Below are 115,343 nucleotides of genomic sequence, written 5' to 3'. Positions count from 1 at the left end.
GAATGATTTCCATTGCGCCGACATCGACGCCCCTTGTCGGTTCGGCAGCGATTAAGAACGGCGTATTCTGCGCCAGCTCTCTCGCAACGATCAGCTTCTGCAGATTGCCGCCCGATAGATATTGCGCTTTCGTCGACAACGATCCCGTCTTTATCCCGAATCGCTTGACCCACTCCGCGACCATATCGCGGATCAATGCTCCGCGCAGCAAGCCGTACTTCTGCAGCTTATTCGCATGCCCCATCAACCCGTTCTCGGTTACGGTTGCATCCTTCGCAACACCCCATTGGTAACGGTCCTCCGGAATATGGGCAAGACCACGCTCGCGAATGGTGCGAACCGGTGCCCCTGCCGATTCTTGTCCGAGCAGCTTAATCGAGCCGCTATCAATCTTCACGAGACCGGCGATCGCTCCAATAAGCTCTGACTGTCCGTTACCGGATATCCCGGCAATACCGACAATCTCGCCTTCCTTCACTTGCAAGCTGATCCCATCAAGCGTCGGTTTCGTCCTTGAGCCGCGGATCGAGATGTTCTGAGCCTCCAATACCGGCCTGCCTGGAGTTGCCTCGTTGCGCGTTAACTGTACTAATTCACGTCCAACCATGAGACGCGATAGCTCGTCCTCATTCGTATCCGCCGCTCTCATCGAACCGGTTACTTTACCGTCGCGGAGAACCGTAATGCGGTCGGCAACTTCAATAATTTCTTGCAGCTTGTGGCTAATAATAATGAAGCTCTTACCTGTACGGGCAAGCTCCTTAATCGCAATTAATAGCTCCTTAACCTCAAGCGGAGTCAGCACGCCGGTCGGCTCGTCCAAAATAATGATTTCCGCGCCTTGATGCAGCACCTTCAATATTTCGACGCGCTGCTGAACGCCCAGCGAGCACTCCTCCACCTTTTGCGTAGGATCGACGGGCATCCCGTAACGCTTGCTCAGCGCATCGACATCGGCAATCGCCGTTTTGCGATCGAAGCCTACGACCTTCGACGGCTCTCGTCCGATTACAATGTTCTCAGCAATGGTGAACGAGGGGAAAAGCATGAAATGCTGATGAACCATGCCGATCTTATTCGCGATTGCAGCCGCAGGGCTGTCAAATGAAACGGCTTGCCCGTTCAACCTAATTTCACCGCTTGTCGGGCTCTCCATTCCGTACAAAATACGCATCAGCGTCGTTTTGCCGGCGCCGTTCTCGCCAATTAGGGCATGGATCTCGCCTTTCTGCAGGTTGAAGCTTACGCCGCTATTGGCCGTGACGCTTCCATACGATTTTGTAATATTGTCCATTTGCAGCAGCATTAAGGCGTTCAGCTCCTTTCTTCTCTAATCACAACAAAAGAACCGCCTCTATTTGCTGCAGAGGTAGGTTCTATTGAAGGAGATAACTAGCCGGCTGCTGGTCAGCAGCCGACATTAGCTATTATTTCGTAAGCGGGTTCTCAACTACGATTTTACCAGAAATAATGTCTTCGGCAATTGCTTTTACTTTGTCGACATTTTCTTGGCTGATGAAGCTGTTAAGCGGAGTTGCTGTTTCTTTCGTTACGTAAGTGAGACCTACGCCGCCTTCTTTCAAACCGTAGTCGGCTGCGCCGTAAGCGAAGGTTCCTTCTACGAATGCTTTTACTGTTTCGTAAGCAACCGCGTCCGTACCTTTCAACTGGGACAGAACGACATGCGCAGGATCTTCGTCCGTACGGTCTGTATCTTGACCGGAAGTGAAGAAGCCTTTTTCCTTAGCTGCTTCGAATACGCCGTTGTCGCCAACTGCAGCCATACCTGCGATGTAATCAGCGCCTTTGTCGAATTGAAGCAAAGCAAGTTCTTTCGCTTTCGCTGGATCAGCGAAGCTGCCTACGTAGTTCACGAGGAACTGCGCATCCGGGTTCACGCTTTTAAGCCCTTGGTCGAAGCCGGAAGTGTATTTGCCAAGCAACGGTGCATCCATTGCTACAATAGCGCCTACAGTGTTTGTTTTTGTGGACAGGCCAGCTAGGGCGCCCATCAAGTAAGCAGCCTCGTGCTCACGGAAGTTAACGCCGCGCACGTTAGGAAGGTCTACGACTGTATCGATAATCGCGAACGGCTTGTCCGGATTTTCAGTTGCTACCTTTTTCAGAGCGTCTTCTGCTTGGAACGTAGCCGTGATAATCAGATCATAATCTTCGGCAACCGTTGCGCGAAGGTTTTGCTCGAATCCGGCAGGGTCAGTCGACTCGATCGTTTTCACTTCCGCGCCGAATTCCTCGCCCGCTTTTTTGAAGCCTTCATCCATCAATACGAAAAACTTGTTAACGCCGATTTTCTCAGGCAATACGAGCGCAATTTTCTTTGCGTCTTTCTTATCGCCATCGTTCTTGCCCTCAGCAGCGCCGTTATTTGTTGTGTTGCCTGCATTATTGTTTTTGTTACCGCCGCAAGCAGCGACTAAGCCTACCATCAGAATCAATGCTAGAGCCAGTACGATTGTTTTCTTCATCCTAATCTCCCCTAAATAATTGATGTCTAATTCCTCTTAATCCTAGTTGTATTATCGGAATTTGTCAATCCTAATAATTCGACAAATTTCTTCTCTATTCTACATCATTTCGGGGCCGAACGGTGATAAATGTCGAATAATACATCGATTTGTAACAAAATCATACGCTTTCATGCGATAAGAACATTTTCTATAGGTCAACCGTATCGCATCCTAGGCCTTAGACTTCGTTTTCTCCATATTCTTCTCCATAATTTGAAAGATACGCAAGCTCTGTTGCATATCCTCTAACGTCATGCCGTCGAACAGCCTAATCATCATTTTATCGCGAACTTGGTCGATTAATTCAACCATCTTTTTGCCTTCATCCGTAATCTTAAGCATGACGACGCGCCGATCCTGCTCGCCCCGCTCGCGCTCGATGTAGCCAAGCTCAATCAGCCGATCCGCAATACCGGTTACTCCGCCGCTCGTAATCCCAAGCTGTTCAGCCAGCGATGAAGCCTTAAGAGCACCGCATTGCCCAAGAATAACGAGCATTCTGCCATGCGTGATGCCTAATCCATGTACGTTGTAGCTATTCCATTCCATATTAATTTGTCTTCGAACGAGGCGAAACGACTCGTCGAGTTGCCGCATTAAACTTAATTTGTCATGATTATTCTCGTTCAAACCTGCCATCTCCCCTAATCGTCGTAAATGGCTTACTTTTAGAGAAGTATAAGTTTTTAAAGCTTGCGGCGTCAATCCTGACTAAAAAAAAGAAAGCCGTCCCTAAAGGCGAAAAACAACCTTAAGGGACAGCATTTAAGCTGCTTCAGTCACCAGCGCTACCCTTGCATGAAACGAAGCGGCTGCTTACCGAGCAACCCTTCTCTGCATGTCTGCCATATTTCGCGCATGAGCCCCTGCAACGGCCACGCTGCCGTAGATGCCGCTGTAACGGCAATTCCGTGCCTATGCGTTCGCGACACTCCTGCTATTATGCTGTGACGGGCGGAAGACTCATTCCCGCTGTATTCATCCAACTTATTTTGCAGCAGCTCCAGATGGGCGGATGAAATTCGATCGGAGAACAAATAAAACGTCGCCAAATGCGTCATCTCGGCCATGCAGCCTGCATCTTCAAGCCGCTGCTGCTTCGGTTCGATCCGTTGACGCTGCGCGAATATAAGTTCATCCTCATAGTACACCGTTAACGAATTACGGTAGCCGACGTAGTCAAAGCTTTCGCCCCGCAGCGTCCGCCCTGGACAAAGGACGTCGGCTTGCATCCATACGGCGCCGGGACGAAGGTGCACGATCGACTCATTCGCGAACGATGCATTTTTGAAGAGCATAACCGGCTCAGGCATATTCTCGACAATTGCGTTGTCGGCAAGCTCAAAGGTTTGAAGCATCGACGAACCGCAGCCGGGCATGCTCGGATGGACCTTCATATAGGATTGATTAGTAATCATCACATGCGCGCCAGCCTCGCAAATCCAATCCATCGCATAACGGTCGCCGTTCAGCAGCCCGGGCGATACATCCATAACGATGACTGCGAGCTGTCCGTCGATCGGAAATGCTTTGGCGATTTTAATCGGTGCCGTATGATATTTGCTTGCAACATACGTCTGTCCAACGCCAACAGCGAAGACCGCGCGAAGCTCCGATATTCTAAGGGGCATGCCGATGCCTGATGCAATGCTGAGCTGCTCTTGCTCTATGCTGACATCGTCAGCCGCATAATGTTCTTGCTTCATTAGGAAGCTGAATGGCGATGGCTTGGCGGAGTGCTGTCCAGTTGGATCGTATGGGAGTGGGCATGGCCGCGCGCATGGGCAATCTCATGCTCCAGCCAGCTTACAATCTCATCAACGCCATCGCCGCCGTGCATATTGGAAAATACGAATGGGCGCGTGCCTCTCATCCGCAGCGAATCAGCCTCCATCACCTCAAGGCTAGCGCCGACATAAGGCGCCAGGTCGATCTTATTAATGACTAGCAGGTCGGAGCGCATAATGCCCGGACCGCCTTTACGCGGAATTTTCTCCCCTTGCGCTACGTCGATAATGTAGATGAACCGATCAACCAGCTCCGGACTGAAGGCAGCCGCCAGATTGTCGCCGCCGCTCTCAATGAAGATCAGCTCAAGCGGCTGGAAACGGCGCTCCAGCTCCTCAATAGCCTCGAAGTTCATCGAAGCGTCTTCGCGAATCGCCGTATGCGGGCAGCCGCCCGTCTCCACGCCAATAATCCGTTCTTCGGGAAGAACGCCGGTATTGAACAGAATACGCGCATCCTCTTTCGTATAAATATCGTTCGTAATGACAGCCAAGCTGTATTTTTCATGCAGCTCTCTCGTCAATCGTTCAACAAGCGCCGTCTTGCCTGAGCCTACCGGACCGCCAATGCCGATGCGTATCGGTCTTGAAGCATCTATAATCGGGCTTTCCCATTCCTGATGTGTATGTCCTTGTMCTTGGCACATATTCATTCCTCCGTTTTTGTTTTAGATTCTTTCTCAAGCCAACTATATAGAATGAAAACCACAACTATCCGCTATATTGGATTTTTGCAGGATAGAACACATATTTGGAGCCTAATTAGCTGCTATATTGGATTTTCGCAAAGCCTATGACATAAATAACCGCGAGTACAAACGTTCATGCCGGATCATGGCAAGCTCCGCCATCGGCATATTCGAGTAAGCTTCCTCAGGCTGCAAGCGAGCGGCAACTGCGAGTGCGTCTTCCGTTAACGGAGTCAATCTCGCAATGAGAGATTGGCCTTCTGTCTGACCAATCGACATTAGCCGAAGCGCGCTGTTGATGCATGTGACAATACAAGTGTAGAAATAGCCTTGAATCGCGCGCTCCTCGGACAATCCGAGCTGCCAGCATGCATAGCCGTGAACTAACGGATGAGTCGCGAAACATCGGCCTTCTTTCAACGCTGATTGAAGCGGAAGCCAATCGAGCTGCGGATGAATCGCAGAAGCGAGCTGCAACAACCGCCGCCCCATCTTCTCTACACCGCCGCGTGTCTCAGACGATACTCGCTGCACATGCGCAAGCCGTTCGACCGCCCATAGCGATTCCCAGCTTTCAGCCCGCGCATCTCGGTATACCGCTTTGATAACCATCGCATCCGACGTCGCCCAGCTCTGGAGCAGCATCGTACTTGCATAGTTGTATAGCGCGGTGGATGACGTCAACCTTCCCTCCTGCACGAGTGTCTCCAGACCGAAGGAATGGGAGAATCCGCCGATCGGCAGCGCGGAATCAAGCAATTGCTGCATGGCGAGCCATCGTACATTGTCGTTCAACCGGCTACCCCCTTCCTCTCAAAATAAGAAGTAACGCTGAGCCATCGGCAGCACTTCAGCGGGCTCGCAGGTGACATGCTCCCCGTCGACCGTCACATGATACGTTTCCGGATCGACCTTCAGCGTCGGTGTCGCATCATTATGGATCATGTTCTTCTTCGTCACCGAACGGCAGCCCTTTACCGGTTCGATCCGCTTCTGAAGCCCAAGCTTCTCTGCTATCCCACGGTCAAAGGCCGCTTGCGACACGAATGTAATCGAGCTGCTCTGAACCGCCTTGCCGAAGCTGCCGAACATCGGCCGGCCGAATACCGGCTGAGGCGTCGGTATCGAAGCATTGGGATCGCCCATCTGCGCATAGGCAATCATGCCGCCCTTCAGTACTAGGTCGGGCTTAACCCCGAAAAACATCGGCTGCCAGATGGCGAGATCGGCGAACTTGCCCGGCTCGATCGAACCGACAATATGCGAGATCCCATGCGTAATCGCTGGATTGATCGTATATTTGGCAATGTACCGCTTAATGCGGAAGTTATCGCCGTCCTCCGTGTCTGGAGCGAGCGGACCGCGCTGCTGCTTCATTTTGTCAGCAGTCTGCCAGGTACGGATGACGACTTCGCCGACTCGGCCCATCGCCTGGGAATCAGAGCTGATCATGCTGAACACGCCCATGTCATGCAAAATATCTTCCGCCGCTATCGTCTCCGGCCGAATCCGCGAATCGGCAAAAGCGACATCCTCAGGTATGCTGCTGTCCAGATGATGGCAGACCATGAGCATATCGAGATGCTCCTCGATCGTATTGATCGTGAACGGGCGGGTCGGATTCGTCGATGACGGCAATACGTTAAGCTCGCCTGCAGCGACGATAATATCCGGCGCATGGCCGCCGCCAGCTCCTTCCGTATGGTACGTATGTATGGTTCTGCCGCCGATGGCCGCCAGCGTATCTTCAACGAACCCCGCTTCATTAAGCGTGTCGGTATGAATCGCGACTTGCACATCGTATTGATCGGCAGCTTGCAAGCAAGCATCGATGGCTGCCGGAGTTGTTCCCCAATCCTCATGCAGCTTTAGCCCAATCGCACCAGCTTCGATCTGCTCAATGAGCGGAGCGGTGAACGAGGCGTTGCCTTTGCCCGTGAAACCGATATTCATCGCGAAATGCTCTGCCGCCTCCAGCATCCGGCTCATATGCCAGGCTCCTGGCGTTACGGTTGTCGCATTCGTCCCGGTAGCCGGACCTGTCCCGCCGCCGATCATCGTCGTCACGCCGGACGATAATGCCGTCTCGATCTGCTGCGGACATATAAAATGAATATGAGAGTCGATGCCGCCCGCGGTAACGATTTTGCCTTCGCCGGCGATGACCTCCGTGCTTGCGCCGACTATTAAGTTCGGCGTTACGCCGTCCATAATATCCGGATTTCCCGCTTTGCCGACGCCTACGATCAAGCCGTCCTTAATGCCGATATCCGCCTTCACAATGCCCCAATGATCAATGATGACAGCATTCGTAATAAGCGTATCGAGCACGCCTTCATCCCTCAATGCACCGCTGGACTGACCCATCCCGTCACGAATGACTTTGCCGCCGCCGAATTTGCATTCATCCCCGTAAAAGGTGTAATCCTTCTCAATCTGCGCCCACAGCTCTGTATCCGCCAGTCTGACCGCATCGCCTGTCGTTGGGCCGAACATAGCAGCATAGCTTTGACGATCCATTCTGCTCATGCTTGTCCCCCTTCCCAAGCGGCGAGCCGCTCCCGAACGTCATCCGGCATTTGGCCCATCTCCGCCTTGCCGCGGCTTAAGCCGTTTAGTCCGTATGCGAGCTTCGAACCGCCTAGCTCCACGAGCGTGATCGGTTTCTCCTCGCCAGGCTCGAAACGTACCGCTGTGCCTGCGGCAATGTCCAAACGCATGCCGAAAGCTTGTTCCCGATTAAAGGTCAATGCGCGATTCACTTCAAAAAAATGATAATGAGAGCCAACCTGCACAGGGCGATCGCCCGTATTCACGACGATTAGCTGCGCTCTTCTGCGGCCTGCGTTAAGCTCAATCTCTCCAGCAGCCGTCCGATATTGTCCTGGTATCAAAGCCATGCCCCCTTCACAATAATGTCCTGTCAGCCGCTTATCGGATGATGAATGGTTACCAGCTTCGTACCGTCCGGAAACGTCGCCTCGACCTGCACTTCATGGATCATCTCCGGAATACCAATCATGACCTGATCGCGCTTCAGTATAGTCGTCCCGTATTCCATAAGCTGCGCTACCGTTAAACCATCTCTAGCGCCCTCCATGATTTCAGAGGTAATAAGAGCGACGCTTTCCGGATAATTCAGCTTCACGCCGCGATTCATTCTGCGTCTAGCCAGATCCGCCGCAACTGTGATGAGCAGCTTTTCTTTCTCGCGTTCGGTTAACTGCATCGTTCCACCTCTTCTTTTTCTCCTAATGTTTCCATTATAGACACCCCCACAATGGAAGTAAATAATTGATGTTAGATTTTATGACATCGACATACATGTATTTCCATAGAGAACGGTTTTTCTCTAGAAATGCGAGAAGCGACCTTATTTAATAGAAAGCTTATGCTTGTCAATCTCCAGCATGCAAAAAAAATCCAGCCGCCGCATAAATGCCAGCAACTGGACTACACATCCATCTATATATAGATAACCAAACAATCATCTAACGGCCAAAGCCAATGATCGTCTCTCCCATTAGTCCGAGACTATTCTGAACAGCAGTGAGCAGTCCACCGTTCTGCCCGTGGAAGCCAAGCTTGAACAACTGCTGTGTCTCCTCGAACCGCGATTCCGATGTTGCCGACCCCATGACGACGGTGATCAGCCTACGTCCGTCCTGCTTAGCCGTACCTGTGAAGCAATAACCGGCCTCAGGCGTATAACCCGTCTTTAGACCGTCGTTGCCCGGATAGGCGAACGGCATATCTGCCAGCATCTGATTCGTAGAGGCAAGTCGTTGTCCAGAGGTCGCAAGCTTAATGCTGCTTCGGCTCGTCACTTCAAGCACTTCCGGATATTTGTTCAACAGATGTCCAGCGAGCAGCGCAATATCGGAAGCAGTAAGCATTGTATCGCCATCCGAAGCGGATTCAGCGAAAGGCGTCAGGTCGTTGCGATTCAGTCCTGTCGCATTCGCGAATACTGCCTGCTCGGACATTCCGATTCGCTCTGCTCGGCTATTCATCAAGGCAACGAACTTAGGCTCGCTCCCCGCCACATACTCGGCAATGGCGACTGCGGCATCGTTAGCCGAATGAACGGTCAGCGCCTCGAACAATTCCCGTACCGTGAAGTTCTCACCGGCGTTAAAGCCAACCTGGGAGCCCGGTACGCCTGCCGCATACCGGCTCGTCGTTACGACTTCGTTCCAGTTCAGCGCGCCTTCATTAACGAGATCGAGCACGATCAGCTCCGTCATCATTTTCGACATGCTGGCCGGCGGAAGCGCTACGTCCGCGTTTTTCTCGAACAACACCTCACCAGTGCCCGCATCCATCATGATCGCAGCCTTCGCCTCAACATGTGGCGCAGCCGCGCCAGTCTTTCCATGCCAAACGTTAATCAAATAAAAACACGCTATAGCAACAACCGCGACTCCAATGACCCTTACCTTAAATCCGCCGCCGTTAGGATTCCGATTCGTTTGTCCTGCTTGTTGTCTCATTATGATTCATACCCCTCTCCTTCATGCTTGGCTTCATTATAGAAGCCGCAGTTTAAGGAGAACGTAAATAAATCATAAGAAAACCTTAAAATGGCCTCACTATTCCTTAACAACCGGCAAGGTTACCCGGAATGCCGTCCGGCTCGCGTCGCTTACCGCATCAATATACCCTCCATGCTTCTCGACGATACTCTTCGAAATCGCAAGCCCAAGCCCCGAGCCTCCGGCCCACTCGGTACGCGACTTATCCGCGCGGTAGAATCGTTCGAATATATGCGGCAGATCAAGTGCGGAGATGGGCTCGCCGTAGTTGATGACTTCTACAGTGGCCTTCGCCCCCGAAGCGTCGCGCTGAACGCGCAGCTCCACCAGCTTGCCTTCCTTGCCGTATGCCATCGCATTAGCGATTAAATTTTCGAATACGCGCACGAGCATGATCGGGTCTCCGCTAACGATCATCGATTTTTCAACCGTATGCAGGCGCCCTTCCATTCCCGCTTCCTGCAGCGGCATATGATACTGGACAAGCAACTGACCAAGCACTTCGATCAGATTGAAGCTTATACGCTGGATCGCCACGGAATCATGCCTCATACGCGTATAATCRAATAAATCGTTGATGAGCACATTAAGCCGCTGCGACTTGTCATAGGCAATCTGCACATAATGGCGAAGCTCCACCTCATCCCGATATCGATCCTGCTCGATCAATCCCAAATACCCGAGAATGGAAGTGAGCGGCGTCCGAAGATCATGCGATACATTCGTGATCAATTCGTTCTTGGCCTGCTCAGCCCTTCGTTCCTCCAAAAGCGCTTGATCGAGTCTGCCAGCCATACGGTTCAGATTGCCAGCCATTAGTCCAAAGGGCGAGCGCGCATTCACTTCCATTTGGTAATCAAAGTCGAGTTGGCCGTTTGCGATCCGGCCCACCGTATCATTAATTGTTATCAGGTAACGATACTGCAGCCATTGCAATATGAAAAAATAAACAAAAAATAAAATAATGCCAGCCGTATACGTCAGTATGCTCATTCCGAAAATATCGACAATATCACGCAGGTAGTAACGAAATACCGTGCCGGAAACTAACGTTTCAACGACCATTAATGCAGCGGCAACCGAAATAACGGCCAGAATTATACTGAGCGCCAAATGCCAAATCAAGCGCCACATAAGACGCCAAGCGATGTTACCCTTCAATTTTGTAGCCAACCCCCCATACCGTAATAATGAGCTTTTCTCCAAGCTCCTTATCGAGCTTATCCCGCAGCTTGCTTATATGCACCATAACGGTATTGTTTGAATCAAAGTACTTCTCTTTCCATACATGATGGAAAATGTCCTCCGCACTGTAGACGCGCCCCGGGTTGCCCGCAAGCAAATATAGGATGCCGAATTCCGTAGACGTGAGATGCAGCGCCTTGCCGTTCACCTCCGCCGTATGGCTAAGCCTGTCGATGCGGAGAGGGCCGAGACGCAGCTCGCGATCTTCGCGCGCAGACACGGGCGCTTCTGCCGGAGGAGTATTGTACTGATACGAACGGCGCAGCAAGGAGCGTACCCGCGCAAGCAGCTCAAGCGGATTAAACGGTTTGATCATATAATCGTCCGCACCCGTCATCAGCCCCATTATTTTGTCCATATCCTGCGTTTTCGCGCTCAGCATGAGAATCGGCACGGCTTGATTCTGCCGCAACCGTCTGCATACTTCAAGTCCGTCCATCTTGGGCATCATAATATCGAGAATGACGAGATCGAACGAGTGCTTCGCGAATGTATCCAGTGCCTGTTCGCCGTCATAAGCTTTCACCGTCTCGAACCCTTCGTTTTTCAAATAAATTTCGATCAGATCGGCAATTTCCCGCTCATCGTCTACAATTAATATGCGTCGATCCACTTTTAACCACCCTTTCGTCATTGAGTCCGCAAGCTTTGATGAGCTCACTATACAGGATTCGATTCGACATGTCCTGTCGTACGGCGCAATTTCACAATGTTTAAGCGTTTCTTAATGATTTCTTTAGCTTTCTTCCCCTTTCCCATACGTTGCCTAACGCTTCATTAATGAGCAGTCAACTCTGTAGCCAACGGTTGTCCGATATGATAAACTGGTGAGTATCGATGTTTTTTATAACGTCATGCATGCATGACGAATTTTATTATTCCACAATGATCCAATTATGTTAAGGGGGCTTTATAATGGCGGCTAAGAGAATGCGTTCAGACATGATCAAAAAAGGATTCGACCGCGCACCGCATCGCAGCTTATTGCGTGCCGCAGGCGTTAAAGAGGAAGATTTCGACAAGCCTTTTATCGCAGTTTGCAACTCCTATATCGATATTATTCCCGGTCATGTGCATCTTCAAGAATTCGGCAAGCTCGTTAAGGAAGCGATTCGCGAAGCTGGCGGCGTACCTTTCGAATTCAACACAATCGGCGTCGACGACGGTATCGCAATGGGCCACATCGGCATGCGCTACTCGCTTGCAAGCCGCGAAATCATTGCAGACTCGATCGAGACGGTCGTTAACGCGCACTGGTTCGACGGCATGGTCTGTATCCCGAACTGCGACAAAATTACGCCAGGGATGATCATGGGCGCGCTTCGCGTCAATATCCCTACGATGCTTGTCAGCGGCGGACCGATGAAAGCCGGCAAAACATCCGACGGCCGTTCGATCTCGCTATCCAGCGTATTCGAAGGCGTTGGCGCTCACCAAGCAGGCAAAATCAACGACGAGCAATTGTTCGAGCTTGAGGCATTCGGTTGTCCGACTTGCGGATCCTGCTCCGGTATGTTCACGGCGAACTCGATGAACTGTTTGGCTGAAGGCCTTGGCCTTGCATTGCCAGGCAACGGCACGATTCTTGCCGTATCCCCGGAACGTAAAGAATTCGTTAAAGAAGCTGCTCGCCAGCTTATGAAAATTATCGATCTCGGCATAAAGCCGCGCGATATCGTTACGAAAGACGCAATCGATAACGCTTTTGCGCTTGATATGGCAATGGGCGGTTCGACTAATACTGTACTTCACACGCTTGCTATCGCTCACGAAGCAGGCATTGAATACCCAATCGAGCGCATCAACGAAGTAGCAGAGCGCGTACCGCATCTTGCTAAAATCGCTCCTGCATCCGATTGGCACATCGAGGACGTGCACGAAGCAGGCGGCGTTAGCGCCGTTCTGAACGAGCTGTTCAAGAAGGAAGGCGCATTGGTCGGCACTACATTGACGGTTACGGGCAAGACGCTTCGCGAGAACGTCGAAGGCTGCGAGATCCAGAATACGGAAGTCATCCACACGATCGACAACCCGCATACCGCTCGCGGCGGCCTGGCTGTATTGTTCGGCAACCTTGCACCTAACGGTGCAATCATTAAAACAGGCGCTGTCGACAAGTCGGTTGGCGGCTACCACAAAGGTCCTGCTATCTGCTTCGATTCCCAAGACGATGCGCTTCACGGTATCGCTAACGGCAAGATCAAAGAAGGCCACGTCGTTGTCATCCGTTACGAAGGACCGCGCGGCGGCCCTGGCATGCCTGAGATGCTCGCTCCTACGTCGCAAATCGTCGGCATGGGACTAGGCGCGAAGGTTGCCCTTATCACAGACGGACGTTTCTCCGGCGCGTCCCGCGGCATCAGTATCGGCCACGTATCGCCGGAAGCTGCTGAAGGCGGACCAATCGCTTTCGTACAAGACGGCGACATCATCGAGATCGACATGAACAACCGTACGATGGATTTGCTCATCAGCGACGAAGAGTTCGAGAAACGCCGTGCCGCATGGCCTGGCTTCGAGCTTAAGATCAAACGCGGCTACCTTGCGCGTTACGCTCACCTCGTTACATCCGCCAGCACGGGCGGCGTAATGAAAATGTAATTAGCTCCTCGTATAGGAAGGCGGAACATGGATAACCATGTTCCGCCTTTTTGTGTATTTGCAGTCAGCAAAGAAAAAAAGCCGGCATATGAAGGCGTTAACCTCGATATACCKGCAATATTAGCAATAATACCATTCCGATCCGTTCCTATATGGCTGTTGTCTTCGTACCTAATTGAGCAGCCTCGTCGGCAGCTGCGCCAATCGATCTTTCCACGGCGTCCGTGAGACGCTCGGTTTCCTCTTGCAGCTTATTAAGCTTATTCGTCGCATAACGTCTGATCGTCGAAGCCGGCATAAGCAGCATCCGAGGGGAGAACGCCTCTTTGTTCTGGCTTTGCTTCTTCTTCAGTGTTCGCRGCTTGTTCGTCAACACGCTCATCAGAACTTTCAAATAAACTCTTGTAGCGCGAGCGAACCAGCCCTCAGGCAGATGGAATATTTCGAAGCCGAGGCGATCGGCGCCCCGGTGTATCATCGTAACGCCGTACACGGCCTTAATGTCCTGCGCTTCGGCATCCACGGCCAACTGATCCGCCAGCTGCGGTAAAGCCTCATCGATCTCGCGCAGCATCTTGATGCCCGCCGCTACCGGCGACTTGGCCTTCATTGCAATGCTGGACAACATTTTATTGTCAAAATGCAGCTCGGCTATATGATCGCCCTTCACGATGCGGCTTCCTTCTTCCAGTTGCACAGGCTCGCCGTTATACTTCGTAACGCGGTAATAAAAGGTAGGATCTCCTTTACCGACCTGCTTCAAGCGGAACAGAACATGATAAGCTTTTTCATACATGAGCCAACTTGAGATGAGGCTTCGTTTCCAGATCGACGCATGGCCTACGCGTGCCGCCTCTGTCAGCTTGATCATCTCGTCGATGCCAACGAAGCGGAAGCCTTGCTTCGTGCCTTCCTCCAAATACGATTGAAGCGCTATAAGCATATTCTTAGGGGCCTCGGGATCAGCTCCGAACGTTCTTCCGCAATCATGCAGCAGCAGCACTTCGCCCGGATTCAGTCGCTTCATCATCCGTTTCTTCAGCTTCTCAGCCCCTACGTTCAGCTTCCAATCACTGAACATCGCCGACCACAAAATAATGTGCAAGCACCCTGCTTTCGCAAAGTCGAATACGTTTACGATCCCCCATGGCGGACGATAATAAATCGAACGCTTGCCGGTCGCTTTCTCGATAATGTCGTTCGTCATCTCAATCTGGCGTTGAACCGTACCCGGTCTCATTAGCCAGTTGGACTTGTGAACATAGTTATGAATGCCGATAACATGCCCTTCCGCTTTCATTCGAGACAACAGCCCTTCCTGTCCCTCCGCATGGGAGCCAACGACAAAAAAAGTCGCCTTCGCTTTATAGCGCGCGAGCAGATCGAGCAGCTCCGGCGTGAACTCGGCATCCGGACCGTCATCGAACGTTAATGCGATCTCTTTCTCCACACGTCCGCGCTTGAACACGCGATAACCGAAAGTTCGGCTAATAATTCCAGGCAGGAAGGCGTACAAAGTCGCAAAATATAAAATCCACAACAACAAATTTACCATTTGTTTTCCCCACCGTTATATGATTTAGTCGACGAATGGATAGCGGTACAAAACAACAACGATAACTTTAATTGTAGCATATTGCATTAAAAAATAGGCATCTTTTTAAAAACTATAGTACAATCTTATTGGAAATATGAATTTGGAAGAAGGAGCCACGACATGCTGCCATTTTATAAAAAATATTGGAGAACGGCGTTCGACATTGCGTTGATCGCACTCACGGTCTATCTCATTATGTACTCATTCAGCTATTTGTATCGGATCGCGACGCCGATTTTTTTCTCCTTCCTTATCTTTATGTGCATCGAGCCGCTTGCTCGGCGATTGAACAAGCTCGGCATTAAGAAGTCGATTGCAACCGGCATCTCGATATTATTGTTCATCATTCTTATCCTTGGCGCCTTCTCGGGTGCTGCTTACCTGATAACGAAACAAGGCTCGGAGCTGATCGACAACTTTCCGAAGTATCAGGAGATGCTGGAGAAGCAAGTCGCCAAGAGCACCGCTCAAATTCAAGAGCAGCTTGAGACGCTTCCGCCGAACTTAAATCTGGTCGAGCGTTCGACCGAGCTTATTAGCGGCATTACGGACTATTTGGGCAGATTCGGCAAAACCGTCCTGCTTAACTTGGTCAATTACGTTTCTTCTTTCTCTGCGTTTGTCGTGAACGTCGTTATCGGTACAATTCTCGCCTACTTCTTAAGTATCGAGATTAAATCTTGGAAGAAAACGGCCGAAGACAAAACGCCAAAAACGTTCAAAAAGGTGTTTTTCTTCCTGCGCGACAACGTGTTCAAGGGAATCGCGCTATACATTAAAGCGCAAGCCAAAATGATCAGCATCACGTTCATTGTCATCTTAGTCGCGCTCGTGCTGCTTGGCGTCGAGAACGCGTTCGTCATTTCGGTCGTAGCAGCGATCTTCGATATATTGCCGTTGCTGGGCGTCGGAACGGTGTTCATACCATGGATCATTTATTTGATTATCGTCGGCAAAATATCGCTTGCAATCTGGTTGTCGGCTTTATTCCTTGTGGTCGTCATCACACGCCAAATATTAGAACCAAAAATAACGGGTGATTCCCTTGGCGTATCCGCCTTCACGATGCTTGCGTTCATGATCGTTTCCTTGAAACTATTCGGCATCTCAGGCGTTATCCTGTCGCCAATTCTGATGATCCTCATTAAGTCGCTATACGATCAGGGGTACTTCCACCGTTGGATTCGAGCGCCTCTTGGCGAATTCGACACGGCTTCCCCCGAAGGCGATGCGGGCGGCGAGGCTGCCGGTCAGAGCAAGGCCGGCACAACGTTGACCGCCGAGTCGGCAACGGGACTTGCGGGCACGGATAAGAAGGACTAATAATAAGCGGTGGCGCAGGTTGATCCTATGCCACCGCTTTTTTTGTCCTAACCGCACGATGTTTAACGCAAGTTAGCGCTTCATCTCTTTTTCGTTGCGGGCGGCGATATCCATGACGCCGCGGAACAGCTTGGTCGCCTGATGCGGACTGCCAGGCGTACGGTTCGCCGCAAGCACGGCAACGGCGTAGCGGGGCGACTTGACCGGGCCGTAGCCCGTGAACCACTGGTGGTTCAGGGCTACGCCCGCTCGCTCGGTCTGGGCGGTGCCGGATTTGCCGGCTACCGTCCAGACCCCTTGGCGGATCGATCGACCGGTTCCATGGTCGACGACCGCCCGCATGCCGCGCAGCAGCGCATGGGTCGTGCCCGCATGAATGCGGCCACGCCCGCCCTGCGCCCGCTGTGCGGGCAGCTTCACCATCCGCTGGCCGTCCGCATAGCGGATCTCGCTGACGAGGCGCGGCTCCATGACGCGCCCCTCGTGCAGCAGCGTCACGATCAAGTTCGCCGCCTGAAGCGGCGACATTCTCACGTCCCGCTGCCCGATGCCGCTCTGCGCCATAACGCCGCCATCTACGGCGGCAAGAGCCTGCTGCGACATCCCCCCCGTCGCACCTCTATCAACACCCGCGAAGAGCTGTCCCTGCTCTTCCTCCTCAAGCAGCCTAAGCGGCCTGCGGAACGGCCCGAACGGCTTGTCCCGATGCCAGCCTGCCTTGCGCCCGATACCAAGCGCGTAGGCTGTACGCTGCAGCTCATTCGCTCTCATACGCTCAGCAATCGTAGCAAACACGATATTGCAGGACTGGGCAAGGCCTTCCTGGAGCGTAATCGTTCCATGGCCGCCCTCCTTCCAGCAGCTAAGTCCATATTTGCCGTACTCGCCATTGCAATGGAACTTCTCCTTCTTGCTGACGACGCCGGCTTCCATGGCTGCCGCCGCCGTCACAAGCTTAAAGATCGAGCCCGGMGCAACGGCCGTCAGCGCATGATTGCTCCACTCGCTGCCGTCCGATGATTCGAATTGCCCGGGCTTCAGCTTTGGACGGGACACCATAGCGATAACATCGGCATTGTCAGCGTCGAGTACGACAATCGCGCCTTCCTTAAGCCCCTGTGCGTCTGCATAGGCCTCCAGCTTATTTTGCAGCTTCAAGTCAATGGTCGTCTGCACCTTCAGCGGGTAATAATTATTTCCAGGCTGCGTAATCCGATAGTCTAGTCCATGGACAGGCGCATTACGGCCATCGATGAAATACGACACCGAAGTTGCGCCGATACCGTGCAGCAGCTTGTCTAACGACTTCTCGAGGCCAGCCCCGCCCACCTGCTCATTCAGCTTCCGCTTCCCGCTAGCAAGCTCCTTCGAGTGGTTCGCCGCCAGCCACTCCGGATGCTGGCTTGTGAAGCCGATCATATGCTTCGCCTCGAACCCGCTTACATACCGATTCCGATAAGGCAGCACACTTACGCCGTTTAGACCTAGACTTTCAATCGCTTCCGCTTGCTCCGCTTTAAGCCGCAATGGCAATTTTCCGGCACCAGCCGTCCAGAACACCGGCTCGCGGACCGCATCCCAATAGCTTTGCAGTTGCTCAGCAGATACGCCGAGCAATGCCGCAAGTTGGCGAACCGTCCCCGCTTCGCCCCTTGCGTCCGGGCGTACAGGAAAAAAAGCAGCAGCCGAATACGTTTCACCGGTAATCGCCTGCCCGTAGCGGTCGACAAAATCGCCTCTCCCGCTGTCGAGCACCAGATTCCGCTGCCGCTGAATAACCGAGAGCCGCTGCCATCCGCCGCGATTCACGGCGGCATGAACCGCCGCATGCGAGCTCCACGGCAATAGCTGCAGCCATGCAAGACGTACAATGAATAAAATCATAATACAAAATAGAACGAGCGCCGCCGCCCATACTCGCCTCGATATCCCTTTTGCCATCACGCTTAATCTCCCTTGCCTGCCTCTTACTTACAGTATCTCCCTTGTCCCCTAATCAGCAAACCTCCTAGATAGCGATTTTCGTGAATATGGCTAATCGTATACAAAGAAAAAAACGCCGATCATCCGATCAACGTTTCCCCTTATTGCGGTTCCTGTCCGCTTGCTTTACGAAGCTCGTTCGCCAGTCGATTGAACTCTTTGCGAGCCTCCTTGTTGGTCGTTGCCATATAAGAAGCAGACAAGAAAGCAATGATTTTGTTAGCGTCCTCTACCGAGAGCAATGCAATCCCCTCCTCCGGTTCACTTGGCTCCGTTACGGGCGGCTTGGGTTCAGGCTTCGGCTCCGCAGCCACAACTGGGATATAAGCGACACCGAACAGTTGGCAAATGCCTTTCGCCAGCTCGACCGCACACTCCGCGCGATAAGCCTCCGACAGCAGCAGCAAGGCATCCTCCATATTTGTCATAAAGCCATGCTCGACAAGGACCGCAGGCATAGTCGTCTCCCGCAGCACATGGAAGTTCGCTTCCTTGACGCCTCGATTCGGCAGCGCTGTCCCTTGAATCAACTGATTATGAATAATTTTGGCCGCTTGCTGGCCTGAGATTTTGCCGGGATAATGATACGTTTCAATACCTCTTACGTTATTCCAACCGTCGCCATACGCATTCGCATGAATGGAAATATAGAAATCAGCTTTCGCTTTATTCGCCGTATTCGTACGATTGCTAAGCGGGATGTCCGTATCTCCCGGTGCAACGAGCAGTGTCTGGAAGCCGCAGCGCTTTAAATGCACGTCCAACTGCGCAGCCACAGCTCGATTGAATTCGTTTTCCCTCATGACCGTACCATCGGGAAGAGTCGGCGTTCGCTTGCCAGGGGTCTCCAGTCCATGACCGTCATCTATTGCTATTAATTTAACCATCATCATCATCCTCTCGTCCTCTATTCTATGGGTTTACATGAACTCCTGTGATAGCCAGTTATCAAAGATAGACGTTTTTCGAGGATCAAGCATTCGCAACAAACAAAAAAACCCGTCTAACCGTGAATTTCACGGTAGTAGACGGGCTCCAAATCCATGCTTTATGATTCAATTTTGAATGCGGACAACGATTCCTTCAGCTCGCGCGATACAGCGTCAAGCTTCTCGGACAGATGCACCAAGCTTTGGCTAACGCTAAGCTGCTCGCTGCTGAGGGATGCAACCTCTTCCGAGGTTGCCGAGGACTCCTCGGCTACGGCGCTTACGTTCGTCATCGCTTCCGCCATAACCGCCTGTGCTTCATCCAGCTTGCTGATCGATTCGGTAGCCAGATCCAGCTTCTCAACGAATTGACCCATCTGACCTTGTACGGTCAAGAAGATTTGGTTCGCTTCCTTAACCGAGCCAATCTGCTCTTGGAACAACGGATAGGCATCCGAAAGCACGCTTACCGTCTCATCAATTTCCTTCCGAATCTTCTCTGTAATCTTAGCAACAACGTCGATCGATTGACGGGACTGATCTGCCAGCTTGCGGATTTCGTCAGCTACGACCATGAACCCTTTACCCGCAGCCCCTGCCCTTGCAGCTTCAATCGTTGCGTTTAACGACAAAATGTTAGTTTGCTTTGTTAAGTTGTTAAGCACGTCGAGAATCTTAACGATAGAGCCTGTGCTTTCTTTAAGCGCATCGACCTTCTCGACCATGGAGCGCGTCATTTCCTCGGTCATGCCCGTCTTCTGAATGAGAACGCCCATGTAGGTTGTACCTTGCTTACTTGCATGGTCGACCTCGCCTGCCGATCTTGCCATTTGCTCATTGGCTTCGATAACCTGCTTCATCTGCTCGTTAATATTGCTCGTAAGATCTGTGCCTCTCTCAGCCTCCATTGCAAGGCTGGTTGCTCCGCCTGCAATCTCCTCTGTCGCGACCGCGATCTCCTTCGCCGATACGGATGTCTTGCGGGAAGCTTCACTTAGCTCGGTTGCCGTACTAAGCACATCCTCCGCCGAACGTGTCGTCTGCTGAGCCAGTGCCGTAATCTGCGTCATCATCAGGTTAAAGCTGCTGCCAAGCTCACCGATCTCGTCTTGGCGCTTCTTCATCCGTGATCGAACCGTCAGGTTGCCGCGCGCTCCTTCGTTCATCAGATTGCGCATATTCACGAGCGGCTGAGCAATTGTCGTAAGGACAAGGGCACCGATTGCGATTGCAATCAATACAGCTACCGCTGCAGTAATCYATGTCATATTGCGAATAACCTTCGCGTCTTTCACAAGCTCGTTGACCGGAATCGTTCCGACCAGCTTCCAATCCATCGTTTCGAATGTTTTGTAGGCTGCCAGCACGTCCTCGCCGTTCTGATCCGAGGTCTTAATCGAGCCTTCCCACGCTTCTTCGCCCTCCTTCGGCAACCCAATGCTTGTAGGCTGGCCAATCAGAGAAGCATCCAGGTTCGCAACATAATTGCCGGCCTCATCGATAATCGACATTTGGCTGCCTTCGCCAAGCTCCACATCTTTATAACGCTCACTTAGGCTRTTCAATCCAATGTCAATAAGAAGCACGTAAGACGCTTCATTCGACGTACTGTCCTTAATCAAGCGGCTTACCCCAAAGGAAGCTTGCCCTGCTGTCGTAGATAATCCATCTGCCTGCGGAGCGATCCATACCGTCTTGCCGGAGCCGTCAATCGCCTTTTGGAAAAATTCGCTCTTCATAAGCTCTTCGGCCTTTGTCGTCGTGGAGCTGCCCACCGTCACGATGTCCAGTTCAGGAACGATCGGCAGCAGCACCATGCCAAGGATTGAATTGTTGCCCATGACATAACTTTGCATCTTATCGCCTAACTTGCGGCTCGCTTCGAACTTCGTGTAATCGTCTTCTCCTTCGAGAATCGATCGAACGATCGTGTGGAAATCTTTGTCGATCAAAATTTGAAGCGATAAATCTTCATATGTTTTATAAATAACGTCTAGATTGCTTGCTACCTGATTAACGGTTTGGAAGCTTGCATCCGATACTTTGCGTTCTACGATTGATTTGGCTTGCGAATATGCCATTAGCCCTACCGTCAACACACAGGCGATGATGGAGCAAAAAATGATTAAAAACAGCTTTGTCCCGACTGACTTAATCGGGTTGGATATCTTCGTTTCTTTGAGCGCGCCTCCTACCGATTGCAACAAACCTGTTGCTTTCTTCAATCCTGATTGCGCTTTCAAAACGGCTGCTGAAGGGTTGTCGTTAACGCCCTTGGGCAGTTTTTGCTTCTTTTCTTTTTTGGGCTTTTGCTCTTTGTTCTCTTTGCTCTTCATTAGGAAAGACACCGCCTTTTTAATTGTTAGCCTATAAGGATTCGTCTGATGCTAGCGAATCTTGCCGATATTTGGAATACCTATTTACAGTCTATTATTTTATATCGGAAGATACTTGTCAATTAGAAATAATAGAATTGAAAAAAGCCTTATCTTCTGTCGAAGATAAGGCTTTAGTCCTATAAATTACTTATGTTTGCTCCAATTCGGATCGCTGTTCTCCAGTAAATAAGCAAAATCGTTTTCTTTGCGCTTCTGCTCCTGTGCCTTGCGCTCCTCTTCCTCTTGGCGAGCTTGCAGCTTCTTCGCAGCTTCCTGCTGTTTCAGCTCTTCAGCTTGCCCCTTAAGCTTCTTAATCGTATCTGCATTCAGCAAGTCGCCTAACAGCAGCCCATTATCCTTCTCTTCCTTCGGCTGCGTACTCTTGAATGGCGCCCCTTGCTTCTTCTTGTGCTTGGCCATTTGCGATCCCTCATTGCGAATGATTATTTTTTGCCTATCTTCTTGCGCATCATATCCATCGCCTTAACCGGTTCGCTGGTACGAATGCGGATATGCTGCAGCGGATGACGAGCAGCGTCAAGCGGCTGCCCTTCCGAATCGAACAATTCGGTAATGGTCTGCTTGAAGAATCTGCCGCCCGGGCCGACGAACTCTACCTCTTGACCAGGCTTAAAGTGGTTTCGTTGCTGTACAGTTGCCAATCCCGTCTCTGCATCGTAATCGACAACAATGCCTGCGAAGTCATAAGGCGCAGCCTTCTCTTCAGGCTCGTATATATGATCCTCCGCACCCGGCGTATCGAGGAAGAAGCCTGTATTCAGCGGACGGTTCGCCGCTTTGTTGATCTCTTCCACCCATTCTTGCTTCAGCTCAAAATGTTCGGGATCGGCAAAGTACGCATCAATCGCTTGACGATATACGTTAACAACCGTTGCCACGTAATGAATGCTCTTCATGCGGCCTTCAATCTTGAAGCTGTCTACCCCAACCTCGATCAGCTCCGGCAAATATTCGATCATGCACAAGTCCTTGGAGCCCATCGTGAATTGATCCTCGCCTTCGCCGTACAACGGCGCGTCATCCACGAACAAATCATACTTCCAGCGGCATGACTGGCAGCAGCCCCCGCGATTCGAATCGCGGTCTGTGAAATGGTTCGACAGCACGCAGCGGCCCGAATACGAGGAGCACATCGCGCCGTGAATGAAAGCTTCGATTTCGATATCGACATGCTTCTTAATTTCTTCGATTTCTGTGAAGCTTGTCTCGCGGCCAAGCACGACGCGCGGCAGTCCTTCTTCTTTCCAAAATTGCACGGCTTGCCAATTCAATGTCGATTGCTGCGTGCTTAGATGTACCTCAAGCAATGGCGCTACTCGCTGCGCCGTCTCGATTATAATCGGATCCGCTGCAATGATGGCGGAGATCCCAGCCTCCTGAAGGCCTCGCAAATAATCCTCTAGCCCTGCAATATCTTCATTATGGGCATATATATTCGTCGCTACGAACACTTTTGCGCCATATCGGTTCGCGAATTCAACGCCTTCCTTCATTTCAGCGAAGCTGAAGTTGTCCGCATTCGAACGCAAACCGTATTTCTGCCCTCCGATATATACCGCATCCGCGCCATAATGGATAGCAAATTTTAGCTTCTCCAAATTTCCCGCAGGAGCAAGCAGCTCCGGTCTATCCAGCCTATGGCGTTTCCCCTGATAACGCGGGGTTGTTTTTGTCGTTGCCGTCAATTGTTGTCCCACCTTTCTATCAATACACTTGCTCTTTAAAAAAGAAACCGTAGGTTAGCTCGCGCTTCGGATCTTGCACCGCACGAATGTCGTCAAGCCATTGCTCTTGGAATTCATAGCTTTCCGGATCGGCAATATAGGCATCTATCGCTTTGCGGTAAGCCCGAACGACCGTTTCATTATATTCGATCGGCTTCATTAAGCCCTCAATTTTCAAGCTGTCCACGCCAACCTCAAGCAGCTCATGCAGCGCATCCAGCATACAGATATCGCCTGAGCTCATAATATGCGTACCGTTAGCGTCCTCATAGATCGGGAACCTCTCGTCAGGACGCTCTGCCTCCATCACATACAGGCCGCGCTCTAAGCTCGAGTCTTCAAGCTTCTCCGGCTCTTGCTGATGCTCCATGTAGCTGTTCACAAKCGAACGCTTGGAATGATAAATGTTCGTCATGCCATTCACTTGAACCTCAATCGGCAGTTTCGTATTCGCTTTGATATCGACGATCTGCTCCATATTAAGCTCGCGGGCAAGCACGAAACGGGTTGCTCCTCTGCGACCCCAATAATCAGCAGTCGCATAGTTAGTCGATGTCATCTCCGCATTCCAATGAAGAGGCATTCCCGGCGCATTCACCCGAGCTGCCATTAGAACGGCTGGATCTCCGAACACGATGGCATCTACGCCTGCTGCCGCAAGGCCGGATATATAAGCCGGCAACGACTCAATTGTTGCATTATCGATCAGATTGTTAATGACAACATATATTTTGACGCCTCGCGGCTTCGCAATCTTCACCGCTTCAGCTATCATTTCCAAAGTGAATTGTCCCGCGAGTCTTGCGCCGTAACGCGACTCCCCTATAACGAACGCATCAGCGCCCGCTTCCATCAACCGCTCCAGCTCTTCCATCGAGGCGGCCGTCGTTAGTAATTCCGGCTTGTAAGCCATCTTCCATTCCTCCCAGGATCTCATAAAACAGCTTCGCGCAGCAAGTCGCAGGGGCCCGTTGTATCCCCTAGACTTGCCGCGCTAACTAATCTTGCATGAAACAGCGTTAACCCGCTGTCTCGTTGCTCTTATCGATATTTCTCAAATGCTCTTGGTACGTCTTCGCGAACAGATGCGTCTGCGTACCGTCCTTCTTCGTTACATAATAAAAGTATTCGGAAGGCTCCGGATTCAATGCCGCTTCAATCGAAGCGATGCTTGGACTTGCGATCGGTCCCGGCGGCAATCCGTTAATCTTGTACGTATTATAAGGACTTTCGATTTGCAGGTCTTTCTCCATCAGCCGTTCTTTAGGCTTGTCTAGCAAATATTGAACGGTAGCGTCAATCTGAAGCGGCATACCTTCGGCTATGCGGTTATAGATAACGCCTGCAACAAGGGCGCGCTCCTCATCGGCGACGACCTCTCGTTCAATGAGCGAAGCAATCGTCAGCAGCTCATGCAATGTCAGCTTCTTCGTTTCCAGCTCATCCGTCCAATCTTCAGACAGCTCGCCTAACTTCCGATCAAGTTCGCTTGTCATGCGCTTAATAATGTCTTCCTCCGTGCTGCCTACCTTCATCTCGTAGGTTTCAGGGAACAAGTAGCCTTCCAGCCGCTGATGCAGCTCGGCATTATCCGGAATTTGGCGAACAGCCTCCGCATCTCCCCATGCTGTCTGACTAGCTGCAAGGTCTAGAAACTTCGCTTTGTCGATCAAGTCCTGTTCGGCAAGCTTATCGGCAATTTGAAGCACGGTGAAGCCTTCCGGAATCGTGAAGTGAATCGTCTCTGCCTGCACCGTATCGCCAGCATTCAGCTTCGCGATAATGGCGTCATGCTCCATCCCGGGATTGAGATCGTATTGCCCGGCTTGGAACCTAGCCCCTTGATCGTTCAGCTTCAAATAATATTTGAAAATAAATGAATTGCGAATAATACCTTGCTCTTCCAGCAAATCGGATACTTTAATTGCTGACATCCCTTTAGCAATTTCGATTCGCTTCGTTTCCCCTGCAGCTGTCGGCTGCAAGCCGTTCCAGATGTAGTAAGCAACGCTGCCGGCACCGACAATGAATATGCCTAGCAAGCTCAATATAACCCACATCGTGATGCGGCTGCGCTTTGGACCGGAACGAGCCTTACCTTCGCTCTGCTCCTGCCGATGAATGGACTTGTCCAACCTGTTAACCCTCCTCGACTCTTATGACAAACGAATTCAAGAAAAAGAGCGGTTGTAGACCGCCCTTTTCCTTGCTTGTATATCGCTTGCGGTCGCTTAAGGCATTTGATCGTCTGCAAAGAGCAGATCGTCATAGGCCTCGGCAGCCGCTTCCCATTCTTCATCGTCCTCGATCGTTTCAAGCTCCGGCTCTTCGCCGTCTTGAATGACTCGGAACAGCTCCACTTCATCTTCGCCGCTCATAGCTTCAGACTGCAGCGCTGCGTATACGATGTCGCCTAGTTGGAATTCAGCCTTAATTACGTACAGCTCCATGCCGCCGTCCTCTGCGACAAGCTCAATCTCCTTGCCGAATGCTTCCTTAAGCACGGACAGACGTTTTGGCGCTCCGCCTTCAGTCGTTGACATTAATCCTGCTCCTCTATTTCGCCGAGCAGCGTATTGAATGTCTCCTCGACCATATTCCACTCTTCCTCGTCCTCGATCGTGTAGAGCTTGAGATCGTCGCCTTCTTCTTCGTAACGGAAAGCGTACACCTCGTCCTCTTCCTCGTTGTCGCTGGCAAGCGGAACGACCATCATATATTTTTGATCCGAGCCGTCAACTTCGAACTTCATGATGACTTCGAATTCTTCCTCGTTGCCGTCCTCATCCGGAATATAAATAATTTCCGGCTCTTCAAACTGCATGTCGTCCTTTGTCATCGTTACCCTCACCTTTTCGTTTTAGAATCGAGATAATTTTGCAAAATCAGCGTCGCCGCCATTTTGTCCACGACTAGCTTGCGCTTCTTCCGGCTGACGTCCGCTTCGATAAGCGTCCTCTCGGCCGCTACCGTCGTCAGCCGTTCATCCCAAAGGTGAACTGGTATGTTTAGTTTCTGCTGGATCTGATCTGCAAATGCGATGCAAATTTCGCCACGCGGCCCGATCGTTCCGTTCATGTTCTTCGGCAAGCCGACAACGATCTCGCTAACCTCATGTTCCTTCACCAGCTCGGCAATGCGGTCGAATTCTCCCCCATCGCGCCTGCGCTCGATGACGCCCGTTCCTTGCGCCGTCCATCTGAACGCATCGCTTATCGCGACGCCGATGTTCCGATCTCCGTAATCCAATCCCATTAATCTCATCTCTTGCGTTGGCTCCTAAGCTTAATCGTATTGTTCTTATGGTACAAGCGCGAGACCTATGATTTCTTAGAATTCAAGTAGAAGCGGACAAGTTCTTCAATTAATTCGTCCCGTTCCTTCTTGCGGATTAAACTTCTGGCGTTGTTGTGCCGCGGAATATACGCAGGATCTCCGGACAACAAATACCCAACGATTTGGTTGATCGGGTTGTATTCCTTCTCTAGAAGCGCTTCGTGTACGGCAAGCAGGATGTCTCCAGAAGAAGATTCGACTCCCTCCGCCTTCACATTAAACTTCATCGTTTGGTCCATTGAACTCATCGCCAGCACCTCGCTTTCCAAAACTGCATTTACAAGCGCCTAAGGAGGCGTAAAGCGCGTTTCCTTGCTTTTGCCCCCTTATTCGGCTAGATATACATCCTTATCATATCACATTTGCGCTGCTTACAACTAGTTCTTCCGCAAGTTTCAACGCTTCATCGAGCTTGGATGCGTCTTTGCCGCCTGCTTGGGCCATATCCGGACGGCCGCCGCCGCTTCCGCCGCAATGTACAGCCGCTTCCTTCACGATCTTGCCGGCATGGAAGCCTTTCTTCACGAGATCGGCAGACACCGCTGCCGCCAAGTTCACCTTATCGTCCTGCACGGCGCCAAGCACAATCACGCTCGAAGGAAGCTTCACTTTGAGCTCGTCTACGATGCTGCGCAGCGCGTCCATCGATGGCGCGCTGACTTTAGCGCTAAGCACCGAGATACCGTTAACCGTCTTCGCTTGCGATTCAAGTGATCCCGCTTCAATACGGCTCAGCTTAGCTTGCAGCGATTCGTTCTCGCGCGACAACTCCTTCACTTGACCGAACAAAGCTTCAATCCGCTTAGGCACTTCGGACGTGTTCGACTTCAGCAGAACCCCCGACTGCTTCAACAGATCAAGCTGGCCTTCCAGGTAGTTATAAGCGTGCTTGCCGGTTACCGCTTCGATCCGCCTTACGCCGGAGCCGATACCGCTCTCGCCCAGCAGCTTGAACAGTCCGATCTGCGACGTATTCGTTACATGGCAGCCTCCGCATAGTTCGAGGCTATAGCTGCCGACTTGCACGACGCGTACAACGTCGCCGTACTTCTCGCCGAATAGCGCCATAGCGCCCATCGCTTTCGCTTCGTCAAGCGATTTGTTCTCGATTGTAACGCCTGTGCTAAGCCATATTTGCTCATTCACGCGGCGCTCGATGTCGACAAGCTCTTCTGCCGTAATGCTGCCGAAGTGCGAGAAGTCGAAGCGCAGACGCTCAGCTTCTACGAGCGAGCCCGCTTGGTTAACGTGATCGCCGAGCACTTCCTTAAGCGCTTTGTGCAGCAAGTGCGTTGCCGTATGATTTTTGATAATATCCTCGCGGATTGGCTTCGCTACGACAGCTTGCACCGTCTCTCCCGAACGTACCGATCCAGACGATACGACCGCATGATGAACGGTTTGGCCGTGCGGCGCTTTCGTCACGTTCTCGACTTGCAGCGTGAAGCCATTGCCCGTAATCGTACCGCGGTCTCCGATCTGTCCGCCGCTCTCCGCATAGAATGGCGTGCGGTCAAGAATAACGAGAACCTGGCTACCTTCGCCAGCCGCTTCAACCATTTCATCACCGGCAACAATAGCCGTAATTTGGGACTCAGTTACCAGTTCATTATAGCCAACAAATTCGCTTTTAACCGTGAAGTCGGACAACGGTCCGCCTTGCACCTTCATGCTGCCCGTCTCGCGACGGCCGCCGCGGCCGCGCTCGCGCTGCTGCTCCATGGCTTCATCGAAGCCTGCGCGATCAACGGTCATCCCGTTCTCTGCAGCGAAGTCTTCCGTCAAGTCGAACGGGAAGCCGTACGTATCGTATAAGCGGAACGCATCGTCGCCGCTAATTTCTTTACTTCCCGCCTTCGTTGCCGCAGCTACCAGCTCAGCGAGCATCGCAAGGCCATCGGACAACGTTTCATGGAATCGTTCTTCCTCTGTACGGATAACGCGCTCGATAAACTCGCGTTTGTCTACCACCTCTGGGTAATACACGCCCATCACTTCGCCTACGATACCTGTCAATCCATAAAGGAATGGACGATCGATGCCGATCGTCTTGCCGTAACGCACCGCGCGGCGCAGCAAGCGGCGGATAATATAGCCGCGGCCTTCATTCGAAGGCATAACGCCGTCGCCTACCGCGAACACAACGGTACGGATGTGGTCGGCAATGACTTTAAGAGCAACGTCATGCTCGGCGTTCACGTGGTACTTCACGTTAGCAATGGAGCAGGTACGGTCAATGATCGGCAAGAATAGATCGGTATCAAAGTTCGAATCGGCATCCTGCAGCACGCAAGAGAACCGTTCAAGCCCAGCGCCTGTATCAATGTTTTTATTCGGTAGCGGCGTATAGCTGCCGTCCTTGTTATGGTTGAATTCGGAGAATACGATGTTCCATACTTCGAGGAAACGTTCGTTCTCCCCGCCTGGCCAGCATTCCGGATCGGACAGATCGCCGTACTTGTCGCCGCGGTCGTAAAAAATTTCGGTACACGGGCCACAAGGGCCTTCGCCGATATCCCAGAAATTCTCGTCCAGCTTATAAATGCGTTCCGCTGGAAGGCCGATTTTCTTATTCCACAGGGCGAAAGCTTCTTCATCCTCCGGATAAACCGTTACCGACAGACGCTCCGGATCGAAGCCGATCCACTGCGGGCTCGTCAAGAATTCCCAACCCCACGTAATTGCATCTTCCTTGAAATAGTCGCCAATAGAGAAGTTGCCCAGCATTTCGAAGAACGTATGGTGACGGCGAGTTTTGCCTACGTTCTCGATGTCATTCGTGCGAATACATTTTTGCGAATTCGTAATGCGCGGGTTCTCCGGCACGACACGCCCGTCGAAGTAAGGCTTAAGCGGCGCCATGCCTGCGTTGATCCATAGCAAGGACGGATCGTTATGCGGGACGAGCGATGCGCTTGGTTCGATTTTGTGGCCTTTGCTTTCGAAGAAAGCAAGCCATTTGGCACGTATTTCACTAGCTTTCATAATAAGTACGCCTCCTCTATTGTGGGAAAACAAAAAACGCCCCTGTCAGAGACAGGGACGAAATGTATTCGCGGTACCACCCTGGTTATTGCTGCGCCGTTCTTCCACGCACAAGCAATCGCCTTAGAAGACGATAACGGGTCCAACCGGCGAAGTTCATTCACGCTCCGAAATCAGCTTTCGGCCGTTCTTCGTCATCAAGCCTTCTCAACCGACGCTGCCGCCCTATATCGGGACAGACAACGAAGAGGCTTTTCTCTGGCTGACGGGCAGCGGCTTACTTCATTTCGTCAAAGCTTTCCTAGTGTATAACACTATTCTACTAGTATCAAATTATAGCTACGCCGTCAGCCGCTGTCAAATGATCTTTCTTCGCACGTAGTAAGCGAACATGTGCTGTACAATGACCTTGCAAGCAGCGAAGATCGGTACGGCTAGAATCATGCCGACGACACCTGCAAGTTCACCGCCGACAAGCAATGCGAAGATGATGAGCAGCGGGTGCAGATGAAGCGTTCTGCCGACCACTTGCGGCGAGATGACGTTGCCCTCAAGAATTTGGCAAGCCGTATTGACGATGGCGACGAGCAGCACCATTTTCAGAGATACGGTCGAAGCAATTAAGAGCGCGGGCGCAGCGCCGAAGAACGGACCCATGTATGGAATGACGTTCGTTATCGCCACAATGCCCGCGAGCAGAAGCGCATAAGGCATTCCAATAATAAGATAGCCGAGGTAGGCAAGCACGCCAACGATCAAGCAGACGAGGAACTGACCGCGAATGTAGCTGCCAAGCGCGGAGTCGATGTCCTTAAGCAGTCTGACCGTGTTCTTGCGATGCGACTTCGGCACGTAAGTAATGACCGTTCTCTCGAATACATCGAAATCTTTCAGGATATAGAAAGCAAGGAACGGAATGATGAAGGCGATGAATACCGCGTTCAGCATCGAGCCGATATTGTTAATGAAGCCGAGCAAGCTCTCCGATACCTTCTTCTCCATCGTCAGCAGCGACTTGTTGATGCCCCCGCGGAAGCTCTCCGGCAAGAAAGACGTATTGTTAATGTCCGACACAATATTTTGGGCGCGCATCGACAGTTCCGGCACATGACGGTTGAATTCCTGCACTTGTTCGATGAACATCGGAATCAGATTGACGAGCAGCACCGTAATGGCAGCGCAGAACACGGCATAGATCAAGAGCACGGCAATCGTTCGCGGCACTTTGCGTTCATGCAGCATCGAGACGATCGGGTTAAGCACATAGGATATGATCATAGCGATAATAAAGGGAGCGAGCACCGCTCTCAAAAAAACATATACATTAAGCAGCAGCGGCTTAATAAGCAGCAGCAAATAAATCGCGATTAAGCCCAGTATGAGATAAACCAGCCAAACAAACAGACGGCTGTTCGTGAAACGCTCCACCGTCCACACCTCCGTACAATCTTCATCCTGCTTTCGCTGTCTTCCGAGCGCACATGCCGGATCTGATAAAGTATATGTACAAGCGGTGCAAATCATCCTTGAGGCGGCAAAAAAAAGGCGGCCCCCTCATAGGGCCGCGCTTTAAATTTCATATCGAATGGTGCAGGCCGACTAGTTAATCTGAACCTGCGATCCCGCAATTTCTTCTTCGAAGAACAAATCGTCAAGCGAGCTTAACGTTCCGTCCTCTTCCACTTGGTAAACCGACATTTTGTCGCCGTTAACAGTCAGTTCAATAAAGCAGCCCCAGCAGTAGAACTGGTGGGAACCGATCTTGCCGATATCTTTCGAATTGCAATTCGGACATCTCATCATCTAACATTTCTCCCTATCCTTTGAAATTGGAAGCTGCGACAGGCTCCAATTCCGCTTCACTGACAGCAGGAACGATAATCGCGTCTTCCCCGAGTAATACGGTATCTGGATCACTCGGCGCCTTCAGCCATTTACGCCCTTCCATCAGATCCGAAACAAAACCGTCCGTAAGCTCGTAGCCTACTATTTGTGTACCCTGAAACGGATAAAAATAAACATCCGATATTCGGCCCAGTTGATTTCCTTGCACCGTAACCACGGGCAAATCCTTCAGCTTGACGATCCCGGTATAGAAGGATCGCAGCAGCTCCTTCGGCTTCAGCCTCACAACCGCGCCCTCACTGCCAATAATGACTGCATCCTCGCCGCATGTCAGCACGTCTGTCCAGCGAACGATCTTGAGTGATAATGCGAGCCATCTCGGACTCTCTAGTACAAGCCCTTGCAATTGCCAATGCTCATCGAAGTACGCATCCTTAACCGTTCCAACCAGCTTACCCGAATGAATGACGATCACGGGCAGTCCAATAAGCCGTTGAAGTTTAATCACGCCTTGATTCGAGGCCTCCTAAAGGTTACTTTCGAATACGCCGCACAATTGTCGCTATTTTCTGCGAGGCTTCTTCTAATTCCTCCATAGTATTCYCCAAACCGAAGCTAAATCTTACCGCTGAAAGAAGCCGCTCTTGCGGAATATCCATCGCTCTAAGCACATGGGATCTCTCTAGCGCCCCCGAGGTGCAGGCCGATCCGCTTGAAGCCGCAATGCCTTCCAAATCGAGGTTCATGAGCATCGTCTCGGTATCAATACCGACGAAACTAATATTAACGATATGAGGCAGGCGATGCTCCTCGCTCCCGTTTACGACGATCTCCACATCAGGCAATGTGTTTCTAAGCAGCTCTACCCATCTATTACGAAGCTTGTCCATAAAAGGTTGCTTCTGATTGCGTTCGTTCACACAAATGTCAACAGCCGCGGCAAAACCAACAATGCCGGGCACGTTTTCTGTGCCTGCCCGGCGCTTGCGTTCCTGCGAGCCGCCATGCTGAATTGCTTCATATGGCGTACCATTCGCTATATATAATGCGCCCACGCCTTGCGGGCCATTAATCTTGTGCGCCGAGAAGCTCATGAGATCGATCGGCAGCTCGTTCAAGCGATAAGGCACGCTTCCCAAAGTTTGGACGGCGTCCACATGGAACAACGCACCGGCAGCTCTTACAATGTTGCCTATCTCTTGGATCGGCAGTATCGTCCCGACTTCATTATTGCCATGCATGATGCTTACGAGCCCCGTCTCAGGGGTCATTGCAGATGCAACCGCCTCCGGAGCGATATGTCCATCCTGCTGAACGGGAAGGTACGTTACCGTGAAACCTTCCTCCTTGCTCAACCACTCGCAGGTGTGCAGCACGGCGTGATGCTCGGTTGCCGCTGTTATAATATGGCTCTTGCCGCGCCGCCGCATCGCGCGCGCCGCCCCGACCAGCGCCGCATTGTCGCTCTCCGTTCCGCCGGAGGTGAACAGCAGCTCGGCAGGTCGGCAGCCGATCGCCGCCGCGATGAGGTCGCGGGCGCGGTTCACCTGCTGCTTCGCTTCTCTGCCGAACGCATGCATGCTGGAAGGATTGCCTCCCGGACCTTGCATGACCTCGAGCATCGCTCTCGCAACCTCGGGATGCATCGGCGTCGTCGCCGCATGGTCAAAGTAATATCTATTCATCATTGCAGTCGCATCCTTACTTAGATATAGAACATATAACTGTCTGCTTCGCCGGCATCTTGGAAGTTGATCATATCGGCAAGCGTTGTGGAATCCAGCACCGCTGCAATGCTGTCGCGAATGCGAAGCCACAGGTCGCGCTTAGCCGGGTCGTCCTCTTCCGTGAAGTCAACAGGCGAGATTGGACCTTCAAGGATACGAATAATATCGCCCGACGTAATCTGCTCGGGATCCTTTGATAGAATATAGCCGCCGTATGCGCCGCGAATACTCTTAACGAGCCCTGCGTTGCGAAGCGGAGCGACGAGTTGCTCCAAGTAATGCTCGGATAAATGATTGCGTTCCGCAATACTCTTAAGCGAGATTGGTCCTTCGCCGAACTTAGCTGCCAGCTCCATCATAATAGTTAAGCCATAACGGCCCTTCGTTGAAATTTTCAATGTAGGCACCCCTTTAAATTCATCATATTTTGTTGTTGCATTCATCGTTGTTCATATTGCTCTTTAATCCACTGTATTCCCATATTACTTCTATGTTAACATATCCCCCGCTTGCCATGTGCAAAAAGGTTGTCATCTTCATGAAAAACTTTTGCGTGTATGTTACAATAGACGTGATTTTCACGAAATGACAAGCAAGGCGGTGTTTCACCTATGACAAAACCAATCAGCTCGACGAGAGTTGTCGTCGGCATGTCCGGAGGCGTTGATTCCTCCGTTACGGCGCTGCTGCTCAAGCAAGCAGGCTATGACGTAGTCGGCATATTCATGAAGAACTGGGACGATACCGACGAGTTCGGCCATTGTACGGCCGAAGAGGACTCGGAGGACGTTCGCCGTGTCTGCGACCAGATCGGCATCCCTTATTATACCGTTAATTTCGAGAAGCAATATTTCGATAAAGTGTTTACTTACTTCTTGGATGAATACAAACGGGGGCGCACGCCTAATCCGGACGTCATGTGCAATCGCGAGATTAAGTTCGGAGACTTCCTGCAGCGCGCGCTTGAGCTTGGAGCGGACTACTTGGCTACCGGCCATTATGCACGTGTAGAGCGAGATGCAGACGGCGTCACGAAGCTGCTTCGCGGCGTCGATTCGAACAAGGATCAGACCTACTTCCTAAGCTCGCTTAATCAGAGGCAACTTGAGAAAGCGATGTTCCCGATCGGCCATTTGCCGAAGCCGGAAGTTCGCCGCATTGCCGAAGAGGCTGGATTGTATACGGCGAAAAAGAAGGACAGCACCGGCGTTTGCTTCATCGGCGAGCGCAATTTCAAGGAGTTTCTAAGCGGCTACTTGCCTGCCCGCTCCGGAGATATGATCGATATTCGCAGCGGCGAGAAGAAAGGCCGCCACGACGGCCTTATGTATTACACACTGGGTCAGCGACAAGGACTTGGCATCGGCGGATCCGGCACAGGCGAGCCATGGTTCGTTGCGGACAAAGATCTGGAGAGCAACGTTCTGTACGTCGTTCAAGGCGAGCAGCATGCCAGCCTATACTCGCACAGCTTGTCCGCAAGCGGTTTTAACTGGATTGCGCCAACGCTGTCTGATGCTCCGTTCCACTGCACGGCCAAGTTCCGCTACCGCCAGCAAGACCAAGGCGTAACGGTTACGATGCGTGCGGACGGCACTGCCGACATTGTGTTCGACAAGCCGCAAAAGGCAGTCACGCCTGGCCAAGCCGTCGTTCTCTATGACGGCGAAGTATGCCTCGGCGGCGGMACGATCGACGTCGTCCACAAGGTCGACGCAGCAGCATTCGAAGCGCAACTGCAAGCCAAATAAGCACAACAATAAGGGATGCCCTGAAATTTATCAGGCATCCCTTCTTATTGTAACGCTTCAGCTTATCCCATGCGCCTCGTCCCCATGCACTCTACCCAGATACAAATACATTACGGACTCAGAAGGAGCTAATCACTCGCATCAAGTAACATTGGTCATATTGCGGACTCTAGAAACCCTTATAACGTAAAACTCGAATAAATATTTTCACTTCTGTCGAATTAGCGACTCCTGTGTCCTTAACGAGCTCCTTTATCGCTGAAACGCTCAATTAGCGTTCCTATGGTCCGCAACAAACCACTCTCACCATACCTTGCCGTTAGCCAAACCGGCTGGAGCTTCCGCTATCGTCGCCCTTATCCCAGTCATCCTTGCGCACGTTAATGCGGGATACGCGCAAATGATCGGTTTCTTCGATGATGAAGGTGAACCCGCCGGGATAATGCACCCGTTGATCGCGCTTAGGCGGAATATCGATCTGCGAATAGATCCATCCTCCAATCGTATCGAAATCATCCGTATCAATATCCAGTCCGAAGTAGCTGTTAACCGCTTCAATTAACATGAGTCCGTTAATGGAGTAGGAAGCATCATCCCGCTTCTCAATATCGGCCCGCTCCTCGTCGAACTCATCCTGGATTTCCCCGACAATCTCCTCCATAATATCTTCGAGCGTAACAAGCCCCGATGTGCCTCCGTATTCATCGATCAGAATCGCGATTTGCGTCTTTTTTTTCTGCATTAGCTTGAGCAGCATGCTAATTTGCATGGACTCCGGCACGGACGTAATCGGCCTCGTAATTTGAGCAATATCGGTGATGCTATGCGCCGTGTCCTTCAGCAAATCCTTAATATGAATAAAGCCGATAATATTGTCTTTATCGTTCTCGCACACCGGATACCGCGTCAGCATCTGCTCCAGCGCGATTCGTTTGTTCTCGTCTATCGTCAGCGCCGTGTTCAAACAAATCATCTCGGTGCGGGGAATCATAATCTCGCGCGCGTTCGTTTCCGTGAAATCAAATATATTATCAACAAGCGTCAGCTCCGTATTGTCGATGAGTCCTCTCTTGTGGCTTTCCTTCATCAGAATACGTATTTCTTCCTCTGTATGCGCTGCATCCTTCTCCGTTGCCGGCTCGATGCCGATCGCTTTAAGCAACTGATTAGCCATGCCGTTCAACAGCCATATTAAGGGATACATCAGCTTGTGAAAAAAAACGAGCGGTGTCGCCGTCAGCAGCGTTACCGTCTCGGATTTTCGAATGGCGACCGTCTTAGGAGCGAGCTCCCCAAGCACGATATGCAAAACCGTAATAAAACTAAATGCAATAATGAACGAGACGGTGTGGATGAACACTTCGTTCTGAAAGCCGACCTGAGCGAACCAAGGCGCAAGCAGGCTGGCGACGGCAGGCTCACCAATCCATCCGAGACCAAGCGATGCAAGCGTAATACCTAGCTGGCAAGCGGACAGGTAGGCGTCTAAGTTGTTCGTCATGCGTGAGGCCAGCTTCGCGCGCGCGTGTCCCTCGGAGATCAGCGCGTCGATACGGCTTCCCCGTACCTTCACCATCGCAAATTCGGCAGCGACAAAAAAACCGTTCATAAACACCAAAACGACAATGAGCGTTAAAGACAATCCGAGCGGTAGAGGTTCACCCAATCGGTTCCTGCCACTCGCTTAGGCACAGCCTGCGGCGATGACAGGCGCACCTCCTTTGTTAGCCAAAGATTTGGCAATCTTTGTGTATTGTGTAATGAAGTATATTCGCCGTAAGCCCGCCAACATGCATACCTTAAGCCCATTCGGACATAAATTTGTCATAATGCTGAGACGAATAAGCCATTTATTTTTAAGCTAACGCAAACGTTAATCTGATATAATTCAATCAGATTCTGTATACGACCCATCTCTACCATACTATCTTTCAGGAGGATTACCGTGAAAAAAATACTGTTACTGTTGCTCGCAGCTCTCTGGCTCGTACCGGGGGTTGCATCTGCCCATTCCAAACTTGAAACGGCAGTACCCGAGAAAGATTCTACTGTTGCCGTGTCGCCGCAGAGCATCGAGCTCTCCTATAATACGAAGATCGAGGACCTGAGCAATCTGAAGCTGTTCAATGCTGCTGGTGAACAGGTTACTACCGATAAGACCGTTGTTGACGGCAAGACGATGAGCGCTGCGGTTCCAAGCGCCTTGCAGAATGGTATCTACACCGTCAAATGGACAATCATCGGAACGGACGGACACTCCGTAGAAGGCGAATATGCATTCACCGTGCAAGCCGCTGAACCTACCGTCGCACCGGTTGCAACGGAAGAGCCGGCAGCAACGACCGCGCCGACAACGGCGCCTACTGACACGCCTGCCGCTACAGACAATCCTGCAGAAACCGCAGCTCCCGACACGAGCTCAAGCGATGAGGATAGCTCTGGCATCAGCGGGACGACTACCGCAGTAATCGTCATTGGCGCAATCATCGTAATTGCGGCTGTAGTATTACTTGCTCGGAGGCGCAAATAGATGACCTACATTAGCGAAAGCTTACTGTACATTTGCTTTGCGCTATTGACAGGCGGCTTCCTGCTCCGGATTATTCCGGAGCAGAGAAGGCCTGATGTCCGAGTACCGAACTGGCTGCTCGTTGTATGCACCATCGCTATCCCTTTGCTCTCCTATGTTCCTATACATAATAACGCCGTCATATATGTTCGGGACTTCGATATGTCTTACGGCTCTATTTTGAAAAGTATTTTGCTCGACTTTAACATCGGCAAGGCGTGGATTTGGACCGTTGTCGGCTCAGCCGGTCTGCTCTGTCTGCTCGGCATCAAAGCGTTCAACACAGACAAGCATATGCCGAAGGTCGCTTTGTTCATCACCCTGCTGCTTATCGTTTGGCTCGGATATGCAGGGCATGCCTCATCGTTGTACGGGTTCAAAGGGCTCGTCGTCCATTCGGCGCACTTCTTGGCAGTCAGCATATGGATCGGCATATTGTTCGTCGTAAGCTGGTTCTCGGTCAACAATGACAACTGGAAGGCGTTCCTCGGCTGGTTCTCGCCTGTTGCGATCGGCGCCGTCCTCGTTGCGATCGGCGCAGGCATTATGTTGATGACATTCACAACGCCTGAATATGTGAACGCTTGGATGCTCCCCTACGGCCAGATGCTTCTTATTAAGCACTTGCTCATACTGCCGCTACTCCTCTTCGCCTTCACGAACGGGTTCGTATACAAGAAGGTTGCCGCACGCGATGCAGCATTCAATCCGCGAAGATGGCTGAAGGCAGAAAGTATCGTAGCGCTTCTCGTACTGATTGCAACCGCTGTTCTAGGTCAACAAGCCCCGCCGCATACGGTGAAGGAAACGCTGCAGTCCGTGTCGCCGTCGCCATTGTTCACCGGCTTGTATCAAGGCAGCTTTAGTCCGGACATTTCGATTGCATTCAAGCCCGGCCTCGAGAGCATTCTGATGTTTGCAGCCGCTCTGCTAATGGCAGGCGGACTCATTTGGATGTATCGCGCGAACCGCCTGATGCCCGCATTTCTGATGGGGCTTCTCGTAGCGGCGTTCGGATATTTTGGCCTCATGTTCTCGATTGTTTAAACTCCAAGGTGAAACGGCTAACGCCGTCCTCTGGCGGCGAGGCGCGTTTCATTCCGGAGAAATATAAGAAAAGTATAAGCATCTCATTTTATACTTTCTTATATTTTAAAAAAGGCAGTTCCCACTGGCAGCATAATTGCCAACACGGGATCTGCCTTTTCATTTTAATAATTCATCAACGCCGAACTCTTTCTTTCTCCCRCCTAGCGAAGCGACCGTGTCTATGACAAGCTGTTCATCCTTGGCGATACTCTCCAGCAGGGGTGCTGTACCGTAAGCTTTGCGGCTGAACGCACCTAGCCAACTAATATGTTCGATGCTCGTATGAGTCGTAAGCAGCTCGGCTGCATCGTGAACGTTGCTTGTCACCCATTCCTCGTAAACTCCGATTTCCGCTAATACGAGCTCGAATAACGCCTCTCTTCCCTCCATGCTCTCTTGTGTAGACACTAAGATATCGCGCTTCGCCGCCGAAGCTGAGCCATCTGCGATGACTCGCAAGCCAAGAGCTTCGATCTCGCTCCGTTCAGGCTCGCCGATCACCCAAGCGTCCGCCTTCCCATCCGCGAAGGAGGGTTCTACTTCTGCTGGACTGAGCTCTACGGACTTCACATCCTTCTGCTTCAGCTGTACGCTCGCAAGGACTTGAAGCAGCAGCAAGTGCTCATTCGAATAAGAAGTGTAGCCTATCTTCTTTCCCTTCAGATCATCCGCCGAATAGATGTCGGAATCCAGCGGCACCGCAACGGCATAAGCGGTCGGATTCGCTGGCTCGGCAGCCAAATAAACAACAGACGAACCTTCCCTATACAAGAAAGCGGGAGTCGCATCGCCTACCGAGCCGATATCGACACGCCCCGCCTCAATCGCTTCATACAATGCCGCATCGTCATCATACGACGTCCATTCCAGAACAATCGATTGCAAAGCAAGCTTAGCCTCAAGCTTGCCTTGCTCCTTAAGTCCGATGAAGATGCTGTTGCCGCTGTAACCAAATTTCAGCTTGCCTGCTTCGACAGGCAACCGGATCGTTTGCTCAGCAGATGGCCCGGCGGCAAATTGCTGCCGAGTACAGCCTATCAGCAGCGACAAAGCCGCCAGCAGGAGTAACCAAGCTATGCCGCCCTGCAACCTATTCATACCGACTGCCTCCTATAGCTAGGCATTGTTCGCCAGACCTTTCCGCCAGCGTGTGAACCGCGCCTCGATCAAGGCAAGCACATAATTGAGCAGCAGACCTACTACCGCAAGCAAAATAATGCCTGCGTACATATCTGGAATTTGGAATATTTCCTGCGAGTTGAGAATATAGAAGCCAAGTCCTGCCGAGGAGCCGATCATTTCAGCAGCTACCAATGCCGTGATACAATAAGCCCCGCCTAAGCGAATGCCCGTAAAAATACTGGGAGCGGCCGCCGGCAAAATAACCCGGAAGAAAATGAACAGCTGCGAGCCGCCCATAGACTTTGCCGAATCGATAAGCAGCTTCTCGACATGCTTGACGCCGCTCACGGTATTGAGCAGAATCGGCCAGAACGATGCCCAAAAAATGATAGCCGTTTTGGATGATTCGCCGATACCGAGAAATAGAATGAATACAGGGAACAAGGCGAATGCCGATACCTGCCTTGCCAACTGCAGCAACGGATCCAGAATCGTTTCGAAGCGCTTGAACCAGCCCAGCAGCAAACCGAGCAGCGTACCGGATGCAATCGCGAGCAGCAAGCCGGATAACGACCTGCGCAAGCTTGCCGAGACATGCGTCCAAAGCTCTCCGTTCGAGATGAGCTTCCCAATGGAGATGACAACATCGGACGGCGGGCTTAAGTAGGCCGGGTTAACAATGCCGAGACGAGGCAGCAGCTCCCACACGACGAAGAACAATAGAATCGCCAAACTGCGATCGATCGTTTTTGAAAGCCATTTAGTGTTCAACTTCATACTATACTCCTTTCATTGGTTTAGTTGGATTTATAAGAACAAAGATACCGTTACGTAGTAGCATCGCTGCCGCTCTCTTTGTCGGTGTCCGTTATAGCAGCCGTCTTCCCGGCGAATTCATTGAATTCATTCGTATATACGTCCTTGACCGTAATCTTGCCCTTCGGAATTTTGTCGTATTCTTCCAAAATATCGATATAGTATTGAATCGGATCCTCCGTTACAACCAGGTCATCCACATATGCAAAGCGATCGATATATTTCACATCTACGCCGAGCCGCTTCGCAATAATTCCTTTTGCTTCATCTGGATTTTCATTGACCCAATTCGCGGTTTTGGCAATTGCCGATACAAAATCCTTAACCGCTTGCGGATGCTCCTTCGCGAATTTGCCGTTTACGCTGTACGGGGCCATTCCGCCTAACCCGCCGTCAAGATCGTAGTCGCTCCATAATTTGACCAGCTTCTCATTGTATTCCGCTTTGCCCGAGAACGGCGCATGGATAATGGCAAGATCGATTCCGCCTTGCTCCAGCGTCTGCTCCTGCTTATCGTCAGGTACGACGAGGAACTCGATTTTACTAATGTCGACTCCCTGCTCCTTGAACCATTTCTTCGATACAAATTCCGCGCAAGCTCCGAAGCTATTGAATCCAATCGTCTTGCCTTCCAAATCTTTAGGCGTTTTAATGCTGCCGTCGTCCCTTACGAAATACTTCATATGAGGTGCTTCTTGAAGCGTCTTGCCCCCTGCGGAGACGACTTTAATGTCGGCGCCGCTAGCAATTGCCGATATGACAAGCGGCACCATTCGGGAGCCAAAATCGATGTCGCCCGTGCCGACCAATGGAATAATTTGCGGTGCGGCTATTTTGCCGACATACTTTGGTTTGGTTGTCGTTCCGTCGAAATAACCAAGCTCATCTGCCAAGTAAACGAGATCAAAGCCCGGGTTGTCAGGATATTTGAATTCTACGATCTCTTTATTGTCCGACGCGGCCCCGCTATTGCCAGTTGTAGTGGAATTTCCTTCTTTATTACCGGCATTGCCGCATGCGCTAATCGAAAGTGCCAGCACGATGATGGCGGCCAGCTTTGTTAAATGTCCCTTTTTTGCTAATTTGTCGATTATCATTTTTTTACGCTCCTCATATGAAAATAGTAACTTTCGTTAAGCAATTCCTTTTCTTCTACGCAGCGTCAAAGACAAGGCGATAACTCCAGCRGCCAGCGCCGCAAGCGCGACATAGAAAGCGGATGAGCTTAGCCAACCTTCATAACCCGAATTGGGCGGCGAGCTGGCTAGAACATGCCCCGCGCCTGCAGCATGGTGGCCGTCGCTGCCTGTTCCGGGAAGCACCTTTGTAACCGAAGCAGGAGTATCCGCCTCTGCGCCTCCGATCCATTCCACTACCGAACCGTCCGCATACGTCTGGAACGCTTTCCAGACAAGCTCCTTCGCATCATCCGACACCTTGCCCTGGAGCTTGAATTCACCGAACTCGCCGTCCTTCAGACCTTCTCCTTCCGTCGTCCATACGATCGCCGTATGATTACCGTCCGCATTCGTATCGAATCGGTAGCTCCACCCTGCTTGCGGCTGTACGCGGCTTATCGATACGCTGTCCGGGAATAACACCTCCACTTTCGTCGTCGACGACTCCTTCTCCGTCGGAACTCTTACCGTAAACACCTCATACGACCCCTGCGTCGTTTCCGCAGGAGATACCGTTACATGCGCCGAAGCCGTTCCGGCGAATAGCGTCAGCCACAGTGCGGCGATAATCGCTATCGGTAATACTCTTCTCATAACCTCTCCCTCTCCTCCTGTTTATTGCTGACCRGGTTTCCTATCTTGCTTCGCTATAGAACACTTTCTCGGTCGCGAATTCATCCGCGTCCGCGTTCAGAACGCGCACCTCAAGCTTCCATTTGCCGGGAAACAAGAGATAGTTCCCTTCTACGCTGTAATTAAAGTCGTAAAGACTTAACGGGCTTCCATTCGTTCGGACCTCTTTCAATGCGACATCGACCGGCGCAATATCCGGATTATCCTCGTAATGCAGCCGCAGCGTTACCTTTCTAAGCTCTTTTTCGCTGCCTCCTGCGGCTTGACCGCCAACGGAAACATTGAATTGATTGACAGATCCCGGCTCGTTAGGCGTAATAATGACGGCAATATGTACGCCCTTCACGTTCTCATGCCAGAATAGCGGCCCTGTCGCGGCGAGCGGATTCAGGTACGTGAATATGCCGGTTATTGCGATGATGGCCACGAACAATACGAGATCCACGCCCAACCACGCAAACAATCGGCTTCGCCTTCGCTTTCTGATTTGCGAGCGAATGAGTCCGCCTGTTGCAATCACGAGCAGCACAAGCCCGGCTTTGCCAAGCATCAACCTTCCCCACCAAGTATCGAGCAGATGCTTGAAGCCGTCCGTATACAAGATTGCAGTGGTCAGGCCGCTGACGACAAGCAGAGCGATTGCTATAAGAGCTGTTTRCGAGAGCACGGGATAGTACGATTCGGCATTGCTGCTTCTCTTTCTTGTTCCGAACGCTACGAATGCAAGCAGAACACCTGCCCATAGACTCGCCGCAACCAAATGCGCTACATCTAGCGCGAATGTCACGATCGGAATTGCAAATCCCATAGCATGGCCATTCAAGCCTTTAGCAGCGATAAGCAACAGCACCCAACCCGCATCGACGCCTTTCCGCCTGCCTAATATGAAATATCCAGCGACGGCGATAACCAAGGAAAGCATGTAAGAAATACCAATCGATGTACGGGTCAGTATAGCAGTGAGGTCAGACGCTTCGAATTCTTCCGCCAAATTGCGGTAATCGCTCCAAGCAAGGAGCCCGTACGCCAGCAACAGTACCGTTAGCAGAAGCTTTTGCCACTGCATATATTTCCGACGATTCTCATCGACGAGCCCTTTGGCGTATAGCTGCAAGCCAGCCCAGCCAGTCGCGGCAAGCAAAGCGAGATAATAGAAAGCTCTTATGACCCAATAACCTGCATTTTTCCCGATATCATGCTCTTCATGAAGACGCGCAGCCGAGGAATAGCCGATATTGGCGTCCGTCATTGCTCCTACCGTGAATACATACGATGCTTTGATCGGATGACCGTCTGCCGACAGGAGACGGTAAGTGACGGTATAACCTCCGCCCTCCAGCCGCGGGAGCGCTAAAGTCAACGTTTTTCGATTCTTATCTATGACCGCCTCGGATTCCGTAACCGGTAGTCCTTGACGGTTATATACCTTTACCTCAAAGCCTGTATTCTCAATTCTTTCGTTAAACGATAGCGTAACTTCCGGAGGCGAAGCTTCCAGTCGGCTATCCGGTGCCGGTATTGCTCTCGTCAATGACGAATGTGCGGATACAGACGCATAAGGGAATGCGAGAAGCGCCATTAGCAGCAGCGTAAACCCGACCGCGATACGGAACAAACGATGCCGAATGACGGGGATCATACGGATATGCGCAAAGCCTTATCGAGCAGCGCTTGTTTGTCGTACTCGGTATACTGGCCTGCGTATGTACGTACGGGATCGCCCGCATAGAAGCGTTCATACAGCTCATGCCTGGCGCCCAGCTGGCTGCCTACCAGCTCCCAAGCCAGCTTAAGCAGTCTGACTCGCTCTTCCGCTCCACGGTCCGCCCCCCGGTAATAGGTTTGTAACTGGGTGCCAAGCGGGCCTCTCAGCTCGGCAATGGTAGACGGCACTTGCAGCATCCCGGCGCCCGATAGCTGCTGAAGGATTTCCAGCGCTCTCGGATAATAACGATTGCCTAAGTTTTTGGCCGTCAAGATCGGCTGAAGCGCGGGCTCCCATACGCCATGCGGGCTATAGATCGCATGATGCTCGGCGGATAAGAGAAGAGATCTGATCGACTCCAGCTGGAAGAAAAGCTCGGCCAGCTTATCCTGAACATGCGCGAATCTCGTAATGCCTATCGATTCAGCAAGCTCGTTGCCGACCGTTGCCGTAAATTCCAGCTTGCTTACCAAACGAACGATGTTCTCGTGCAGGCTGAGCGAAGATACCGTTCGATCGGAGCGGATTTTCCAGATCGCTTCAGGATCTTCCTTAATGAACACCCGTTCCCAAGGTATCAGCGCATCTTCGAATACGAGCACGGCATCCATCTCATCGTAATGCGCGCTGAGCGGATGATCCTCCCATTCATCTCGTTCCGAGGCAAACGATTCCCGACAAATAAGATGAACACCCTCTTGATTGACAGGAATGGCGAACATGACGGCATATTGCTGCTCGTCGCCTGTTTTTTTGCTATGAGGAGAGACCATGATTTCATCCATATAAGGTCCGCCTGTAGCAATCATCTTCGCGCCCCTTACGATGATTCCGTCTTCCGTCTCACGCACGATGCGAACCGCAGTGTACAGATCGCCTAATTCCGACGCAAGCTTCGTCCTATCGATCTGCGGATCATGACCCGCCGCTGTAAGAAGCAAGTCATTATCTCTTACGTAAGCGAAGTAATCGGATATTTTTTGGGCAAATTGCGGTTGCTCATCGCGGATCAGTCCTTTGGCAATATGCCAACCGGTCAACTGCGAGCGATAAAATCCGCCGACGCGGCTCATAACGCCGAATGTAGCATCCGACCATAGCTTGAAGGAATGGCTGCGACGAAATAAATCCTCCTTCTGCTCCGGTATGAGGAAGGCAAGATTCGCTCTAGCCCCGGTCTCGGCAATGAACGTTAACTGTTGCTCTACAGACGGGTCGTCTTGCAGATCCATAATGGCTGCCACCGATTCAATCGTCCCCCGAAAGGCGGGGGACGACCTTATATCCGGTACGATATTTCCGTTCAGCCATACTCTTCTTCCGTCATTCAATCTTTGTATATAGCGGCTTCCTGCCGTTGACGTCATAAGCACTCACATCCTTCATCCGTCTTAGCCATGGTTCGCTGCCTTCTCGGGCAATAATTCAGCGGCAACCTGGTACGGCTGTCCTCCCCCATGTGCTCCTGCTATTGCTACAACGGTGTGTGCAGGCGCCGGCTTAACTCCAAGTTGACCCAATGAATCGGATTTATCTACTTCATCCTTCAAGATCTCCCACGCTCTTTGGCGCAGCTTGACGAACGCCTCGGAATTGCGAATATCGGCCGGTCGCGGTCGCTCCAGCGGAATGTCGATCAACTCTTTAATTTTGCCGGGTCTTGCCGTCATGACCGCGACCCGATCGGCCAAGAAGATCGCCTCGTCCAGACTGTGCGTGATGAACACGATCGTTTTTTTCTTCGAATCCCAAATACGCAGCAGCTCCGACTGAAGGATTTCCCTCGTTTGCGCGTCAAGCGCAGCGAAAGGCTCATCCATGAGCAGCACATCCGGCTCGTAGGCTAGCGAACGGGCAATCGCTACACGCTGCTTCATGCCGCCGGACAGCTCATGCGGATAACGGTTCTCGAACGCTTGCAAGCCGACAAGCTGGATATATTCACGCGCGATTTCCTTCCGCTCCTTCGCTCGAACCCCTCGAATTTGCAGGCCTACCTCGACGTTCTGAAGCACCGTGCGCCATGGAAACAGCGCATACCCTTGGAACACGACGCCGTGCTTCTTGTCGACTCCGTTGATCGGCTTGCCGTCAACCTCGATATCTCCTTCCGTTTGGCGGGATAGCCCCGCCAATATATTCAAGAAAGTCGACTTGCCGCAGCCGCTCGGCCCGAGTATAGCAAGAAATTCTCCTTCTTTGACGTCTAGATCGAAGTCGTCGAGCACCGATATACTGTCTTTCTTGCCAGCCTCATTCAATGCTTTAAACTGCATGCCAACCTTTCTCGCCGCTATCTTTACCGTCATAGCTGAGCCTCCTTTGGATTTGCTTTCGACCTTGTATCAATGCCTTGCCAGAATTGCTTATATCTTTCACGCAGCACCTGTACGGGATATTGTCTGAACAACTCTGACGACTGCACAATCGGATCTCCAAACGCATGCAACTCATGCAGCTTGCGCTTAGCAGCCTCCGCGCTTCCCGAGAGCCGCCAACCCAGCTGGAGGATCGTTGGCTTCTCCCCCTCTTTCCTTTGCCGCAAGAGATGCTGGTCACGCACAAATATGCCGGCTCCTATCCGTTGCAACACTTGCACGGCATGAGCATAATAGAGGCCGCCTGCTTTGCGAGCTGCTTCCAGCGGAACACTCGAAGGCAGAACGATTCCGGTTAAGCCGGCATCCGCCCCGATCTCCGCAGCATGGATCAGCGCCTTTAACGTCTCCACATTTTGAATAACCTCGCCTAGGTCGCCTTGAATATGCAGCTCCTTGACCTCGCCTGTCAGCTCCGCCAGAGCGAATGCCGTGCCCGTAACAAGCTCCAGCGCATCAAGCTGTCTCGATACCCATTGGTAGTCGGCGATCGCTTTGACATGGTGATGACCTAGCAGACTGCGAAGCTCCGGAGCATCGTTATCGTGCAATATTCTCTCCCTCGGTATCACTACATGTTCGTACGACACCTGAACACCTGCGTTCAGGCTCTCTGCCTGGGCTCCATACGGTCTGAGTTCTAATCCGGCAGATTGAACGGGAATAAGAACCGCCGAAGCAGGCGCTGCTTCCCCTTGTTCACGAATGAACACCAGTAATTCGTCCGCGAACAACGTATCGGAGTCAAAGGTCTGCTCGCCATGCAAAGTTATACCTTCCTTCGTATACTGAACAATCGGCAGATCCGCGTTTTTTCTAACTATTGGCTGGAATGAAGTCGTAATAATCGCCCGCTGCTTTAAGCTTTGCTGGAACAGAGCCGCCAATCGTCCTTTAGCTGCTGGCGGATTCACAGAAGATAGCAAGGATACATGTCCGTACCACCCCGCAAGCAAGGAATGCGCGTAATCAGCCCAACCGTTTCCGAATACCGAACCGCCATCGGATAAGCTGTAATATCCGGTTCTCTTGCGCCTCAGATCATCCAGTGAACTCGGCAGCAGGTAGGCCTGCTCCCTAAGCGGATGCTCCGCATTGTCCGTTACATGCGCGACTTTCGTCCATTCACGGCCATAGGCTGTATGCTCCTCTGCAGCGCCGATGAGCTTCTCATCCAGTCGAATGGAACGCCGGCTTGTCGTTGCGATTGTCTCCTGACTTTTGTTCATGGTCATCTTTCTCCTCCTACCTCTTCACGGAATGAAAAGAGGCCTCATCTGCCTTATTAGGGGAGACAAGACCTCCGGTTGACCGGTCGGTTTCGATTGTGCTCTCGAATGATGATTGAACAACAGCGGGGTGCGGAGGTCTTTTGAGTCCTAAATTGCCCCTTAACGTCGTTCCTTCGTATTCGGTACGGAATAACCCTCTGCGCTGCAGCTCAGGTACAACGAGCCGGGTGAAATCCTCTAAGCCGCCCGGCAAATAAGGAGGCATAACATTAAAGCCGTCTGCAGCGCCGTTAACGAACCATTCCTCCAATTGATCGGCAATCTGGACAGGCGTGCCAAGAATCTCGCGATGTCCTCTAGCTCCCGCGATTCGTTGATACAATTGCCGAATCGTTAAGCCCTCTCGTTCCGCCAAATCCTTCAGCAGCGTGAAGCGGCTTTTCCCCCCGTTAATTTGCTCGAGCTCGGGAAGATCCGGCAACGGGCCGTCAACAGGATACGGGCTTAGATCCACGCTAATCAGATTGGAGAGCAAGCTTACCCCGGCCTCCAAAGGAATCAGTTGCTCCAATTGGGCTTTCTTCTCTTTCGCTTCTTCTTCCGTACGTCCAATGATCGGGAATACCCCCGGCATGATGAGCAGTTCATCCGGCGAACGACCGTATTTGCGTAACCGTCCCTTCACATCCGAATAGAATGCTTGCGCCTCTTCTAGCGTTTGCCAGGCGGTAAAGATAACCTCTGCCGTTCTTGCCGCAATCTCCTTGCCTGGCTCGGAAGCGCCTGCTTGCACAATGACCGGATACCCTTGTACGGGTCTGGCCACGTTGAGCGGACCGCGAACGGAGAACCACTCCCCTTTATGGTGAAGCGTATGCAGCTTGCTTCTATCGGCGAATACCGCGTTATCCTTGTCATAGACGAAAGCATCGTCTTCCCAGCTGTCCCACAAGCCCTTCACCACATCAAGAAACTCTTGCGCGCGCTCGTAACGAAGCGAATGGAGCAAATGGTCATCCTTGTTGAAGTTTTTCGCTTCGGCTGGATTTCCCGAGGTAACCACATTCCAGGCTGCCCGGCCATCGCTAAGATGATCGAGCGAAGCGAATTTGCGGGCTACGTGAAACGGCTCATTGTATGTGGTTGATACCGTCCCGACAAGTCCGACATGCTCGGTTACCGAGGATAACGCGGACAACAGCGTAATCGGTTCCGGCCGCACCGTAACCGTCTGAGTAACCGCTTCTGGATACGTTTCAGATACCGCATAACCGTCAGCGAGAAATAACAAGTCGAATTTGCCTTGCTCCGCGATTTGGGCCAGCTTTTTGTAAAACTTGAAATTCAACACTTCCGAAGCTTCCGTATCCGGATATCTCCACGCCGCTACATGATGGCCGGGCGTCATTAAGAAAGCGCCTAGCTTGATTTGCCTGTTTGCCTTGCTCATTGGTCTGCCTCCTCGTTCTATTGCGATAATAAAATAAAAAAACCGAAGACGCGCTATCTGATTAGATAGGGTCTCCGGTTAACCGGTATACCGTTTATTCCTAGTGGATTAGTATGCTTTAAATGGTATCATATAACATTTCCAGCGTCAATCGAAATTTCCAAAATTTTATTGCGACGATTTTCGATGATTCTGGTTTTGTTGTATTTTGTTTTCCGTGCCTTGGTCTGTAGCTTTATAGAAAGCAGCTCCGTGCAAAACGTCGGGCAAATACTGCTGCTTCACGTAATGGTTCGGGTAATCATGCGGATACTTGTACMCTTCATGCCCGAGCTGCTGTGCGCCCTTATAATGCGTATCGCGCAGATGCAGCGGCACTTCGGCATTTCCCGCCCGTTCGATCGCTGCCGTTGCATTGCCGATGGCGATCGCTGTGGCGTTCGATTTCGGACTCTCGACCGCGAATAGAATCGCCTGCGAGATATTGTACTTCGCCTCCGGCCAGCCGATCTTGTGATAGGCGTCCATCGCCGTCACTGCCTGGATCATCGCCTGCGGGTTGGCAAGTCCAATGTCTTCGCTGCACGCGACGATAAGCCGCCGAATGAACGTCATCGGGTCCATGCCCAGCTTCTCTACCGCGTACAAGAACCAGAACAGCGCGGCGTCGCTAGAACCTCGCACGCTCTTGTGAAACGCCGACAGTACGTCATACTGCGTGGACATGTCGGCACGAATGGACGGCTTGCGTACCGACTCCTGCGCAACCTCCAGCGTAATGCGCACCGAGCCGTCGGGCTCGGAAGGCGTCGTCACCGCCGCCAGCTCAAGCGCATTGAGCGCTCGGCGAATATCGCCGCCGGCCATCGACGCGATATGCTGCAGCGCCTCCTCGTCGGCATGCAGCGTCATGAAGCCGAGGCCGCGCTCGCGATCCACGAGCGCCCGGCGCATCGCCTCGTACGCATGCTCCTCGCCCAGCGGCTCCAATTGAAACAGCGTTGAGCGCGACAGCAAAGCGCCGTTCACATGATGGAACGGATTTTCCGTCGTCGCCCCTATGAAAATAATAATGCCCTGCTCCACAGCAGGCAGCAGCGCATCCTGACGCGATGTATTGAACCGATGGACCTCGTCCAGAAACAGGATCGTCTTCTTGCCGTACATCGATTTGCTCACGCGGGCACGGTCGATAACCTCCCGCACATCCTTCACCGACGCATCGACCGCGTTCAGCTTAACGAAATCTCCTGCCGTCTTCAGCGATATAATATGAGCCAGCGTCGTCTTGCCGCATCCCGGCGGACCGTATAAAAGGATCGATGACACTTGGTCGCCCTCTATCGCCCTGCGAAGCAGCTTGCCCGTTCCCACAATATGCTCTTGTCCAATATATTCATCCAGCGTCTGCGGACGCATTCGATCAGCCAGCAGCCTTGCCCTCGGCGCTTCTTCCTCTTGGTATGAAAATAAGTCCATGCTGTCCCTCTACCTTCTCCACCTGTTAATCTGTTAACTCGATCATAGCATACAAGCACATTTGTTCGCCAGCGTTGCGGTCAACAGTCTATTCCGTATTTTGCAGTTATATTTATTGCCTCATCAATGAGCACATATGCCGTTACAGAGGTGGATGTTTGTCATGTAACAGCCCAACAAAAAAAAAAGGACCATGACCGAAGCGGCGCTAAGCCGCTCAAGTCATGGTCCTTTCCCAATTTATAGCTTGTCCGTCGGACGCTTCAGGCCGTGCTCTAACTTCTCGACCATCGACGCAATCCGCTTCGTACGCGTATCCTCGCGCTTCGCTTCTGTTACCCAGTTAACGTAATCGCGGCGCATAGCAGCGGTCAGCGTTCCGAAGAACTGCTGGGCTGCCGGCGACTGGCCGAACGCTGCGACTACATCCTCAGGGATTACTGTCTCCGCCGCGACAGAGGAGGATTGTACCGCTGCCACGGATGCGGAAGCAGCCTTCTTCAAGCTCGCCGGCTTCTTCTTGACAGCAGATGCGGAGCGATAGCGCATGACGGACCACGTATCGTCCATCGAGATCATCGCCACGCCTTCCATCCCCATCGTCTGCATGAGCTTCCAGCCCGTATCCCGATTCAGATCGGTCTTAATCATGGACGTCCCCTTTGGATAAGCGATCCAAAGCATGCCGTCTTCCTTAAGCGAGCGAATCGCGGCCGGACCCTTGGCCTCCAGATCGGCAAGTGATCTGGCGAACAGCAGTACGTAATCGTAATGCCCTTCGCCTGCCTCAGCCTCCACAGCCAGCTCGGATAAGCCAAGCTCCGTCAAATAGCTGCTATCGGGCGGCTGAATGACGAGCACTGCCATCTCGGCGCTTAAGCGCAGCTTCTTGACGAGCTCCGCATTCATACCTTGATGCCTCCGGCCTCCAACATATCCTTGACCACAACGCTCACCATAATAAGTCCCGCGACTGGCGGAACGAAAGCGTTGCTTGCCGGCGGCTGCTGCGCTTTGCGAATTTCCGGCGCGTTCTCCGGCACGATTCGCTGCGTAACATCTTCACGAGGCTTATTCGGCAGCTCGGACGAGAATACGACCTTAACGCCCTTCTTGATGCCGTCCTTGCGCAGCTTCGTGCGAACGACGCGCGCTATCGGATCGGTATGCGTCTTGGAGATGTCGACGACTTGGAACTTCGTCGGATCCATTTTGTTCGCAGCGCCCATGCTGGAGATGATCGGAATCTTCCGTTCCAGGCATTGCTTGATCAAGTGGATTTTGTACGAAATCGTATCCGAAGCGTCAACCACGTAATCGAGCGGATAAGCAAACAGCTGCTCATATGTCTCTTCCGTATAAAACATCCGCAGCGAGATCGCCTCGCATTCCGGATTAATAAGCTTAATGCGGTCGCGCATCAGATCGGCCTTCGGCTCTCCGACCGTCGTCGTCAGCGCATGAATCTGCCGATTAATATTCGTAATATCGACAACGTCCTTGTCGATCAGAATAATGCGGCCGACGCCGGTACGAGCCAGCGCCTCCGCCGCGATCGAGCCGACGCCGCCGATGCCGAGCACGGCAACCGTGCTCCCCTTCATCAGCTCGAGTCCTTCAGGCCCTATAGCCAGCTCCGTACGTGAAAATTGATGAAGCATTCAGCTGCCGCCTCCTTTGCTAATCTTCGTCTATTATTCGCCTTGTTCCTTGGCCGCTCCGGCAGCTGCCGCAACCGGCTTAGGCTTAAGCACGGTACGGATATGAAGCTGCTCAAGCTGCGACAATTCCACCTCGGAAGGCGCATCGCAGAGCAGATCCGTTGCGCTTGCCGTCTTAGGGAAGGCAATCGTTTCACGCAGGTTCGTGCGTCCGGCAAGCAGCATGATGAGACGGTCGAAGCCGAAGGCGATGCCGCCGTGCGGAGGCGTTCCGTACTCGAAAGCATCAAGCAAGAAGCCGAATTTCTCTTGCGCTTCTTCCATTGTGAAACCAAGCGCTTTGAACATTTGCTCTTGTACTTCGCGTTTGTAGATACGCATCGAACCGCCGCCTACTTCGTAGCCGTTCAGAACAAGGTCATACGCTTGCGCGCGGATTTGTCCTGGATCGGTATCGAAGAAATGAAGGTCATCTTCGTTCGGACGCGTGAACGGGTGATGTTCTGCAACATAACGTTTCGCTTCCTCATCATAGCCAAGCAGCGGGAAGTCAACGACCCATGCGAATTTGAATTGCGACTCGTCGATCAGACCGAGGTCGCGGCCTAGCTTCAGGCGCAGGTTGCCAAGCACGTCGGCAACGACTTTTTTCTTGTCGGCGGAGAAGGTAAGCAAGTCTCCTTCTTCGACTTGAAGACGCTCTGTCAAAGCCGCGATTTCTTCAGGCTTCAAGAACTTCACGATCGGACCGCGCCACTCGCCGTCCTTCACCGTGATCCAAGCAAGACCTTTGCCGCCGTAGCGTGCCGCGAACGGTTGCAGGTCGTCTAGCTCCTTGCGGCTCCAGCTCGCGCAGCCTTTCGCGTTCAAAGCTTTGACAACGCCGCCGCCAGCAGCAACGCTTGCGAACACTTTCACTTCGCTCGTCGATACGATGTCCGTAATGTCTTGAATTTCCAGGCCGAAACGAAGATCAGGCTTGTCGGAGCCGTATTTGTTCATCGCGTCCGCGTAAGTGATGCGTTGGAACGGAAGCGCCAGCTCGACGCCAATCGTCTCGCGAAGCAGCTTAGCAGCAAGCTGTTCCATAAGAGCTAGCAATTGATCCTGCGACAGGAACGATGTCTCGATGTCGACTTGCGTGAATTCCGGTTGACGGTCAGCGCGAAGATCCTCATCTCGGAAGCAGCGTGCGATTTGGTAGTAGCGCTCAATGCCGCCGACCATCAGCAATTGCTTGAAAATTTGCGGCGATTGCGGTAGCGCGAAAAACTCGCCTTCATGCACGCGGCTTGGCACCAAGTAATCGCGAGCGCCTTCCGGCGTGCTCTTCGTCAGGATTGGCGTTTCAATGTCGATGAAGCCTTCGCCGTCAAGGAAATCGCGGAAAATCTTAGCCGATTTCGAGCGAAGCAGCAATGTTTTTTGCATTTCCGGACGACGCAGGTCCAGGTAACGGTATTTCAGACGAAGCGATTCGTCTACTTCAACGCCATCCTCGATTGGGAACGGAGGAGTCTTGGCTGCGTTCAATACTTCGATTTTCGTTACGCGGATCTCAATCTCGCCTGTTGCCAGGTTCGCGTTGTACGTTTCTGGATCGCGTTCTACGACTTTGCCTTCTACGGCAAGTACGAATTCGTTGCGGGCACGGTCGGCAATAGCGAGCGCGTCACCGGAGAAATCAGGGTTGAATACCGTTTGAACGATACCCGTACGGTCGCGAAGATCGATAAATAATACGCCGCCAAGGTCGCGACGACGTTGTACCCAGCCGTTCAAGATTACCGATTGGCCTACGTCGGCTTTCGTCAAGCTGCCGCAGTTATGCGTTTTTAACATCATAGTCATAATGTTCATGCTCCTCTTCTAATGGGTGATAAATTCATTCCATCGTTCATCTATTTAACTGTTGCTTGAACCCAATATCTCTTCGGCAAGCTTATCCAGCGCGACTTGGCGCTGCTCGCCTTTGGCCATATCCTTCAGCGCAATCTCGCCGCGTGCAAGCTCGTCGTCGCCAAGGATAGCTGTAAACTTCGCTTGCAGACGGTCAGCGGACTTCATCTGCGCCTTCATCTTGCGGCCGAGGTAATCGCGCTCCGCGCGTACGCCGCGCTGCCGCAATTGATAGACGAGCTTCGTTACCTCGCGCTCGGACGCTTCGCCCAACGCTACGAGGTATACATCCACCTCATTCAGCGCCGGCAGCTCGGTTGCCTGATGCTCAAGCAGCATGATCGTCCGCTCAAGTCCAAGTCCGAGGCCGACGCCCGGTTGATCGGGACCGCCGATCTCCGCGACAAGACCGTTGTAACGGCCGCCGCCGCCGATCGTATCGATCGCGCCAATGCCTTCCGCCTTGTATTCGAAAGCGGTATGCGTGTAATAATCGAGACCGCGGACGAGCCTGTGATTAATCTCGAACGGGATGCCCATGTCGCTAAGATACATTTTTACTTTGTCAAAGTGGTTGCTGCATTCCTCGTCCAAGCTGTCCAGAATCGACGGCGCGTCCGTGAAGTGCTGTTGATCGACTTTGCAGTCAAGCACGCGGAGCGGATTACGATCCATGCGCGACTGGCAGTCCTTGCAAAGCAGTTCCCGCTTCGGCTCTAGRAAAGCAAGCAGACGCTCACGGAACACCGCTCTAACGGCTGGCGTACCGACCGAGTTGATCTCGACGCGGACGCCTTTCAGGCCGACCTCGGTGTAGAACGTGTAGCCGAGCGCAATTACCTCTGCATCAATCGCCGGATCTACCGACCCGAGCGCCTCGATGCCGAATTGATGAAACTGGCGGTAACGCCCCGCTTGCTGACGTTCGTATCGGAACATCGGCCCCACATAATAGAGCTTCGTTACGTCCGGCTCGCCATACAGCTTATTCTCCACGTAGGAGCGGACAACGCCCGCCGTTCCTTCCGGGCGCAGCGTGACGCTTCTGTTGCCGCGATCGGTGAACGTGTACATCTCTTTCTCCACGATATCCGTCGTCTCGCCGACACCACGCTGGAACAGCTCCGTCGATTCGAAGATCGGCGTTCTTATTTCGCGAAAATTATACCGGCGGCAAATATCGCGGGCCTTCTGCTCCGCGTACTGCCATTTCTCCACCACGCCCGGCAAAATATCCTGCGTTCCCGGAGATTTTTGAAATGCCATCGTAAAGCCCCCTGCCATTGTTAGTCATTTGCTTTCTCATTTGAACACAAAAAAACTCCCGCCCTAACGGCTTGCGCCGAAAGGGACGAGAGTGTATCTCCCGTGGTACCACCCACATTCCGAGCCGCTTCCTATTGGAAGGTGACTCGCTTCAAAACGGTTAACGTCCGTTAGCCGCAGCCAGCTACTTCTACGTAAGAACAAGCTTGATAGCTTGCGCACTACGAGGTTCACTGTCTGTTCTCCGGGAGGTCTGTTCATTCAATCGTTATAAGGACGCTTGCAGCCAAGTGGCGCCCCTCTCTGGGTATACGAGAAGAATTACTTTTTCCCATCAACAAATCCAATTTAGTTATACTGAGGACTTATTTTACCTGTCGCGACGTGTAAAGTCAAGCGGCTCTTATCTATGCTGCCCATACAAAGAAAAAAACCTACAAACGAGTTGTAGGTCCAAAAGTAAAATATATTTTAAAAAAAGGGGTCGAGGTTTATTATAGGACAGCAGTGTTAAGAAAAAGTTAGAGATTGATTACAGTAATATTACAAATTCGTAAGCGTTTTTACGACGAACCTTTGCCACTGTAATCTATCCCTTGTCTAAACCATCTAGAAGTGAGGCAAATCTCACTATTACTGCTGCCATCCTCATTCAAATCGACCGCCTGCTGCGTTTCACGTACAAACAGTGAGGCCAACCTTACTTCCCGTGAACCTAGCTTCATGGGTAATGAGTTTTACCTCACTAAATCGATCAAGTAATCGTCATTTGTGTAATTCAGCGAAATTACCCTCATCTTTTAGTGAGCCAGCCTCACTGTTTCATCGAAGCTAAGGGTTGTCGCGCCGCGGATGCTGGGGAAATCCTGCCCACTCCTCGGCCGCCTCCACATCCTCTTCCAGCTCGGCCATCGCTCTCGCTTCCCGTCGATCCGGATGAAGCAGCCTTCTCATCGCGCGCTCTATCCCTTGTTCCTTGCGTGATTGATGCATAAGCGGTATCTTCCTCCAATTCGCATTTTAAAGCCGCCCGCCTTCGGCAAGCCGCCGTATCATGCTTATTGTTGCCCGCTCCTGCGCCATTTAAGCGCCGCTCTCCAAAATAAGCGTCACCGGCCCGGAATTAACTAGCTCCACATTCATCATAGCGCCGAAACGTCCAGTCTCGACCTTAAGCCCGCGTTCACGCAACGCAGCGTTGAACGCATCATACAGCGGCTCCGCTTGCTCGGGTCTAGCTGCCGCCATAAAGTTCGGACGTCGCCCCTTCCGGCAATCCCCATACAGTGTGAACTGCGATACTGATAGCAACTGTCCGCAGATATCGGTTACGGCAAGATTCATTTTACCCGACTCGTCCTCGAAAATACGCAATCCTGCCACTTTGTCAGCCATCCATTTCACATCGTCAATCGTATCCTCGTGCGTAATGCCTACCAGCAGCACGAGACCAAAGTCGATTGCTCCTACAGTCTCGCCATCAATAACTACCTTCGCTTCCTTGCTTCGTTGTACGACGACTCTCACTTCACTAATCCCCCAATATGTAAAACGCCAGCACACAAGCATGTATGCTGACGCTCCTTCGTTTATTGCATCGTCCGTTGAACGGAATAGATGTCCTGCACTCGCTTAATGCGCTCGACCACGGATGAGAGATGATCGATGTTGCGGATGAGCACCGTTATATGGATGAGCGACATTTTGTTTTTGACCGAACGTCCTGTCACGGCGGATATATTCGTCTTGCTCTCGGATACCGCCTGCAGCACCTCGTTCAGCAGACCTCGGCGGTCATGACCGGTGATCTCGATGTCAACGCTGTAATTGGCGTCTGTCGATTCTTCCCACTCGACCTCGATCACGCGTTCCGCTTCTTCGCCGTCCATGCCGAACGGGATGTTCTGGCAGTCCATGCGGTGAACGGATACGCCGCGCCCGCGCGTTATATAACCGACAATCGCGTCACCTGGAACAGGATTGCAGCAGCGTGCGTAACGAACGAGCAGGTTATCGATGCCTTTCACGGTAACGCCGTGGTTAGGGCGAGGTTTCTTCGCACCCGGAGACTTAAGCTCCTTCGGCTCGCTTGTCAGCTCGATCAGATTCGCTTCTTCGGCTTCCTTGCGCATCTTCTCCGTCAGCTTCGTGCAGATCTGCGCTGCCGTTATGCCGCCAAAGCCGATGGCCGACATCATATCCTCAATATCATTGAATGCGAACTTGCCGGCTGCATCCTGCAGCTTATCCTCGCTCAGCCACGCCGACGGCTCAAGACCAAGGCGCTTCAGCTCACGCTCCAGCAGATCGCGGCCCTTCGCCACGTTCTCCTCGCGCTTCTCCTTCTTGAACCATTGCCTGATCTTGCTTCTTGCATGGGAAGACTGAGCGATCTTCACCCAATCCTGGCTCGGTCCGTAAGAATGCTTCGAGGTCAGAATCTCGACAATATCGCCAGTCTTAAGCTTATGATCGAGCGGTACGATTCTTCCGTTTACTTTCGCGCCAATCGTACGGTTTCCTACTTCCGTATGAATGCGGTAGGCGAAGTCGAGCGGAACGGAGCCCGCAGGCAGCTCAATGACTTCCCCGCTCGGCGTAAAGACGAATAATAAATCGGCGAAAAAGTCCATTTTGAGCGATTCCATAAATTCGGATGCGTCACGCGCTTCGTGTTGAAGCTCCAAAATTTCACGGAACCACGTCATCTTATCTTCGAAGCTTCCGCCTGGTACAATCGAGCCTTCCTTGTAAGCCCAATGCGCCGCGATACCGTATTCGCTCGTCCGATGCATTTCCCATGTTCGAATCTGTACTTCGGTAGGCTCTCCGTTAGGACCGATGACCGTCGTATGAAGCGATTGGTACATATTCGCCTTCGGCATAGCGATATAGTCCTTGAAGCGGCCCGGCATCGGCTTCCAAAGCGTATGAATGATGCCCAGCGTCGCATAACAGTCCTTGATATTGTCGACGATGATCCGAATAGCCATCAAATCGTAAATTTCGTTGAACTGTTTATTGCGGCTGGTCATTTTTTTGTAAATGCTGTACAGATGCTTCGGTCTGCCCGAAATATCGCCTTCAATACCCATTTCATCGAGCTTCTCGGTAATTCTTGAGATGACGTCCTCAATAAATTGCTCGCGTTCAGCCCGTTTCTTCTTCATCAAATTGGCGATGCGATAATATTGCTGCGGATTCAAATAACGAAGAGCGATGTCTTCCATTTCCCATTTGATCGCCGAAATACCAAGCCGGTGCGCGATTGGGCAGAAGATCTCGAGCGTCTCGTAAGCGATCCGCCGCTGCGCCTCCTCGGACTGGAATTTAAGCGTCCGCATATTATGAAGACGATCCGCCAATTTAATCAAGATGACGCGAATGTCCTGCGCCATGGCGACGAACATTTTACGATAATTTTCGTTCTGCTGCTCTTCTTTCGACTGGAAACGGATTTTCTCCAGCTTCGTAAGGCCGTCGACAAGCATCGCACAGGTTTCGCCAAATTTCGCGCGCACGGTCTGCAAATCAACGGTCGTATCTTCTACAACGTCATGAAGCAGCGCTGCGATAATCGACAGCACGTCCATCTGCATATCCACAAGGATATCTGCAACCGTAACCGGATGAAGGATATAGGGCTCTCCCGATTTTCGAACTTGTCCGTGATGGGCTTGTTCCGCGAAATCATARGCTTCCTGAATGCGTATGAGGTCTTGCTCTTTCATATAGGCGGATGCCTTCTCAAGTAATTGCTCAATGCCCATGAAACTTCCCTTTCCAAGCGTAAACGGCTGAAGCTGAATATCAGCGGAAGCTCGTTTCGCGATGAAATTTATGCTGTGATKGTGATACCGGAGGTTCACTCACCAATAAATTTAAAGCGTAAACAGCTGAAGCCATTTGTAATGGCAGCACAAGCTCGTTTCGCGATGAAATTTATGCTGTGAATATAATGTCGGTAATTCTATCGAAAGCATCGCAGATGAGGACCGCCCATGCATTTTCCGAGTTTTCTAATATTATGCCTGTAACTACAGCATTGCGTCAACTGTTCAGCGTAAACAGCTACCACTGCTAATTTCCTCTAATATTGGCAAAAACCGCCCTTCCCGCGTCCATAAGGCAGCGAAAGTGGCGGTTGATCCCGCTGCGGGCAGCGGATTGGTCGTTAGTTATAGGTCATAAGCGAGAATACCTCAATGCCTTCGAGCTTCTCGCGTCCAGTTAAGTATGCAAGCTCGATCAAGAACGCAGCTCCMACAACTTCTCCGCCAAGCTGACGAATAAGGTTGATTGAAGTCGCAATTGTTCCGCCCGTCGCAAGCAAATCGTCAGCAATCAGAACGCGCTGTCCCGGCTGAATCGAATCTTTATGCATAGCGAGCTGATCATTACCGTACTCGAGGTCGTAGCTTGCCGTAATCGTCTCGCCCGGCAGCTTGCCGCTCTTGCGAATAGGGGCGAAGCCTACGCCTAGCGCAAGCGCAAGCGGAGCTCCTACCACGAAGCCGCGCGCTTCAGGACCTGCAACGATGTCGATCTTCATATCAGCAACGGCTTTGCGCATTTCTTCAATCGCTGCGCGATAAGCGCCGCCATCCTTAAGCAAAGTCGTAATATCCTTGAAGCGAATGCCTGGCTGCGGGAAATCATGGATGACCCTTATATAATCTTTAAAGTTGTATTCTGTATTCGACACGAACCGTCAACCCTTTCTATTCCTTGTATCACTGTTCTATCCTAACATAATCTACGCTTTCTGCAACATGGCAATTTCTCGCGCATCCGTATAACGTTTTGAAGTGGATAAGTCCCGCTTGCTTGGAGACAATGCCGCGTTCATCAAGCCGTCTCGCCGTTCAATGAAAGCTAGCTCCTCGAAGACATCGAGCATTAGCTCTATCGTCTCCAGGGGCATTTTATGCTGGCTTGCAAGCTTAGCGATCAAGCCGTCAAGCGGAGCGCTGCCGAGCTTCTTAAGCTGTTGGTATATGATAATAAACTGCTCCCGTTCAGGGAACTGCTGCCTTCTCTCTCCGGCTTGGTAATGAAGATCCTGGAGTTGAAGCTGAGGCTTGCGTCTGCCGTTCCATTCATTGATCGATAGTTCCCCAATGATATCGATCGAACAGCCCGGATCCAACCCTTCCGATATCGGCCCCATGCTGAAGCCAATGGCATCAAGCAGCTTTCTGCCGCTTCCAAGCAGCAGCTTTAGATGCTTCGACTCTTTGCCTATCGTTCGTTTCTCTGCAAGCTCAACCGACTGGAACAACAGCCGCGGAGAAAGGTTGCCCATCCCGAAAGGTTCAAGCTGAGCAAGCTGCGTGACTGTTTCTAACGATGCGTCATCCAGCTTGCATACAATATCGACTGCCGTCTTCGGTATCCAGTCCTCTTCGGTTAGCCATGCCTGTGCAAGCTCGCATAACTTCTGTTCGAAGGCTTCCAAATGATCACGATGCAGGCTCATGCCGGCGGCGGCCTGATGTCCGCCATAATGATCGAGCCATTGCTCGCATTCCGTCAAAGCGGCGTGCAGATCATAACCTTCTATCGATCTGGCCGACCCTTTGCACATACCTGTCTGTTCATCGATACCGAGTATGATCACCGGTTTATAATTCCGTTCAAGCAGCTTCGAAGCTACGATGCCGATTACGCCGACATTCCAGCCTTCCCCTGCAAGCACAATGACCGATGGCGAAGGTTTGCCTGAGTCTTCTGCCGCTGCACACTTCGCAAGCCACTGTAGCTCGGCATCCTTTACCATTGATTCTACAATACGCTGGCGTTCCTTGTTTAAACTGTCGAGACCCGATGCAGCTAATATAGCCGTATCGTAATCGGTCGTCGTTAAGAGCTCAACGGCCCGCTTCGCATGATCGAGGCGTCCTGCCGCATTGATACGCGGCGCGATACCGAAGGCAACAGACGTTGATGTCATGACATCAAGCTCAATGCCGCAAGCCTCAGACAACGCTCGGAAGCCGACACCCGCATCGGAGCGAATCCGCTCCAAGCCATATTTGACGAAGATGCGATTCTCGTCGACTAGCGGCATTAAGTCCGCAATCGTGCCTAAGCTGACAATATCGGTCCATTCCAGCGGCGGGCGCTCCAATAGCGCCGTAGCAAGCTTGAACGCTACGCCGACGCCTGCAAGCCCTTTGAACGGATAACCGCAGCCCTGCTGCTTCGGATTAACGACCGCATACGCGTTCGGAATACGCTCGGGTGCCTCGTGATGATCGGTTACTACTACTTCTATACCGAGCTCCTTCGCGTATTCGACCTCTTCATAAGCGCTTATGCCGGTGTCGACCGTAACGATCAGCTTAACGCCTTCCTCGGCCGCCAGTGCGATTGCAGCGCGGTTCATACCGTACCCTTCCAATGCGCGATGCGGAATATAATAATCAAAATGATAGCCTAAATGACGAAATAAATAGATAAGCAACGATGTGCTTGAGACGCCGTCGGCATCGTAATCGCCGTATATGCGAATTTTGTCCCCGGCAGCTCCGGCAGCTCGTATGCGCTCCACCGCCTTATCCATGCCTAGAAGCAAATACGGATCGTGAAGATGTTCTTCCCCTCCGTTGATAAAGCGCGTTGCCGCCTCGGGGCTGTTATGACCTCGCTGGACAAGCAGTCTCGCAACAAGAGACGGTACGCGAAGCGCCTGAGCTATAAGACCGGCTTGGCGTTCGTCCTGCTCGCTCCATGGCGCGATCTCCCATCTTGTCTTCCTATGGATCATTTTAAAAGCTTCCCCCTTCCGCTGTCTGCTCACAGCCATTATTGCAGCAGCGTTGGCACCTGCTCCTGATTCGGATCATGATTCGATTTGTACGGATAACCTGGATCGTACGGCTCTACATATATAGATACATCAGTCAGATGCAAAAATCGTTTCATCAGCAGTTGCTTTACACGCTTAGCTATTTCCTGTCCTTCAAGTACGGTAATACGCGGATTAACGCTAATGACTACGTCAGCAACAACGTAATGTCCATGTTCCCTAGCGCGCAACGATTCAACCGTTACAACACCTTCCACCCGTTGAATGAGCTGCATAAGCTCATCCGGATCTTCTTCATGAGCCTCTTGCTTGGCGTCCTTCCGGGCGATTGCCTGTACCAATTGGAAGCCGTTGTACACGACAATAACGGCTATGACGAGCGCCGCTGCCGGGTCAAAATAATAAAGAGCAGAAATGTCCAGCGCCTTACCGGCCATTGCCGCACCAGCGCCGATAAAGGCCGCGAGCGAGCAATATAGACCGGAATGCCTCTCCTTCTGCGCTGAGAACAACTCTTTGAAAAGCCAGCCTGCAGCAATCGCCACAAGGGCGCTCCAGTGAGGCGCATCAACAACGCCCTCTACTAATTCGCGGATGGCGGATATACCAATCTCCAAACCGATAATGAGCAGCAGAACAGACATTAAAATCCGTGCTCCCGTACTCGAGCCGGACACTTGCTTATTCGTCGTTATCGTCTTCTTATTTTCCTTACGCAGACGATTGTCGCGCAGCCCTGACAGCGCGGCAAAAGCTCCCGCAGCCTCGGCAGCCGAACGGAATGCGTCAGCAAGCAACGCTTTGCTGCCCGACAGCCAGCCGACTACGCCTTTTATAATTGTAAGCAGCATGTGTCCCCATAAGCCGGACCATCCTTCGGCCTCTGCTTGTGCATATCGCTGTGCGGTTGACATGGCACCCTCCTAAAAAGTTTTGCGAAGCAAAACTTACTTCGTAAGCATTAACTTATTCCTTCTGCAGCCTCATAAGCGAGGCGAGCGGCTAGGCTCGCTTGCGCAAACCTAACCGCTGCTTTGTATCTTTATTATGGCGTTGTTGAAACTTTGGCCGCTTTCTTCGTCTTCGGATCGCCTTTGAACATCAGCCACAACGGGCTTGCGATACAGATCGAAGAATAAGCGCCGCTTGTCAGACCGATAATTTTCGCCAGCGCGAACAGTTTGATCGATTCGCTGCCGAAGATGAACAAGCTGAGAGCTACAACTAACACGGCAAGTACCGTATAAATGTTCCGTGCCATCGTTTGCCAAATACTCGCGTTAACCATCTCCGCAAGCTGCTCGCGGCTTTTGAATTGACCGAAGCGAAGATTTTCCCTGATCCGGTCGAAAATAACGATTTTGTCGTTTATCGAGTAACCGATCGTCGTTAACACCGCCGCGATAAACGGCAGATCGACTTCCAGCCGGAAGATCGAGAATAGCGCGATAACGACGAATGCGTCATACAGGATCGCAATATTCGCCGCAAGCGCGAAGCGCCACTCGAAACGAATCATCACATAAATCATAATCGCGACGCTGGCGATCAGTATCGCCCAGATCGTCTTAATGCCTAGCTCTTGTGCCATATCTGGCGATACAACGTTAACCTCCGCCGATACGTGCTCGCCGTATTTCTCCGTGAACACTTTCTTGATTTCCGTAATCTTGTCTTGCGAGAGCACCTCGTCGAACCTTGCAGATACACGCTCGTTGCCCGCACCGCCGACTGTCGGCGTAATGCCTTTAATACCCGCCTGCTCGATTACCGCTTTCGCTTCCGCTTGCGTCGTGCTCTTGCCAACGGATATATCCATATTCGTACCCGCTTTGAAATCAACCCCGAAGTTCAGGTTGAAGATGAGCAGCGATAAAATACCCAATACAGTCAGCGCGATCGAGAATATAAAAAACTTATTCCGATTCTTAATAAAATCGAACCGAATCTTCGTATTATAGTTCACGAATCTCAGCCTCCTTCACGCCATAGTAGCTTGGTTTCGTAAACATATTGCTCCTAATTAACAGCATAATAAGGAAACGCGACAAGAAAATATTCGTAAGCATACTTACAAGAATACTGAATATCATCGTAAGCGCGAAGCCACGAATCGCACCGTTGCCGATGTAATACAACACGGCGCTTGCGATAATATTCGTAATGTTCGCATCCATGATCGTACGGAACGAGTTTTTCGAACCGGCTTTAAGCGACGACAGCAAGCTCTTGCCGCTTCGAATCTCTTCTTTGATCCGCTCGTACATAATGATATTCGCATCGACGGCCATCCCTATTCCGAGAACGAAGGCCGCTATACCAGGCAAGGTTAACGTCGCATTCATCAAGTTAAACACGGCAACTAACAGCCACGTATACGTTATTACCGTAATACCAGCAACGACGCCCGGAATCCGGAACAAAATAACGAGAAACACGAGGATAATGGCCGTACCGATAATGCCTGCTGTAACTGTATCCTGAAGCGACTCTTGTCCAAGCTTCGCGCCTACGGATTGCGTATATTTTTCGTTAAGCTGGAGCGGCAATGCGCCCAGATTGATTTTGTCGCGCAAGTCTTTCGCTTCATCTGTTGTGTAATTGCCCGTAATCGTTGCAGATCCGCCTGGGATCGCACTGTTGACCATAGGTGCTGACAATGGGTCTTCGTCAAGATATATCGCTAACGTTTTACCGATCAATTCTCTTGTAAGGTCTTCGAACTTCTTCGCATCCTTCAGCTTGATCGTTACGAACGGCTGGTTCAACTCGTCATAACCGATGCCCGCGCCATCCGGAACGAAGTCGCTGCCGTCCAGCCTGATTTTACCATCAGGGTCGCGGAAGGTAAGGTTAATCGGCTTTGCAAGCACTTCTTTAACTTCTTCCTCCGTTGTAACTCCCGCAATCTTAACGCGGATACGGTTCGTGCCTTCAGTCGTAATCTCCGGCTCGGCGATACCGAGCGCGTCAGCACGTTCTTCCAGGCTTCTCGCCGTCTCTTTCAGCGATTCAGGTGTAACCGCTTCCCCGCCTTCAAGCGGAACCGCCTCGTACAGAACCTCGAAGCCGCCTTTCAAATCAAGGCCTAATCGAACATTTTTCACGAGCGACGGGCTTGTCCAAGCGATTACGCCAAACATAATCACCACGATCGCAAGGAAGGCAAATATTCTCTTCCCAAACATACGTCTGAATCCTCCTTATGATCTCAATATTCCTATTATACAGACGCTGCAAAAACGAGTCAAAAAGAAAAGAACTCCTTTCGTTAGAATGGAGTTCCTTTGAACGCGCTGAGCGTCATATAATTCATGAACTGCGTCACCTTAAGCGATAAGATGTCATTGACGAGTTGATGCAATTCAGGCTGCCCTTTCTTGACATACTTTGCATTTACGCACTCCCATACTTCCTTGCCCGTAACATGCTCGTAGCCGATCAGTCTGAATTCTTCTGCCTTGCTGTTGCACAACTCCTCGATCATTACGCTGAGCTCTTCGCTTTCGATAGCCATGACGCACCTCCCCTAATCTGTTCCTCTGTAAGCGGACTGACATGTATTATTCGATGCCCGTTGTACATATTCCTGCCCTGTAATCACGATTTCACAAAAATGACTGACATTGAACCGGACATGCTTCGCATAAAGATGATACTACCAGCCTGTCTAATCATTGATCCGAAAATAAGCGGGCCATCCCTATACGGAAGAGAAGAGGCAATGAACTATGACGAAGCAAACGTTTATCAAAGGAGCGATGATTCTGCTGGCGGCAGGCATCATCAATCGCTTGCTCGGATTTGTGCCGCGAATCGCATTGCCTCGCATTATCGGGGCCGAAGGCGTTGGCTTATACCAACTAAGCTATCCGTTCTTAACGGTCATGCTCACCATCATAACAGGCGGCATTCCGCTGGCCGTTGCGAAGTGGATCGCCGAAGCCGAGAGCCAAGGCGACTCCGCCCGGGTGAAGCAAATATTCAAGGCTGCAATGGGGCTAGTTACAACATTAGGTATCGGCATGACAGCCCTTCTATTGCTGTTCGCCCCTTGGATTACGACCCATGTGCTTCCTGACGAGCGTGTGTACCGCACATTCGTCGCGATGACGCCGATGCTGCTCATCATTGCCGTTTCATCGGTCTATCGCGGCTATTTTCAAGGCAAACAAAATATGCTTCCAAGCGCGATCTCGCAAATTACGGAGACCGTTATCCGTATAATCGCCTCCCTCACTTTCGCGTATCTGCTGCTGCCGCGAGGATTGGAATGGGCCTCGGCTGGAGCTATGCTTGGCGCAGTAGTAGGGGAGATCGGCGGTTTCACCGTGCTGCTATGGAGATACATGCGTGACAAAAGGGAAAGCGGTCTTGCTGAAAAATCGACTGCGAATACGAAGGCAACACCAGCGCTTCGGCGGCTGCTTAGCCTTTCGATTCCCGTAACAGGCAGCCGCCTCGTCGGTTCATTGTCATACTTGCTGGAATCGATCTTCACCGCAAGGAGCTTGGCGGCAGCAGGCATTGCAACGGGTATTGCAACCGCTCAGTACGGCGCGCTGCAAGGGATGATTATTCCGCTGCTGCTTCTGCCAACCGCGCTCACCTATTCGCTCTCCGTCTCGCTTGTCCCGTCTCTGTCGGAGGCTGCAGCCAAGGGGGATCGCGCTTTAATTCATAAGCGGCTTCACCAATCGATGCGGCTGTCCCTCGTTTTCGGAGCGCCTTTCGTAGTCGTCATGTTATTATTTGCCGAACCCATCTGCCGCATTCTATACAACAATGCAGATATTGCCCCTATGCTGCAGCTTATCGCACCGATTGGGCTGTTCATTTATTTGCAAGGACCGCTTCAGGCTGCCCTCCAAGCGCTCGATAAGCCTGGTACGGCGCTAGTCAACACCTTCTTTGGAGCAGCCGTCAAGCTTGTATTGATCGTGCAGCTAGCGTCCGATCCGAAGTTCGGCATTTACGGCGCGCTTATCGCGATCAACGTCAATATCGTGCTCGTTACGCTGCTGCATGCGATTAGCGTGCTTCGATTTATCGGCTTCCGAATGAAGCTTCTTGACTTCGTCAAAGTGATTGCAGCGATGTTCATCATGGGAGCCGCCGCGCGCTTTACGATGAATCAAGAGCCGCTTTCGGCGGAATGGATCAATTTGATTATTGCTTGCGCAGCCAGCGCGATCGTCTACCTGCTGCTCATGATTTGGATGAAATTCATCGACCGTTACGACATGATTCGAATCCCCTTATTGCGAAGATGGTTTAAATAATGAAAAAAAGACAGCGTATAGAGTAGCCTCTACGCTGTCTTTTGCTCTTAGTTCGGACGTCGCTTATGCGTGTCGACGAATAGTTTGCCGCGATGATCGATCGTACAGAAGAATACGTCCTTAAAGTCGGTTACGCCTTCTTCCTGCAGCACATTTTTGAGCCAAAATCTCGTTTTTTCCATTTTGCTTAAATTTTCATCCTGCACTTTGCCGTCCATAATAAGCGGTATCGGCAATATTTCGAACCGATAATGAGGAGGAATGATGTTTTTCCTCCATTCCGGCTTAACCTTCTGTTCATCCGCTTCCGCGATAGCGATAGAAGACGTACTTCTCTCGGTTGACTCCTCGTCGGTGCCGTCATTCAATTCATCCGCTGCAGCCGTGTTCTCCCTAGGAATGACGGACAGCTTGCCGCTCGTCTCCAAGATCGCAAATTCAACGTCGGCTACGGAGCTGATTTTATTTTCACGCAATTGAAGCATAAGGTCATCCAAGTTATAGCGCTGCTTGCGCATAATATCCTTGTTAATCTTACCCTTGTCGATAATGACATTCGGTTTTCCGTCGAGCAGCAGCCTAAGCTTGCGATTTTTCATCGAAACGATAGCGCTCCCCACTTGAATAAGCATGAGCACGACCATCGGCAGTATGCCGTCCCACATCGGCCGTCCCACATCCTCGATGACAATGACCGCAATCTCGGCAATCATAACCGAAATAACGAGATCAAGCACCGATAACTTGCCTATCTCGCGTTTTCCCATGAACCTCATGATGAGAAATACAACGAAATAAATAATAACCGTCCGGACTAACAGGCTCCAAAACTCCACTGGAATCCGCCTCCTCGACATGTTATGCCAACTGTGTTCAGTTGTTGTTGTCCGTAAAGCTATTCTAGCCTCAGCCTCCAGACATCATACGAGCGGCGACAGACGAATAATTGGCAACAGCAAATGCCCCCTCCAACTTGAATAAAACATGACAAGCCGTAATATTCCATCAAGCTTGACCATAAGGATTAATAATACGTACGAAAAGGCGGGATGAAACGAATGATGAACTCGATCAAGCAAGGTCCTAAAGCTATGGTCATCTCTTCACCGATAGCGGCGGGAATYGTTTTTTCGATATTGTGGCTGGCGGCTGGCGCATTGCTCTTGTCGATTCTGCTGCACTTCACCAGTATGAAGGAAGCGAATCTGCCATCGGGAGCGCTCATTGTCCATGCTGTATCAGCTTTGACGGGCGGCTTCGCAACAGGGAAACGAACGGAGAAGCGCGGTTGGTACTACGGAGCTTTATTAGGACTAATATACGGTCTAATCGTATTAATAATCAGTTTCTTGGCATCTGATGCATCGATTACGCTCCGCAGTGCGCTTATTGTTGGCGCGGCAGCGCTTGCAGGCGCTTTTGGAGGGATGATTGGCGTTAATATGCGAAAATAAGCGCATACTACTCCCAGTTAGTCGCCGAAGCTTGCCTACTATCCGTTTGACCCATAATAACCAATACCAATATCATCTCTCCCTCCTCATTAGCTTGGACGATTAAGACTGTTGATTCATTCTGCCTAGTAGAGATGTGCTCGATTTTTTGAATGGATTTCATACAGTCAAAAGGATAGGAACGAGAAGATTTCGGAGTTTCAGTGGATTTTGTGCAGTCAAATGGACGGAAAAAGTCTACTGAGGGCTAAATGGCCGGTTTTGGCTGTATCAATTCCATTCAAAAGTCACTTTACAGGCAATTAGGACCGCTTAGCCTGTATGAAATACAGGCAAACGCAACATCTGCAAGAGAGGTCTTGTACTTCGATTTAGGGCTGGAGTGCCCATAATGAAACGACAGTCTCCGAGCTCCATTCAAACGGATACAATCCAATTAAAAAAGGAGCTGTCCGACAGGTGCTAACGCAACCTAGCAGGACAACTCCTTTACATGTATAAGCTTATTTCTCCAAGTCAACCGCTGCTGTAGGAGCCGCGCTCACGATTGTATTAACCGCGCTGCGCTCGAACGTCATCTTCGTCGTATCGTTTACGCGAATAATAACCGTATCGTCAGTCAACTCTACTACCGTTCCGTGCAAACCGCCAATCGTAGTGATTTTGTCACCCTTCTTGATTTGGTTAAGCATGGACGAACGTTGTTTCTGCTTCTTCTGTTGCGGACGAATTAGAAGAAAATAAAATACCGCAAACATAAGAAGAAACGGCCAAATCATTCCTAAAATATTAGTACCGCCACCTGCATCTGCTGCTAGCCACATCGTAATCCCCCCTTTCAAAACCCTTTCTCATTATCGAACAGGCCGTACCGCGTAAAGAATTCATCCCGGAAATCAAGCAGCCGGTCATCCATTATCGCTTGGCGAACGTCCCTCATGAGTTGCAATAAGAAGTGCAAATTGTGATACGTTGTCAGCCTCATGCCAAACGTCTCGTCTGCTTTAAGCAAGTGCCGTATGTAAGCCCGCGAATAGTTCGTACATGTATAGCAAGAGCAATTCGGGTCAAGCGGACCAAAGTCCTCTGCGTACTTTGCATTGCGTACGACGAGTCTTCCCGTGCTTGTCATCGTTGTCCCGTTACGGGCAATCCGGGTCGGCAGAACGCAGTCGAACATATCGATACCGCGGATGGACCCTTCTATCAAAGCATCAGGCGAACCGACGCCCATCAAGTAACGAGGTTTGTCGGCAGGCAGAATGGGAACGGTATGGTCCAGAACATCATACATAAGATGCTTAGGCTCGCCTACACTTAGTCCACCAATAGCATACCCCGGGAAATCCATGGAAGTCAAATCCTTAGCGCTCTGAATGCGCAAATCATTGAACATCCCGCCTTGAACGATTGCGAACAACGCTTGATCATGCGGCCTTGCATGAGACTTCAAGCAGCGCTCTGCCCAACGAGTCGTCCGCTCAAGAGACTGCTTCACATAGTCGTACTCAGCCGGATACGGCGCGCACTCATCGAATGCCATCATAATATCCGGACCGAGCGCATTCTGAATTTCCATTGCCACCTCCGGTGACAAGAACAGCTTGTCACCATTCAAGTGGGAACGGAAATGAACGCCCTCTTCTGTGATCTTTCTCATTTCGCTTAGACTGAATACTTGGAAGCCGCCGCTATCCGTCAGGATCGGACGATCCCAGTTCATGAACTTATGCAGCCCRCCCGCACGCTTAATGAGATCATGGCCAGGCCGCAGAAATAAATGATAGGTGTTGCTAAGGATGATTTGGGCATCCATTGCCTTAAGTTCTTCAGGGCTCATCGTCTTCACTGTCGCTTGCGTGCCTACAGGCATGAAAGTCGGTGTCTCGATCACGCCATGCGGTGTATGAACGCGTCCTAGACGCGCTCCCGATTGCTTGCATTGTTTAATAAATTCGTATTTGACTGCCACTGCTCTCGCACCCTATTTCTATAGTTAATAAATAAACATCGCATCGCCGAAGCTGAAGAACCGATATCGTTCCTCAATCGCAGCATGGTAAGCAGCCATAATATGATCGCGTCCCGCCAAAGCGCTGACGAGCATGACGAGCGTTGATTTCGGCAAATGGAAGTTCGTTAACAACGCATTCACCAGCTTAAATTCATAGCCCGGAAAAATAAATATCGAAGTCCAGCCGCTGCACGCCCCAATCGGCTCATCTCCATAACGCTGTGCGACCGTTTCTAGCGTTCTAGAGGAGGTTGTCCCAACTGCGATAATACGGGCACCTTCAGCCTTAGCTTCACGGATCAGCTTCGCGTTCGTTTCATCCAGCTCATAATATTCGGCGTGCATCTCATGGTCCTCTACCTTCTCCGCCGACATCGGACGGAAGGTGCCAAGACCAACATGCAGCGTTACGTAAGCAAGCTTAACGCCTTTGCTCTGAAGCCGCTCCAGAAACGCCTTCGTAAAGTGAAGTCCTGCGGTAGGCGCAGCTGCCGAACCTTCATGCTTCGAATATACCGTTTGGTAACGTTCCTTCTCCTCCAACCGCTCCTTAATATAAGGAGGCAGAGGCATCTCGCCTAGTCGATCCAGCAGCTCGGGGAATATACCTTCATATTCGAACCGCACGACTCTYGCACCCATATCGCCTTCTTCTTCAATATACGCCCGCAACAACGGATTACCGTTGCCGTCGTCGCCAAAAGAAAGAGGAGTGCCGATCTTCAAGCGTTTGGCGGGCTTGGCAAGCGTCTCCCAACGATCTCCTTCGAGCTGCTTCAAGAGGAGCAGCTCAACCTTGGCGCCTGTATCGCTCTTCATGCCCATAAGTCTTGCCGGCATCACTCTCGTATYATTCAATACGAGAACATCTCCCTCCTGGACATATTGCTCCAGGTCGGTGAAGGTGCGATGCTCGATATCACCTGTCCGTTTGTTCAGCGCAAGCAGCCTTGAAGCGGTACGCTCCAGCAGAGGCGTCTGCGCGATAAGTTCCTCTGGCAATTCAAAGTCAAACCAATCTACGTTCATAACGTTGCAATCATTCCTTAGCGATAGTTACATCTTTATAGTAGTATTTCAAAATATATTGGTAGTCATACCCTTGCTGTGCAAGGCTAAGCGCTCCGAACTGGGACATTCCAACTCCGTGTCCGTAGCCGGTTCCGACAAATCGGAACGAAGGCTCCTTCGTTGCTGCTCTGAGATTGCCTTTGCCGTCTAGAATGAACAGATTCGTATCCGTAAGCTCTGTCGTCTTGCCGCCGGCGCCAATGCTATATACGGGACTGCTGTCATTAGGTTTCATTCTTTGCTGAGAGCCCCCGCCGATCATAGCAACCTTGGCAGTCTCATCGATTTGGAACTTCGTGCTAGGCAATGAGCCCTGTACGCCTAGCGTGGATCTGAACGCATCGGGATTCGCTACGTCTAGCTTCGTTCCATTAGCCATTATTTCCGTCGCTCGGCCGGATGGCCCGCGCCCACTAACCTCAAGCGTCCGAATCGGACCTGCTATCTTCGTCTTCACTCTCGCATTAATAACCGTGAGCAGCTCTTCCGGTTTATAAGGCCCTCTAACCCAAGTCATTGAATTGGATTCGATCGTCTTCTCCAGCACCGTCACTTTCGTTCCCGAATTAACGGTCGCGATCAACGTGATCGTGTCTTGAATAACGGGATGCTGCCTCACTTTCGTGCTGTCTGTATTTACTTGCATGATTTTACTTCCGGCAGCCGTCGTCGAGCCCGTATCGTTAAGCAGATCCTCACGGATATAACCGATCAAGCCGCTTGAAAGCACGACCCTATACCAGCTCTTCAAGCCTGTCTCAGAAGAATTATCCGGGCTCTTTATCGCTTGCAAGTATGCAATCGAATTATTCCATGCTTCTGTCGCATCCGCCGTCATGCCTCCGGCATTCGATGAATACAACGCTTCGATCAGCTTGCCGTTATACATTAACACTTCGCCCCGAGTCGCCTCGACGGCATCGATCGTTGATTGCCGCTCTGAACCAACGCCATTATAGGCTTGGCTTAGCACGGTATCGACGACATTGGCGATTTGGAAACCAAATCCTTTGGAGAGGATATAGTTACGCGACGCAACGGCCTGTGACTTAAGTGCTTCCGCCGGCCAAGTGGCATACATTTCGCTGCCAACTACCGAATACAAATATTGCTCGAAAGGAAGCTCGTTAACAACAGCCATTGCCCCGTTAAGCGAGCTGAGCTCGAATTGTCCTCGGTAGGTACGACCGCTTCTCTCCGTCAATTTAATAGGGTCGGCTGCAAGCGATTCGATCCATATCTTCATGGCTGCTTGCGGGAAGCTGTAAAGCTCAAGGCTGCTCTCCGCCTTGCCGGTAACGGCATGATCGTTCTTCAGCAGCAAATATGGCGCTGCCGCGTCGGCTTGCTTGAGCGTTGCTGCGCCAGCTACACCCGCTGCAGCAGCCTTAACGATCTGCAGTTCCGCTGCGTCGGCAGCTGAGCCGACCATTACCGAATATACAGCAGCTCCTGCAGCCGATGCGCGTACAGCTACATACGCATCCAAGCCGGCAGCCGCGTAGCTGTTCATAGTTGTTACGGCTGCTGCCTTATTCGCGATTGCCGGTGTCTCCAACCGAAGCACACCTTGCACCGAAGACTTGTACCCAGCTGTCAGCTTAGCAAGATCTGCATCTGTCGCCCAACGCGTCATAGCTGTCTTCGCATCGGCTAGCGTCGCATAGGTACCTTCGGTGACCTGATAGACGATCGTTCCTTTCTTCGCCGCCGAAGTTAGATAGCCCGCTCCCTTCGCTGCAACAATACGCTTGTAAGCGGCTTGAGCGGATGCGAAGTTGGATGATTTGAACACCTTCACCTTGAAGCTGTCCAATGCAAACCTTGTTTGCGAGCCTGCTGCTGTCTGGAACCATTTCTGAACGCCGCTTGGCGTTCTTAAGCCGATCGACAGCCCGCCAGCTGCCGAGAATGTGGCGGCAGCAGTAGTGTCAGTATATTTCCCAGGCAATTGTAAGAACATAGCGACTCGGATCGTATCGAGCTTGGGTACTGCTGCCTGCGCGGGAATCGCAGCGCATAACGATATAAGCAGCAAGGCGGACAGCGCTGAAAGCGCGAGCCGCTTCATATTTACGGACATGATCTTACTCCTCTCCTTATGTGCAATGTGCTGTTGCCGGCATTGATTACCGGTTTCCGTCCGGATAAGGAATTCCTAAGTGGCGGTAGGCTTGCTCGGTAGCAATCCTTCCGCGAGGCGTTCGCTGCAGAAATCCGATTTGCATCAAATACGGCTCGTACACATCCTCTATCGTCTGACTCTCTTCGCCGATCGTTGCGGCTATTGTATCTAGTCCGACAGGACGGCCTGAGAAAGTCGTCATCATCGCATGAAGCATCTTGTGGTCGATGCTATCCAGTCCCATCGGGTCGACTTGGAGCAATTCAAGCGCTAGACCAGCAATCTCCTGCGTGATGATGCCGTCGCCGCGAACCTGCGCGAAGTCACGAACCCGCTTCAACAGGCGATTGGCTATCCTCGGCGTCCCCCTTGAACGCAGGGCGATCTCCATAGCCGCTTCGCCGACAATACCCGCATTCAATATTTCGGAGGTGCGGGAGATAATGAAGGCAAGCTCGTCCACCGTATAGAACTCCAATCGGCTAACGACGCCGAATCTATCACGAAGCGGAGCAGACAATAAGCCCGCGCGCGTTGTGGCGCCGATTAACGTGAATGGCGGCAAGTCAAGGCGAACGGATCTTGCGCTCGGACCTTTGCCGATCATAATATCGAGGGCGAAATCTTCCATCGCCGGATACAACACTTCTTCGACCGTTCTATGAAGACGATGAATCTCATCTATGAACAGTACGTCGCCCTCCTGCAGATTCGTCAGCAGAGCTGCAAGATCGCCCGGTCTCTCGATCGCAGGGCCGGACGTCGTCCGCAGATTAACGCCAAGCTCATTGGCTATAATGTTGGACAGCGTCGTCTTGCCGAGCCCCGGCGGCCCATAGAGCAGCACATGGTCAAGCGCTTCCTTGCGCATCTTAGCTGCTTCGATATATATCGTTAAGTTCTCTTTCACTTTCGTCTGCCCGATGTATTCGCCCAAATAACGCGGACGAAGACTAAACTCGGCTGCCTGGTCTTCCATCATCAGGTTAGCGGATATGATTCGATCATCCATGTAAGCTTACTCTCCTTCCGTCAACCTTTGAACAGTTGCTGCAATGCCCGTTTCATCAATACTTCTACGCTGTCCTCCGCCGTAACGGATTGCTCGAGCCCGCTCCAAGCGCGGTCTAACTCAGCAGCCGTGTAACCAAGCGCGATCAATGCTTCGCGCGCTTCCTGCCATGCCGTGCCCGCACCTTGCTTCGAACCGGCAGCGCCCTCCATATCCGGAGACAGTCCGCCAATCGCGAACAAGCCGGTATTCATTCCGAAGTTTGCAAGCTTATCCTTCAGATCCAATATAATGCGCTGCGCCGTCTTCTTGCCTATGCCCGGCAGCTTCGTCAAGAATGCAATGTTCTCGTTATGTACGGCCGATATGATGGCTTCCGGCTTGCCGGCTGAGAGAATGCCAAGCGCAACGCGCGGACCGATGCCCGACACTTCCAGCAGCTTGCGGAATAACGTCTGCTCCTCGCGTGTCTCGAAGCCGAATAACAGAATGGCGTCCTCGCGAACATGATGATGAATATAGACGGTAACCGCCTCTTCCTTCTTCGCGAAAGCATACGGATTAGGCGTGAACACGCGATAGCCTGTATCTCTTACGTCCATGACGATGTACTCAGTATCCATATGTACGACAAGTCCTCTTAAAAAATCGATCACGAACGGTTCACCTCATTTATTTTTTGAGTCAATACAGCCGAATGGGCATGACAAATCGCTATGGCGAGCGCATCGGCCACATCGTCCGGCTTCGGAATAGCAGACAGCTTCAAAAACATTTTGACCATTTCCTGCACCTGTCGCTTCTCCGCCTTGCCGTATCCGACGACAGCCTGCTTTACTTGCAACGGCGTATATTCCGCTACCGGCAGCTTCCGCTGCGCAGCGGCAAGGATAATAACGCCTCTAGCCTGACCGACGGCAAACGCGGTCGTTACGTTGCGATTGAAGAACAGCTTCTCGACGGCAACGGAATCCGGCTTGTATTTATCCATGAGCGCGCCTGCGGCTTCATAGATTTGGAGCAGCCGCTCCTCGGGAGGCGTATGCGCCTCAGTCTGAATGCAGCCATATTGTACGGGGGTCAGCTTATGTCCCATCTTATCAATAAATCCAAAGCCCGCTATCGCAATACCGGGGTCAATTCCTAGTACTCGCAACCCGCCAACTCCCTCAATGAACACTAATCATCCTTCCATTATAGCAAAACTTGCCGAGAATGAGAACGCGCGTTTGATATTTCGAGCCTATCATCCGTCTAGCACCGACATAACAAGAAGAGCGACCTGATTGAACAGGCCGCTCTTCTTAATTGCAATCTAGTACGACGGTTTCATCACTTTCTCGTTATCTGATCGTGCAAAATCGCTGAACGTCGATAATACGCTGTTATATTCGTCGATATCGCTAATCCGTATGCCCCGAGTCAGTTGATCCAGCTTGTCCTGCGGTAGGCTGCTCTCCATGTAACGGACATCCAGTTGGAAAAAAGTCCGCACGACCTTCTCTTTTTTCGGCTCGCCGTCGAACAAGGTTAGGTTGCCGTCCTTATCCATTCCGATATAGGCATGGCTCTTGCAGTAGGCCGACAAATCGTCGACATGATGCTCAATCAATAGACTGCCGTTGCTTTGATCAAAAGCTGCCGCTTCCCATTCGGGATGAGCGGTAAGCAGCTGGACAAGCTGCTTGGAATCGATGCGTCCAAGCGGCCTCATCTCTTCTCCGCATACGTACAGCCGGTGAACGTTAACCGTAACCGGCCCATGCTGGCTGCGGAGCGCCTGGAGGACTGTCGCGTGATTGTCTTCCACAGAAAGGACTGCATATGCCTGCTGTGGAATGGCAACAGTCATAATAAGGAGAGGCAACAAACCTCCCAACATCCATAACGGTCTTCGTTTGCGGCGCAAACGTCGTTTTAGCTGCTTCCAAAGGCTGAATTCCATCATAAGGAAGACCCCTTTATTGTATTTTTGCTGTTAGTGTGCACCACTGCTTCCTAATTATTCAATAAGCGCCAAATGTTTTGAACATACAAAGAACAGGCAGGAGATTGTCTCCTCGCCTGCTCTCTGCTTTGCATTTGCTTATCGATTAATCCATGGACGGCTGAACCCGCTCTTTGGTTTGCTGGAGCGAGTAGAGATCGTGCGGATAACGGCCTTCTTGGCAGACTTCTTCGCCACAGCCGGCTTGGTTCCGATTGGTGATTCGCTAATTTCAGACACGTTCGCGCCCACCTGCGGTTCGCGCTCTCCGCCGCAGCCGCAATCATTGCTAGGGCCCGTTCCGGCTCCTGCTGTTTGCGGCCATGTTGGATATGGCGTATAGTACCCATGGCCGCCGGCAATCGGTGAGACGGCCCCGCCGTACCCGTAATCCGGCTGCATGGATGCTGGCGATACAGCACCTTGGCCGTAGTAGCCATATTCAGGCTGTACGGATGCCGGGGACACCATGCCTCCATAGCCGTAGTGACCATATTCAGGCTGTACGGATGCTGGAGAAACCATGCCATGACCGTAGTGGCCGTACTCTGGCTGCAAGGACGCTGGGGACACCATGCCGTGACCGTAATGGTCTTGCTCCGGCAATGTGCTGGCTCCTGCTACAAGCGGACTGTTGTTTTCACCAAGCCCTTGAGTAAATGGACTTACCATTGGCGCTCCATATCCCCAAGGCCCTTCACTTTGCGGGGACACGAACGGATTGCCGTAGCCGTAGCCTCCCGTCGTCATGACCATTCCCGGCGGACATTCTTCGGCATTTGCTGCTTGAACCACATTAGCTGCGTTGGCGGCATGAGCCGTGTTCGCTAAAGGGGACACATTAGCAGCATTCGCCAGTGGAGCTACATTGGCTGCGTTGGCTGCATGAGCAGCATTCATCGCGTTCAAAGCATTTGCAGCATTTTCAGCTGCTGGGCTGACCATAGGGCTGAACGGCGTAGGCTGCTGCCAATTGCCGTAGCCCGTTCCCATCTGTGCAGGGTGCACCATCGGCTGGCCATAGCCGTTACCGTAACCGCCGTAAATAGGCTGTTGCATAGCTGGCGATACGGCTTCTGGCGCTTTCGRCAAATCGTACAACGACATCGCTTCCGTTGCAGGAATGCCATATTGCTTGAACAGATCAACGTTCGGTTGATACTCCGAATGAATAGGCGATAATTTTTTCTCAACCGGCTTCTCGATCGGAAGTGTTTTCTCTGCCGCTGCTTTCGTCTTCTCGGCTGGCTTGATTTTCTCAGCCGGCTTTGTCTTCTCTGGCGCTGGCTTCACAGCTGCCGGAGGAGGAGCTGGCAACGGCGCTGGAGGCGTTGGAGTGACGATCGGCGCTGTTGGTGTCTTCCCGGCAGCTGGCGCAGTAGACGTCTTGCCAGGCGTCGTCGTGGCCGGTCCGGTCGGTGTCTTGCCTATGATAGGCGCCGTGCTAAGCTTGCCGACCCAGCCTTGGACGTTCTGCATAAGCGACTTCTGATTGCCAGCGCTTTGCGCCACGGTCGTGCCCGGAAGACCTGTCACATCAGACGGCGTCGTGCCTACCTTCGGGATGTTAACGATCTCGCCGGTCAATAACACATTCGGATTTTTGAGCTGCGGATTCGCTTTAATCATGTCCGCAAGCGGAACTCCCCATGACTTGGACAGTTTCCAAAGCGTATCGCCCTGCTTCACGACATGCTGGTGCATAATGTCCATGCCGCCGCCGCTCCCTGGATGACTGGATGGAATCTTCACCTTCATCCCGATCTCGATTGCGTCCGGATTCGTGATCCCCGGATTAAGCTTCAAAATTTCTTCCAGCGTTACATTATACTTTTGGCCGATTAAGTATAACGACTCGCCTTTTTTTACGATATGAATTTTCACGCGCCAATTACCTCCTGTCACGTTCTGAATAACAAGGCACGGCTAATGCCTGCTATCGATCCTTACATCCTATGCAGAATATGGGCAGGTGTCTCCACTTTCACGCAAAAAAAAAGTGAAGCTTGGCCCATATTTTGTCATAAGGGCCTAACTTCACTTTATATGCAGGGCAACATCCCCGGCATCCTATCTCTATTCGGTTACAGCGAGCTGCTCATACGTAAAGCTAGGATAACATCCTAGAATGCGAACTTGGCAGCCAAGCGCCTCGATTTCTTCCAAAGCCGAGGGCAGAAGCACGGATTCCAGCGACATATCGATATCGATGAAAAAGTAGTAATTACCGAGCTTCTTCTTCGTCGGACGCGATTCGATGCGCGATAAGTTGATCTTCCGCCATGCGAACGCCGCAAGCACCTGATGCAGCGCGCCCGGAAAGTCTTCCGGCAGCGTAATTAGAATGCTTGTCTTCACCGAATCCGATTGACGCTCCGAATACGCCTCAGGTCCGACTAGCAAGAACCGCGTATAGTTGTTGTCATGATCGGTCACACCGCTTGCCAGTATGTCAAGCCCGTTATTCGCAGCGGCCGTTGTCGTACCGATCGCCACGATGCCTTGACCCTGGTTATCTCGCACGATACGAACGGATTCGGCGGTGCTGCTTACATGCTCGGTAATCGCCTGCGGCATCTTGCTGCGAAGAAACTGCAGGCATTGAGCCATGGCGACCGGATGGCTAATAACCTTCTTGATCCGGCTGAAGTCGATCTCGCCGTCTTCGCCAAGCAGTTCGCTCTTCCTGCCGATCAGGTTCTGAATCGATGGATATACCCACTCAGCGCGTATCGGCAAGTCTACCTCATGCACGAGCCAATCCAAATGCAGACTGACCGAGCCCTCAATCGTATTCTCGATTGGAATGACGCTATAATTGCTGACGCCATTCACGGTAGATAAGAACACGTCGGAGATGAGGCGATGGTGATCCCAGGATACATTTTGCGTTCCGATAAAATGTTTCGCCGCTTCATCCGATACCGAACCAGCGGGTAAAAGTGCGATTGTCTTCATGCCTTAACTTCTCCTTTAATTCGATCCGGGAGCGGCATAGGGGCAACCGCCGATATGTCCTCTACCGTTATTTGTGGGCCGTTCGGGCACGGCGCTAGCCATAGCGTCTCCGCTTCGATGCCCTCTTGCTTCAATGTATCCAGCAGAAACTGCTCGATCGCCCCTTTGTCCGGGCAATCGGTTGATACGAACGCGATCAGCGTCGGACCCGCTCCGCTGAGCGCTGCGCCCAGCGCGCCATAGTCGGCTGCGCGCTCCAAGATGGTCGTCATGCCGGGGATGAGAGCTGCACGGTAAGGCTGGTGCAGCCGATCCTTCATCGCATGACGGATCAGGCCAAGCTCGCCGCTGGCCAGCGCCGCGACGAGCAGCGAGCTGCGGCCGACGTTGAACACCGCGTCGGCCATGCTGATCTGCGAAGGCAGCGCATGCCGCGCCTTCTCCGTAGAGAGCTGGAACGCTGGAATCGCAACAAGCGTCTCCAGCCTCTCATTCGGCGCCAGCCGCACGTAATCCGCGCGCTGGCCGTCCCATGCCGACACGACGATGCCTCCGAACAGMGAGGCCCCGACGTTGTCGGGATGACCTTCTAGCGCTGTTGCCATCTGGAACAGCTTGTCGTCCGTGAGCGGACTGCCGATCAGCGCGTTAGCCGCTGCCAGCGCCCCGATAATCGCCGAGGCGCTGCTGCCGAGGCCGCGCGTCAGCGGAATATCGCTGACCATCGAGATCGACAGCTCAGGTATGGATACGCCCGCTTCAGTAAATACAAGCTGGGCTACTTTATAGAGTAAGTTACTTTTGTCGCGAGGCAAGCCCTGCATCTGATCCCCATAGAATTGGAACTCTGTCCGATCAGCTACGCTCATCTCGATCCATGCATACAACGAAAGGGCCATGCCCAGCGTGTCGAAGCCGGGACCCAAGTTAGCCGTGCTAGCCGGCACCTTAACAATTACTCGACGATTATTCATGCTGCTATTCCCCTTATCCTTCGACGCGATATACGCTCTTCACTTTGTGTACGACGTCGAGCGACTCGAAGCTTGCAAGCACCTTTTGGATAGCCGCTTTGTTCGCATCATGTGTTATGACGATAATTTCCGCTTGCGCAATGTTCGGGTTCGGCTGTTGCAGCACCGATTCCAGGCTGACTTCGAAATCAGCGAACACTTGCGTAATGCGTGCGAGCACGCCAGCACGGTCAGCTACTTGCAGCAGCAGGAAGTACTTCGACGAGATCTGCTCATCCGTCTTGAGCTTCTTCTCCTTGTATGCGCCGCCGCTTTGCTTGCCGTTAACGCCAAGCTTGATGTTCTTCACAACCGCAACAAGATCGGCAACGATCGAAGTAGCTGTCGGCAGTTCGCCTGCGCCTGCGCCATAGAACATCGTCTCGCCTACCGCTTCGCCGTGCACATACACAGCGTTGAATACGCCGTTAACCGAAGCGATCGGATGCGATTGCTTCACCATTGTCGGCTGAACGCTGACGCTGATCAGATCGTCTTGACGCTCTGCGATGCCGAGCAGCTTTACTTCGTAGCCGAGACGTTTCGCGTAAGCGATATCGTCCTTCGTAACCGAAGAAATGCCTTGCGCAGATACGTCCTCAAGCGCTACGTTAGTGTGGAAACCAAGCGTCGCGAGAATCGTCATTTTGCGAGCAGCGTCGAGCCCCTCAACATCGGAGGTCGGATCCGCTTCCGCATACCCGAGCTCTTGCGCTTCCTTCAGCACGTCGGCATACGACGCGCCTTCCTGACTCATCTTCGTGAGGATGAAGTTCGTCGTTCCGTTCACGATGCCCATAATCTTCGTAATGCGATCCGAAGAAAAGCCTTCCACTAGCGTCCGCAGAATCGGGATGCCGCCCGCTACCGAAGCTTCATACAAGATGTCGCATTGATGGCGCTTCGCCTTCTCCAAAATTTCCGTTCCGTGCATCGCCATTAAATCTTTATTGGCCGTTACGACATGTTTGCCGCGTTCCAGCGCTTCCAAGATATATTCCTTCGTTTGCGCTACGCCGCCCATTACCTCAACGATGACGTCGATATCCGGATGGCGGATAATTTCCCACGGGTCCTCCGTCATCTTGTCCGCGTCGATTGAAATGCTGCGCGATTTGTTTTTATTTTGAACGAGCACCTTCTCGATTACAATCGGAGAGCCGACTTGGCTTTGCAGATCGTCCTGGTGTCCTTCTACGATACGGACAACGCCTGTTCCAACTGTTCCTAAACCTAATAAACCTACCTTAATCGGCTTCATAATAATACCCTCCAATATGTGTCAAGCTGCTGCCTGCTGTTAGCCTTGCCCTATAACGGATGCTTTGCGAACGCCCGCCTGATTGCGGAGCGTCTCGACAAGCGATGACAGTTCCCCGGATAGCTGCGATATATCGACCGAAATGACGACGTTCGCGAATCCTTGCAGCGGAATGCTCTGATTCATCGTGAGCACATTGCCTTCCAGGCCGGCAACAAGGCCCAGCACCGTGGACAGCACGCCGGAGCGATGCTCCAGATCCATCGAGATCGTTGCGATGCGCTCGCGTTCCAACTGATTGAGCGCGTATACGCCGTCTTTATACTTATAAAAGGCGCTGCGGCTAAGTCCGACGCGCTCCACCGCTTCATGTACGGTAAGCGACTCGCCGCGTCCGAGCATCTCTTTCACTTGTATCGTCTTAATAATCGCTTCCGGTAAAATGTCCTCTCGAACGACATAATAGCGCTCAGTCACTATACGTCCTCCTCAAAAAGACAAATGTATTCCTATAGTGGACATTATATCGGAATTTCCAGCTTGGGGCAATAGTTAAATCGCGGGTAGGTTAATTGTCTCATAAACGAAAAAAAAGACGGCATTCGCCGTCTCTCATTTCAATTCATGCAGCCTCTGCTGCAACTATCGGCTTGGATCGTAATCATTGCCCTCGAAGAACTCGAAAGCGAAGTCGTTGATTCTGACCATATCGCCGTCTCTCGCACCTTGCTTACGCAGCGCCGCATCGACACCCATCTTGCGCATCATACGGGCGAATCGCATAACAGCGTCGTACGAGTTCAAGTTCATACGCTTCATATAGCGTTCGATGCCTTCGCTCACGACGACGAATACTTCGTCCTCCTTGTGGATGGTGAACGTCGTCTCCTCGCGCTTCTCGTACGTATATACTTTACGCTCTTCGATATCTTTCACTTCTTCGACCGGAGCTTGCTCGACGACCGTATCCAGCACGTCTGCCGCCTTGTACAGAAGCTCCTGAATTCCTTGCTTCGTTAGCGAGGATATCGGCAGGATCTCATAGGTCCGCTCTCCGCGCACCTCGTCAAGCTGCTGCTTGAACAGCTCAAGATTATCAGCCGACTCCGGCATGTCCATCTTATTGGCAGCAATGATCTGCGGACGATCCGCCAGCTTCTCGTTGTATAGCGAAAGCTCGGCATTGATCTTCACCCAGTCATCGAACGGATCGCGTCCTTCGGACGCCGACATGTCGATAACGTGAATAATGACCCTCGTACGCTCGACATGGCGCAGAAACTCATGGCCGAGGCCAACGCCCTCATGTGCGCCTTCGATCAAGCCCGGCAAATCTGCCATGACGAAGCTGCGTCCATCTCCGACATCGACAACGCCTAGATTCGGCGTAATCGTCGTGAAGTGATAAGCGCCGATCTTCGGCTTCGCACCGGATACGACCGAGAGCAGCGTTGACTTGCCTACGCTTGGGAATCCGACCAGTCCGATGTCCGCCATCACTTTCAGCTCCAGCACGACCCAGCGCTCTTGGCCTTCCTCTCCGTTCTCCGAAATGTACGGAGCCGGATTGTTCGCTGTCGCGAACCGGGTATTGCCGCGTCCGCCGCGCCCGCCCTTCGCAATGACAATCTTCTGACCATGACGCGTCATATCCGCGATGACTTCCTGCGTATCATCATCGATGATGACCGTTCCGGGCGGGATACGGACGATTGTATCCTCAGCGCCTGCGCCGTGCATGGTCTTCACTTTGCCGCGCTCGCCGCGCTGCGCCTTGAAGTGCTTCTGATAGCGGAAGTCCATGAGCGTACGCAATCCTTCGTCGACTTGGAAGATCAAGTCGCCGCCGCGACCGCCGTCGCCGCCTGCCGGACCGCCGTTCTCGACATACTTCTCGCGACGGAATGAGATGATGCCGTCGCCGCCGTCGCCGCCTTTTACAAATATTTTCGCTTTATCGACAAACATGGTGTACCCCCGTTCAAGCGCGCAATTCCGCCTTCAGCAGCACCTTGGAATAAGGGTGCTCGAAGTTGATCGGTTGCATAGGCGCGCCTTCCAACTGCTGTTGTATTTTTTGCTTCCATTGCTGTTCGTTCATAAGCTCGCCCTCATAATAAAATGCCGCATAAAGCGCCCCGCTATCCTTCGACAGCTCCACGCGCAGCGTCGCTACAGCTCCATGCCCAGGCTTCGTAGCGAAGCGATAAGCATTGATTGTATGTATAAGAGTATCGGCAATCTTGTCGCAATCACCAGCGAATTCACTAAGTTGTATCTCGCCTTTAACATCGACTTCAAGCTCCAGCGCATTCGTCATCGTCCGAAACGATTGGATGAAGCTGACCAGTGACGGGCTGCCAAGCCTGCCGATGCTGCTCTCGTTGCCCATCTTCTCTCTTATTTTCTCCATATAATCAACCGTTTTATCCAGCTTCTGAAGCCGAATATAGCCATACAAGACCTGCAAATCATTCATCCAGTCATGACGATGATGGTTCAACGTCCGAATAGCCGATGACTGCAACGAATGAATCGTTCTTTCACTGCGCTCCTCGTATTCCTTCCGTTCTAGCCGGATCCAGAAACCGGCCGCAGCGATGATCCAAATGAGAAACACAGCAGTTAACCACACTTTAGAAGGCCATATAAGCACAGCAGCGCAAGGAAGTAACACCGATGCCGCTGCATAATACTTAGGCGTTGTTAAGCGTTCCATTTGATTAAACCCACTTTCACCCGTGTTTCCTAGCTTATCCAGTATAGCATGCGCGAGGACTACTGGTCACTTACCAGCACAAAAAAAAGCCCGGCCTAGCGCGATGCAGGCCGGGGCTTGATGCAAATGTCAAAAATTAAGCTTCTACTGCTGCGGCTACCGGAGCCAGATCAACTGGGTATACGCTCACTTTTTTGCGATCGCGTCCCCAACGTTCGAACTTCACTACGCCTTCAACCTTAGCGTAAAGAGTGTCGTCTTTGCCGATGCCTACGTTAGTTCCTGGGTGGATCTTCGTTCCGCGTTGGCGGAACAAGATGCTTCCTGCCGATACGACTTGACCGTCAGCGCGTTTAGCGCCAAGGCGCTTCGACTGCGAGTCACGTCCGTTCTTCGTGGAGCCTACACCTTTCTTCGAAGCGAATAGCTGAAGATTCAGTTTCAACATAGTAATTTCCCTCCTTGTTTAAGGAATTTAATGATAAAATTCGTCCTCAAGGGCGCTTATACAAGCGTCTCATGCAAGACGACGTGTTTGCCGTATGATGTAGCTATCGACTCAAGCATGACAACCATCGATTCAAGCAAAAGCTGCATTCTTCCGTCGGCTTCGGCGTCCTGGAGCACCGGAATATCCGATGACAGCCAGCCGTCCTTCATCCGAGCGGGAAGCTCTACGCCTGCTAATGTCTCAATCGAATTGACGGTACCAACCGTAACGGTCGATACGCCGGCGCACACGATATCTTTACCGTGCTTCGCATACTTAGCATGTCCTACGACAGCGAAGGATACGATACGCCTGTCAGCGGCTTGCCTGACAAAAGTAATGTCAATCATCGCGAAATTCCTCTTACGCTTGGATTTTCTCGATTGTTACTTTTGTGAACGGTTGACGATGACCTTGCTTGCGGCGGTAGTTCTTTTTGGCTTTGTATTTGTAAACGATGATTTTTTGGCCTCTGCCTTGTTTCTCGACTTTAGCGGAAACCGTCGCACCGGAAACAACCGGAGTTCCAGTCACAAGACCTTCACCTTTGGATACGGCCAAAACACGGTCAAAAGTTACATTTTCACCTGCGTTAACGTCCAGTTTCTCGATGTAGATCACATCGCCCTCTTGGACTTTGTATTGCTTGCCACCAGTTTCAATAATTGCGAACATAGTTAGTGCACCTCCTTATTTTCGAAGACTCGCCTAATCCAGGTGGCTTGCGACGTATGCCGCATGCGCTTGCTTACCTGATCGGAGCGGTATCCATATGCCTGATTCACGTATGTGTCAGACATAYACCAAAACAGTTTATCATACATTATTGCCTAGATCAACCTATTCTCACGTATTCGCAAAAGAATTCTCGCGCGACTTCTTGCGCGTCAGCTCTACGAGGCCAAGCCTTGTCCAGCCAACGACCGTGCATTTCGTCTGATCAGGACGAGTGCCTTCCATAAGCTGATGCAGTACCTTCTCGCGATTATGCTCCTGCTCCATATCTATAAAGTCTATAATGACGATACCGCCTACATCCCGCACTCGCAGCAGTCTGGCAATCTCGGCGGCCGCTTCCATATTCGTCTGGAAGACGGTATCCTCCAGATCGGATGTGCCGATGAACTTGCCCGTATTGACATCAACAACCGTGAGCGCCTCGGTCTTGTCCCATACGAGATAGCCGCCGCTCGGCAGCGATATTTTACGCTCGAAAGCCGAATGAATCTGATCGTTGACTCGATAAGCGTCGAAGAGCGCCTTCGATGCAGGCAGCTTGTACAGTCGAAGCCGCTCGCTTAATGACGGAGCCATCTCCTTCAGCAGAGCAGCTGCCTCGGCATGCCTGATGGGGTCATCGATCCATACCTCATCAATATCCGGTTTTATATTGTCCCTTATGACACGCCGCAGCAGACCCGCTTCGTAATGGAGCACCGCAGGCGCTTTCGATTGCACGCTCTTTGCCGCGATTAATCTCCACAGCTCTCGCTGCTCTAATACATCGGCCGCAATCGCTCGCTCGTTCTCGCCTTCTGCAGCTGTACGGATTATGAAGCCTTCCTCGTTTTTGCGCAGCTGCTCGCCAATATCACGCAGCCGCAATCGCTCCTGCTCGCTTGCAATTTTCTTAGATACGCCGATATAATCGGCAATCGGCATATAGACAAGCCAACGGCCCGGCAAGGAGAAGTGAGTGGTCACTCTTGCCCCTTTGCCGCCCAATGGCTCTTTCATCACTTGTACGATCAGCTCTTGGCCAGCACTTACTACGTCCTGTATCGACGGCTTCGTCTCGGGCTGCTTCTCCAGGTGGGGATGGAGTAAATCATCGATATACAGAAAAGCATTTTTGCCGATTCCTATATCGACGAAAGCCGCCTGCATGCCCGGCAATACGTTGACGACACGGCCTTTGTATATATTGCCTACCAAACCGCTTCCTTTGGCTCGCTCGACGAAATAATCGAAAAGTCGGCCGTCTTGCAGCACGGCAGTCTGCAGCATTTCGCTGCTTGCGTGCATGAACATTTGCTTCATTCCGGGCATCACCATCCAGTCGCTTTTCATTTATTTTACCTGAAAAGCTCCAATACTGCACGATTTGGATTATGATCCGACAAACACCCCTCAACTATCGTTTGCTCGGGCAGTACCTTCACCTGCTTGTCATAAGGCTCGACTAGATAGATGAGATGATATCGCTCCCTGCGAAATAATCGCGCGACCGACAGAATGGACTGTCTTCCGCTAACGATGAGCGGACTCGCCTGCTCGCCGCGCGTTAGAACACGAGCCGCCACTCGGCCCCGATGCATGAGAAACCGGTAGAACAAAAAAGGACGATTGCGCGAATACGTCCAGTTCGTCATTATCAAAAAGAAGCCGACAACGAGCAAGTTCAATTGAATGCCGTCCGCATAGATCAGCCAAGGCAGCAAAGAGCCGATGATCATACAGGCGCTGAGCAACAAGCTAATTCGAGCCGACCAGATAAGCATGGAATAATAATTCATCACGTAACTAAGCGCTGCCTGAAGCAGCTTGCCTCCGTCGAGYGGATAGATCGGGAGCAGATTGAACATGCCAATCATCAGATTCGCCTTCCACACATACGTTGCCCAGTCTGCATCCCATAATCCGAGCTGCCCGCAGCCCCAAGCAGCCAGTCCCATCCATAGATTTTGCAAAGGACCGGCAATCGCGACCATCGCATCCTCGGCCGCCGATACTCCCCCGGCCTCTTCGACCTCCGCAACGCCGCCGAACGGCAGCAGCTTTACCTCCCGTACCGTCCAGCCAAAGCTCCGAGCCATGATGACATGTCCAAGCTCATGAACGATAACTAAGAGAAACAACGTCAACAGCTCGGCAAAATAACCAGTGAATACCGATGCCAACATAATCATGACGAACAACGGATGGACCGACCAAACGATCCCTTTCCATTTAATCAAACGGAATCACGTCCAGCGGATCGACATACTTGTCATTCTCCATTACCGCAAAATAGAGCAAGCTCGGCTCCGTATCGTTCGACTTCAACAACTTGCCGATCGGGTCGCCGGCTTCCACCCAATCATCAACCTTAACTTCCGTCTCGCCCAACTTGCCGTACACGCTTACGCGCTTATTCGCGTGCTGTATGACGATCGATGCGCCTTTGTCGTCTCCGTCCGTAATCACGATAACTTGTCCCGTCTCAACGGCCACAACCGTCTCCTCCGATGCGCCGGCCAGTTCCACGCCGTTCAGCATCTCAGCGAACGTACGAACGAGCGCACCGCTTGCAAGCGGCGCGACGACCGGCAGTTTGACCGTTCCGTCAGCGCCGATCGCCTCGCCTTTATTGTCCTCGAAGATCGGAATAAAGGATGGCGCTCCTGCAAACGTTTCTTTATACCAGGCAGCTGCCGCTGCAAAATCAATCTCTTCCGTCAACGCGTTCTTCACGATCGCCTGTCCCTTAAGCGACCATTCCGAATCGTTGCCGAACATCGCCCACACGCCGCCGAATAGCAGCACGGCAATTGCGAGCTTCCACATGAGCTCACGCCGGAACGGATGTTTTTTGGGCGGTTTCGCATGCCTTGTCGGGTCATAAGCGCTCTTAATGAACGTTTTATGCTCGCCGAACCCTACATCCTCCCGCCAGCTTGCCCAAGGATTCGGATTGCTCTTCCAAGCAGTCTCCGGATCGAGCTCGATCGCTTCTTCGCGATAAGCGGGCTCGTAATAGATCGGCGCGTCAGTCGCGCCACCGTCATAGAAAGGCATCTCCGTTTCCTTGCCGGCCGGCTGCTGCTCCATCAACTGCTTTATTTTTTGCTGCCGACGCAGCTTCACGCTATCCTTCGTATTCATCTCGTTCTTCCTCCCCTGCCCTAGAGAGAGCTTGTATCACTATCACTTCCTTCATCCTATGAGCGGGAGTAGACAAGTATGCGGCTCAATACGCAAAAAAACCGTACATGCTTTCCGCATGAACGGTTCGTTAAGCTGAGCTGGATATCTAATCCGCCAGCTCATATACCTCTTGATGAGACTTGATGCTTAACACAAGTCCGATCGACAACATATTAAGCAGCAGCGACGTGCCGCCATAGCTGATGAACGGAAGCGTGATGCCCGTAATGGGCATAAGGCCGATCATCATGCCGATGTTTTGGAACACCTGGAACACATACATCGATACAATGCCAATGACAATAAACGATGCCTTCATATCATAACATTTGAACGCGACAATGATCATTCGATAAATAAGCAGGAAGTACAGGAGCAGCAGAATCGCCGCGCCTTGGAAGCCGAATTCCTCTCCGATGACGACGAAGATGGAATCCGAATAAGGATAAGGCACGAAGCCGCCGTTCTTCATATCTCCCTTTAAGTATCCGTCGCCGTTCAGCCCGCCTGAACCGATCGCGATCTTCGCATTAAGCGACTGATGCTTCGCGTCTGAGCTTGCCTCTTCCGGGTTAATGTACGTATTGATACGCTCATACCAGTGCGTTAGTTCCTTATCAATCATAAATTCCTTGATCTCGTTATTGAACATCGTGAACAGACTGACGAATAACACGATGCTCGCAATAACCGTTCCAAGGCCGATCAGCACATGCGTGTACTTGACGTTGCCGATCCACAGCATGCCGAGCACGATGACCAAATAGATAATGGCATTCCCTAGATCGGGCTGGATCATAACGAGCATGAACGGCAAAGCGGCGAATGCGCCGATCGGCACCAAATCCCGCATGAAGGTCAGCTTGTCGCCTTGCCTTCGTCCCATCAAGTAAGCAATGCCTATTATAATAATGATCTTCACGATCTCTGCGGGCTGAATCGTTAACGTCTCCGTAATTTTGAACCAGCCTCGCGCACCGTTGATCTTCGCTCCGACGAAATAAACGAGTATAAGCGACGTAACCCCTATGCCATATAACACATGCCAGCTCTTCAGCACGATTCGGTAATCGAACATGGAAGCGACAATCGCTACAAAAAAACCGAGCGCATAAAAAATAATTTGTTTCGTATCCGAGCTGGCATACCTTGGATCATTGATCGTCGCGCTGTGGAGAACCACGGAGCTAATGACCATGAAGAGGAGCAATATGCCTAATATCCCCCAGTCAAGCTTCTTTAATTTGTTAAGCACGGGGCAATCATCCTATTCCAAGAAACTTGCGGAAACGCTTGAACGCGCCTGCCTTCTCATCGAGCAGCATAAGCGGCACCATATCTCCCAGAATACGGCGCGCAATATTGCGGTATGCGATAGCTGCGCGGGATGCCGGATTCATAACGGTCGGCTCGCCGCTGTTCGCTGCAGAGATGACTTTCTCATCGTCAGGGACGATACCTACCAGGTCGATTGCAAGCACCTGACAAATTTCATCGATATCAAGCATTTCCCCGGTTTTCATCATATTTTGGCGAATACGGTTAATGATGAGCTTAGCTGGTATTTTTTCTTGTTCCAGCAAGCCGATTACGCGATCGGCGTCGCGGACAGCCGCATTTTCCGGTGTCGTAATAACGATGGCTCGATCCGCCCCCGCTATCGCGTTGCGAAAGCCTTGCTCAATTCCCGCCGGGCAATCGATAATGACATAATCATGGTCCTTCTTTAATTCCAGCACGATGTCGCGCACTTGCTCAGGCGTTACAGAATCTTTATCCTTCGTCTGTGCGGCAGGCAGCATGTACAGCTCGTCGAAACGCTTATCTTTCACAAGCGCTTGACTAAGCCTGCAGCGGCCTTCCGCTACGTCGACCAAATCATATATAATCCGATTTTCGAGCCCCATTACAACGTCCAGGTTGCGCAGGCCGATATCCGTGTCGACCATGCATACCTTTTTGCCAAGCAACGCTAGAGCTGTACCCAAATTGGCCGATGTCGTCGTCTTGCCGACGCCGCCCTTGCCCGATGTTACAACAATCGCTTCTCCCATGTTCTACACTCCTTTAAACATAATAGGATTATGCCTGATGCGGAATAAATGCGTAATTTTATCAATTTGCATACGGCCTTCGTTCAGAAAAGCAAACTCCATTGCCGCATCCCYGGTCATCCATTCCTCCGGCGGCCTGCTTATGACGTCAGCGATCCGAAGCTGCGTCGGCCTCATTAGCGAAGCTGCGATAATAACATCGGTTCGACCGCTTGTCCCGGCATGCGCTACGCCGCGCAACGCGCCGAGCACATAGATGTCGCCGGTGCATAGAAGCGTTCCACCCGGATTCACATCGCCAATCAGCAGCAAATCGCCATCATGCTCGACCGTCTGGCCCGATCTTACGATCGTCGTCAGAGCGTGAAGCTGCTGAGCGTTCACCTGCTGCTCGCTTACTGCCTTCGCCTCGGATTCAATCGACTGAACCATCAGATTGCCCTGCGAACGAATGACCGTCTTAATCCGCTCTTTGTCATCATCGGACAATTGCCGTGTCCCTAGCTTCACATGCACGTGCACGAGCGGCCCTGTCAGCAATTGTTGGTGCGTCTTCTCCAGCTTATATTGCAACTCATCCAATAGTGTAGCGAATTCACACTGATCGTTGAGAAGGAACACGAGACCTTCCTTAACGCCTTTTATCATTATATGTTGCTTCTCGGTCACGTTAGCCCCTCCCCAACCTATTGGATTCTTGACGCAAGGCGCAAATTCCTGCTAATGCCCCAATATTTACCGAGAAAACTGCCTTCGGCTGCTAATCATTGTTCCTCTTCTTCGGTCTTCAGCTTATTCTGCGACTCGAACATGCGTCTTGCCGGCACATAAACCGCCAACGCGAACGCAAGCTGGATGAATAAGCTAGGCAAAATATGATCGAGCACCGCCCAGGCATACGTCTCGTTCGTAATTCGGAATGCTTTGTATATAAAGAAGATCATCGTATCGTACAGCAAGCAGGCTATGCCGATCACGGATAACGCCATCATGATTGTGGCTCGCTTGCGTTCAAACAATACGCCAGTGAAATACCCGATAAGTCCCATTGCGAAAGCATGAGCCCCGATCAAATGTCCAAAATATACGATATCCTGCAACATGCCAAAGCCAATCCCGAACAATAAGGCATAATGTCTTCCGCTGTACATCGCAGAGTAGATAACCATAACGAACGTAAAATGGGTAATAATGCGCTCACCGTACCCCGCAGGAATAATCCACGGCATAATAGTGCCTTCTACAATAAATAAAAGAATCATCAACCCGATAATACGGTTAATCGTCATTCCTTGACGTCCTCCAATGCGGGAACCTCTACGACAAACACCTCGGTCAAATGATCAAAGCTTGCAGCAAGATCGATGGTTGCCGTATATGTCAGACCGAAATCGCCAACCTGCTTCGTCTCCACCCTGCCGATCACCAGACCTCGGGGATACACATTTCCGAGTCCCGAAGTAATGACAGTGTCGCCGACGGTCATCGGATCGATTTCTGCGATCTTCGTCATAAGAAGTCTTTGCGTCTCCGTATTATAGCTGCTAAGAATACCGAAGGAACGATCCTCGCGTCCCATTACCGTAACCGCGATGGAGTTGAAGGTAGGCGACGATTCATCCAGCTCCGTTATCGGCGTTACCGTTGCCGTATACGGCGTTACGGAATCAACAAGTCCGATAAGTCCGTCAATCGTCGTTACCGCCATATTCGGCTTAATGCCGTTTTTGGAGCCAAGGTTAATATTCATCGAACGGTTGTTGGCGTCATTGCTTACCGATACAACCTGTGCAATGAGATAATTATAGTTATACATTTGCTTCTGGCGTTCGGTGAAGGAGAGCGCTTCTTTCAACCGCTCGTTTTCCTTCTGCACGAAGTTGTAATTCACTTTTTCTCTAGCGTATGCCGCCGCCGTTATACGTAATTGCTCGTTCTCTTCATAGAGAAGACGAAGCTCGCTTATATCCTCAAAGAAGCCCGCTATAGAACCAGCGGGCTTGTAAAACCATTGCTGAACGTATGCGGACGTATCCTTGATGAATTTTTCCGGCCAAGTCAATTCCTTGCGGTCACTAAGCGAGAAGCCGATTACCGCAATGAACAGAATAAACCCGATCATAAGCATAAACATCCGCTTATTTCGCATTAGCTTAAACAGCTCAATCACCTGCCCGTTTCATATCCATTCCCCTATGGACGCTTCTTATCGCTTGGAGCGCGACGACGAACTGCCTCTGCTCTTGAACAGATGAATATTGTCCAGCGAACGGCCCGTTCCGATTGCAACGCAGTCAAGCGGATTGTCCGCTACAATAACAGGCATGCCCGTCTCGCGTTGCAGCAGCTTGTCCAAATTACGAAGCAGCGCTCCGCCACCTGTAAGAACGATGCCGCGATCCATAATATCGGCAGAAAGCTCGGGAGGACATTTCTCAAGCGTAATCTTAACGGCATCCACGATCGAGTTCACCGTATCCGTAAGCGCCTCGGTAATCTCATCCGATGTAATCGCAAGCGTCTTCGGCAAGCCGGATACGAGGTCGCGGCCGCGGATTTCGATTTTCTCAGGCATGTCCAGCGGCAAAGCCGAGCCGATCTCCATCTTCAGTTGCTCCGATGTCCTCTCGCCGATCATGAGGTTGTACGCACGTTTAATATATTGAATAATCGCTTCATCCATTTCGTCGCCGGCTACACGAATCGAGCGGCTTGTTACGATGCCGCCTAGCGAGATAACCGCAACCTCGGTAGTACCGCCGCCGATATCAACAACCATGCTGCCGGTTGGTTCCCATACCGGAAGATCAGCACCGATCGCAGCTGCGAACGGTTCTTCGATCGTATAAGCTTCACGCGCGCCGGCTTGCTTCGCCGCATCCTCAACCGCACGCTTCTCAACCGCAGTAATGCCGGACGGCACGCATACCATCACGTTCGGATGGCGCGGGAACAACGAGCGCTGCTTCTGCGCTTGACGAATGAAATATTTAATCATCGTAGCCGTCGTCTCGAAGTCGGCAATAACGCCGTCCTTCATCGGACGAACCGCGCGAATGTTCCCAGGCGTCCTGCCGATCATTTTTTTGGCGTCCTCGCCTACAGCTTCAATTGTTTTCGTATCGGTACGCAGGGCTACCACGGAAGGCTCCCTTACGACAATTCCTTTGCCTTTCACGAATACGAGCGTATTCGCAGTACCCAAATCAATTCCCAAATCTTTCGAAAAACCACCAAACATGATGTTGCTCCCTTCTCATTGCACAATCCCTTATATTATATTACATATATCCTTGTTCCTTCAAACTTACAAAACGCGCGTCCCCGATGACCAGATGATCCAATACCTCGATCCCGACGAGCTCTCCCGCTTCCACCAGTCGTTTCGTAAGCGCAATGTCTTCCGGACTTGGCGTTGGGTCGCCGCTAGGATGATTATGGACACATATAATCGACGCGCTGCTGCGCTGAATGGCTGCTCGGAATACTTCGCGAGGATGAACCAGCGAGGCGTTGAGCGTACCTACAGACAACGTTTCTTGGGCAATAATATGATTTTTGGTATTGAGAAACAGACAAAGGAAGTGCTCCTTCTTCAAATAACGGAGCTCCTCCATGACATAGTCAGCTGCATCCTGCGGCTTGCGAACCGTAACCGTTTCCTCCAGCTTGCTCCGCGTAATGCGTCTGCCTAGCTCGATGCCGGCGCGCAATTGCAGCGCCTTTGCCGGTCCGATGCCGCGGATAGCGGTCAATTGCTCCATGCTCATATCCATCAAATTGCGCAAGCTCCCGCACTGCTGCAAGACCGAACCCGCTAGATGAATCGCGGATTGCCGCTGCGTGCCGGTTCGTAATAAGATAGCCAGCAGCTCTGCATGGCTAAGTGCTTCTGCCCCATATCGCATCATGCGCTCTCTTGGACGTTCTTCATGGGGGACATCACGCAAAACCGAGTATTGCGGCTCCATGTCCCGATCCCGCCTTCGCTACATTAGATTTCTCTCATATCCTGCCTAATTTTTGAAAAAAAATGCTTTCAAGGCCATTCTATATTGTATGACCGCATCTTGCGGTAGCAAATCGACGACTTTGAGCTAACCGGCTTCCATCAAACTCTGACAGGCATGTGTTATCCGCCTATCGGGTTGTTGCATGTGTTCCATTCACATTTGTTTTCATTCGCATAACGTCAAATACTCATTCATTCCTTCAAAACACAGCAATGTCATAACGCGCCAGCATGTCCGAGAGCAGCGACAGCGGCAATCCGACGACGTTGAAGTAACAGCCGTCAATGCGTTCGACTATCGTTGCGCCGAGCCCCTGAATGCCATAGGAGCCCGCCTTGTCCATCGGTTCGCCCGATGCGACATAATTCGCGATCTGCTTGTCGTTAAGCGGCTTCATCCACACCCTCGTCATACGGTGCATGACAATCGTCTCGCCATTCATGGAAGGTACGCAGGCCACCCCTGTATAAACCTCATGGGATCGCCCTTGCAGACGCTGCAGCATATGCCTCGCATCTGCTTCGTCCTTCGGCTTGCCGAGCACTTCTCCGTCTAGCACGACGATCGTGTCTGCTCCAATAACGAGCGACGGCTGGTTATCGGATTCATTTTGCAGCATGTGGACAGCAGCGGAGGCTTTCCGCAAGCTGAGCTGCTCGACGACATAATCCGGTTTCCAGCCGAGTTCAATCGATTCATCGGTATCGGTAGACAAAATATAAACCGGCAAGGAAAGGCCCAGCGATGCAACCAGTTCCTTCCGGCGCGGTGACGAAGAAGCCAATACAATCCGGCTTATCGGTTCATTGCCTAGTTGTGTATGTCCCATTAATGGATGACTATGCTCCTTCATTGCTGCCACCGCGGCTCGGCTGTGTCCGGAAATAGGAAAGTACGCTTGGGCAGCTTATATTTTGCGGTAAAGCCAGATAGCAATTATAGCACCTATGATGCTTAGCATGCTAACTTGCAGATGAATCGACAGATTGAAGCTGAGTACATATAAATCGATTGCAGGCGACCAAGCAGCCTCAAGCGGATCCGTAAGAAATGATATTCCCGGAACCGGAGTAAGCCATCTGGCAACCAACGCGCCGGCTAATAAGCCTAATACGATGAAAATGAGTAGGATCCAGCCGTTTTTCTTCATCTTTCAACGCCTCTCGCCACGAAATGACACCTGAATCTATTATACGCAGATCCCTATTCGTTTACAATGCGCTGATGGACTCAAACCACCCTTTTTGTGCAATGACCGCTGCCATTAACGAGGATTGCGCAGACCAGAGATGTGACGCGGAAGGTTTCTTGTCATATTCAAGCATCGCTTTGGCCGCATTGTCTAGAGCAGTGACGATAGAGTTCAGAAATGCTAGATTTTCCGCGGACTTCGTGCCTTTCTGCATAATCGGCACCGCCTGTTTCCACAGCTGGTAATTGTTCTCCCATGCAACGGATGCGGCATCGCTAAGCGGCGATAGAGTCGGTTGCTCGAGCTGCGCCAGAGCCAAATCATCCAACATTTGGACGACGTCTCTCGTCCGCTCGAAGAACTTCTGGGCATCTGCGGCATCGCCATCGAAAGGAAATTCGCCAGGCGCGGTGACCGTTAGTACCTTAACGAACAGATCGGTATCCGTCATCGAGGCACGCAGCGCTGTCGCTTGATCCTTATTTCCGGCGATTCCGGCGAATACGCGGTAATCATCCTTCGTCGCCAGCGCCGCGGCGGCAAGCCCCTTGTCCTTCAGTTGGGCGAGCGCCGTATCTCTGCCTTCCGTGTTGCTGAACACGCCGAATTGCAACAAATAGTAGGTTTGGTCAAGACCAGTCAATGCGGCCATTGGTCCGTCTGTTAACGGGCCTCTCTCATCAGGCAGCGTTTCATTCGGATCGGAATCAGGATCGCTGACTCCCACTCCGCCTGTTGCGGGCTGATCGACATTCGTATCAACGGCAGGGGACTGTTTGCCGTCTGCCGTTTTCTCGCCGCCGGGCAGTACGGGCGACCCTGTGAACAGCGACAGCAGCAAATAACCGAACAACGCTCCCGTTGCAAGCGCGCCTGCGACAGATAAAAAAACATTGAACCAAGATGGCGGAGACGATGGTCTTTTGTAACGAACGGCTTTGTATTTACCTTTGCTTCTGCTTAAATCCTCTATTTCATCATAAAAGAGTTCGTTTGAAGCCTCGTAATTTAGTCCGTTGTCGGCTTTAGCCGCGGCTGCCAAAGGTTTCCTCTCTGCTTCGCTATCATCGATAGGCAGCAGGACAGATTCGAACGGATCACCTTCGGGCGGTGCTAGAGGAGCATCCAATTTATTTAGTAGAATCGGTCCTTGGAATCCATCCTTCGCCGAAAAATTAGGCGGCAGCTTGCCTGAAGCATTCTCTTTCGAATTCGGCTCTATGTCGCGAATTAATTGCTCCAACGCCACAATGTCCTCCTGGAACGGGCTGTTCCAGGGCGTCAGCTCGCTCATAACGGGCGATTCATGCGGCGGATATAGAGGCACGACATTCGACTTCGCCGGACTCCCCGCATTCTCCGCATGAGTATCCGTACGCTTAGCCTCCTTGATAGGTTTATCAGTCACGTTGCGACCTGCCTGGTCAAAACGATAGGTAATCCGGTTTTTTGAGCTCATGCAAATCTCTCCTTGTCCCATAGCTTCTGCTAGTATTCTATGAGACAAGTGAGAGATTTAGACCGACGAAGGATGTTAGCCGGCCTTCTAAGACGTTCACCCTAACTTTCCAGGTCGTTTCTCCCCACCTAAATAGACTAAGGAACCGGTATAGCGTTATTTGCGGATATATTCGAGATGTGAGCGTGTAACGAACCTAGTAAACGCTATTTGAACTTTAGCCCCACGATTCAATCAAACTTCTCCAAAATAGCGACTTCTCGTTTCCTTACACTTGTGCGCTTAAATAACATAGGGCCGTCCCCGCAGCCTACTGGCTATTGGGACGGCCCCTTATCGTATATATGTTTAGTTGGCGGCCTTCAACGACTTGGCGAGCTGATCAGCTACTTTCCAAATGTCGCCTGCGCCCATCGTTATGACAAGATCGCCCGGCGCTACGTGCTCCGTCAAATAAGAGAGGACGTCTTCCTTGGTCGGCAGATATAGAGTGTTCGCATTGCTGTTGCTCTTAATAAGCTCAACGAGCTTATGCGAATGCACGCCTTCGATCTGCTGCTCGCCCGCCGGAGAGTAGATGTCGGTAATAATGACTTCATCTGCTTCCGGGAAAGCGCGGCTGAATTGATCGAACAAGAAGAATGTCCGCGTATACCGCTGCGGCTGGAATACGGCAATGATCCGTTTGCCCGTTGCTTTGGCCGCACTGATCGTCGCTTGAATCTCTGTCGGATGATGCGCGTAATCGTCAATGACCAGAATGTCATTGACTTCCCCGAGCACCTGGAAGCGGCGCTTCGCGCCGCTGAACTCGCGAATCGCTTCGGCGATTTCCCGGAACGACAATCCCGATTCCAAGCAAGTGATCACGGTCGCCATTGCATTGTATACGTTATGGCGGCCTGGAACGGACAGCACGATCGTACCGAGAGATGCTCCGTTATGGGTCATATCGAACGATACTTTGCGGTCGCCCAAGACGATATTGCTCGCTTTATATTCCGCTTCGCCATCGATAGCGTACGTCACAAGCTGCGATTCGCCTTCCGCTCCCGTATACACAAGCGGGATCAGTTCCTTCACATTATCGTCATCCGCGCATACGATAGCTTTGCCGCCGGATTTGACTTGCTGCAGGAACTGAACATACGCTGCCTTCAGCTTGCCAAAGTCTCCGTCATAATTTTCCAAATGGTCTGGCTCGATGTTCGTCACGATTGCAAGCGTAGGGTGATAATGCAAGAACGACCCGTCGCTTTCGTCGGCCTCCGCAACAACGTATTCGCCTTTGCCTGCCTTCGCGTTTGTACCTAAGTTAACAATCTCGCCGCCGATAATGTAAGTCGGATCAGCATTGCAGGACTCCATAACAAGGGCAATCATCGAGGAAGTCGTCGTCTTCCCGTGCGCGCCTGCAACGGCGATGCCTTTACCGATATTCATCAATCTCGCCAGCATTTGCGAGCGGTGCAGAACAGGGATGTTAAGCTGCTCCGCCGCTCTCCGCTCGACGTCGTCCTTCGAGATCGCAGTCGAATAAACGACCAAATCTGCTCCATTCACATGCTCGGGCTGATGGCCGATATAAATATCGGCCCCCTTCGCCGCGAGCTTCTCCGTAAGCTCCTGACGCGCGACATCGGAACCGGTAACCTTATAGCCCATTTCCAGCATGACGCGGGCTATGGCACTCATTCCGTAACCGCCGATTCCGATGAAATGAACGTGTTCTGCCGTATTCAAAGACGGTTCACCAACCTTTTTCAGAATCCGAGTTGTACAATATGCGGGAGCGAACGTCAGCAATCAAATATAGCGTGCCTGTCACGACCCCAAGGTCTGTTTCCCCGGTTAACTGTTGTAATTTTTGAAGCGCAGCGCGGTAATCCGGCTCTACGATGAGCTCGAACGAGCTTTCCGCAGGCTGTTGATTATTCATATCGCTAACGATAGCAGCTAACGCGGGTGCATCCATCTTCATTCGAAAATCAGGCTCGGTCAATATAAGCGTATCCACTATTGGTAGTATATGCTTGAGTACATCCTGATGATTCTTATTCTCCAGCATCCCCATCATGAGATGAAGACGGTCGTACTTATACGTTGACCGAAGCGCGCTTACGAGCGTCTCCGCGCCTTCCGGATTATGGGCTCCGTCCAGCAAAATACGCGGCGAGCGCGAAACCATCTCAAGTCTGCCCGCCCAAGCTGCTGCCCGAAGTCCTTCCTCCAGCGCTTCATCCTCTACGACAAGCGCATTGTACTGACGCAGCACCTCTAGCGTCATGACGGCAACTGCCGCATTCGTTCGTTGATGCGCTCCGTTAAGCGTAATCGTCAGCGGCTCGATCGAGCGGAATAATCCGTCGAAGCGGAAAGTCTGCTCGTCTTCCTGAACGGAAACGGCCGTCTCGCTGAATTGCTCGCCGAGCAAATAAAGCGTGCTATGCTTACCGGCAGCAGTTTGCTTAATAACAGCTACTGCCTCCGGTTGCGATACGGCGCTAACGACCGGAATGCCGGCCTTAATAATGCCTGCTTTCTCGCTCGCGACTGCAGCAAGTGTATCGCCGAGACGATCCATATGATCATGTCCGATGTTCGTAATGACCGACACAACCGGATGAACGATATTCGTTACGTCCAGCCTGCCGCCGAGTCCGGTCTCCCACACGACATAGTCAGGATACGTCACTTTTGCGTAGAACAAAATAGCAAGAGCCGTCGATACCTCGAACATGGTCGGCGAACCGAGCTCCGTCTCTGCAATTGCCTCGACATGCGGCTTCAGCTCATTCGCAAGCTTCAGCAGCGTCTCTTCCTCAATATCCACGCCATTGTATTGAAAGCGATTCGTGAACTTCGTAATATAAGGCGACGTGAACGTACCGACATCATAACCGCTCTTAAGCAGCACGCTTGTCAAGTATGAGCATGTCGAGCCTTTGCCGTTCGTACCGGCAACGTGAATGAACTTCAATCTGCGATGCGGATTGTCCAGCAGCTCCATCAGCTTCTCGATCCGGTCAAGGCCCGGACGGATGCCGAATGGGATGAGGCCTGTAATCCACTCCACCGCTTCAGTATAGGAATGCAGCGGCCCTGCCGGCCGCTGCTCGTTGAACTGTTCCGTCATACGTATCGATCCTTCTTCCCTTAATCTCAGCCGCGCAATTCCGCAATACGTGCCGCTACCTTCTCGCGTTTCTCCGCATAATCGGCCATCTTCGCTTTTTCCTCTTCGATGACTTTAGCCGGTGCTTTCGCTACGAAGCCTTCATTGCCCAGCTTCTTCTCCACACGCTCAACTTCGGCCGTCAAATTCTGACGTTCCTTCTCAAGACGGGCGATTTCCTGCTCGATGTCAATCAAGCCAGCCAGCGGCAAGTAAAGCTCCGCTCCCGTAATGACTGCTGACATCGCTTTGTCCGGAGCATTAATGTGAGTTCCCGTCTCCAGCATCGATGTGCCGCAGAACCGTTTGATGAACTCTTCATTGCGCGCGAGAATCGCCGCTTCCGCTTCGCTCGAAGGCTTGATGAGAAGCTCGACCTTCTTGCTCATTGGCACATTCACTTCTGCGCGAATATTACGCACGGAGCGGATGAGGCCCATCAGCAGCTCCATCTCTTTCACTGCTTCAGGCGCTTCAAGCGCCGCATCGTATACCGGCCATTCCGCAAGCGTGATCGTCTCGCCGACATGCGGCAAGTGCTGCCAAATTTCCTCGCTGATGAACGGCATGAACGGATGAATCAAGCGCTGCGTACGGTCAAGCACATAAGCAAGGACGGACTGCGTCGCTTTTTTAGCCGCTTCGTCTGTTGAATATAGGCTGAGCTTGGCAAACTCGATATACCAGTCGCAAAGATCGTCCCAGATGAAGTTATTGAGCAAACGTCCCGTCTCGCCGAACTCGTAGCTGTCGATTAGGCGGGTAACATCGCGCACCGTTTCGTTCAGACGATGCAGGATCCAACGGTCGGACGTGCCGAGATTAACCGTAATATCGATATCCGCTGCGGTGAACCCTTCCAGGTTCATAAGCGCGAAGCGTGATGCGTTCCATATTTTGTTGGCAAAGTTGCGCGCCTGCTCGACACGCTCATTGCGGTAACGCAAGTCTTGACCTGGCGTGCTGCTCGTTGAGAGCATATAACGCATAGCGTCCGCGCCGTACTTCTCGATAACATCGAGCGGATCAACGCCGTTGCCAAGCGACTTGGACATCTTCTGCCCGTTCTCGTCGCGGACAAGACCGTGGATCAGCACGTCCTTGAACGGAATTTCGTCTGTGAATTCAAGCGCCGTGAAGATCATTCGCGCTACCCAGAAGTAAATGATGTCGTAGCCCGTAACGAGCACGTCTGTTGGGTAGTAGCGCTTGAATTCTTCCGTCTCCTCCGGCCAGCCAAGCGTCGAGAACGGCCACAAAGCAGAGCTGAACCAAGTGTCCAGTACGTCGTTATCCTGTGTGAACTTTGCGCCCTCCGTATTTTGAACGTCGTCGCGCGATACGGTAATCTCGCCGGTAGCATCGTTGTACCATGCCGGAATACGGTGTCCCCACCACAATTGGCGGGAAATACACCAGTCACGAACATTTTCGATCCAGTTCATATAGATCTTTTCGAACCGCTCAGGAATAAAGTTCGTGCCCTTACCCGATTTTTGGGCCGCAATTGCCGCTTCGGCAAGAGGTTTCATTGCAACGAACCATTGCGTCGACAAATACGGCTCAACAACGGCGCCGCTGCGCTCGCTGTGGCCAACCTGATGCACATGCTCCTCGATGCGGATGCAGATGCCCTGCTCCTGCAAGTCCTTCACGAGTTTCTTGCGGCAATCCGTACGATCCAGACCTTCATAAGGACCTGCTTGATCGTTCATTGTGCCCGTTTCGTCCATGACAATAATTTGCGGCAGGTTATGACGTTGGCCGACCTCGAAGTCGTTCGGGTCATGAGCAGGCGTAATCTTAACCGCGCCGGAGCCGAAGTCCTTCTCCACATATTCGTCCGCAATAATTGGAATCTCGCGTCCAACGATAGGCAGAATGAGTAATTGGCCGATAAGATGCTTGTAACGATCGTCTTCCGGATGAACCGCTACAGCCGTATCGCCAAGCATCGTCTCCGGACGAGTCGTTGCGACCGTTATGAAGCCCGAGCCGTCCTTAAGCGGATATTGGAGATGGTACAGGTTGCCGTTCACTTCTTTGTATTCTACTTCGATATCAGAGAGCGCCGTGCGTGCCGCAGGATCCCAGTTGATAATTTTTTTGCCGCGGTAGATGAGGCCTTTCTCGTACAGACGGACGAATACTTCGCGAACCGCCTTGGAGAGACCTTCATCAAGCGTGAAACGCTCTCTGGAGTAGTCAAGCGAGAGACCCATCTTGCCCCATTGATCACGAATCGTGTTCGCGTATTGATCCTTCCACTCCCATACCTTCTCCAAGAATGCTTCGCGTCCGAGATCGTAGCGGCTAATGCCCTGTTCGCGCAGCTTGCTCTCAACGCGAGTCTGCGTCGCAATGCCGGCATGGTCTGTTCCCGGCAGCCAAAGCGCATCATAGCCTTGCATTCTCTTCGTGCGAATCAAGATGTCCTGCAAAGTAAAGTCGAGCGCGTGCCCGATATGCAGCATGCCGGTTACGTTCGGCGGCGGAATAACAATCGTATAAGGCTTCGCGTCAGGACGCTTGCCMGCTTCGAAAAACTTGCCCTGCTGCCAATAGTCATACCATTTCTGCTCGGCTGCCTTCGGATCGTAAGTCGTCCGCATTTCCGTAGACGTAGTCGTYGTTTGATTTTCTGACATTCATTCCATCCTCCATACATCGATATAAATACAAAAAAACCTCTCGCCCTCATATAAAGGACGAAAGGTTTAGCTTCCGTGGTACCACCTTTGTTTCACGCAAAAAAAGATGATTCGCGCGACACTCGAACAGATAACGGCTGCAGCCGGCCTGACTTAGGCGGGCGAGAGATGCATTGTTTCGCAAACTCTCCGCTTGATCCAGGCAACTCCGGGGCGACCCGTAGCAGTCACTTCCTGCAGAACCTCTCAGCGTAACGGTTCCGCTCTCTGAAGGCTTCACTGCGTACTATTCCCCTTCAACGTCATTATGACACTTATATGTATACATAATACCGTTGTTATGCGCTAGAGTCAACTTTAAGGGGTGAAAAACCCATCTTGTTGACATAAATCTCACCTCGTGTAACAGCATATTTGTTCTTATACAGAGAAGCTGGGCGTGAGATCGCTCTGAAAGTGAATATAGGCTCTTACAGCACGATTAGGAAGTTCGATTACACACGCATGCCTTGTGTAAGAGCATATATGGTCTTACAGTGAGAGACTGGGTTTGTGATCTCCCTGTATGTGCATATAGGCTCTTACAGCGAAGATACGAAGTTCGATTACGTTCGCATAGTACGTTTCATGAAAAAGGTCCCTCACTGTTCACGAATGAACGAGTGAAAGGACCCATTTTTATTGATTAAGGAATAGGTGTTTCACGGAATATAAAGCAGTTGCCCTTCCGTCACGGCCGATTCATTAAGATTATTGCGAACTAATATTTCTCGAGGATTAATGCTGTAGCGAAGCGCAATCGCATCAAGCGTCTCATCGCGCTGAACGATGCATAACCGGATCTTGCGGAATTCATTCTCCTCTGCATTGCGGCCGAGGAATAAGTTCTTCCACTCAATCTCGTCGCCGGACGACAGCGCACGCGCATCCTCAGCCGCTTGCTGAGTGGCGATCTCTTGCTCGGCTGCCTGACGCGCAGCTTGCTCGCGGCGGCTCGTCTGGAGCAGCGTCATAATGCCGACATTAGGCGGCTGTTCAGCCTGCTCCTCCGGAGGTTTGCTTGAGAGCGCGACGCGCGGCTCTTGCTTCTCAGGCTGCTGCACGACTTGCTGTACAGCTTGCTGAGATGCTTGCAGAGCTTCCAGCTCCGCCTCAAGCTCGCGCTGAGCTTGCTCTTCAAGCGCCAGCAGCGCATACGCTTCGGCGAAAGCAGCCTCTTCCTCCGCTTGCTCCTCTGCCTGCTCCAGCTCTTCATTCCGATCCTGCTCGGTGATCTCGCTTGGTTCGTCCACATATTGAGATGAAGAGGCGAGCCACCCGTCATCGCTATTCTGCTGTGAGGCAAGCGTAATCTCCCGCTGCTCCTCCTGAGGCTGTCTGTCGTTCACCGCGAATAGCTGTGAAGACGACCAGCCTGAATCATTAGGAGATGAGGAAATCGACACGGTTGCCTCACGCTCACGCTCAATCTCATTCTCATTCTCCCGTTCCTGCGCTTGTGCTTGTGCTTCGGCGATTTGTTGCTCGAAGCCCTCCGCTGACGCATAGAAGGACTCGTCCTCTGCTATGTACGCCGGCGCCTCTTGTTGGAATGAATTGTCCCGTATAGGCTCCTGTTCCTGTTCCTGTTCCTGTTCGTGTCCCTGTTCCTGTTCGTGTTCCTGTTCGTGTCCCTGTTCCTCTCCGGGCTGCTGCGAACCATAGAAACTCCGTTCATGAACGACCGTAATCGGCTCTTCTCTCCAAGCCTCCTCAGGCTCTTCCACAGGATCGACGGAGATGCCGCGCAACGACAAGACGCCAGTAACGTTCAACGTTCTGGCTGACAGCAAATCCACATCAAAGTTRTCGATATCGATGGAGATATYGTCCAGCCGTGAAATTCGGTTCATCGGCAGCGTAATTTCAACCGGAATCCCGTGCTCCAGCACAAGCGGCGCTTCTTCCGCATTTTGCCCCCGATATACGCCGCTTAGAAGCAGCTGGCCCTTCAATACCGCATGATCCCCCTGATCGATCACTTGGATGCGTGGAACCAGCTCGATTTCCTCCAACTCATCGATAGCCGCAACGTCGTCCGGCAGATGAACGCGCTCATACACATCAAAGCGTAACCCACTCGTTTGTTCCGACACGCCTAAGTCCTCCCTTCTCGTACTGAATGCTCGGAAGCGTTAACGGCTACCGCCTTCCGCAGGACGGCAAGAAGACCGTTACGCAAGCCATATAAGATGAGGATGGGCACAAAGCTTATCCTCACTTATATTTAAAGTTACATTCACTACTTATCTATATGGTTGGATAGGCTAGAGCATGACTTTTATTTACATGCCGCTGACGGATGATACGAGCTTTTCCAGCCAAGACGGCCACGGTGCAACGACTTCTATCGTCTCCCCAGTCCATGGATGAGGGAATAGCAGCCGCTCACCGTGCAGCGCTTGGTGGGTTAGCAGTCGCGTGTTTCCGCCATACATCTCATCGCCAATGACCGGGTGACCTATATAGCTCATATGAACACGAATTTGATGCGTCCGTCCCGTCTCTAGCCGAACGCGGACAATCGAAGCTTTCCCATACGCCTCCACTCTCTCATAGTGAGAAACGGCATGCTCGCCCGATGGCGTTACCATGCGCCTAGCTCTATGATGACGATCCTTGCCGATAGGCTCGTCAATCGTTCCAGCCCGCTTCGCAAGCTTGCCTTGAACGACCGCAATATATTGCCTGTCAATCGCCTTGTCCCGCATCGCTTCATCGAGATTCCACTGAGCCAGGTCGCACTTCGCATAGAGTACCGGTCCAGACGTGTAATCATCAAGCCTATGAATATGGCGCAGCGGCAATGGATCCTTCGCTTTCAGCGCATGCCTTGCGGCAGCTTCATCCAGCGTTCCCCGCTCCCCCGCATACGTCTCATGAACCTTCATCCCTGCCGGCTTATGGAACACGACGCAGAAGTCGTCCTCGTATAGCACAGGGGGAATATCGATCGTCGGTCCCGAAATCGCCTGACGATAGAAAGGATGCGTCTTCGGATCAACAGCCGGGAACGTAAGCAAACGCAGCTTATCGCCTTCCCACTTAATGCCGCCGACCGAGAACAGCCGATTCACCCATTTTTCCGAAAAGAGTCCTCTAGCAAGCAGCCATTTCCTCACTTCATGCGGATGGCTTCCGGCTGCTGGCTGCGCAAGCTCCCCTGCTCCCTTATCGGCATCAGCAAGCGCCGACCAGTCTAGCTCGAGCCATTCTCCATTACGAACTGCTTGTTCCATTCTCATTGCCGCCTCCTATGTTCATCTCGTCCCACAACAAACCCTCCTAATGCCTGCTGCTATGCAATGCAATTAAGAGGGTGTGGCGAGCTAGTTATATCTCATATGCTACAATCTGCTGAATGCGATATCATGCGCAGCAATCGTTGCAGCAATGTCTTCATCCGAATGAGCAGCCGATACGAACATACCTTCGAATTGCGATGGCGCAATATTGACGCCAAGGTCAAGCATAGCTGCGAAGTAAGCCTTGAAGCGAGTAATATCAGACGTCTTTGCCGTCTCGAAGTTAATGACGAAGTTGTCCGTAAAGAATGGACAAACCATCGAGCCAACGCGGTTAATCGTATTMGCAATACCGTGCTTACTGGCGTTCGCTTCGAAGCCGAGCTGCAGCTTCACAGCTTGGCGTTCCAATTGCTCATACACTTCTGGCGTTAGCAGCTTAAGCGTCGTATAGCCAGCCGCCATAGCCAGCGGATTGCCCGATAGCGTACCTGCTTGGTAGATCGGGCCGCTTGGCGCGATCTGCTCCATGAGCTCGCGCTTGCCGCCGTAAGCGCCGACCGGCAAGCCGCCGCCGATCACTTTGCCGAAGCAAGTCAGATCCGGCGTTACGCCGTACAGTCCTTGCGCACAGTTGTAGCCGACACGGAAGCCGGTCATTACTTCGTCGAAAATAAGAATAGTACCGTATTTCTCCGTCACATCGCGCAGTCCTTGCAGGAAGCCGGGCAGCGGCGGTACAACGCCCATATTGCCGGCGATCGGCTCCACGATAACGCAAGCGATCTCCTCGCCGAACTTCTCGAACGCCAGCTTCACAGATGCCAGATCGTTGTACGGGACGGTAATTGTATGCGAAGCGACATGCTCCGGGACACCCGGACTGTCCGGCAGTCCAAGCGTTGCGACGCCAGAACCCGCTTTGATCAGCAAGCTGTCGGCGTGGCCGTGGTAAGAGCCTTCGAACTTCAGTATTTTGCTGCGTTTCGTATAACCGCGCGCGAGACGCAGGGCGCTCATCGTCGCTTCCGTTCCCGAGTTGACCATACGGACGATATCCACCGATGGCACACGCTCTACGACAAGCTCGGCCATCAGCGTCTCCAGCTCGGTCGGAGCTCCGAAGCTCGTGCCTTTCTCGGCTGTACGCTTGATCGCTTCAATCACTTCCGGATGCGCGTGACCCATAATAAGCGGCCCCCATGAACCGACGTAATCAATATAGCTGTTGCCGTCAATATCGTAGACGCGGCTGCCTTCGCCGCGCTCCATGTAGACGGGATTAAGATCTACCGACTTGAATGCGCGCACCGGACTGTTCACGCCGCCGGGGATTACTTTCTTCGCCCTTGCGAATGCTTCTACGGAACGCGCGTTGTTAGCGATACGAGATTGGTTGCTCATCTGGTTAAGCCTCCCCTTTCAGCCAGCGCGCAGCGTCTTTTGCATGGTACGTAATGATAATATCAGCGCCTGCGCGCTTCATACCCGTGAGCGTCTCCAGCACAATCGCCTTTTCGTTAATCCAACCGTTCGCTGCCGCTGCCTTCACCATCGAGTATTCAGCGCTTACGTTATAAGCGACAACCGGCAAATCATAGTTTTCTTTCAGCAAACGCACGACATCCAAGTAAGCCAGTGCCGGCTTCACCATGAGCATATCCGCGCCTTCTGCTACATCCGATTCCGCTTCGCGCAGCGCTTCGCGTACGTTAGCCGGGTCCATCTGATACGTCTTGCGATCTCCGAATTGCGGCGCGGAATGTGCCGCGTCACGGAATGGACCATAGAACGCAGATGCGTATTTCACGGAGTAAGACAGAATCGGGATATCGCTGTAGCCCGCTTCATCAAGCCCGCCGCGAATCGCATGGACGAAGCCGTCCATCATATTCGAAGGCGCGATAATATCGGCTCCCGCTTCGGCTTGCGAAATTGCCGTACGCACAAGCAGCTCAAGTGACGCATCGTTATCTACGGTAGCCTCGCAGGAATGCTCGTCGACATGAACGACGCCGCAATGGCCGTGATCGGTAAACCCGCATAAGCATGTATCGGCAATAACGACAAGCTCAGGCGCCCATCCCTTAATCGCACGGATCGCTTGCTGCATAATGCCGTTAGCGTCGTAAGCCGATGTGCCGACTGCATCCTTATGCTCAGGAACGCCGAACATAAGCACCGACTGAACGCCGCTTGCGACAACGTCGCGAATTTCTTCCTCAAGGCGATCCATCGAGTAATGGTATACGCCCGGCATTGAAGGAATCTCTTCCTTTACGTTCACGCCATACGTTACAAAAAGCGGATATATAAAGTCATTAGCGCTTAGCACCGTCTCGCGCACCAGGCTGCGAAGGCCAGCTGTGCGGCGCAATCTGCGATTTCTCACTATAGGAAAGCTCATCTGAATAGTTCCTCCTCTACACGTTCGCTTTGGCCGCGCGATAGGCGGCAATAGCGTCTATTAAGCTGTCTATGGTCGAATGTTCAGGCTCAACCGTTACGGAAAGTCCCGCATCTATTACCGTCTTCGATGTGATTGGACCGATACTCGCGATCGGTATGCCTGCGAGATGTTCAGCCGGATCCTCAATGCCTCTGCGTCTAAGCAATTCAAGCAGATTCGTTACCGTAGACGAGCTGGTGAACGTAATCATATGAATCCGCTTCTCGCGTAACCACTCCAATGCCAGCTCGTCCTGCGTATCCGCCAGCACGGTCTCGTAGACATCAATCTCCACTGCTTCAAGTCCCTTAGACTGAAGCTCTCTTGGCAGCACCTCGCGCGCCAAATCGCCACGCGGCAGCAATACTCTTTCGCCGGCTTTCAAGTGCGGATCGAGCTGCTCCAGCAGTCCCTCAGCATGGAATTGAACAGGGAGTTCTTCGAACGTCAAGCCGCGCATACGCAGCGCCTCGGCCGTCTTTGGACCGACGGCAGCAAGACGAGCGCCGTGGAACCGCCGAATGTCGATGCCGAACCGCTGCAGCCAGCGGAAGAAATAATCGACGCCGTTCACGCTCGTGAACATGACCCAGCTATAGCTCTCCGCTTGCTCTAGATGCGTTCTTAGCATACCTATCGCTTCTGCATTCGAAGGCTCTTGCGTCTCAATAACCGGAAACTCGCAAGGCTCGCCGCCTAAGCTCTCGATCTGGTCGGCGAGCTCGCTTGCTTGCGCCCGTGCTCGGGTAACCAGTATTCGCATGCCGAACAACGGCTTGTTCTCATACCATCTCAGCTTCTCCCGCTGCAGTACAACCTCGCCCACAACGATGACCGCCGGCGGCTGGAAGTTCGCCTCGCGGACGATGGCTTCGATCGTTTCGAGCGTACCGACGATCGTCTGCTGCTCCACTCTCGTCCCCCAGCGGACAAGCGCAACCGGCGTTTGYGGCGGCTTGCCATGCTTGATCAGCTGATCGGCGATATATCCGATCTTCGCAACGCCCATCAGGAAGATGAGCGTTCCTGTCGCATTCGTCACTTTGTCCCAATGAATCGAGCGGTCGAGCTTGTCCGGACTCTCATGGCCCGTTATGATCGATAGCGACGAAGCAAGATCGCGATGCGTTACCGGTATGCCCGCATACGCTGGTACGGCAATCGCCGATGTAATGCCTGGCACGATCTCGAACTCGACGCCGTTATCGTACAGCAATTCGGCCTCTTCTCCCACGCGGCCGAATATCGTCGGGTCGCCGCCCTTAAGGCGCGTAACGGTCTTGCCTTGAAGCGCCAAATCGACGAGCAATTGATTGATTTCCTCTTGCTTCATCGTGTGTCGGTCAGGCAGCTTGCCTACATAAATTTTCTCCGTGCCCGGCTTCACATGACGCAGTAGCCGAGGGCTGGCAAGCCGATCATACACGACGACATCGCACAGCTCAAGACATTCGCGCCCGCGAACGGTAATGAGCTTCGGATCGCCGGGACCGGCTCCGACCAAATAAACTTTCCCCTTATTCACCGGTCATCCCCCAATTTCCGCTAAAATACGATCAGCGCCGCGCGCGATAAGCGCTGCCGCCACATCCCGTCCAAGCTGTTCGGGATTCATCCCCCTTAACTGCTCCTTAAGCAAGGTCTCTCCGTCTGGCGAACCAACCATGCCGGTCAGCTCCAACAGCGGCTCGCTTCCAGCGTCATCCACCAATACGGCATATGCGCCGATCGGCACTTGGCAGCCTCCGTTCAGCGCGCCAAGGAAACTGCGCTCTGCGCGGACGGCCAGCTCGCTTTCTCTATCGTTCAACAGTGCAAGCAACTCTCTGATCTGTGCATCATCGCTCCGACATTCGATGCCGAGCGCCCCTTGGCCTACCGCAGGGATACAGACATCAACCGGCACGGCTGCCGAAATGCGATCCTGCCAGCCCATTCTTGTCAACCCAGCCGTCGCCAACACCACCGCATCGAAACCTTCCGTCTCCAGCTTACGGATACGGGAATCGATATTGCCTCTGATCGACTCGAGCTTGAGGTCCGGTCTAGCGTTCTTGAGCTGGCAAGAGCGGCGCAAGCTGCTCGTTCCGACACGCGCTCCAATCGGCAAGTCTGACAGGCTATGCAGGCCGTCCTTCATAACCAAGCAGTCCCTTGGATCGACGCGCAGCGGAATGGCTCCGTTCATTAAACCTTCTGGCAATTCATAGGGCATGTCCTTCATGCTATGTACCGCCAAGTCGATATCGCCATCGATGAGCGCTTGCTCAATTTCCTTAACGAACAACCCTTTGCCGCCTACCTTGGACAACGTAACATCGAGAATCCGGTCGCCCTTCGTCACGATCTTCTTTACCTCGAACGTATAAGAGAAGCCTTGCTCGTCGCTGAGCTGCTGCAATTGATCGATCACTTGTCCTGTCTGCGTAAGCGCAAGCGCGCTCTGTCTCGTTCCTACAACGATCACTCGATGTGCATTAGCTGTTTCCTTCATTATGTATGCCTCCCGTTATTCCGATGCGACGCAGCAGGCTGTTCAGCCATTCATCGTCGCTGCCTTCTACTTCTTCCCCGCTATCCGCGACTGAAGCACCGCTCTTCGCGTCCTCAGCCGCCTCTTCCGCCGCTAGCTTCAGTATAGCCTGTTTAGCTACTCGATCTATCTCACTGTTCATGACAATTGTTCGCAAACGGCGCAGACGGTCCACTGCTTCTATGTAACTTTCCCCGTATTGCGTTTCCAGCTCCTTCTTTATCGCTGCCGCTAGCGATGGACTTGCGCCGGCTGTCGTCACAGACAGCAACAGCTCGCCCCGGCGAATGACGGATGGTGCGAGAAAGTCGCCTTCGTCGTAGGAATCCGCCGCATTCACTAGCGCGCCATAACGCTTGCCGTCAGCTGCAACAGCAGCGTTAACTTCCTTATTTCCTGACGCCGCGAATAATAGCCACGCTCCGCTTGCATCGCTCTCTTTGTACCCTCTAAGCTCAATCCGCAGCTTGCCTTCCTCGGCAAGACCGGCCAGTCGCTCCGTAACCGCTGGACTGACGATCCTTACATCGTCTGCCCCGGCTTCCAGTAAGCCGATAACCTTTCGCTCTGCTACGCCGCCGCCGCCGATAACGACGATTTTTTTGCCGCGCAATTGGAGCACGACCGGGTAATAGCCATTCATGCTTGATCCCCCATAGGATTGACCGAAATGATCATTAATGAAACCTTGAAACGTAATTGGAGAGCAAATTAATAAGCAACATCAGGAATGAAGCAATATAAAGCCATGCCATCTGCGGTCCCGGCCGCTTCTGCGCGGCACGTTGATAGACGAAAATGATAAATAAAACTAGCGTCGCAACAGATGTCAGCACCTTAAAGTCCAGCAGCAGCGCGGATCTTCCTTCTACGATTAACGACACTGCCGCTATCGCAAGCGACATTGCAAGCAGCGGTACGCCAACGATCACTGCACGATCCATATATCGCTCCATCATTTCCAGGCTAGGCAGCCTGCGAACCGCTTTGGTCCACTGCTTGCTCTTCAGACGTTTATGAAGAAACAGGTACATGCCGGCAAACAGACCCCCGAAGGTCAATACCGCATAAGCGCATAATACGAGACTAATATGAACATAGAGCAGCTCTCTTGTTGTCTGCCACAGCTCGGACGACTGACCGCTGTTCGTACTGCTGTACAGATTAAGAGCAAGTACGGCGAATCCGATCACATTTACGAAAAAGACGATAAAGTCGATTTTGAAAAACCGGCTTATAACGAGCGACACCGTAACGAGCAGCCATGAGAACCAAAGCCAATATTCGAAAGTAGATACGGGCGTCAGCTGAAAATGCGATACGGTTCTTACCGTAACGTAAGCAGTCTGCAAAACCCAAACAAAAATAAGCAGCCCTGTACCTATCCGCTTCGCTTTCCGGCTCGCATTCATGAAGTCGGAGAAGTAAAACAGAAGGCTCAGGGCGTAAACATAAAGTATCGCGTCGTACAGTACATTTTGTGTAACCATAGCGCCTCCATATTGCGGCCCTCAACTAAATTTCGCGGGCATCCTTTACTGAATAGCAGGTGCCAGCGCCGCGGCAGGTGCATGGTCTTGTACGTTTTTGGTTTGTGTTGCAGTCACAGGCCCCGATGCCGCTTGAAGCTCTGTTTGCCGCGTTTTTGTCATTTGTTCCTCAAGCGCGAACAGCTTGACGAACATATCCATCGCTTCGTCCGCTTTCTTCTCGCCTGCCATTTCCTTAATGCGCAGGATCGGGTCCTGCATCATTTGATTGACGATGCTTTTCGTCAGCTTGCGGATCACCTTCAACTGATGCTCATCGAGATCCGGCAGCTTGTTCGTCAAGCTGTTCATCGTTTCTTCGTGAATATCGGCGGCCTTCGTCTGAAGAGCACGAATGAGCGGCACGACGCCCAGCGTCTTGTACCATTGCTCGAACAGTCCGATTTCTTCGACGATCATCGTTTCGATCTTGGCTGCTTCAAGGCGGCGCTGCTCCAGATTACTCTCCACAATGCCCTCCAAATCGTCAATATCATATAAAAAGACGTTGTCTACCGCCGCAATCGACGGCTCAAGATCCCGCGGAACAGCAATATCGATCATGAAAAGCGGCTTCGACTTTCTGCGCTTCATCGCTTCAGCAACCTGCCCGCGGGTGAGGACATAGTTCTCAGCTCCGGTGGAGCTAATGACGATATCCGCTTCATGCAGCCGCTGCGCCGCTTCCTCCATCGAGTAGGCCACGCCGTTGAACTTGTCCGCCAGCTGCACAGCACGTTCGTAAGTCCGATTCACTACAATAACTCTCTCAGCGCCGTTCGCGTACAGATGCTTCGCTGTCAGCTCGCCTGTTTCGCCCGCACCTAGCACCATAACCGTCTTTTTGTTGAATTGTCCAAATATCCGCTTGCCAAGCTCTACTGCTGCGTAGCTGACGGATACAGCCGATTCGCCTATCGTCGTCTCGGTATGCGCCCGCTTCGCCATCGTTAGCGCTTGTTTGAACAGATGATTGAACAGCGTTCCCGTCGTCTTGAGCTGCTGAGCCTGCAGAAACGCGTCTCTCACCTGACCCAAGATTTGCGTTTCGCCAATAATCATCGAATCAAGCCCGCTTGTTACTCGTAATAAATGCTCAATCGCTTTGTCATCTTCATACATATATAAATGGTTCGTGAACTGCTGTCTCGGCAGATTGAACCACTTCTCCATAAAGCTGCGAATATAATGACCGCATAGATGATGCCTGTCAACGACTGCATACATTTCCGTACGATTGCAGGTTGCTACAATGACACACTCCATGATGCTCTTCGTTTGAATGAGCTGCTTAAGCGCACCCGGCAATTCCCGTTCCGCGAATGCGAATCTTTCTCTCACTTCAACTGGAGCCGTCCGATAATTGAGTCCTACTGCGATAATGTGCATGCGCGATCACCTGCCTCCTTCTCTTGTCCGTCATAACCTTGATGTTATCGG

Annotated in this window: 105 protein-coding genes and 1 other annotated feature (1 of these 106 running past the window's edge); of the genes, 7 read left to right on the top strand and 98 right to left on the bottom strand. The window is 52.0% G+C overall.

Going from position 1 to position 115,343, the window contains the following annotated elements; genetic code table 11:
• The 12 genes from AB4Z33_RS05665 to AB4Z33_RS05610 form a co-directional block, all read right to left on the bottom strand.
• Nucleotides 1–1,306: the 5' portion of an ABC transporter ATP-binding protein gene (locus AB4Z33_RS05665; protein WP_442048982.1), read on the bottom strand. Its footprint begins 209 nt before the window's first position; only the first 1,306 of its 1,515 coding nucleotides appear in the window; the start codon lies at nucleotides 1,304–1,306; its stop codon lies off the left edge, out of view.
• Nucleotides 1,307–1,427: 121 nt separating this feature from the next.
• On the bottom strand, nucleotides 1,428–2,486 hold the full coding sequence (locus AB4Z33_RS05660; protein WP_442048981.1) for a BMP family lipoprotein: 1,059 nt from the start codon (nucleotides 2,484–2,486) through the stop codon (nucleotides 1,428–1,430).
• 213 nt (nucleotides 2,487–2,699) lie between these two features.
• Nucleotides 2,700–3,158: a MarR family winged helix-turn-helix transcriptional regulator gene (locus AB4Z33_RS05655; protein ID WP_442048980.1), complete on the bottom strand. Its 459-nt coding sequence runs from the start codon at nucleotides 3,156–3,158 to the stop codon at nucleotides 2,700–2,702.
• A 158-nt stretch (nucleotides 3,159–3,316) separates the two neighbouring features.
• Entirely contained in the window at nucleotides 3,317–4,234 is a 918-nt protein-coding gene (locus AB4Z33_RS05650; RefSeq protein WP_442048979.1) for an urease accessory protein UreD, read from the bottom strand.
• Nucleotides 4,234–4,962: an urease accessory protein UreG gene (gene ureG, locus AB4Z33_RS05645; RefSeq protein WP_442048978.1), complete on the bottom strand. Its 729-nt coding sequence runs from the start codon at nucleotides 4,960–4,962 to the stop codon at nucleotides 4,234–4,236. The genes AB4Z33_RS05650 and ureG overlap by 1 nt, the downstream gene beginning before the upstream one ends.
• A gap of 144 nt (nucleotides 4,963–5,106) precedes the next feature.
• Nucleotides 5,107–5,799, bottom strand: a complete 693-nt coding sequence (locus tag AB4Z33_RS05640) for an urease accessory protein UreF (RefSeq protein WP_442048977.1) — start codon at nucleotides 5,797–5,799, stop codon at nucleotides 5,107–5,109.
• Between the two features lie 18 nt (nucleotides 5,800–5,817).
• Nucleotides 5,818–7,533: an urease subunit alpha gene (gene ureC / locus AB4Z33_RS05635; protein ID WP_442048976.1), complete on the bottom strand. Its 1,716-nt coding sequence runs from the start codon at nucleotides 7,531–7,533 to the stop codon at nucleotides 5,818–5,820.
• A complete protein-coding gene (locus AB4Z33_RS05630; protein ID WP_442048975.1) occupies nucleotides 7,530–7,898 on the bottom strand; it encodes an urease subunit beta in 369 nt (122 codons plus the stop codon). The genes ureC and AB4Z33_RS05630 overlap by 4 nt, the downstream gene beginning before the upstream one ends.
• Before the next feature lie 29 nt (nucleotides 7,899–7,927).
• Nucleotides 7,928–8,233 (bottom strand): urease subunit gamma, encoded by a 306-nt coding sequence (locus AB4Z33_RS05625; RefSeq protein ID WP_442048974.1) that lies wholly within the window; start codon nucleotides 8,231–8,233, stop codon nucleotides 7,928–7,930.
• 262 nt (nucleotides 8,234–8,495) lie between these two features.
• Nucleotides 8,496–9,497 (bottom strand): D-alanyl-D-alanine carboxypeptidase family protein, encoded by a 1,002-nt coding sequence (locus tag AB4Z33_RS05620; RefSeq protein ID WP_442048973.1) that lies wholly within the window; start codon nucleotides 9,495–9,497, stop codon nucleotides 8,496–8,498.
• A 99-nt stretch (nucleotides 9,498–9,596) separates the two neighbouring features.
• Complete coding sequence (locus AB4Z33_RS05615; RefSeq protein ID WP_442048972.1) at nucleotides 9,597–10,700, bottom strand: sensor histidine kinase; 1,104 nt, start codon at nucleotides 10,698–10,700, stop codon at nucleotides 9,597–9,599.
• Nucleotides 10,690–11,418, bottom strand: coding sequence for a response regulator transcription factor (locus tag AB4Z33_RS05610; RefSeq protein ID WP_442048971.1), 729 nt, complete (start codon nucleotides 11,416–11,418; stop codon nucleotides 10,690–10,692). The genes AB4Z33_RS05615 and AB4Z33_RS05610 overlap by 11 nt, the downstream gene beginning before the upstream one ends.
• Before the next feature lie 281 nt (nucleotides 11,419–11,699).
• On the opposite strand from AB4Z33_RS05610, the gene ilvD reads away from it, so the two are divergent.
• Complete coding sequence (gene ilvD / locus AB4Z33_RS05605) at nucleotides 11,700–13,385, top strand: dihydroxy-acid dehydratase (protein WP_307200160.1); 1,686 nt, start codon at nucleotides 11,700–11,702, stop codon at nucleotides 13,383–13,385.
• Nucleotides 13,386–13,533: 148 nt separating this feature from the next.
• Here the strand turns inward: ilvD and AB4Z33_RS05600 are convergent, their stop codons facing one another.
• Nucleotides 13,534–14,940: a polysaccharide deacetylase family protein gene (locus tag AB4Z33_RS05600; protein WP_442048970.1), complete on the bottom strand. Its 1,407-nt coding sequence runs from the start codon at nucleotides 14,938–14,940 to the stop codon at nucleotides 13,534–13,536.
• Nucleotides 14,941–15,102: 162 nt separating this feature from the next.
• Here AB4Z33_RS05600 and ytvI point away from each other — a divergent pair, with 162 nt between their 5' ends.
• Nucleotides 15,103–16,305: a sporulation integral membrane protein YtvI gene (ytvI, locus tag AB4Z33_RS05595; protein ID WP_442048969.1), complete on the top strand. Its 1,203-nt coding sequence runs from the start codon at nucleotides 15,103–15,105 to the stop codon at nucleotides 16,303–16,305.
• Between the two features lie 72 nt (nucleotides 16,306–16,377).
• Here the strand turns inward: ytvI and AB4Z33_RS05590 are convergent, their stop codons facing one another.
• The 17 genes from AB4Z33_RS05590 to cymR all read right to left on the bottom strand — a co-directional run bounded on the left by AB4Z33_RS05590 (nucleotide 16,378) and on the right by cymR (nucleotide 33,631).
• Nucleotides 16,378–18,246, bottom strand: a complete 1,869-nt coding sequence (locus AB4Z33_RS05590) for a peptidoglycan D,D-transpeptidase FtsI family protein (protein ID WP_442048968.1) — start codon at nucleotides 18,244–18,246, stop codon at nucleotides 16,378–16,380.
• Between the two features lie 143 nt (nucleotides 18,247–18,389).
• Entirely contained in the window at nucleotides 18,390–19,184 is a 795-nt protein-coding gene (locus AB4Z33_RS05585; RefSeq protein WP_442048967.1) for an N-acetylmuramoyl-L-alanine amidase family protein, read from the bottom strand.
• A gap of 152 nt (nucleotides 19,185–19,336) precedes the next feature.
• Complete coding sequence (locus tag AB4Z33_RS05580; RefSeq protein WP_442048966.1) at nucleotides 19,337–21,553, bottom strand: methyl-accepting chemotaxis protein; 2,217 nt, start codon at nucleotides 21,551–21,553, stop codon at nucleotides 19,337–19,339.
• Nucleotides 21,554–21,739: 186 nt separating this feature from the next.
• A complete protein-coding gene (locus AB4Z33_RS05575; protein ID WP_442048965.1) occupies nucleotides 21,740–22,015 on the bottom strand; it encodes a DUF3886 domain-containing protein in 276 nt (91 codons plus the stop codon).
• A 23-nt stretch (nucleotides 22,016–22,038) separates the two neighbouring features.
• A complete protein-coding gene (locus AB4Z33_RS05570; protein ID WP_442048964.1) occupies nucleotides 22,039–23,301 on the bottom strand; it encodes a peptidase U32 family protein in 1,263 nt (420 codons plus the stop codon).
• Nucleotides 23,302–23,320: 19 nt separating this feature from the next.
• Nucleotides 23,321–24,253 carry a peptidase U32 family protein gene (locus tag AB4Z33_RS05565; protein ID WP_442048963.1) on the bottom strand — a complete coding sequence of 311 codons (933 nt, stop codon included), beginning with the start codon at nucleotides 24,251–24,253 and terminating at the stop codon, nucleotides 23,321–23,323.
• Between the two features lie 106 nt (nucleotides 24,254–24,359).
• Nucleotides 24,360–25,400, bottom strand: a complete 1,041-nt coding sequence (gene mltG, locus AB4Z33_RS05560) for an endolytic transglycosylase MltG (RefSeq protein WP_442049017.1) — start codon at nucleotides 25,398–25,400, stop codon at nucleotides 24,360–24,362.
• Nucleotides 25,401–25,571: 171 nt separating this feature from the next.
• A complete protein-coding gene (locus AB4Z33_RS05555; RefSeq protein WP_337099473.1) occupies nucleotides 25,572–25,883 on the bottom strand; it encodes a DUF1292 domain-containing protein in 312 nt (103 codons plus the stop codon).
• A complete protein-coding gene (locus AB4Z33_RS05550) occupies nucleotides 25,883–26,179 on the bottom strand; it encodes a DUF1292 domain-containing protein (protein ID WP_307200178.1) in 297 nt (98 codons plus the stop codon). The genes AB4Z33_RS05555 and AB4Z33_RS05550 overlap by 1 nt, the downstream gene beginning before the upstream one ends.
• Before the next feature lie 8 nt (nucleotides 26,180–26,187).
• Nucleotides 26,188–26,604, bottom strand: coding sequence for a Holliday junction resolvase RuvX (gene ruvX / locus AB4Z33_RS05545; RefSeq protein ID WP_337099476.1), 417 nt, complete (start codon nucleotides 26,602–26,604; stop codon nucleotides 26,188–26,190).
• A 56-nt stretch (nucleotides 26,605–26,660) separates the two neighbouring features.
• Complete coding sequence (locus AB4Z33_RS05540; protein WP_307200181.1) at nucleotides 26,661–26,924, bottom strand: IreB family regulatory phosphoprotein; 264 nt, start codon at nucleotides 26,922–26,924, stop codon at nucleotides 26,661–26,663.
• 103 nt (nucleotides 26,925–27,027) lie between these two features.
• A complete protein-coding gene (alaS, locus tag AB4Z33_RS05535) occupies nucleotides 27,028–29,661 on the bottom strand; it encodes an alanine--tRNA ligase (protein WP_442048962.1) in 2,634 nt (877 codons plus the stop codon).
• Nucleotides 29,662–30,018: 357 nt separating this feature from the next.
• On the bottom strand, nucleotides 30,019–31,089 hold the full coding sequence (locus tag AB4Z33_RS05530) for an AI-2E family transporter (RefSeq protein WP_442048961.1): 1,071 nt from the start codon (nucleotides 31,087–31,089) through the stop codon (nucleotides 30,019–30,021).
• Nucleotides 31,090–31,260: 171 nt separating this feature from the next.
• Nucleotides 31,261–31,464: a hypothetical protein gene (locus AB4Z33_RS05525; protein WP_337099480.1), complete on the bottom strand. Its 204-nt coding sequence runs from the start codon at nucleotides 31,462–31,464 to the stop codon at nucleotides 31,261–31,263.
• A gap of 13 nt (nucleotides 31,465–31,477) precedes the next feature.
• On the bottom strand, nucleotides 31,478–32,014 hold the full coding sequence (locus AB4Z33_RS05520; RefSeq protein ID WP_442048960.1) for a PRC-barrel domain-containing protein: 537 nt from the start codon (nucleotides 32,012–32,014) through the stop codon (nucleotides 31,478–31,480).
• Nucleotides 32,015–32,039: 25 nt separating this feature from the next.
• The gene (locus AB4Z33_RS05515) at nucleotides 32,040–33,191 is read right to left on the bottom strand and encodes a cysteine desulfurase family protein (protein ID WP_442049016.1); all 1,152 of its coding nucleotides are present in this window, start codon (nucleotides 33,189–33,191) and stop codon (nucleotides 32,040–32,042) included.
• A gap of 20 nt (nucleotides 33,192–33,211) precedes the next feature.
• Nucleotides 33,212–33,631, bottom strand: a complete 420-nt coding sequence (gene cymR / locus AB4Z33_RS05510; RefSeq protein WP_442049015.1) for a cysteine metabolism transcriptional regulator CymR — start codon at nucleotides 33,629–33,631, stop codon at nucleotides 33,212–33,214.
• Between the two features lie 213 nt (nucleotides 33,632–33,844).
• Here cymR and mnmA point away from each other — a divergent pair, with 213 nt between their 5' ends.
• Nucleotides 33,845–34,984 carry a tRNA 2-thiouridine(34) synthase MnmA gene (gene mnmA / locus AB4Z33_RS05505; protein WP_442048959.1) on the top strand — a complete coding sequence of 380 codons (1,140 nt, stop codon included), beginning with the start codon at nucleotides 33,845–33,847 and terminating at the stop codon, nucleotides 34,982–34,984.
• 319 nt (nucleotides 34,985–35,303) lie between these two features.
• Here mnmA and AB4Z33_RS05500 read toward each other — a convergent pair whose 3' ends face one another.
• Nucleotides 35,304–36,650, bottom strand: coding sequence for a hemolysin family protein (locus AB4Z33_RS05500; RefSeq protein WP_442048958.1), 1,347 nt, complete (start codon nucleotides 36,648–36,650; stop codon nucleotides 35,304–35,306).
• A gap of 279 nt (nucleotides 36,651–36,929) precedes the next feature.
• Here AB4Z33_RS05500 and AB4Z33_RS05495 point away from each other — a divergent pair, with 279 nt between their 5' ends.
• Nucleotides 36,930–37,514 carry a copper resistance CopC family protein gene (locus AB4Z33_RS05495; RefSeq protein WP_442048957.1) on the top strand — a complete coding sequence of 195 codons (585 nt, stop codon included), beginning with the start codon at nucleotides 36,930–36,932 and terminating at the stop codon, nucleotides 37,512–37,514.
• Complete coding sequence (locus AB4Z33_RS05490) at nucleotides 37,515–38,600, top strand: copper resistance D family protein (RefSeq protein WP_442048956.1); 1,086 nt, start codon at nucleotides 37,515–37,517, stop codon at nucleotides 38,598–38,600.
• Between the two features lie 159 nt (nucleotides 38,601–38,759).
• Here AB4Z33_RS05490 and AB4Z33_RS05485 read toward each other — a convergent pair whose 3' ends face one another.
• The 23 genes from AB4Z33_RS05485 to AB4Z33_RS05375 all read right to left on the bottom strand — a co-directional run bounded on the left by AB4Z33_RS05485 (nucleotide 38,760) and on the right by AB4Z33_RS05375 (nucleotide 65,789).
• Nucleotides 38,760–39,740 (bottom strand): ABC transporter substrate-binding protein, encoded by a 981-nt coding sequence (locus AB4Z33_RS05485; protein ID WP_442048955.1) that lies wholly within the window; start codon nucleotides 39,738–39,740, stop codon nucleotides 38,760–38,762.
• An 18-nt stretch (nucleotides 39,741–39,758) separates the two neighbouring features.
• Nucleotides 39,759–40,541: an ABC transporter permease gene (locus AB4Z33_RS05480; RefSeq protein ID WP_337099489.1), complete on the bottom strand. Its 783-nt coding sequence runs from the start codon at nucleotides 40,539–40,541 to the stop codon at nucleotides 39,759–39,761.
• 50 nt (nucleotides 40,542–40,591) lie between these two features.
• Nucleotides 40,592–41,677, bottom strand: a complete 1,086-nt coding sequence (locus AB4Z33_RS05475; RefSeq protein WP_442048954.1) for an ABC transporter substrate-binding protein — start codon at nucleotides 41,675–41,677, stop codon at nucleotides 40,592–40,594.
• Between the two features lie 36 nt (nucleotides 41,678–41,713).
• Nucleotides 41,714–42,352, bottom strand: a complete 639-nt coding sequence (locus AB4Z33_RS05470; protein ID WP_442048953.1) for a YcnI family copper-binding membrane protein — start codon at nucleotides 42,350–42,352, stop codon at nucleotides 41,714–41,716.
• A 40-nt stretch (nucleotides 42,353–42,392) separates the two neighbouring features.
• Nucleotides 42,393–44,030 carry a copper resistance CopC/CopD family protein gene (locus tag AB4Z33_RS05465; protein WP_442048952.1) on the bottom strand — a complete coding sequence of 546 codons (1,638 nt, stop codon included), beginning with the start codon at nucleotides 44,028–44,030 and terminating at the stop codon, nucleotides 42,393–42,395.
• Nucleotides 44,027–45,463 carry a 4-hydroxyphenylacetate 3-hydroxylase family protein gene (locus AB4Z33_RS05460; protein ID WP_442048951.1) on the bottom strand — a complete coding sequence of 479 codons (1,437 nt, stop codon included), beginning with the start codon at nucleotides 45,461–45,463 and terminating at the stop codon, nucleotides 44,027–44,029. The genes AB4Z33_RS05465 and AB4Z33_RS05460 overlap by 4 nt, the downstream gene beginning before the upstream one ends.
• 24 nt (nucleotides 45,464–45,487) lie before the next feature.
• Nucleotides 45,488–46,405: an ABC transporter ATP-binding protein gene (locus AB4Z33_RS05455; protein ID WP_442048950.1), complete on the bottom strand. Its 918-nt coding sequence runs from the start codon at nucleotides 46,403–46,405 to the stop codon at nucleotides 45,488–45,490.
• Nucleotides 46,402–47,709, bottom strand: a complete 1,308-nt coding sequence (locus tag AB4Z33_RS05450) for a 4-hydroxyphenylacetate 3-hydroxylase C-terminal domain-containing protein (protein ID WP_442048949.1) — start codon at nucleotides 47,707–47,709, stop codon at nucleotides 46,402–46,404. Before AB4Z33_RS05450 ends, AB4Z33_RS05455 begins: the two co-directional genes overlap by 4 nt.
• 10 nt (nucleotides 47,710–47,719) lie before the next feature.
• The gene (locus tag AB4Z33_RS05445) at nucleotides 47,720–49,156 is read right to left on the bottom strand and encodes an LLM class flavin-dependent oxidoreductase (protein WP_442048948.1); all 1,437 of its coding nucleotides are present in this window, start codon (nucleotides 49,154–49,156) and stop codon (nucleotides 47,720–47,722) included.
• A gap of 168 nt (nucleotides 49,157–49,324) precedes the next feature.
• Nucleotides 49,325–50,635 (bottom strand): replication-associated recombination protein A, encoded by a 1,311-nt coding sequence (locus tag AB4Z33_RS05440; RefSeq protein WP_442048947.1) that lies wholly within the window; start codon nucleotides 50,633–50,635, stop codon nucleotides 49,325–49,327.
• A gap of 240 nt (nucleotides 50,636–50,875) precedes the next feature.
• A complete protein-coding gene (locus AB4Z33_RS05435; RefSeq protein WP_442048946.1) occupies nucleotides 50,876–51,544 on the bottom strand; it encodes a YdeI/OmpD-associated family protein in 669 nt (222 codons plus the stop codon).
• The gene (locus tag AB4Z33_RS05430) at nucleotides 51,541–52,296 is read right to left on the bottom strand and encodes a tRNA threonylcarbamoyladenosine dehydratase (protein WP_442048945.1); all 756 of its coding nucleotides are present in this window, start codon (nucleotides 52,294–52,296) and stop codon (nucleotides 51,541–51,543) included. Before AB4Z33_RS05430 ends, AB4Z33_RS05435 begins: the two co-directional genes overlap by 4 nt.
• A gap of 33 nt (nucleotides 52,297–52,329) precedes the next feature.
• Nucleotides 52,330–54,141, bottom strand: a complete 1,812-nt coding sequence (gene aspS / locus AB4Z33_RS05425; RefSeq protein WP_442049014.1) for an aspartate--tRNA ligase — start codon at nucleotides 54,139–54,141, stop codon at nucleotides 52,330–52,332.
• Nucleotides 54,142–54,201: 60 nt separating this feature from the next.
• Nucleotides 54,202–55,461, bottom strand: coding sequence for a histidine--tRNA ligase (gene hisS / locus AB4Z33_RS05420; RefSeq protein WP_442048944.1), 1,260 nt, complete (start codon nucleotides 55,459–55,461; stop codon nucleotides 54,202–54,204).
• An 831-nt stretch (nucleotides 55,462–56,292) separates the two neighbouring features.
• A complete protein-coding gene (locus AB4Z33_RS05415) occupies nucleotides 56,293–56,454 on the bottom strand; it encodes a hypothetical protein (RefSeq protein ID WP_337099501.1) in 162 nt (53 codons plus the stop codon).
• Between the two features lie 90 nt (nucleotides 56,455–56,544).
• Nucleotides 56,545–56,988, bottom strand: a complete 444-nt coding sequence (gene dtd / locus AB4Z33_RS05410) for a D-aminoacyl-tRNA deacylase (RefSeq protein WP_442048943.1) — start codon at nucleotides 56,986–56,988, stop codon at nucleotides 56,545–56,547.
• A 62-nt stretch (nucleotides 56,989–57,050) separates the two neighbouring features.
• A complete protein-coding gene (locus tag AB4Z33_RS05405; protein ID WP_337099503.1) occupies nucleotides 57,051–59,231 on the bottom strand; it encodes a RelA/SpoT family protein in 2,181 nt (726 codons plus the stop codon).
• A gap of 404 nt (nucleotides 59,232–59,635) precedes the next feature.
• Nucleotides 59,636–60,166: an adenine phosphoribosyltransferase gene (locus AB4Z33_RS05400; protein WP_442048942.1), complete on the bottom strand. Its 531-nt coding sequence runs from the start codon at nucleotides 60,164–60,166 to the stop codon at nucleotides 59,636–59,638.
• A gap of 51 nt (nucleotides 60,167–60,217) precedes the next feature.
• Nucleotides 60,218–62,269 carry a single-stranded-DNA-specific exonuclease RecJ gene (gene recJ, locus AB4Z33_RS05395; protein ID WP_442048941.1) on the bottom strand — a complete coding sequence of 684 codons (2,052 nt, stop codon included), beginning with the start codon at nucleotides 62,267–62,269 and terminating at the stop codon, nucleotides 60,218–60,220.
• On the bottom strand, nucleotides 62,269–63,186 hold the full coding sequence (locus tag AB4Z33_RS05390; RefSeq protein ID WP_442048940.1) for a cation diffusion facilitator family transporter: 918 nt from the start codon (nucleotides 63,184–63,186) through the stop codon (nucleotides 62,269–62,271). The genes recJ and AB4Z33_RS05390 overlap by 1 nt, the downstream gene beginning before the upstream one ends.
• A 131-nt stretch (nucleotides 63,187–63,317) precedes the next feature.
• Nucleotides 63,318–64,238: a protein translocase subunit SecF gene (gene secF / locus AB4Z33_RS05385; protein WP_442048939.1), complete on the bottom strand. Its 921-nt coding sequence runs from the start codon at nucleotides 64,236–64,238 to the stop codon at nucleotides 63,318–63,320.
• A complete protein-coding gene (gene secD, locus AB4Z33_RS05380; protein ID WP_442048938.1) occupies nucleotides 64,228–65,460 on the bottom strand; it encodes a protein translocase subunit SecD in 1,233 nt (410 codons plus the stop codon). The genes secF and secD overlap by 11 nt, the downstream gene beginning before the upstream one ends.
• Nucleotides 65,461–65,543: 83 nt before the next feature.
• A complete protein-coding gene (locus AB4Z33_RS05375; protein ID WP_442048937.1) occupies nucleotides 65,544–65,789 on the bottom strand; it encodes a post-transcriptional regulator in 246 nt (81 codons plus the stop codon).
• A 214-nt stretch (nucleotides 65,790–66,003) separates the two neighbouring features.
• Here AB4Z33_RS05375 and spoVB point away from each other — a divergent pair, with 214 nt between their 5' ends.
• On the top strand, nucleotides 66,004–67,554 hold the full coding sequence (gene spoVB / locus AB4Z33_RS05370) for a stage V sporulation protein B (protein ID WP_442048936.1): 1,551 nt from the start codon (nucleotides 66,004–66,006) through the stop codon (nucleotides 67,552–67,554).
• Nucleotides 67,555–67,601: 47 nt separating this feature from the next.
• Here the strand turns inward: spoVB and AB4Z33_RS05365 are convergent, their stop codons facing one another.
• A complete protein-coding gene (locus tag AB4Z33_RS05365; RefSeq protein WP_442048935.1) occupies nucleotides 67,602–68,390 on the bottom strand; it encodes a YetF domain-containing protein in 789 nt (262 codons plus the stop codon).
• Between the two features lie 222 nt (nucleotides 68,391–68,612).
• On the opposite strand from AB4Z33_RS05365, the gene AB4Z33_RS05360 reads away from it, so the two are divergent.
• Nucleotides 68,613–69,008 carry a TIGR04086 family membrane protein gene (locus AB4Z33_RS05360; RefSeq protein WP_442048934.1) on the top strand — a complete coding sequence of 132 codons (396 nt, stop codon included), beginning with the start codon at nucleotides 68,613–68,615 and terminating at the stop codon, nucleotides 69,006–69,008.
• Between the two features lie 503 nt (nucleotides 69,009–69,511).
• Here AB4Z33_RS05360 and yajC read toward each other — a convergent pair.
• From yajC to hemA, 43 genes are all read right to left on the bottom strand, one after another.
• Nucleotides 69,512–69,832, bottom strand: coding sequence for a preprotein translocase subunit YajC (yajC, locus tag AB4Z33_RS05355; RefSeq protein WP_337099513.1), 321 nt, complete (start codon nucleotides 69,830–69,832; stop codon nucleotides 69,512–69,514).
• A gap of 14 nt (nucleotides 69,833–69,846) precedes the next feature.
• Entirely contained in the window at nucleotides 69,847–70,980 is a 1,134-nt protein-coding gene (gene tgt, locus AB4Z33_RS05350) for a tRNA guanosine(34) transglycosylase Tgt (RefSeq protein ID WP_442048933.1), read from the bottom strand.
• Between the two features lie 24 nt (nucleotides 70,981–71,004).
• Nucleotides 71,005–72,051 (bottom strand): tRNA preQ1(34) S-adenosylmethionine ribosyltransferase-isomerase QueA, encoded by a 1,047-nt coding sequence (queA, locus tag AB4Z33_RS05345; RefSeq protein WP_442048932.1) that lies wholly within the window; start codon nucleotides 72,049–72,051, stop codon nucleotides 71,005–71,007.
• A gap of 10 nt (nucleotides 72,052–72,061) precedes the next feature.
• Nucleotides 72,062–74,176, bottom strand: a complete 2,115-nt coding sequence (locus AB4Z33_RS05340; protein WP_442048931.1) for a SpoIID/LytB domain-containing protein — start codon at nucleotides 74,174–74,176, stop codon at nucleotides 72,062–72,064.
• Between the two features lie 46 nt (nucleotides 74,177–74,222).
• Nucleotides 74,223–75,230, bottom strand: coding sequence for a Holliday junction branch migration DNA helicase RuvB (ruvB, locus tag AB4Z33_RS05335; protein ID WP_337099517.1), 1,008 nt, complete (start codon nucleotides 75,228–75,230; stop codon nucleotides 74,223–74,225).
• 20 nt (nucleotides 75,231–75,250) lie between these two features.
• A complete protein-coding gene (gene ruvA, locus AB4Z33_RS05330) occupies nucleotides 75,251–75,886 on the bottom strand; it encodes a Holliday junction branch migration protein RuvA (protein ID WP_442048930.1) in 636 nt (211 codons plus the stop codon).
• Nucleotides 75,883–76,386 (bottom strand): crossover junction endodeoxyribonuclease RuvC, encoded by a 504-nt coding sequence (gene ruvC, locus AB4Z33_RS05325; RefSeq protein WP_337099519.1) that lies wholly within the window; start codon nucleotides 76,384–76,386, stop codon nucleotides 75,883–75,885. The genes ruvA and ruvC overlap by 4 nt, the downstream gene beginning before the upstream one ends.
• A gap of 159 nt (nucleotides 76,387–76,545) precedes the next feature.
• The gene (locus AB4Z33_RS05320; protein ID WP_442048929.1) at nucleotides 76,546–77,178 is read right to left on the bottom strand and encodes a BofC C-terminal domain-containing protein; all 633 of its coding nucleotides are present in this window, start codon (nucleotides 77,176–77,178) and stop codon (nucleotides 76,546–76,548) included.
• 138 nt (nucleotides 77,179–77,316) lie between these two features.
• The gene (locus tag AB4Z33_RS05315) at nucleotides 77,317–79,101 is read right to left on the bottom strand and encodes a LysM peptidoglycan-binding domain-containing protein (RefSeq protein WP_442048928.1); all 1,785 of its coding nucleotides are present in this window, start codon (nucleotides 79,099–79,101) and stop codon (nucleotides 77,317–77,319) included.
• A gap of 192 nt (nucleotides 79,102–79,293) precedes the next feature.
• Nucleotides 79,294–80,175, bottom strand: a complete 882-nt coding sequence (gene pheA, locus AB4Z33_RS05310) for a prephenate dehydratase (protein WP_442048927.1) — start codon at nucleotides 80,173–80,175, stop codon at nucleotides 79,294–79,296.
• Complete coding sequence (gene thrB / locus AB4Z33_RS05305) at nucleotides 80,172–81,149, bottom strand: homoserine kinase (protein WP_442048926.1); 978 nt, start codon at nucleotides 81,147–81,149, stop codon at nucleotides 80,172–80,174. The genes pheA and thrB overlap by 4 nt, the downstream gene beginning before the upstream one ends.
• A 13-nt stretch (nucleotides 81,150–81,162) precedes the next feature.
• Entirely contained in the window at nucleotides 81,163–82,449 is a 1,287-nt protein-coding gene (locus AB4Z33_RS05300; protein ID WP_337099524.1) for a homoserine dehydrogenase, read from the bottom strand.
• 39 nt (nucleotides 82,450–82,488) lie between these two features.
• Nucleotides 82,489–82,926: an ACT domain-containing protein gene (locus AB4Z33_RS05295; RefSeq protein WP_337099525.1), complete on the bottom strand. Its 438-nt coding sequence runs from the start codon at nucleotides 82,924–82,926 to the stop codon at nucleotides 82,489–82,491.
• A gap of 165 nt (nucleotides 82,927–83,091) precedes the next feature.
• A complete protein-coding gene (obgE, locus tag AB4Z33_RS05290; RefSeq protein WP_442048925.1) occupies nucleotides 83,092–84,417 on the bottom strand; it encodes a GTPase ObgE in 1,326 nt (441 codons plus the stop codon).
• Between the two features lie 13 nt (nucleotides 84,418–84,430).
• Nucleotides 84,431–85,168, bottom strand: coding sequence for a Spo0B domain-containing protein (locus AB4Z33_RS05285; protein ID WP_442048924.1), 738 nt, complete (start codon nucleotides 85,166–85,168; stop codon nucleotides 84,431–84,433).
• 136 nt (nucleotides 85,169–85,304) lie between these two features.
• On the bottom strand, nucleotides 85,305–85,616 hold the full coding sequence (gene rpmA, locus AB4Z33_RS05280) for a 50S ribosomal protein L27 (protein WP_337099528.1): 312 nt from the start codon (nucleotides 85,614–85,616) through the stop codon (nucleotides 85,305–85,307).
• Nucleotides 85,617–85,672: 56 nt separating this feature from the next.
• Nucleotides 85,673–86,008, bottom strand: a complete 336-nt coding sequence (locus AB4Z33_RS05275) for a ribosomal-processing cysteine protease Prp (protein ID WP_337099529.1) — start codon at nucleotides 86,006–86,008, stop codon at nucleotides 85,673–85,675.
• Nucleotides 86,009–86,021: 13 nt separating this feature from the next.
• The gene (gene rplU / locus AB4Z33_RS05270) at nucleotides 86,022–86,333 is read right to left on the bottom strand and encodes a 50S ribosomal protein L21 (protein WP_337099530.1); all 312 of its coding nucleotides are present in this window, start codon (nucleotides 86,331–86,333) and stop codon (nucleotides 86,022–86,024) included.
• 171 nt (nucleotides 86,334–86,504) lie between these two features.
• Nucleotides 86,505–87,698, bottom strand: a complete 1,194-nt coding sequence (locus tag AB4Z33_RS05265) for an Rne/Rng family ribonuclease (RefSeq protein ID WP_442048923.1) — start codon at nucleotides 87,696–87,698, stop codon at nucleotides 86,505–86,507.
• 35 nt (nucleotides 87,699–87,733) lie between these two features.
• Nucleotides 87,734–88,615 carry a M50 family metallopeptidase gene (locus AB4Z33_RS05260; RefSeq protein WP_442048922.1) on the bottom strand — a complete coding sequence of 294 codons (882 nt, stop codon included), beginning with the start codon at nucleotides 88,613–88,615 and terminating at the stop codon, nucleotides 87,734–87,736.
• Nucleotides 88,608–89,522: a peptidoglycan DD-metalloendopeptidase family protein gene (locus tag AB4Z33_RS05255; protein WP_442048921.1), complete on the bottom strand. Its 915-nt coding sequence runs from the start codon at nucleotides 89,520–89,522 to the stop codon at nucleotides 88,608–88,610. The genes AB4Z33_RS05260 and AB4Z33_RS05255 overlap by 8 nt, the downstream gene beginning before the upstream one ends.
• Nucleotides 89,523–89,670: 148 nt before the next feature.
• Entirely contained in the window at nucleotides 89,671–90,819 is a 1,149-nt protein-coding gene (locus AB4Z33_RS05250; protein ID WP_442048920.1) for an FtsW/RodA/SpoVE family cell cycle protein, read from the bottom strand.
• 7 nt (nucleotides 90,820–90,826) lie between these two features.
• On the bottom strand, nucleotides 90,827–91,618 hold the full coding sequence (minD, locus tag AB4Z33_RS05245) for a septum site-determining protein MinD (RefSeq protein WP_442048919.1): 792 nt from the start codon (nucleotides 91,616–91,618) through the stop codon (nucleotides 90,827–90,829).
• A 3-nt stretch (nucleotides 91,619–91,621) separates the two neighbouring features.
• Nucleotides 91,622–92,287 carry a septum site-determining protein MinC gene (locus tag AB4Z33_RS05240; RefSeq protein WP_442048918.1) on the bottom strand — a complete coding sequence of 222 codons (666 nt, stop codon included), beginning with the start codon at nucleotides 92,285–92,287 and terminating at the stop codon, nucleotides 91,622–91,624.
• 95 nt (nucleotides 92,288–92,382) lie between these two features.
• Nucleotides 92,383–92,907 (bottom strand): rod shape-determining protein MreD, encoded by a 525-nt coding sequence (mreD, locus tag AB4Z33_RS05235; protein WP_442048917.1) that lies wholly within the window; start codon nucleotides 92,905–92,907, stop codon nucleotides 92,383–92,385.
• Entirely contained in the window at nucleotides 92,904–93,752 is an 849-nt protein-coding gene (gene mreC, locus AB4Z33_RS05230) for a rod shape-determining protein MreC (protein ID WP_442048916.1), read from the bottom strand. Before mreC ends, mreD begins: the two co-directional genes overlap by 4 nt.
• Nucleotides 93,753–93,824: 72 nt before the next feature.
• Nucleotides 93,825–94,859, bottom strand: a complete 1,035-nt coding sequence (locus AB4Z33_RS05225; protein WP_442048915.1) for a rod shape-determining protein — start codon at nucleotides 94,857–94,859, stop codon at nucleotides 93,825–93,827.
• 40 nt (nucleotides 94,860–94,899) lie between these two features.
• On the bottom strand, nucleotides 94,900–95,589 hold the full coding sequence (radC, locus tag AB4Z33_RS05220) for a RadC family protein (protein ID WP_442048914.1): 690 nt from the start codon (nucleotides 95,587–95,589) through the stop codon (nucleotides 94,900–94,902).
• Between the two features lie 241 nt (nucleotides 95,590–95,830).
• On the bottom strand, nucleotides 95,831–96,460 hold the full coding sequence (locus tag AB4Z33_RS05215; protein WP_442048913.1) for a Maf family protein: 630 nt from the start codon (nucleotides 96,458–96,460) through the stop codon (nucleotides 95,831–95,833).
• 78 nt (nucleotides 96,461–96,538) lie between these two features.
• Nucleotides 96,539–96,781, bottom strand: coding sequence for a DUF4321 domain-containing protein (locus AB4Z33_RS05210; RefSeq protein WP_337099541.1), 243 nt, complete (start codon nucleotides 96,779–96,781; stop codon nucleotides 96,539–96,541).
• 61 nt (nucleotides 96,782–96,842) lie between these two features.
• Nucleotides 96,843–98,282 carry an SPOR domain-containing protein gene (locus AB4Z33_RS05205; protein WP_442048912.1) on the bottom strand — a complete coding sequence of 480 codons (1,440 nt, stop codon included), beginning with the start codon at nucleotides 98,280–98,282 and terminating at the stop codon, nucleotides 96,843–96,845.
• A gap of 348 nt (nucleotides 98,283–98,630) precedes the next feature.
• Complete coding sequence (murC, locus tag AB4Z33_RS05200; protein WP_442048911.1) at nucleotides 98,631–100,025, bottom strand: UDP-N-acetylmuramate--L-alanine ligase; 1,395 nt, start codon at nucleotides 100,023–100,025, stop codon at nucleotides 98,631–98,633.
• Nucleotides 100,026–100,032: 7 nt separating this feature from the next.
• Nucleotides 100,033–101,418, bottom strand: coding sequence for a bifunctional folylpolyglutamate synthase/dihydrofolate synthase (locus tag AB4Z33_RS05195; RefSeq protein ID WP_442048910.1), 1,386 nt, complete (start codon nucleotides 101,416–101,418; stop codon nucleotides 100,033–100,035).
• Nucleotides 101,419–101,444: 26 nt separating this feature from the next.
• Nucleotides 101,445–104,105: a valine--tRNA ligase gene (locus AB4Z33_RS05190; RefSeq protein ID WP_442048909.1), complete on the bottom strand. Its 2,661-nt coding sequence runs from the start codon at nucleotides 104,103–104,105 to the stop codon at nucleotides 101,445–101,447.
• 53 nt (nucleotides 104,106–104,158) lie between these two features.
• Nucleotides 104,159–104,417 (bottom strand) — a binding site (T-box leader).
• A gap of 392 nt (nucleotides 104,418–104,809) precedes the next feature.
• Nucleotides 104,810–106,243, bottom strand: a complete 1,434-nt coding sequence (locus tag AB4Z33_RS05185) for a LysM peptidoglycan-binding domain-containing protein (RefSeq protein WP_442048908.1) — start codon at nucleotides 106,241–106,243, stop codon at nucleotides 104,810–104,812.
• Between the two features lie 189 nt (nucleotides 106,244–106,432).
• Entirely contained in the window at nucleotides 106,433–107,386 is a 954-nt protein-coding gene (locus tag AB4Z33_RS05180) for an RluA family pseudouridine synthase (RefSeq protein ID WP_442048907.1), read from the bottom strand.
• 108 nt (nucleotides 107,387–107,494) lie between these two features.
• Nucleotides 107,495–108,796, bottom strand: coding sequence for a glutamate-1-semialdehyde 2,1-aminomutase (gene hemL / locus AB4Z33_RS05175; protein WP_442048906.1), 1,302 nt, complete (start codon nucleotides 108,794–108,796; stop codon nucleotides 107,495–107,497).
• A gap of 4 nt (nucleotides 108,797–108,800) precedes the next feature.
• Nucleotides 108,801–109,799, bottom strand: coding sequence for a porphobilinogen synthase (hemB, locus tag AB4Z33_RS05170; RefSeq protein WP_442048905.1), 999 nt, complete (start codon nucleotides 109,797–109,799; stop codon nucleotides 108,801–108,803).
• Between the two features lie 16 nt (nucleotides 109,800–109,815).
• Nucleotides 109,816–111,366 (bottom strand): uroporphyrinogen-III C-methyltransferase, encoded by a 1,551-nt coding sequence (cobA, locus tag AB4Z33_RS05165; RefSeq protein WP_442048904.1) that lies wholly within the window; start codon nucleotides 111,364–111,366, stop codon nucleotides 109,816–109,818.
• Nucleotides 111,367–111,369: 3 nt separating this feature from the next.
• Complete coding sequence (gene hemC / locus AB4Z33_RS05160) at nucleotides 111,370–112,335, bottom strand: hydroxymethylbilane synthase (RefSeq protein ID WP_442048903.1); 966 nt, start codon at nucleotides 112,333–112,335, stop codon at nucleotides 111,370–111,372.
• Entirely contained in the window at nucleotides 112,319–113,017 is a 699-nt protein-coding gene (locus tag AB4Z33_RS05155) for a precorrin-2 dehydrogenase/sirohydrochlorin ferrochelatase family protein (RefSeq protein ID WP_442048902.1), read from the bottom strand. Before AB4Z33_RS05155 ends, hemC begins: the two co-directional genes overlap by 17 nt.
• A 34-nt stretch (nucleotides 113,018–113,051) precedes the next feature.
• Nucleotides 113,052–113,864, bottom strand: a complete 813-nt coding sequence (locus AB4Z33_RS05150; protein ID WP_442048901.1) for a cytochrome C assembly family protein — start codon at nucleotides 113,862–113,864, stop codon at nucleotides 113,052–113,054.
• Nucleotides 113,865–113,909: 45 nt separating this feature from the next.
• Complete coding sequence (gene hemA, locus AB4Z33_RS05145) at nucleotides 113,910–115,292, bottom strand: glutamyl-tRNA reductase (protein WP_442048900.1); 1,383 nt, start codon at nucleotides 115,290–115,292, stop codon at nucleotides 113,910–113,912.
• Between the last annotated feature and the right edge of the window lie 51 nt (nucleotides 115,293–115,343).

Origin of the sequence: Paenibacillus sp. 2TAB19, from assembly GCF_052115185.1 — a bacterium.
In the GTDB taxonomy this organism is placed as follows: Bacteria; Bacillota; Bacilli; order Paenibacillales; family Paenibacillaceae; genus Pristimantibacillus.
The sequence above is the reverse complement of the archived record's forward strand: the minus strand, read 5'-3'. Positions and strand labels throughout refer to the sequence as shown.

Bases quoted from the DNA above. Each gene is read 5' to 3' on its own strand.
- AB4Z33_RS05390 (WP_442048940.1), bottom strand. From the start codon at position 63,186: ATGTCAACCGCACAGCGATATGCACAAGCAGAGGCCGAAGGATGGTCC.
- pheA (WP_442048927.1), bottom strand. From the start codon at position 80,175: ATGAAGACAATCGCACTTTTACCCGCTGGTTCGGTATCGGATGAAGCG.
- AB4Z33_RS05445 (WP_442048948.1), bottom strand. From the start codon at position 49,156: ATGAGCAAGGCAAACAGGCAAATCAAGCTAGGCGCTTTCTTAATGACG.
- AB4Z33_RS05205 (WP_442048912.1), bottom strand. From the start codon at position 98,282: ATGAGCTCAAAAAACCGGATTACCTATCGTTTTGACCAGGCAGGTCGC.
- AB4Z33_RS05490 (WP_442048956.1), top strand. From the start codon at position 37,515: ATGACCTACATTAGCGAAAGCTTACTGTACATTTGCTTTGCGCTATTG.
- obgE (WP_442048925.1), bottom strand. From the start codon at position 84,417: ATGTTTGTCGATAAAGCGAAAATATTTGTAAAAGGCGGCGACGGCGGC.
- AB4Z33_RS05660 (WP_442048981.1), bottom strand. From the start codon at position 2,486: ATGAAGAAAACAATCGTACTGGCTCTAGCATTGATTCTGATGGTAGGC.
- AB4Z33_RS05585 (WP_442048967.1), bottom strand. From the start codon at position 19,184: ATGATGATGATGGTTAAATTAATAGCAATAGATGACGGTCATGGACTG.
- secD (WP_442048938.1), bottom strand. From the start codon at position 65,460: ATGTTTGGGAAGAGAATATTTGCCTTCCTTGCGATCGTGGTGATTATG.
- AB4Z33_RS05375 (WP_442048937.1), bottom strand. From the start codon at position 65,789: ATGGCTATCGAAAGCGAAGAGCTCAGCGTAATGATCGAGGAGTTGTGC.
- mreC (WP_442048916.1), bottom strand. From the start codon at position 93,752: ATGTTTATGCTTATGATCGGGTTTATTCTGTTCATTGCGGTAATCGGC.
- hemB (WP_442048905.1), bottom strand. From the start codon at position 109,799: ATGAGCTTTCCTATAGTGAGAAATCGCAGATTGCGCCGCACAGCTGGC.
- AB4Z33_RS05255 (WP_442048921.1), bottom strand. From the start codon at position 89,522: ATGAATACGAAGGATAGCGTGAAGCTGCGTCGGCAGCAAAAAATAAAG.
- AB4Z33_RS05340 (WP_442048931.1), bottom strand. From the start codon at position 74,176: ATGTCCGTAAATATGAAGCGGCTCGCGCTTTCAGCGCTGTCCGCCTTG.
- AB4Z33_RS05460 (WP_442048951.1), bottom strand. From the start codon at position 45,463: ATGACGTCAACGGCAGGAAGCCGCTATATACAAAGATTGAATGACGGA.
- AB4Z33_RS05275 (WP_337099529.1), bottom strand. From the start codon at position 86,008: ATGATTGACATTACTTTTGTCAGGCAAGCCGCTGACAGGCGTATCGTA.
- AB4Z33_RS05215 (WP_442048913.1), bottom strand. From the start codon at position 96,460: ATGGGACATACACAACTAGGCAATGAACCGATAAGCCGGATTGTATTG.
- ruvB (WP_337099517.1), bottom strand. From the start codon at position 75,230: ATGGATGATCGAATCATATCCGCTAACCTGATGATGGAAGACCAGGCA.
- AB4Z33_RS05455 (WP_442048950.1), bottom strand. From the start codon at position 46,405: ATGACGGTAAAGATAGCGGCGAGAAAGGTTGGCATGCAGTTTAAAGCA.
- AB4Z33_RS05650 (WP_442048979.1), bottom strand. From the start codon at position 4,234: ATGAAGCAAGAACATTATGCGGCTGACGATGTCAGCATAGAGCAAGAG.
- AB4Z33_RS05155 (WP_442048902.1), bottom strand. From the start codon at position 113,017: ATGAATGGCTATTACCCGGTCGTGCTCCAATTGCGCGGCAAAAAAATC.
- rpmA (WP_337099528.1), bottom strand. From the start codon at position 85,616: ATGTTGAAACTGAATCTTCAGCTATTCGCTTCGAAGAAAGGTGTAGGC.
- hemA (WP_442048900.1), bottom strand. From the start codon at position 115,292: ATGCACATTATCGCAGTAGGACTCAATTATCGGACGGCTCCAGTTGAA.
- aspS (WP_442049014.1), bottom strand. From the start codon at position 54,141: ATGATGTTAAAAACGCATAACTGCGGCAGCTTGACGAAAGCCGACGTA.
- AB4Z33_RS05180 (WP_442048907.1), bottom strand. From the start codon at position 107,386: ATGGAACAAGCAGTTCGTAATGGAGAATGGCTCGAGCTAGACTGGTCG.
- ytvI (WP_442048969.1), top strand. From the start codon at position 15,103: ATGCTGCCATTTTATAAAAAATATTGGAGAACGGCGTTCGACATTGCG.
- AB4Z33_RS05430 (WP_442048945.1), bottom strand. From the start codon at position 52,296: ATGCTTCATCAATTTTCACGTACGGAGCTGGCTATAGGGCCTGAAGGA.
- AB4Z33_RS05620 (WP_442048973.1), bottom strand. From the start codon at position 9,497: ATGAGACAACAAGCAGGACAAACGAATCGGAATCCTAACGGCGGCGGA.
- AB4Z33_RS05320 (WP_442048929.1), bottom strand. From the start codon at position 77,178: ATGATGGAATTCAGCCTTTGGAAGCAGCTAAAACGACGTTTGCGCCGC.
- AB4Z33_RS05450 (WP_442048949.1), bottom strand. From the start codon at position 47,709: ATGACCATGAACAAAAGTCAGGAGACAATCGCAACGACAAGCCGGCGT.
- AB4Z33_RS05435 (WP_442048946.1), bottom strand. From the start codon at position 51,544: ATGAATGCGGAGCTCGTCAAGAAGCTGCGCTTAAGCGCCGAGATGGCA.
- ilvD (WP_307200160.1), top strand. From the start codon at position 11,700: ATGGCGGCTAAGAGAATGCGTTCAGACATGATCAAAAAAGGATTCGAC.
- AB4Z33_RS05285 (WP_442048924.1), bottom strand. From the start codon at position 85,168: ATGGAACGCTTAACAACGCCTAAGTATTATGCAGCGGCATCGGTGTTA.
- AB4Z33_RS05195 (WP_442048910.1), bottom strand. From the start codon at position 101,418: ATGACGGAACAGTTCAACGAGCAGCGGCCGGCAGGGCCGCTGCATTCC.
- radC (WP_442048914.1), bottom strand. From the start codon at position 95,589: ATGGAGCCGCAATACTCGGTTTTGCGTGATGTCCCCCATGAAGAACGT.
- hemC (WP_442048903.1), bottom strand. From the start codon at position 112,335: ATGAAGGAAACAGCTAATGCACATCGAGTGATCGTTGTAGGAACGAGA.
- AB4Z33_RS05210 (WP_337099541.1), bottom strand. From the start codon at position 96,781: ATGAAGAAAAACGGCTGGATCCTACTCATTTTCATCGTATTAGGCTTA.
- mreD (WP_442048917.1), bottom strand. From the start codon at position 92,907: ATGACGATTAACCGTATTATCGGGTTGATGATTCTTTTATTTATTGTA.
- AB4Z33_RS05625 (WP_442048974.1), bottom strand. From the start codon at position 8,233: ATGCAGTTAACCGAACGCGAGAAAGAAAAGCTGCTCATCACAGTTGCG.
- alaS (WP_442048962.1), bottom strand. From the start codon at position 29,661: ATGAAAGCTAGTGAAATACGTGCCAAATGGCTTGCTTTCTTCGAAAGC.
- AB4Z33_RS05550 (WP_307200178.1), bottom strand. From the start codon at position 26,179: ATGACAAAGGACGACATGCAGTTTGAAGAGCCGGAAATTATTTATATT.
- AB4Z33_RS05540 (WP_307200181.1), bottom strand. From the start codon at position 26,924: ATGAGTTCAATGGACCAAACGATGAAGTTTAATGTGAAGGCGGAGGGA.
- AB4Z33_RS05415 (WP_337099501.1), bottom strand. From the start codon at position 56,454: ATGCATCAATCACGCAAGGAACAAGGGATAGAGCGCGCGATGAGAAGG.
- AB4Z33_RS05480 (WP_337099489.1), bottom strand. From the start codon at position 40,541: ATGAAGTTGAACACTAAATGGCTTTCAAAAACGATCGATCGCAGTTTG.
- AB4Z33_RS05525 (WP_337099480.1), bottom strand. From the start codon at position 31,464: ATGATGAGATGTCCGAATTGCAATTCGAAAGATATCGGCAAGATCGGT.
- AB4Z33_RS05265 (WP_442048923.1), bottom strand. From the start codon at position 87,698: ATGAAGCAAATGTTCATGCACGCAAGCAGCGAAATGCTGCAGACTGCC.
- AB4Z33_RS05150 (WP_442048901.1), bottom strand. From the start codon at position 113,864: ATGGTTACACAAAATGTACTGTACGACGCGATACTTTATGTTTACGCC.
- AB4Z33_RS05300 (WP_337099524.1), bottom strand. From the start codon at position 82,449: ATGAAGCCGATTAAGGTAGGTTTATTAGGTTTAGGAACAGTTGGAACA.
- spoVB (WP_442048936.1), top strand. From the start codon at position 66,004: ATGACGAAGCAAACGTTTATCAAAGGAGCGATGATTCTGCTGGCGGCA.
- AB4Z33_RS05575 (WP_442048965.1), bottom strand. From the start codon at position 22,015: ATGGCCAAGCACAAGAAGAAGCAAGGGGCGCCATTCAAGAGTACGCAG.
- AB4Z33_RS05475 (WP_442048954.1), bottom strand. From the start codon at position 41,677: ATGATAATCGACAAATTAGCAAAAAAGGGACATTTAACAAAGCTGGCC.
- AB4Z33_RS05555 (WP_337099473.1), bottom strand. From the start codon at position 25,883: ATGTCAACGACTGAAGGCGGAGCGCCAAAACGTCTGTCCGTGCTTAAG.
- yajC (WP_337099513.1), bottom strand. From the start codon at position 69,832: ATGTGGCTAGCAGCAGATGCAGGTGGCGGTACTAATATTTTAGGAATG.
- recJ (WP_442048941.1), bottom strand. From the start codon at position 62,269: ATGGCTGTGAGCAGACAGCGGAAGGGGGAAGCTTTTAAAATGATCCAT.
- AB4Z33_RS05610 (WP_442048971.1), bottom strand. From the start codon at position 11,418: ATGACGAAAGGGTGGTTAAAAGTGGATCGACGCATATTAATTGTAGAC.
- ureC (WP_442048976.1), bottom strand. From the start codon at position 7,533: ATGAGCAGAATGGATCGTCAAAGCTATGCTGCTATGTTCGGCCCAACG.
- AB4Z33_RS05225 (WP_442048915.1), bottom strand. From the start codon at position 94,859: ATGTTTGGTGGTTTTTCGAAAGATTTGGGAATTGATTTGGGTACTGCG.
- minD (WP_442048919.1), bottom strand. From the start codon at position 91,618: ATGGGAGAAGCGATTGTTGTAACATCGGGCAAGGGCGGCGTCGGCAAG.
- mltG (WP_442049017.1), bottom strand. From the start codon at position 25,400: ATGTGGGTTATATTGAGCTTGCTAGGCATATTCATTGTCGGTGCCGGC.
- ruvX (WP_337099476.1), bottom strand. From the start codon at position 26,604: ATGAGATTAATGGGATTGGATTACGGAGATCGGAACATCGGCGTCGCG.
- rplU (WP_337099530.1), bottom strand. From the start codon at position 86,333: ATGTTCGCAATTATTGAAACTGGTGGCAAGCAATACAAAGTCCAAGAG.